The sequence below is a fragment of the Sphingomonas sp. LR60 genome (genome assembly GCF_036855935.1).
In the GTDB taxonomy this organism is placed as follows: Bacteria; Pseudomonadota; Alphaproteobacteria; order Sphingomonadales; family Sphingomonadaceae; genus Sphingomonas.
Window position 1 is genome coordinate 3,148,125 of the sequence record NZ_JASPFK010000001.1, and the last position, 110,462, is coordinate 3,258,586.

The window sequence follows — 110,462 nt, forward strand, 5'->3', positions numbered from 1 at the left end:
CATCGTGAACAGCAGGAACAGGATCGCATAGCGCGGCATGTTGATCGCCAGCCCGCCGTAGCGGCTGATCTCACGCGTATGCAGCCGGTCGTAGATCACGCCGACGCACAGGAACAAGGCACCCGACACCAGGCCGTGACCCAGCATCACCATCATCGCGCCCTCGATTCCCTGCGCATTGAACGCGAACAGGCCGATGGTTACGATCGCCATGTGCGCGACCGACGAATAAGCGATCAGCTTCTTCATGTCGGACTGCACCAGCGCGACGAGGCTGGTGTAGATCACCGCCACCGCGCTCAGCCCGAACACCAGCCACACGAGGTCAGCCGAGGCTTCGGGGAACATCGGCAGGCTGAAGCGCAGGAAGCCATAGCCGCCAAGCTTCAACAGCACGCCCGCCAGGATCACCGACCCCGCGGTCGGCGCCTGCACGTGCGCGTCGGGCAGCCAGGTGTGGACCGGCCACATCGGCATCTTGACCGCGAACGACGCGAAGAACGCCAGCCATAGCCACGTCTGGACGCTCGCCGGGAAGTCATAGTTGAGCAGCACCGGGATGCTGGTCGTTTCAGCGGTGATGCTCATGTACAGCATCGCGATGAACATCAGCAGCGAGCCGAGCAGCGTGTACAGGAAGAACTTGTACGACGCGTAGATGCGGTTCGCCCCGCCCCAGATGCCGATGATCAGGAACATCGGGATCAGGCCGGCTTCGAAGAAGATGTAGAACAGGAACAGGTCCTGCGCCGCGAAGGTGCCGATCATCAGCACTTCGGTGAACAGGAAAGCCGCCATATATTCCGGCACGCGCTTCTCGATCGCCTGCCAGCTTGCGCCGATGCAGATCGGCATCAGGAACACCGACAGCACGATCAGCAGCAACGCATAGCCGTCGATGCCGAGCGCCCAGCCGAACCGGCCGAACAGCGGGGCATATTCGACGAACTGCCATTGCGCGCCGCCGATGTCGAACGACATCCACAGCACCACGCCGAGCGCGAGGTCGATCAGCGTCGCGGCCAGTGCGGTGACACGCGCCGCCGGGGCGGAGAGGAACAGACACGCGATGGCGGCGACCGCGGGGACCGCCAGCATCAGCGAAAGGATCGGGAACGACATCTTCCTTCTCCCCGCTCAGCCCGCGATCGCCCAGGTGATCGCGGCGGTGAGCCCGATCAGCATGACGAAAGCATAAGTATAGACATATCCGGTCTGGAGACGAACCGCCGCGCGGCTTCCCACCTGCACCAGCCACGCCGAGCCGTTCGGCCCGAAGCGGTCGATCGTCCCTTCATCGCCACGGTGCCACAGCAGGCGACCGATCGCGAACGCCGGGCGCACGAACAGGAAGTGGTAGAGCTGGTCGAAATACCATTTGTTGAGCAGGAAGCGGTACAACGGCTGGAACGTGTCCGCGAATTTCGCGGGCGCGTCCGGCGAGCGGATGTACGTCAAATAGGCGATCAGCAGCCCCGACAGCATCACGATCGTCGCGGCCAACTGCACCAGCAGCGGAACCTGATGCATTTCGTGCATCATATGCTCGTTGAAGAACAACGCACCCTTCCAGAACCCACCCGCGCTCTCCGGATCGATGAACCAGCGATGGAACACGAAGCCGGCGGCGACCGCGCCGATCGACAGCACGATCAACGGGATCAGCATCACGATCGGGCTCTCATGCGGATGATAGCCGCCGGTGCCCTTCGGGATCTCGTTGAACCCACGCGACTCGACGTGCGGCGCATGGCCGGCATCCTCGCCCGCGGGATCGGGATGATGCGCGGCATCATGGCCGTGCGCATGCGCGTCGCCATGGTCGTGCGCGTGCGCGTGATCGTCAGGCGCATGATCGCCATGCCCGTGCGCGTCGTGGAGCGCGTGCTGGATATGCTCCGACGCGGCCCAGCGCGGCTCCCCCAGAAGGTGAGGAACATCAGCCGCCACGAATAGAAGCTCGTCAGCAGTGCGGCGAACACGCCGACCATCGAAGCGACCGGCGACCCGGCGGCCCAGGCCACCTCGATGATCGCGTCCTTCGAGTGATAGCCCGCGAACCCGCCGATCCCGTAGATGCCGACGCCGGTGATCGCGAGCGTGCCCAGCAGCATCGCCCAGAAGGTGACCGGGATCGCCTTCCGCAGCCCGCCGTAGAAGCGCATGTCCTGCTCGTGGTGCATCGCATGGATCACCGAGCCGGCACCGAGGAACAGCAGCGCCTTGAAGAAGGCGTGCGTGAACAGGTGGAACATCGCCGCGCCATAGGCGCCGACGCCTGCGGCGAAGAACATATAGCCAAGCTGCGAACAGGTCGAATAAGCGATCACGCGCTTGATGTCGGTCTGCGTCGTGCCGATCGTCGCCGCGAACAGGCAGGTCGCGGCCCCGATGAAGGTGACGAAGCCCATCGCGGTCGGCGAGGTCTCGAACATCGGCGACAGGCGGCACACCATGAACACGCCCGCGGTCACCATGGTCGCGGCGTGGATCAGCGCCGACACCGGGGTCGGGCCTTCCATCGCGTCGGGCAACCAAGTGTGCAGGCCGAGCTGCGCCGACTTGCCCATCGCGCCGACGAACAGCAGCAGGCACAGCACCGTCATCGTGTCGGCGCGGAACCACAGGAAGCCGATCGTCGACCCCGCCATCGACGGCGCGGCGGCGAGGATCGCCGGGATCGAGACGGTGTTGAAGACCAGATAGGTGCCGAAGATGCCGAGCATGAAGCCGAGATCGCCGACGCGGTTGACGACGAACGCCTTGATCGCCGCGGCATTGGCGCTCGGCTTGCGGAACCAGAAACCGATCAGCAGGTAGCTGGCGAGGCCGACGCCTTCCCAGCCGAAGAACATCTGGATCAGATTGTCCGCGGTCACCAGCATCAGCATCGCGAAGGTGAACAGCGACAGATAGGCGAAGAAGCGCGGCTGGTCCGGGTCCTCGCTCATATAGCCCCAGCTATAGAGGTGGACGAGCGCCGAGACGCTGGTGATCACCACCAGCATCACCGCGGTCAACGCATCGACGCGCAGCGCCCAGGACACGTCGAACGTGCCGGAGGTCATGAAGTGCAGCACCGGCGTCACCGACGCCTCGCTGCTGCCCATCAGGAAGCCGATGAACACCGGCCACGACAGGGCGCACGACAGGAACAGCCCGCCGGTGGTGATCGCCTTGGGCAGCGTCGCGCCAAACGACTTGTTCGCGAACCCGGCGACGATCGCCGCGACGAGCGGGACGAAGACGATGAAGAGAATCGAATGCACCGGAATTTATCCCTTCATCCGGCTGGGATCGTCGACCGAGATCGAGCCGCGGCCGCGGAAGAAGATCACGAGAATGGCCAGCCCGATCGCCGCCTCACCGGCGGCGACAGTCAACACGAACATCGCGAACACTTGTCCGACGAGGTCCTGCAACGCCGCCGAGAAAGCGACGAGGTTGATGTTCACCGCCAGCAGGATCAGCTCGATCGCCATGAGGATGACGATGATGTTCTTGCGATTGAGGAAAATCCCCAGCACGCCCATCGTGAACAGGATCGCCGCGACGACGAGATAGTGGACGAGGCCGACGCCTCCCGACATGGCCGCGTTCACAGCTGTACCCCCTGCCCGATCTCCGGCCGCACGTTGCGCGTCGCGTCCTGCGGACGGCGCGCATTCTGCCGCGCGATATTCTGGTAACGCGACCCCGACCGCTCGCGGTGGGTCAGCACGATCGCGCCGATCATCGCGACCAGCAGCACCAGCCCGGCGCCCTCGAAGATGAAGAGGTAACGCGTGTAGAGCAGGTTGCCGATCTGAACGATGTTCGGGACGACATGATCGGTCGGCGCCGCGCGGCGGGCGAGGTCGATCCCGCCCGCGCTCCAGGCGCCCACCCCGATCAGAATCTCGGCGACCAGCGCCACCGCGAGCACCAGCCCGATCCCGAAATAGCGGACGAACCCGGCGCGCATTTCCGCGAAGTCGATGTCGAGCATCATGACCACGAACAGGAACAGCACCGCGACCGCGCCGACATAGACGATCACCAGCAGCATCGCAATGAACTCGGCGCCGACCAGCACCATCAGCCCGGCGGCATTGAAGAACGCGAGGATCAGCCACAGCACCGAATGCACCGGATTGCGCGACGAAATCGTCATCGCACCGGACAGCAGCACGACGAGCGCGAACAAATAGAAGGCGATGGCCTGGATCATAGCGCCTTCCCCGCGTCCGCACGCTCACGGCGCGCGCTGATTGAAACCGTCAAAATCATCTCGACCCCTGATGTCACGCGAGCGCCTACCGGTACGGCGCGTCGGCGGCAAGGTTCGCGGCGATCGCGCGCTCCCACCGGTCGCCGTTGTCGAGCAGCTTGGCCTTGTCGTAGATCAGTTCCTCGCGCGTCTCGGTCGCGAAATCGAGGTTCGGACCCTCGACGACCGCGTCGACCGGGCACGCTTCCTGGCACAGGCCGCAATAGATGCACTTGGTCATATCGATGTCGTAGCGCGTCGTGCGGCGGCTGCCGTCGTCGCGCGGTTCGGCCTCGATCGTGATCGCCTGCGCCGGGCACACTGCCTCGCACAGCTTGCATGCGATGCAGCGCTCTTCCCCGTTGGGGTAGCGGCGCAGCGCATGTTCGCCGCGGAAACGCGGGCTCAGCGGGTTCTTCTCGTACGGATAGTTGATCGTCGCCTTCGGCTTGAAGAAATACTTCAGCGTCAGCGCATGCGCCTTCACGAACTCGTAGAGCGTGAACGCCTTGATCGTCTGCGCGATACCCATCTTACACTCCCACGCGCATGAACATCAGCACGCCCGACACCAGAAACACCCAGAACAGCGACAGCGGCAGGAACACCTTCCACCCCAGCCGCATCAACTGGTCGTAGCGGTAGCGCGGCACCGTCGCCTTGATCCACGAGAAGACGAAGAAGAAGAACAGGATCTTGGCGAACAGCCAGATGATGCCCGGCACGAAATACAACGGCGCCCAGTCGAACGGCGGCAGATAGCCACCCCAGAACAACGTCGCGTTCAGCGTGCACATCAGCAGTACATTGGCATATTCGCCGAGCCAGTAGAGCGCGAACGCCATCGACGAATATTCGGTCTGATAGCCCGCGACCAGCTCGCTCTCCGCCTCGGTCAGATCGAACGGCGCGCGCTGCGTTTCCGCCAGCGACGAGATCAGGAACACGACGCTCATCGGGAACAGCAAGGGATTGAACCCGAAGCCGTTGATGAAGCCGTACAGCCCCTTCTGCGCCTCGACGATCGTCGTCAGGTTAAACGAACCCGCCCACATCACCACCGAAATCAGCACGAAGCCGATCGCGACTTCATAGCTGACCATCTGCGCCGCGGCGCGGATCGCCGAGAAGAACGGATATTTCGAGTTCGACGACCAGCCGGCGAGGATGATCCCGTACACGCCCAGCGACGAGGCCGCGAGCACGTACAGCAGGCCGACGTTGATGTTCGCCAGCACCACGCCGGGCTGGAACGGAACCACCGCCCAGACGATCAGTGCCACCGTGAAGGTGATGATCGGCGCGAGCAGGAACAGCCCGCGATTGGCGGCCGACGGAACGATCGTCTCCTGAAGGAAGACCTTCAGGCCGTCCGCGAACGACTGCAACAGCCCGAACGGCCCGACCACGTTCGGCCCGCGCCGCAACGCCATCGCCGCCCAGATCTTGCGATCGGCATAGATGATCATCGCCACCGACAGCATTAGCGGCAAGGCGATCGCTAGAATCCCGATGATCGTCGCGAGGAACCACGCCCAGCCATAAGGAAGGCCGACGGTATGATTGAAGAAGTCGGTCACTCCGCCGCCTCCGCGAAGCTCTCGCCATGCACCAGTTCCGCCGAGCAGCGCTGCATCGTCGGCGACGCCCGGCAAATGGCGTTGGTGAGATAGAAGTCCTTGATCGGATAACCTTCCAGCACGCCTTCGGCGGTCGTGCCGAGCGCGGGCGCGTGCCACGCGAAGGTCTTGAGCCCCAGCGTCGCCAGTTCCGGGCAATCCAGCGCCATCGCGGCGCGCAGCTCGCCGAGCGTATCGAACGAAAGCGTTTGCCCGAAGCGCTCGCTCAGCGCCCGGAAGATCGTCCAATCCTCGCGCGCGTCACCCGGCGGGAACACCGCGCGCTCGCCGCGCTGGACGCGGCCTTCGAGGTTGACGAACGTCCCCGATTTCTCGGCATAGCTCGCGCCCGGCAGGATCACGTCGGCATGATGCGCGCCGCGGTCGCCGTGATGACCGACATAGACCTTGAAGCCGGTAAAGCGCGCATGATCGCACTCGTCCGCGCCCAGGAAGAAGGTCAGCTTCGCATCATACAGCGCGGAAATACCGGCCGTTTGCGCATAGCCGAGCATCAGCCCGCCCATGCGGCTCGCCGCCATGTGAACGACGTTGAAGCCGTTCCAGCCCTGTCCCGAGCCTGTCGAGGCGGCGTCCTTTACCAGCCCCAGCGTCTCGACCAGCCCCAGCGCCGCGCCATGCGCGCCCTTGAGCGCTGCACCGCCGACGATCACCATCGGCTTGGCCGCCTTGCCGAACGCTTCGGTCACGCGCTCCGGCAGGTTCCCGAGCACCGACAGGTCGGCGCCGAGCCACTCGACCTTGTAGGTCAGCTCGGTTTCCGGCCCGACCGCGAAGACCTTCGCGCCCTTCTTGATCGCCTTGCGGATGCGCGTGTTCACCAGCGGCGCTTCCCAGCGCAGATTGGTGCCGACCAGCAGGATCGCGTCCGCCTCTTCGGTGCCCGCGATGGTGGTATTGAAGTTGACCGCGGCGAGGCTGGACGTGTCATAGTCCATCCCGGTCTGCCGCCCTTCGAGCAGCGACGAGCCGAGCCCCTTGAGCAGCGCCTTGGCCGCGAACATCGTCTCGCAGTCGACCAGATCGCCCGCGACCGCTGCGACCGAACCGCCATGGTCCACCGCCGCGATCGCCGCGAACGCCTCGTCCCACGTCACCGCGTGCAGCTTGCCGTCGCGGCGCACATAGGGGCGGTCGAGCCGCTTGCGGACCAGACCGTCGACCGCGTGACGGGTCTTGTCGCTGGCCCATTCCTCGTTGACGTCATCGTTGACGCGCGGCACCGCGCGCAGCACCTGCCGCCCGCGGCTGTCGAGGCGGATGTTGGTGCCGACCGCGTCCATCACGTCGATCGTCAGCGTCTTGCGCAGCTCCCACGGGCGCGCCTCGAACGCGTAAGGCTTGCTGGTCAGCGCACCGACCGGGCACAGGTCGACGACGTTGCCGCTCAGCTCGCTACTGACCGCTTCCTCCAGATAGGAGGTGATCTGCATGTTCTCGCCGCGATAGATCGCGCCGATCTCCTGAACGCCCGCGACTTCTTCCGCGAAACGGATGCAGCGCGTGCACTGAATGCAGCGGGTCATGACCGTCTTTACGATCGGACCCATATACTTCTCGGTCACCGCGCGCTTGTTCTCGTCATAGCGCGAGTGGCCGCGACCATAAGCGACCGACTGGTCCTGCAGATCGCACTCGCCGCCCTGATCGCAGATCGGGCAGTCGAGCGGGTGGTTGATGAGCAGGAATTCCATGATGCCCTCGCGGGCATGTTTCACCATCGGCGTGTTGGTGAAGATCTCCTGGTTCTCCGCGGCCGGTAGCGCGCAGCTCGCCTGCGGCTTGGGCGGCCCCGGCTTCACCTCGACCAGACACATCCGGCAATTGCCGGCGATCGACAGCCGTTCGTGGTAGCAGAAGCGCGGGATCTCCTTGCCCGCAAGCTCGCACGCCTGCAGCACGGTGGCGCCCTGCGGCACCTCGATCTCGACTCCGTCGACTTTGACCTTGGGCATTATTCGGCAGCTTCCTGCATCGGGGCGACGTTGCCGCCACGCTCGTTGATGCGGCGTTCCAGCTCGGGGCGGAAATGACGGATCAGCCCCTGCACAGGCCAGGCCGCCGCGTCGCCCAGTGCGCAGATCGAATGGCCCTCGACCTGCTTGGTCACCTGCTGGAGCATGTCGATCTCGCCGATCTCGGCATCACCGGTGCGCAGCCGCTCCATCACGCGCCACATCCAGCCGGTGCCTTCGCGGCACGGCGTGCACTGGCCGCAGCTTTCGTGCTTGTAGAAGTACGACAGCCGCGCGATCGCACGGACGACGTCGGTCGACTTGTCCATCACGATCACCGCCGCGGTGCCGAGGCCCGAGCCGACCGCCTTCAGGCCGTCGAAGTCCATCGGCGCGTCCATGATGTCCTTGGCCGGGACCAGCGGCACCGACGACCCGCCCGGGATCACCGCGAGCAGATTGTCCCAGCCGCCGCGGATGCCGCCGCAATGCTTCTCGATCAACTCGCGGAAGGGAATGCTCATCGCTTCCTCGACCACGCACGGCGTGTTCACATGGCCCGAGATCTGGAAGAGCTTGGTGCCCTTGTTGTTCTCCGCACCGAAGCTGGAGAACCACGCCGCCCCACGCCGCAGGATCGTCGGCGCGACCGCGATCGACTCGACGTTGTTGACCGTCGTCGGGCAGCCATACAGCCCCGCGCCCGCCGGGAACGGCGGCTTGAGCCGCGGCTGGCCCTTCTTGCCTTCGAGGCTTTCGAGCATCGCGGTCTCTTCGCCGCAGATGTACGCGCCCGCGCCGCGATGGACGAAGACGTCGAAGTCATAGCCCGATCCGCAGGCGTTCTTGCCGACCAGGCCCTTGTCATACGCCTCGGCGACCGCCGCGAACAGCACCTCGGCCTCTCGGATATATTCGCCGCGAATGTAGATGTACGCCGCCCGCGCGCGCATCGCGAAGCCCGCGACCAGCGCGCCCTCGATCAACTTGTGCGGATCGTGGCGGATGATCTCGCGGTCCTTGCACGAACCCGGCTCGGATTCGTCGGCGTTGATGACCAGGAAGTTCGGCCGGTCCGGTTTCGGCTCCTTGGGCATGAACGACCATTTCGTGCCGGTCGGGAACCCCGCCCCGCCGCGCCCGCGCAGCCCCGACGCCTTGACGACGTCGATGATCTTGTCCTGGCCAAGCTCCAGCAGCGCCTTGGTATTGTCCCAGTCGCCGCGCGCCATCGCCGCGTCCAGCCGCCACGACTGATAGCCGTAGAGGTTGGTAAAGATGCGGTCCTTATCGAGCAGGCTCATGCGTCCGCTCCCTGCGTAGCGACGTTCCATTCGTCGCGGTAATCGTGGTTCTCGGTCACCATCGCGGTCAGCGAGGTCGGACCGCCCTTCGGCTCGACCGTGTGGCGACCCGGCTCCTGCGTGCCCGGCTTGGGCGCGCCGCCATTCGCCAGCGTCTCCAGGATCGCGATCGTGCGGTCGTAGTCGAGGTCTTCGTAATTGTCGTCGTTGATCTGCACCATCGGTGCCGACGAACAATTGCCCATGCACTCGACCTCGGTCAGCGTGAACAGGCCATCCGGGGTCGTCTTGCCCTTGATCAGGCCCTTGTTCTTGCACGCCGCCAGCACGTCGTCCGACCCGCGCAACATGCACGGCGTCGTGCCGCACACCTGGACGTGGAAGCGGCCGACCGGAGCGAGGTTGAACATCGTGTAGAAGGTCGCGACCTCGTACACGCGCATATACGGCACGCCGATCTCGCGCGCGACGAACTCGATCACCGGGACCGGCAGCCAGCCCTGCGTCTGCGTCTCGGTGCCGACCTGCCGCTGCGCGAGGTCGAGCAGCGGGATCGACGCCGATTGCTCGCGTCCGGCCGGATAGCGCGACAGGATCGCGTCACGTTTCGCCTTGCTGTCGTCGTTCCACTGGAACGCGCCCCAGCGTGCGCGGACCTCGGCCTCGTCGGGGATGATAGGTGCGTCAGCCATCAGCGGTCACATTCGCCAAAAACGATATCCATCGCGCCCAGGATGGCGGTGGTGTCCGCCAGCATGTGGCCGCGGCTCATGAAGTCCATCGCCTGCAGGTGCGAAAAAGCGGTCGGGCGAGATCTTGCAGCGATACGGCTTGTTGGTGCCGTCGCTGACCAGATACACGCCGAACTCGCCCTTCGGGCTCTCGGTCGCCACATACACTTCGCCCGCCGGGACGTGATAACCCTCGGTGTAGAGCTTGAAGTGGTGGATCAGCGCTTCCATCGAGCGCTTCATCTCGGCGCGCTTCGGCGGCACCACCTTGCGGTCGAGCGACGCGATCGGCCCCTCCGGCATCTCGGCGAGGCATTGCTTCATGATCCGCGCCGACTGGCGGACCTCCTCGACGCGCACCATGAAGCGATCGTAACAGTCGCCGCGCGTGCCCACGGGCACGTCGAAGTCCATCTTCGCATAGACATCGTATGGCTGCGACTTGCGCAGATCCCACGGGATGCCCGCGGCGCGGATCATCGGGCCGGAGAAGCCCCATTTGATCGCATCCTCGCGGCTCACGGTCGCGATATCGACGTTGCGCTGCTTGAAGATGCGATTGTCGGCGACGAGGCTGATCGCATCCTCGAACAGCCGCGGCAACCGCGTGTCGAGCCAGTCGGCGATGTCGGTCAGCAGCTTGAGCGGCACGTCCTGGTGCACCCCGCCGGGGCGGAAGTAATTGTGGTGCATCCGCGCGCCGGTCGCGCGCTCGAGGAAGCCGTAGCAATCCTCGCGAATCTCGAACAGCCACAGGTTCGGCGTCATCGCGCCGACGTCCATGACGTGCGACCCGAGATTGAGCATGTGGTTCGAGATGCGCGTCAGCTCGGCGAAGAACACCCGCAGATATTGCGCGCGGATCGGCACTTCGAGATCGAGCAACTTCTCGATCGCGAGCACGAAGGTGTGCTCCATGCACGCCGGCGAGCAATAATCGAGGCGATCGAAATACGGGATCGCCTGTGCGTAGGTCTTGTATTCGATCAGCTTCTCGGTGCCGCGGTGCAGCAGCCCGACGTGCGGATCGATGCGCTCGATGATCTCACCGTTCAGCTCCATGACGAGCCGCAGCACGCCGTGCGCCGCGGGATGCTGCGGGCCGAAGTTGATCGTGTAATTCTGGATCGCCACGTCGCCCTCGGTCGGGTGCGCGGCGTCGGTGGCGTGCAGGATCTTCTCGATCGCGGGATCGACCTCGCGATCGACCGCCTGCTCCTTCTGGACGTAGGTATCGGTCATTGGTTCTGCCCTCCGCCCTTCGACGGCACCACATCGGGGTCGGCCGGCTTCGGCTCGGCATCGCTTTCGGCACGCCCTGCGCCGGTCTCGGCGGTGCTGGTCGTGTCCTTCTTGGCGTAAGGCTGGCTCGGCGCCGGCGCGTCCTGCTTCGGCGTCTGGGTGGCGCCGGCCTTCTGCACTTCGGTCGCGGTCGCCGGGGTCTGCGCGCCCTTCGCCTCGGGCAGCTTCGCCTTCTCGTCGCCCGGCAGCACGTATTCCGCCCCTTCCCAGGGGCTGGTGAAGTCGAAGGTGCGGAAGTCCTGCGCCAGCTTCACCGGCTCATAGACGACGCGCTTCTGCTCTTCGGAATAGCGCAGCTCGACGAACCCGGTCAGCGGGAAGTCCTTGCGGAACGGATGCCCGCGAAAGCCATAATCGGTCAGGATGCGGCGCAGGTCGCGGTTGCCCGAGAACAGCACGCCGTACATGTCGTAGACTTCGCGCTCCAGCCACCCCGCGACCGGCCAGATGTCGGTCACCGACGGCACCGGCGTATCCTCGGTCGCGCCGACATGGACGTGCAGCCGGTGGTTACGCGTCAGCGACAACAGGCAATAGACGACTTCGAACCGCTCGGCGCGCCCCGGATAGTCGACGCCCGCAATCTCCATCAGCTGCTGATATTCGAGCCCGGGCGTATCGCGCAGGGCGGTCAGCGCGGCGACGAGGCCGTCGCGCGTGACGTGCAACTGCACCTCCCCCGCGATCTCGATCGCATGAAGCAACGCGCCGCCGATCGCGGCACGCGCCGCGTCGATCGTCGCATCGTTGAGTTGCGCCGCATAGGCAGGAGCCGGTGCCCTCACCGTTCGATGCTCCCGGCGCGACGGATCTTCCGCTGCAACTGCATCACGCCGTACAACAGCGCCTCGGCGGTCGGCGGGCAGCCGGGGACATAGATGTCGACCGGCACCACGCGATCGCAACCGCGTACGACACTGTAGCTATAGTGATAATAGCCGCCGCCATTGGCGCACGACCCCATCGAGATGACGTATTTCGGCTCCGACATCTGGTCGTAGACCTTGCGGAGCGCCGGCGCCATCTTGTTGCAGAGCGTGCCCGCGACGATCATCACGTCGGACTGGCGCGGCGATGCGCGCGGTGCGGCGCCGAACCGCTCCATGTCGTAGCGCGGCATGTTGACGTGGATCATCTCGACCGCGCAGCACGCGAGCCCGAAGGTCATCCACCACAAAGAGCCGGTGCGCGCCCATTGAAACAGGTCCTCCGTCGACGTGACGAGGAAGCCCTTGTCGTTCAACTCGCCGTTGAGGCCGTCGAAAAAGCCCTGGTCGGGCGCGATCACGCCATGACCCGGCTCGGGATTGTTGACGAGCCCGATCGGCCCGGAGTGTGCTTCTACTCCCACTCCAGCGCTCCCTTCTTCCACGCGTAGACAAGGCCGAGCGCGAGTTCGGCGATAAAGATCATCATCGAGATCCATGCGGTCCAGCCGAGCGAGAAAACGCTGACTGCCCAAGGATATAGGAACGCCGCTTCGAGATCGAAGATGATGAACAGGATGGCGACCAGATAGAATCGCACGTCGAATTGCGAGCGGCTGTCCTCGAACGCGGGGAAACCGCATTCATATTCGGCCAGCTTTTCGGGCGTGGGTTTGGACGCGCCGGTCAGCTTGGCGACCGCCATCGGCAGGAACACGAATGCGCTCGACAGTGCGAGCGCCACCCCCAGGAACAGGAGGATCGGTAGGTATTGCGACAGATCGACCACTATGTCTCTCTCGCCTCTCTCGCAGGTGCGAACGGAACCGGCACGCTCTAGACCCCCGCCTCCGGAGGGGCAAGGCCGCGGGGAGTGAGAATGAATCGCAAGGACCTACCAGTCGTTGCTGCGCTCGCGGCGTCCCTGCCATTCGTCGATCCTCCGCTGCGTCGCGGAGGAAAGGCTGGCAGGTAGCGCATCGAGCGGATGGAAGGCGGCCGCGACGAGTTCGCGACTATCCGCGACCGGCGTTTCATCGCTGCGCGCGGAGAACAGGAAGACCGTGTCCCGCCTGCCCTCGGTGCGCGATTCGTAGCGCGCGACCAGGGTCAGGTCCCGCGCGATGCACCCGGTTTCCTCGTGGAGTTCGCGGAGCGCTGCCGCAGCCGGCGCCTCGCCGCGTGCGATCCCGCCGCCGGGCAGCATGTGCAGATCGCTGCGCCCATAACCATGCCGAACCAGCAGCACGTCACCGGCGCGATCGAACACCAGCAGTTTGACGCCACGCGTTCGCCAGCCGACCAGCGCCATCGCGCGACGACGCAGCCGGTAGGCGAGCGGCAAGAGCAGGTGCAGCATAGCCCGCCACGATAACGGCCGTCACGATCTGCAACCAGTCGTGGAATGCTGCGGGCTTGCACCGCACGCGCTCAGCAGCGAAAGCGCTCCGCAGCCGAGGGGAAGTTCATCATGTCCGTCATGTCCGATCGCTGGATCCGCGAGCGCGCGCTCGCCGACGGGATGATCGAGCCGTTCGTCGAGTCGCAACGCCGCGACGGCTGCATCAGCTACGGCCTGTCGAGCTACGGCTATGACGCGCGCGTCGCCGACGAATTCAAGATTTTCACCAACGTCGACAATGCGCTGGTCGACCCGAAGGACTTCGCGGCCAACAGCTTCGTCGATCGCAAGACCGACGTCTGCATCATCCCGCCCAACAGCTTCGCACTGGCGCGGACGGTGGAATATTTCCGGGTGCCGCGGGACGTGCTGGTGATCTGCCTCGGCAAGTCGACCTATGCGCGCTGCGGAATCATCGTCAACGTCACCCCGCTCGAACCCGGCTGGGAGGGGCACGTGACGCTCGAATTCTCGAACACGACCCCGCTGCCCGCCAAGATTTACGCCAACGAGGGCGCGTGTCAGTTCCTGTTCCTGTCGGGCAACGAACCCTGCGAGACCAGTTACGCCGATCGCGCCGGCAAATATATGGGCCAACGCGGCGTCACCCTGCCGAGGCTATAAGGGCTGTTCCGATCCCGCCGGTCGGGCGATGCGGCACGTGCGCTCCTGTCGAAAATCGTTCGGAGGACGCGCGCCCGCTCGATTACGTCGGTCATTTGGTGAGTTCAGAGGCTTAAAGCGTCCACGCGCTTGCGACGGACTAGCGCCTGTCTACGATCACGGATCGCCCGCGTCTTCACGTCATCCCGGACTTGATCCGGGATCCCGCTTCTTCGTTCTGTCGACAAAAGCGGGGCCTCGGATCAAGGCTTTCTTGAGCCAGTCGAAGGGACTGGGGTAACGATTAAGCGGTTGCTTGGCTCAAAACGTCGGCAGGCGCCACGAAAGTCCTGAATGTCGATCCGGCCTGGGAAGCGCTGATATCGTTCGCACCTGGTCCTGCCGTCGTCTCCTGCCGTCGTCCCGGGCTTGACCCGGGACCCCGCTTCGCACCGACAGACTAAGACGTCGATCAAACGCTGAAGCGCGGCCGAGCCCGCAGGCCAGCGGCCGGTAGCTGCCTCTAAGCACCACGCTCCGCTCGCATGTGGAAATGCACCTAGCAAATCCCAGCACGCCAAGAGCACGCGACCGCGCAGCAGATGCTGGACGGCAAGCCATCACGCAGCGCAAGCGAGCCTTCGGCAAAGCCCGCTAGCGAGTTTCACAACTCGAATCCTCGTTGCGTCACGCGTCGTCGATCGTGCCTCTGTCGCAACACAACAGTTGCTCGAAAGACACGCCAAGCCTTATCGAGTCGCCATCGCCGTCGTGAGCCGCATCATCCCAACGCGCGCCAGTTCATGCGAGGTGCGGACGCTTCCATCCGCCATGTCCAGTGCAACCGGCTCGCGGTCGAGGACGTCACCATACAACGCCCGCGCCTGCGCCTCGCGCCCAGTGCGCGCATAGACGGCGGCCAGATTGAGCATCAACTCAGGGCGATCGGGGAAGATCGCCCGCTCCGCGTCGATCGTCTGCTCCGCCTTCGCTAGGCTGCCGGCGGCGATTGCCTGATAACCGACTCGATCCTTTGCGACCGCCGGAGCCGCTGCCACCGTCACCAGCGTCAGCGCTGCAATCGTCAGCTTGCTGTACATTTCACCCTCCTGTCTGCGTCCGCGAAGACGGTCGCGTTACGCTTTTGTGACAAGAAGGTGTCACTTATTTGACATTCTGGCAAGAGGCTCCCGATCCGGGATGTTCAGATCTGACCCGCAGGAACGAAAAAGGGCGGCCCCGCAGGACCGCCCCTCTTCGCTCGGAAAGCCGATCGTGCGCGCGATCAGAAATCCTTGTAATATTGCTCGTTGCCGACGAAGCCGAGCTTCGTGACGTTTGACCGCTTGATGTCCGCCAGCGTCTGGTCGACGACATCGTAGCGCGTCGCCGGATCGGGCTGGAACTGCAGCTCCGGCTCCGGGCTCATCGCTGCCGATTGGTCGAGATACTGACGCAGCACCGTCGAATTGACCGGGGTGCCGTTCCAGGTGATCCCGCCCGCAGCGTCGATCGCGATCTTGTTCTTGATCGGATCAACCGGCGGCTTCTGCGCCTTCGGATCGTTGACCGGCAGGTCGACCTTCACCGCATGCGTCGGAACCGGAAGGGTGATGATGAACATGATGAGGAGCACGAGCATGACGTCGATCAACGGCGTCGTGTTCATTTCCATCATCGGCTCGCCGTCATCGCGGCCTGCACTCATTGCCATGTCAGCTACTCCTCGCTCAGGCGCCGCCGCCCTTGGGCTGCGAAATGAACCCGACCTTGGCGAAGCCGGCCATCTGCATGTTGTAAATCGTCCCCGCCACGCAACGCCACGGCGTGCCGACGTCGGCGCGGACATGCGCCTCGGGCAGTTCGAGGTCGGGGTTGCCCGGGCCGCCCTGACGATCGATTTCGGTCTTCAGCTTGGCCACCGCGCGGTCCAGCAGTTCCTGATGGGTCACCGGGGTCACACCCCAATAGACCTGGCAGGCACCGTTGTTGCCCATGACCGACAGCGACACGTTCTCGGGCTTGGTCGTGGTCGGGTCGAAGACGACGCTGGGCAGCTTGATGCCCTTCACCGTCTGGATGGCGACCGGCACCGCGATCAGGAAGATGATGAGGAGCACCAGCATGACGTCCACGAGGGGCGTCGTGTTGATGTCCGACATCGGTTTTTCAGCGGAGTCACCGCCAACGCTCATCGCCATCAGGCTATCCTATTCTCTCGTTCCGCCGCTCGATGCCGCCTGGCGGCACCGATGCGGCGGCAGGTGATCGACGGGGCCGCCAGAAGCGACGGCCCCGCTTATCCCTTCGCCTTACGGGCGGGTCTGCACGCCACCGGTCTGGCCGGCGGTCGTGGTCGCCGTGGTCGGCTTGACCGGCGCCTTGGCGGTGGCGGTCGTCGCGCCGATCGCCGGGCGAACCGCACCGTTCGAAGCGAGGAAGCCCAGCACGTCGTTCGAGAAGGCCGACAGGTCTTCCGCGATCGACTTGTTGCGACGCTGCAGCCAGTTGTACGCCAGCACCGCCGGAACGGCGACGACGAGGCCGAGTGCGGTCATGATGAGCGCCTCACCGACCGGGCCCGCGACCTTGTCGATCGAAGGATCGCCCGACGCGCCGATCTTGATCAGCGCGCGGTAGATGCCGACCACGGTACCGAACAGACCGATGAACGGCGAGGTCGCGCCGACGGTCGCGAGGAACGCCAGACCACCGCCCAGCTTCGAGTTGATCGCGGCTTCCGAACGCGCCAGCGAACCGTGCAGCCAATCGTGCGCTTCGACCGGATCGGTCAGCTTCGAGTGCTGCTCCTGCGCGGCCAGGCCGTCATCGACCAGCTGCTTGTAGGCGGAGTTCTTCTCCAGCTTCGCCGAGCCTTCGCGCAGCGAGGTGCTGTTCCAGAAGTTCGACCGGACGCGCTTCGCCTGGTTGATGATCTTCTGCTGCTCGAACAGCTTCGAGAAGAGGATGTAGAAGGACACAACCGACATCACCACCAGGATGGTGAAAACCGACTGCGAGATGATGCCGCCTTCCTTCAGCGCCTGCTGCAGGCCGAACTGGTTCTCGGCTGCCGCGGTCCCACCCGCGGCGAGGATGTTGATGATCATTCGGTTTCTTCCTTAAGCCAGATAAGTTGTCGGCCGGCGATTGTGGTCCGCGCGGCCAGGGTCACGCGGATCAATTTTGTGGCAGCACCCATCGCACCGGCAGCGTGTAGCTGGAGACGATCGGGTTACCGGTAGCATCCTGTGCCGGCGAGAACCGCACGCGGCTCTTGGCGATACGGCAGGTCGCCTGGTCGAGCGCCGAAGAGTTGCTCGACGTGGTGACCACGCAATCGGTGACGCGCCCGTCAGTGCCCACCGTCAGCTTCGCGACGACACGTCCCTGCTCTTCGGCGCGGATCGCCGAGGGTGGATAGTTGTCGGCACCGAAGAACTGGCCGGGGTTACCCTTCAGACCGGCAGCCTTGCTGACCGCAGGCGGAGCCGGCGGAGCAGGCGGCGCAGGCGGAGCGGGCGGCGCGACGACTGCCGTCGGCACATAGACCGGAGGCGGGGTCGGCACCGTCGCGACCGTCACGGGCGGCGGGTTCGGATTGCGCACGATCGGCGGCGGCGACACCACCGGCGGCGGCGTCATCGGCGTATCGGGCGGCGGGGGCGGCGGCTCTTCCGGCGGCGGGGGCGGTGGCTCCTCGACGTCGAACGTGTTCAGCTTCTCGACCTGCTTCTTGACGAAATTCGTCGCGAGGCCGGTTATGAAGGCATAGCCAAGAGCAACGTGGATCAATGCGACGATTACCAGCGCACCAACCTTGCCCCCGCTCATCTTCTGGTCAGAATAGGCCATTCAGCAACGAAACTCCCTCATCCTGCGGCCCGTGGCGTGACCGGATCGAAACCCGGCCGGGTTGTTTACCTTTCCGTAGCGCCCAATAGGCTACCTACAGACACACAAGTCCTATCGCGCGCCTTTTGGGAGCGCAAACGCTTTGTCGGACGCAACAAACGTACAGCCGGACTGCGACGTTTTTATTTCTGTATCGTTTGTGTGCCCGCGTCTATCCCAAGCGGCATGACCAAGCGCTTTTTTCCTGTCGTCCGCCGCCGCGCTGCTGACTCCCGCCATCGCGCCGGTATCCGTCCGCGCCCAGCAACCGCCTGTCGCCGCACCGGTTGCGCCATCGCTCGGCTATGCCGATCTCACCGATCTGGTGATCGCCAGCCCTCTGGTGGTCGACGCGACGATTCGCTCGGCCTCGCGAATCAAGGGGGCGGAGGCAGCCGGGCTCCCCGCCGGCAAGACGCGATTCTATGTCGAAGCGGATGTAACGACGCTGATGCGCGGCGCCACCGCGATCCCTGCGCGTGTCGGCTGGCTGGTCGATGTCGGCCCCGATTGGCGCGGCCGGGCGCCAACGCTCAAAAAGCGGCGCGTGCTCGCATTCGCACGTCCCGTAGCGGGACAAGCAGGTCAAATTCAGTTGGTTGAGCCCGGCGCGCAGCACGATTGGAGTGCCGCGCTCGAACAACGCGTTCGGGCGATCGCTTCGGAAATCGCCGCTCCCGATGCCCCGCCCGTCATCACCGACGTCGGCAACGCCTTTCACGTTCCCGGCGCGCTGCCCGGTGAAGGCGAGACGCAGATCTTCCTGCGCACCCGCGATAATCGCCCGGCCGCTTTGTCGATCCTGCGTCGCCCGGGCGAGCAGCCGCGCTGGTCGATCGCGCTGAGCGAGATCATCGACGATTCGGCCCCCACGCCGAAACGCGACACGTTGCTCTGGTATCGGCTCGCCTGCGCCCTGCCCGCGACGCTCCCCGAACGAAGCACCGCCTCGCTCTCGCCCGACGATGCGACGCAGGCGCAGGCCGATTATGCCCTCGTCATCGAGCAGCTCGGCCCATGCCGCGCCGCGCCAGCGCCGATGGTCAGCGCCGGTGCCGGACCAATGTGATGCCGATCGCCTCGCCGGCCTCGGCAATGGCGAGCTTGACGATCTTTACCTTCACGCGGCGGACTCGCTGATCCTGAAGGAACAGCGTCTCCGCAATGTGATCAGCCACCGCCTCGATCAGCGTGAAATGTCCGGCGGTCGACAGCGCGTCGGTCGCGGCGTGCTTGAGATCGAGATAGTTCTTCGAGGCCGACAGTGGCGTATCGGGCGCATAGTGCGTCGGCGCGTCGAGCAGCACCGTCAACGAGATGCGCAGCGGCTGCGGCAGGTGCGTCTCTTCGGAATAGATGCCGGTCAGCACCTGCACCTCAAGGTCGTGCACCTCGAGTTCGAGCGTATCGGGGGCGTAGGTCATGCGGCGGAACTCGGGCGGGCGGTGGCGGCGGCGTGCCAGCGGCGCAGGTGCGGCACGCCATCGGGCAGCGCCAGCCGCGCCATTGCGGCGAAATCGACCGTCACCAGCGCGGTGATATCGGCATAGGAGTAGCGGTCGCCCGCCACCCATTCATTGTCGGCGAGCCGCTCGTCGAGCGTGGCAACGAATGCCTCCCACATCCGCGCGCCGCGCGCCGCGAGGTCGGGGAGCTGCGGCAGCGCCGGCCAGATGCCCGGCTCCGCACGATCCGCGAACCGCGGCGCGGCATTGCGCAGCGCATAGACGCAGGCGGCATAGCCCTCGGCCTCGACGCGTCGGGTCCAGACAGTGACGCGCGCGATCTCGACCGGGCGCGCGCCAAACAGCGGCGGTTCGGGGTGCAGCGCCTCGAAGAATCGGCAGATCGCGGTCGAGTCGCCGATCACCTCGCCATCGTCCAGCCGTAGCGCGGGGATGGTCCCGCGCGGATTGATCGCGAGATAATCGGGATGCAGATGCGCCCCGCCCGCCAGGTCGACTGGCACACGATCGACGGAGATCGCCTTTTCCGCCAGATAGATCCGCACGCGCCGGGGGCTGGGCGCGCGCTCGGCGTCGTAAAGCTTCATTCGATCATTCCGCTTGCCATCGCTGCCGTCGAAACGTGTCCGTTGCCGTGCGGCGGGGCTCGCCCTAAAGCGCCCGCGCCCGGGCGTCCACCTCGATCGCGGGCAGGAGGAAGCGCGCGCGTGATCCAGATGGTGCCGATCGACACGATCGCCGACGATGCGGTGGAGCAGCTGCTCGACCGGGCGTTCGGCCGCGACCGGCATAGCCGCACCGCCTATCGCCTCCGTGAAGGGACACAGGCGATTACCGGGCTGAGCTTCGCGCTGGTCGAGGACGATGCGCTGCTCGGCTCGATCCAATGCTGGCCGGTGCAGGTCGATGGCGACGACGGGTCGGTCTGGCCGCTGGTGCTGGTCGGTCCGGTCGCGATCGTCCCCGAGCGGCAGCAGGAGGGGCTCGGCCGGCGGCTGATGGAGGCGGCGCTCGCCGCGGCGGAAGGCAGCCCGCCGCTGACGCTGATCGGCGATCCGGAATATTACGGCCGCTTCTTCGGCTTCGACGCCGCGCCCACCGCCCTGTGGCGGCTACCCGGCCCGGTCGAGCGGCGCCGACTGCTCGCACGCGGCGCGAACGTGCCTGCTCTGCCCGGAGTGCTCGGGCCTCGGCGCCACGCGCTCGCCTGACCTTTACCCCGCGCTACCCGCGTCCTAGGTGAGCGCGATGCCGATGGCGCCGCCTCCCGACTTCGATACGCTGACCGTCGCCGACATCGCGCGGCTTGCCGACAGCAATCGGCTGCCGCCGGTCGAGCGCTGGAACCCGACGCATTGCGGTGACAGCGAGATGCGGATCGCACGCGACGGCAGCTGGTATCATCAGGGCGCGCCGATCACTCGGCCGGCGATGGTGCGCGCGTTCAGCCGCATCCTGCGCCGCGAACCCGACGGCGGCTATGTGCTGGTCACGCCGGTCGAGAAACTCGACATCGCGGTCGAGGATGCGCCGTTCGTCGCGGTGGAAATGAAGGCCGAGGGTAGCGACCGCGACGCGACGCTCGCGTTCCGGCTCAACACCGGCGAATTGGTGACCGCCTCCGCCGCAAACCCGCTGCGATTCGAAGAGCGCGCCGACGGGGTCCATCCCTATGTCCATGTCCGCGGCGGGCTGGAGGCGCTGATCGCGCGGCCGGTCTATTACGAACTCGCCGAGCGCGCATTGGCCGGCGACGACGCGGCTCCCGGTGTGTGGAGCGCCGGCACCTTCTTCGCGCTGCAATCGTGACGCTTGCCGAGCGGCTCGCCGCCGCACTGGCCGACGATGCGGCACCCGTGCTGGCGGGCGACGATCACGACCATTCCGCCGATGCGGTGCTGACGCCCGCCGCGGTGCTGGTCGCGATCACCGACCGCCCCGCCCCCGGCGTGCTCCTCACCCAGCGTACCGAAACCTTGCGCCGCCACGCCGGACAGGTCGCCTTCCCCGGCGGCCGCCTCGATCCCGGTGAGGATGCGGTCACCGCCGCGTTGCGCGAAGCCGAGGAGGAGATCGCGCTGCCCCGCCAGGAGGTCAGCGTGATCGGCACCTCCGATTCGTATCGCACCGGCACCGGCTTCACGATCACGCCGGTTATCGGCGTCGTGCCTCCCGACCTGCCGCTGGTGGCGAGCGAAGCGGAGGTCGCGGCGGTGTTCGAGGTGCCGCTCGCCTTCCTGCTCGACCCCACCAATCAGCGTGCTGCGATGGCGATCTATCAGGGGCGCGAGCGCCGCTATGTGGAGATGATGTGGAACGATCGGCGGATCTGGGGCGCGACGGCGGGGATGATCGTCAACCTCTCGAAGCGACTACGATGGCGGGCATGACGCTGCCCGTCGCCCCGTGGCGGGCGCGTCCGGGTCTCGCCGAACTGATCGCCGCGCTCGACGGGGACGCGGGCATGGCGCGCTGGGTCGGCGGCGCGGTGCGCGATTCGCTGCTGGAGCTTCCGGTCGCCGACCTCGATCTCGCCACGCGCTTCACCCCCGATGAGGTCGTGCGACGGCTGGAGGCGAGCGGGATCAAGGCGGTGCCCACCGGGATCGCGCACGGCACCGTCACCGCGGTCAGCCAGGGAACGGTCGTCGAGGTCACGACGCTGCGCCGGGACGTCGCGACGGACGGGCGCCATGCGACGGTCGCCTTTTCGGACGACTGGCGAGAGGATGCCGCGCGGCGCGATTTCACGATGAACGCGCTCTACGCCGACCCGCTGACCGGCGAGCTGTTCGACTGGTTCGGCGGACTCGACGATCTCGCGGCGCGGCGCGTGCGGTTCATCGGCGATCCTTATCGCCGAATCGCCGAGGATCACCTCCGCATCCTGCGCTTCTTCCGCTTCCACGCGCGCTTCGGCGACGCGATCGACGCGGACGGATTGGCGGCATGTGTCGCGCGCGCCAATGACCTGATGGCGCTCAGCCGCGAGCGAGATCGCCGCCGAATTGCTCAAGCTGCTCGTCGCGCCCGGCGCGGTGCCGGTGGTGACGCTGATGGAAGCGAAGGGCATCTTTCGCCCGGTGCTCCCCGAGATCGATGCGGCCGGCGTCGCGCGGCTGGCCTTCCTGGCGCAGCGCGAGTCGGCGGCCGGCATCGCACCCGATGCGATCCGGCGACTCGCCGCCCTGGTCGCGCCCGACGCGGCGGAGGGCGTCGGCGCGCGGCTGAAGCTGTCGAACAACGATCGCAAGCGGCTGATCCAGGCCGGCGCCGGCCCGGGCGACGAAGGGGCCCGAGCGCTCGGCTACCGCGTGGGCGTGGAAAGCGCGATCGACCGGTTGCTGCTCGCCGGCACCGATCCGTCCGAACTCACCGACTGGTCACGCCCATCGCTGCCGATCGGCGGCGGTGCGCTGGTCGCGCGCGGACTTGCGAAGGGACCCGACGTCGCGCGGGCGTTACGCGCCGTCGAGGATCGCTGGATCGCGGAGCACTTCCCCGATGCGGACCGGGTCGCGGCGATCGCCGACGACGAAGTCGCTCAGGTGTTGCGCTCGCGCAGGAACGCATAGGCTGCATCGGGCTCCAGCGGCCGCGAATAGGCATAGCCCTGCCCGAAGGTGCAGCCGAGCGCGGCCAGCGTCTGCCCGACGTCGATCGCCTCGATTCCTTCGGCGACGGTCGCCATCCCCAGCGCCTGCGACAGCCCGAGGATCGCGCGGACGATCGCCACCTTGTCACGATCGGTCAGCAGGCCGGTCACGAAGCTGCGGTCGATCTTGAGCACGTCGATCGGCAGCTTCTGCAACGAAGCGAGGTTCGAGAAGCCGGTGCCGAAATCGTCCATCGCGATCGTTACGCCGGTTTCCTTGAGCCCGGCCAGCACGCGCGCGATTCGATCGGGATCGTTGATGAGCGCGCTTTCGGTGATCTCCAGCTTCAGCCGCCCGCCCGCCAACCCGGTATCGTTGAGCGCGCGCCGCACGACTCCGGCGATCGAGTCGCGCTGCAACTGGATCGGCGACAGGTTGACCGCCACCGTCGCGCCGCAATCGCCGCCGGCACGCTGGTCCCAGCGCGCCAGCGTGCGCAGCGCGCTGTCCAGCGCCCACCGGCCGAGCGGCACGATCAACCCCGATTCCTCGGCGACCGGGATGAAGCGGCCGGGCTCGTGGCGCACACCGTGCTCGTCGGTCCAGCGTGCCAATGCCTCGAACCCGCTGACCCGCCCGGTCTGGAGATTGCAGATCGGCTGATAGACGAGGTTGAGCTGCTCGCTTTCGATCGCGCGACGGAGCGACGTCTCCATCGCGAATTCCGCACGCGCCGAATCGAGCGCGCGCGTCTGGTATGATTCGGCGTTCTTCGTGGACTTCGACTTCTTCATCGCCACCTGCGCGTGGCGGATCACGTCCTCTGCTTCGCTGACCGTGCCGTCACCGAACGCGATGCCGATCGCGCACGACACGCGCAGTTCGTATTCGCTGAGCCGGAACGGCGTCGCCAGCGCGTCGCGGATGCGACGGGCGACGTGCTCGGCCTCGTCGCGATCCGCATCGATCGACAACAGCACGCCGAATTCGTCGCCGCCGGTGCGCGCCAGCGTATCGCTATGGCGCAGCGCGCCCTTAATGCGGCGTGCGACGGTGATCAGCAGTTCGTCGCCGGTCAGCGATCCCAGACAGGCGTTGAACCGGCTGAAGCGATCGAGATCGATCATCAGCACCGCCCACGACGCATTGCCCTGCGCGATGCTCCCTTCCAGCGCATCGGTGAATCCGCCGCGGTTCGGCAGCCCGGTCAGGCTGTCGGTCGCCATCTCGCGGCGCAGCGTTTCTTCGGTCCGCACCTCCGCGGTCTGGTCGACGAACGACGCGATACAGGCCCGATCGGTGCGTTGCGGCAACCGCGACAACGTCAGGCGATAGTGCCGGCGCTCGACCGCGGCACCGGTCTGCCAGTCACGTTCCTCGCTTTGCGCCTCGGAGGCGAGGAACGTCTGCACGATCGGTGCGAGGTTCGGCTCGTCGATCAACCGCGCACGGGTGAACGCACGGTTGACAACTTCGAAGCGCGTTTGCTCTTCGTCGAGCGCGATCAGCGCCACGGGAATGGGAACGAGTTCCAGCGATCCCTGATGCGCGGACAGGCCCGGCGACTCGATCGGAGTCGTCGGTTGTCGGGTCAGCCATGTCGCACGCGTTGCCATCACGGTTTTGGATAGCGGCGAAGGGTTAAGGCAGACTTTAAGACCGGGCGCTTTCGCGCTGTCAGGTTCGATACGCTACCGTTACGTCCTAGGCAGTGACGGTGACCGTGTGGTTAACGGCGCGGTGGCGATCAAAAGCGATTGTCGCGTGGGAAGCCGTTGGGCGGCATCCGCCCCGCCGCGCCGCGCGCGGTGCGCCATTGCGACAGGTCCGTCTCGGTCCGAGTCCGCCCGCTATCGCCGCCCATCGCCCAGCTCAGCCCTTCGGCGAACACCAGCGTCCGCGCGTCCGCCAGCCCGCCATCGCGATAGCGTTGCAACTGCACCCCCTGCCCGCGCGTCATCTCGGGCAGGTCGGCGATCGGGAACAGCGCCAGCTTGCGATTGTCGCCGATCACCGCGACATAATCGTCGGCGGGCGCGACCGGGCGGACGACCGCCAGCGACGCGCCGGCACGCGGCGCCACCACCGTCTTGCCCTTGCGCGTTTCCGCGATCACATCGGCCACCGGCACGATGAAGCCGCGTCCGTCGCTGGCCACGACCAGCAGCCGCGCCGCGCGCGCCGCGCTCAGCAGGGCGATGATCGGGACGCTGCCGTCAAGGTCGATCGACGCGCGCACCGGCTCCCCGAACCCGCGGCCGCCCGGCAATTTGTCAGCCGCCAGCGTGAAGAACCGGCCGTTCCCCGCCGCCAGCAGCAATTTGTCGGTAGTCTGCGCATGGAAGGCGAAAGCCGGCCCGTCGCCTTCCTTGAACTTCAGCGTCTCGGGCGCGGAGAGGTCGACATGGCCCTTCATCGCGCGGATCCAGCCGCGCGCCGACAGGATCACGCTGATCGGCTCGCGCTCGATCATCGCCTCCAGCGGGATGTCGCGTGCCGCGGCCTGTTCGCGCAGCTCGGTCCGCCGCTTGCCCAGCGCGGTCTCGGGACCATAACGGTCGCGCACCTTGCGGAAATCGGCCTTCAGCCGCGTGCGCTGCTTCGCCTCGGAGCCGAGCAGCGCCGCCAGCGTCGCCTGCTCCTTCTCCAGCGCCGCTTGCTCGCGCTTCAGCTCCATTTCCTCCAGCCGGCGCAGGCTGCGCAAGCGCATGTTGAGGATCGCCTCGGCCTGGCGGTCGGTCAGCTCGAACTCGGCGATCATCACCGCCTTCGGCTCGTCCTCGGTGCGGATGATCTCGATTACGCGGTCGAGGTTGAGGAACGCGACGATATACCCGCCGACCAGCTCCAGCCGGTCGGCGATCTTGCTCAGCCGGTGCTCGGTACGGCGTTGCAGCACCACGAACTGATGCTCGACCCACGCCGCCAGCGCGGCGCGCAGCGACATCACGCGCGGCGTCCGCTCCTTGTCGAGCACGTTGAGGTTGAGCGGGACGCGCGTCTCCAGATCGGACAGCCGGAAAAGCCCGTCCATCAACACCTGCGCGTCGACGGTGCGGCTGCGCGGTTCCAGCACGATCCGCACCTGCTCGTCCGATTCGTCGCGAACATCGGCCAGGATCGGCAGCTTCTTGTCCTCGATCAGCGCCGCGAGCTGCTCGATCAGCTTGCCCTTGGCGACGCCATACGGGATCTCCGACACCACCAGGTGCCAGCCGCCGCCCTTTTCCGCGATCTTCTCGATCCGCGCGCGGACCCGAAACGCACCGCGCCCGGTCGCATAGGCTTCGGCGATGATCGCCGTCGCGTCGACCAGCAGCCCGCCGGTCGGAAAGTCCGGCCCCTTCACATGTTCGAGGATCGCGGCATCGTCCGCGTCGGGTCGGTCGATCAACAGGATCGCGGCGTCCATCAACTCGGCGGCATTGTGCGGCGGAACGCTGGTCGCCATCCCGACCGCGATCCCGCTCGCGCCGTTCGCGAGCAGATTGGGGAAGGCGCCGGGGAACAGCTCGGGCTCCTGCTCCTCGCCATTGTAGGTGGGGCGGAACTCGGTCGCATCTTCGTCGAGCCCGTCCATCAGGTCGATTGCGACCTGCGTCAGCCGTGCCTCGGTATAGCGATAGGCGGCGGCGTTATCGCCGTCGATGTTGCCGAAATTGCCCTGTCCGTCGACCAGCGGATAGCGGAGCGCGAAATCCTGCGCCAATCGCACCATCGCATCATAGACCGACTGGTCGCCGTGCGGATGATATTTGCCGATCACGTCGCCGACGACGCGCGCGCACTTCTTGTAGCCCGAGGCCGGATCGAGCTTGAGCAGCCGCATCGCCCAAAGAAGCCGCCGATGCACCGGCTTCAGACCGTCCCGCACATCGGGCAGCGACCGCGCGGTGATCGTCGACAGCGCATAGACGAGATACCGCTCGCTCAACGCGCTGTCGAACGGCGCATCGAGGATGCCGATCGGGGGATTGTCGGAGAGGTCGGTGGCCATGTCGGCGCAGGTGGTAGCAGCGCGAGGCGACGTTCCACAACCGTTCCGCGCGTCGGTCCGCTAAATCCGCCAGCGTGGCGAGCCACCATTCGCGGAAGGAGGAGCATTACTTCCCTGGTCAAGCTCTCCCGAGCATGTCGAACCGTCCGGGACGTGGCGGCGCGAAAAGGCGACGGGCCGCGCGGCACGGGTTCGCGCCGGGCGTTGGTGCCGCTATCACCGCCATGCTGCACTGCACCGCAGCCGCTATTCGCCGTCACCTGAAACTGCCACGGAGCCCGCCGCTTGCCACGTTACGGATTGATCGACGGGCTTCGCGGTTTCTTCCTCGTCTTCATGCTCATCAACCACCTCGTCTTCACGGGTGGCTATTGGATGCAGAACGTCAACCACAACAAGCTCGCGTTCGTCGAGGACGCGCAGGGTTTCGTGTTCCTGTCCGGGCTGATGATCGGGCTGGTCTATGGCCGCAAGATGCTTAAGCTCGGCTATGACGAGGGGCGGGCACAGGTCTGGCGGCGCGCGTTCCAGCTCTATCGTTATGCGATGGGGATCGTCGTCGCGGTACTGATCGCGCGCGCGTTGCTGCCCGGCGCACCCCAGGCATGGGGCAATTGGCTCGGCCATACCAGCCTGACCGGCGACCCGCTGCGGCTCGCGGCGATCGCGACCTTCCTGTTCCAGCCGACCGTCATGGACATCCTGCCGCAATATGTCCTCTACATGCTGGTCGCGCCGCCGCTGCTGCGCTGGTGCCTCGACGGGCGCGTGGTGCCGGTCGCCACCGCATCCGTCATCCTGTGGATCGCCGGACAGCTTGCGATGCAGCGTTTCGTGACCGACCCGCTCGGGCAGGTGGTGACCGCCGACGACGGACAAGGTCTGCGCGCCAGCTTCAACCTGCTCGGCTGGCAGCTCGTGTTTTTCTCGGGCATGATCGCGGGCGCGCTGACGGCCGCCGGGCGCGTCGACTGGCAGCGCGTGTTCCGCGCCGATCATGCCGCCCCCGCGAAGATCGCGCTGGCGATCTGCCTGTTCTTCGCGCCGCTGCGGCTGCTCAGTGCCTATGGGATGCTGCCGCAATGGCTGATCGAGAAGATCGACCTGCTCGGCATCCGCGGCGACTTCGGGCCGATCTACCTCATCAATTTCGTTGCCGCGACCACCGGGCTGACGTGGCTGCTGATCGCCGGAAAGGACCATACCCGTCCCGGCGTCCGGCATGTCGCGGCATGGACGCGCGGGCTGTTCTCGCTGTCGTTCCTGCGCCTGCTCGGGCGGCATTCGCTGCACGTCTATGTCTGGCACGTCGCGATCGTCTATGCGGTCTATTATGTCGACCAGATGCAGGGACCGTTCGCACCATGGCTGAAGACCGCGATCGCATTGGCGGGGATCGCCGTGCTGGCGCTGCCCGCGCTGTGGCGAGAGCGCCGCAGCTGATCGCGCTTGCCGCGGCGTTGCTCGCCACGGCATGTACGACCGCGATGCCGCCGAAGCCGCTCACCTGGGCCGACCTCACCGCACGCCCGCGCGCCACCCCTGATGCGACGATCGCCTATGGCAGCGACGCGCTGCAGAAGGTCGATGTCTGGCTGCCCGCCGGGCCGGGGCCGCATCGCACCGTCCTGATGGTGCACGGCGGCTGCTGGCAGATCGAGATCGCCGACCGCCGCCTGATGGACTGGGTCGCCGACGACCTGCGCCGCAGCGGCTATGCGGTGTGGAACATCGACTATCGCGGCGTCGACCGAAGCGGCGGCGGCTATCCCGGCACCTTCGCCGATGCCGCGGCGGCGGCCGACGCGCTGCGCACCCATGCCGCGCGCTTCGCACTCGATCCGTCGCACATCGTCGCGGTCGGCCATTCGGCGGGCGGGCACCTCGCGCTATGGCTGGCCGCGCGCCCGCGCCTCCCCGCGACCAGCCCGCTCGCCACCCCCGACCCGCTGAAGATCGCGCATGTCATCAGCCTCGGCGGCCTCCCCGATCTCGAGGCCACCGCCGCCAGCCCCGACAACGGCTGCGGCACCGAAGTGGTGGCGAAGCTGGTCGGCACCGACCGCGCCGATCCTTACGCCGACACCTCGGTTCCGCGCCTCTTCCCGCTCGGCGTCCCGCAGGACCTCGTCAACGGCCGCGCCGACAAGATCATCCCGTTCCGCATGGCCACCGACTATGCCGCCAAAGCGCGCGCTGCCGGCGACCTCGCGACGCTCCACGAGGTCCGGAACACCGGCCATGTCGAGCTGGTCACCCCCGGAACCGAGGCGTGGGCGGAGACGAAGCGGTTGATCGCCAAGGCGTTCGCAGAAAAGGAGACGCGACGGTGAAAAGGTGGTTCCTCGTCCTCGCGCTCTTTCTCGCGAGCTGCGGCAGCCCGACAAACAGCAACAAGCTCAACACGTTCGATGTCGAGGAACCGACCGCCGTGCCGAAGGATGAAGGCGGCCCGCAGATCGCCTACAGCTACGACCTCGCCTATCGCCTCGACCCCGGCACACTCGACGCCGTGCACCGCGCGCACCTCGCCTTGTGCCGCAGCCTGACGCGCGAGCGCTGCATCGTCATGGAGGATGCGGTCACGCACAATCCGCGCGGCGACGACGCGGGCAATCTTCGGCTGCTGGTCGACGCGCGTCTCGCCGGCACCTTCGGCCAGCAACTCGACGCGCGCGTCACCGCCGCCGGTGGTGCCTTGCAGACGCGGCGCGTCACCGCCGAGGACGTGACCAAGCAGGTCGTCGATGTCGACGCACGGTTGCGCGCCAAGCAGGCGCTCTCCGACCGATTGTTCCGGCTGATCCAGAACGGCGGTGGCAGCGTCGGCGATCTCGTCGCAGCGGAGAAAGCCTATGCCGAGGTTCAGCAGGACCTCGACGCCGCCCGCTCGCTGCGCGCCGAGTTGCAGCGCCGCGTCGCGATGTCCGTCCTCACGATCGCCTATGCGGTGACACCGGCGGGCGGGGTCTGGGCGCCGGTCCGCACCGCCTTCGGGCAAGGCGGCGACTCGTTCGCGGTCAGCGCCGCGGCGGCGATCACCTTCGTCATCGCCGCGACACCGTGGCTGGTGATCGTCGGCCCCGCCATCTGGCTGCTGATCCTCGGCTGGCGGCGCTTCCGCCGCTGGCGCGCAAGCCGGGTGCGCGCCTGATTTGCAGCCACCGCCCCCTTCCCCTATAGCCGAGATTGATTCCCCGCCCCGGCCGTCCGCAAACCTGCGTCGCCGGGGCGCTTCTTTCGAGGGCAAGCATGGCACGCAGGCGGCAGATCTACGAAGGCAAGGCGAAGATCCTCTATGAGGGTCCGGAGCCGGGCACGCTGATCCAGTATTTCAAGGACGACGCCACCGCCTTCAACGCCCAGAAGAAGGGCACGATCAACGGCAAGGGCGTGCTCAACAACCGTATCTCCGAGCATATCTTCACGCTGCTCGATCATATCGGCGTGCCGACTCACTTCATCCGCCGCCTCAACATGCGCGAGCAGTTGATCCGGCAGGTCGAGATCGTGCCGATCGAGGTCGTCGTCCGCAACGTCGCCGCCGGCTCGATCAGCAAGCGGCTCGGGATCGAGGAAGGCGTCAAGCTGCCGCGCACGATCCTCGAATATTACTACAAGGACGACGCGCTCGGCGATCCGATGATCTCCGACGAGCATATCGCGGCGTTCGGCTGGGCCAGCCAGGAAGAGATGCACGACATCGCCGACCTGGCGATTCGCGTGAACGACTTCCTCAGCGGGCTGTTCGCAGGCGTCGGCATCCGGCTGGTCGACTTCAAGCTCGAGTTCGGCCGCATCTGGGACAACGACTACGGTCGGATCATCCTCGCCGACGAGATCAGCCCGGACGGTTGCCGGCTGTGGGACATGGCGTCGAACGAGAAGCTGGATAAGGACCGCTTCCGCCGCGACATGGGTGGCGAGGTCGAGGCCTATCAGGAAGTCGCACGCCGGCTCGGCCTGCTCCCCGAGGGTGGCGATACAGCGGTGCTCGACCTCGAAGAGCATCGTAAGAGCCGCGGCAAGTAACCGCCACGCTTGCCCCGGCGCGCGCGCCGGGGCATAGCGCGCGGCCATGAAACTTCGCATCTACGTGACGCTCAAGCCCGGCGTGCTCGACCCGCAGGGCAAGGCGATCGAACACGCCCTTTCGGGGCTCGGCTTCTCGGGCGTGGACAGCGCGCGGGTCGGCAAGCTGATCGAGCTGGAGGTCGCCGACGACACCGCCGATGCGGACGTCGACGCGATGTGCCGGCAGTTGCTCGCCAACACCGTCATCGAAAATTACCGGATCGAGCGCGTGAAGACCGCGGTCATCGTCTTCCCCGGCTCCAACTGCGACCGCGACATCGCGGTGGCGCTGGAGCAGGCGACCGGGACCGCGCCGCACATGGTGTGGCACCGCGACACCGAACTGCCCGCCGGGATCGGCGTGGTGGCGGTGCCCGGCGGCTTCTCCTACGGCGACTATCTGCGCTCCGGCGCACTGGCCGCGCGCTCCCCGATCATGACCGCGGTGCGCGAACAGGCCGCACGCGGGCTGAAGGTGCTCGGCGTCTGCAACGGCTTTCAGGTGCTGACGGAGGCGGGGCTGCTGCCCGGCGCGCTGATGCGCAACGCCGGGCTCAACTTCGTCTGCCGCGACGTGGCCTTGACCGTCGAGAATGCCGGCACCGTCTTCACGCGCGGCTATCGGGCCGGCGAGCAGGTCCGGTTCCCGGTCGCGCACCACGACGGCAATTACGTCGCTGACTCCGCGACGCTCGACCGTCTGGAGGGCGAAGGCCAGATCGCGTTCCGCTACGCAGAGCCGGTCAACGGCAGCGCGCGCAACATCGCCGGGATCGTCAGCGCCGACGGCAACGTGCTCGGCATGATGCCCCACCCCGAACGCCGCATCGAACCCGCCCACGGCGGCGACGACGGCAAGCGGATGTTCACCGGGCTGCTGGAGACGGTGGGGGCCTGACCCCTCCCGTCGCCCCGGACCTGATCCGGGCCCCGGCTACTTCCCCGCTTAGACCCGCGCCCGGAACGGCGTGAAGTCGGTCCCCCGGTCATAGACGTCCAGCCCTTCGGCGCGTTTCAACGCGCCGACTACCCAGTAGGTCAGCGGCGTCAGCAGCACCTCCCAGCCGACCTTCAGCGCCCATTGCGTGAACAGCACCACCAACACCAGGTGCGGCGTCCAGCCCTCCGCGCCCCAGAACGCCAGCGGGTAGAAGATCAGGCTGTCGACCGCCTGCCCCGCCACCGTCGACCCGATCGTTCGCATCCACAGGTGCCTGCCCTCGGTCAGCACCTTCATGCGCGCCAGCACGTAGGAATTGACGAACTCGCCTGCCCAGAAGGCGCACATGCTGGCGAAGACGATCCGCGGCACCTGCCCGAACACCGTCTCGTACGCCGCCTGGTTGCGCCAGTCGGGCGCGGGCGGCAGCGCGACCACCACCCACGCCATCCCCGCCATGAACAGGGTCGCGGCAAAGCCGACCCAGATCACTCGGCGCGCCCGCGCATAGCCGTAGACCTCGGTCAGCACGTCACCGATGATATAGCTGATCGGAAAGAACAGGATCCCCGCCCCGAACGGCCAGTCGCCGATGCCTGGCAGCCGCACCTGCGCGACTTTGCCCGCACCCAGCACATTGGAAAGCAACAGGATCGCGACGAACGCCGCCATGACGATGTCGTAATAGCGCAGGCGCCCGGCCTCGACCCGGTCGGCTGCGATCGGGGCTATGCGCATCTCGTCGGCCATGCCGCGATCATGCCCCCATTCCTTCGCACGACAATCCGCGCTAGGCGGACCGGCGAGCGCCCGTAGCTCAGATGGATAGAGCAAGGAGCTTCTACCTCCTTGGTCGGGGGTTCGAATCCCTCCGGGCGCGCCACTTTCTTCTACGTAAGGCATTAAAATATCGCGGCTTTTTGCCTCGCTTTCTCTTGATCCTCCCTCACCTGCTCCCACATTTGATTGCGACTGTACGCGGATGTCCGCGAACAGCGCCGGACGAACGGGCTTGCTCAGCGGTCTGTCGCGGTGGGTCAGATGTCGAGGCTTATCTGCTCGGGGTGGACGTATCGCGGTGCCACGACATAGCCCTCGGCTGCCAACCGGCGCAGCGACTCCACGTTCACCAGCCGGCGCCGGCCGATCTTCACGGTTGTGATCTCGCCATCCGCGACCAGCTCGTAAAAGGATGTGCGACCAATGCCGATCATGGCAAGCGCCTCCTTCACCGTGACGGTGAGAGGGTGCGATATGGAGGGGAGCCAACCGGCTCCCGGATGCTCTTCATAAACCAGACTCCTAGCAGGGAGGCTGGTGGGCTCTGCGACACAGGGAAGATAAGCCGGTTCCGCGACAAAGAACAAGCCGCTTTGAGGCGAGCATCTGCGTACCTGATGATCCCGACCGAATACAGAAATTGCCCGTCTTGTCAGTGGCTTGGCCGAGGGGATCGATTGGGATCAAAACCTAGTCGTTTGGGATCGGCCGGCCAGCGTCCACAGAGGCGCAGAAATGCGCCCTTTCTTGCACGCGAGGCTTGCGTAGGGTGTGTGCGTACTCATTCAATCAACGCGCTAAGCCGGTGCGCTCGTCATCGACGGTTCCTGCTCCCCATCTCTGTTTCGAGTAGGTCAGAGCCCGCCGAACGGCGGGTACACTCTCAGCTTGCGCCTCCATCTCAGCTCGATCGCCCGATCCTGTAAGGTCCTGATCGCGTCGCGAGTGGTTGCCCCTTCCAGCTCAATTGTACCAAGCCCGCTTGCACCAGTTCGTCGATCGCGGCGTGGACCTCGGGCATGGCGCAGCGCCAGTCCTGTGCGATGGAGCGCGCCACCTCGCTTGGGCAGATCGTGCTATCGGGCGCTCGGGACGCGAGCATAGACAGCGTCACATTTCGTGGATCGCTCACGCGCTCTTGGTCAGGATGAAGGCGATTAAGAACCCGACAACGGCGATCAGACCTGAATAGTCGTGCGTTGCCTCGGTTGCCTCCGGGATCATGGTGTCGACCAGCATCGCGAGAATGGCACCCGCCGCTACCGCAGTGACGCCCGCGATCAGGTCCGGGCTGCTACCTGCCAGCGCGACGTTGCCGATCATCGCGGCGATAGCGGAGGCGACCGCGATGCCGCCCCATACGCCGAAGACGTAGACCGGCGAGCGCCCCGAAGCCTTCATGCCCGCTGCGCTCGACAGTCCTTCGGGAACGTTCGACAGGAACACAGCAGCGACCGTCACCGCGCTGACACCCGCGCCGCTGAGGAGGCTGACGCCGATCACGACCGACTCCGGTATGCCGTCGAGCAATGCGCCGATCGCGATGGCGGCGCCGGAGTCGCTCTTCGCTTCGGGTTGCCTCTCCTGCGGGTTCGACCCCGACCGCTTCCGGTGCTTAGCACCGCGCCGAGACACGATGATGTTCGCCGCCGTATAGACGACAGCGCCGCCGAGGAAGCCGATCGCCGTGGAGTCAAAGCCGCCTTGATGGAAGGCCTCGTCCATCAGGTCGAAGGCGACCGCGGAGATCAGGACGCCAGCGCCGATCGCCATGATGGAAGCGATCAGACGCTGCGGCAGTTTCGCGAACCAGGCGATGGCGGCCCCAAGGATAAGGGCCGATCCGCCGACAAGCCCCCAGAACCCGGCCGCCCAAACTCCTGACATCACGCGTCTCCCTTGCATTACAGGGAACGTGCGCAGGGGGATGACGCTCCGACGGCCCTAACAATCCGACGCGATGATCCCGATCTTCAGCTTGCGCCCGCCACCCCTCCATGATCGCAGGACCGCCATGATCGCCTTGCTCACACAAGCCGCATTAGCCGCCCAATGCACACCTGCGGATTATCTCTGCAATCTGGGCCGCGCGCCAACCTACAGTGAGCAGGAAGCTGGGCGGATGGCGGCTCAGCGCCTGCAAGCCGAGCGCGAGTTGATCGACCGGCAGGCTGACGCGACCAGAGCGGCAACGAGTAGTCAGGCGGACGCTGCGCGCGTGCTGCCAAGGCGAGTGGAGAGTTTATCCGCCTCCGGCCAGTGCCGGGAGGCGGCGGAAGTGGCCATGAACGGCGGGAACATCGATCTCGCCCGGCAGACGCTCACCCGCTGTCGCTGAGCCGGCAGCGATCTCCTACTATAGGGCCACGCTGTCAGTGAATTGATGGCAGGCCACGATATGCCGATGATCCGTTCGACTTTAGTCGTGTTCGGCCGACGCGCTCGACAACGTTAATCGCCCTTTTACCCAGCTTCATCAGCCACATGGCATCTAGTCGCTTCGTCGGAAAGCCGAGCCTGCCATGCTGAAATGGTTCAAAGAGATTGCACCGATACGTCTGAAGTTCCGGGTTCTTGTGGCGGTGTACGGAGCCCTATCGGGATCGCTTGCCGCGCTGGTCTGCTACGCCGCGGCCCATTCTTCCGGCGTGACAACATCACCGCTCGTTGCCGGCGCGTTGGCGCTTTTCGCCTTGATCATCGTCGTCACGCTGATCGCGGCGCACCTCATCTGCACGCCGTACGTCAACACAGTTCTGCGGATGGAAGCGCTAGCCGCCGGAGATTTGGACAGTCCGGTCGCCTACACGCAGCACCGCGACTGCGTCGGACGGATGACGACCGCGATGGAGAGCTTCCGCGAAAGCTCTCTCGCCGCCGCCGAGTGCAATACCCAGCGGGCGATGGCGTTGGCGATGGGCGCAGGACTTAAAGAGATTGCCAGCGGGAACCTGTCGCACCGGATCACGGCGGAACTCAGCGGACCGTTCGCCGAGCTGAAGGATGACTTTAATACCGCAGCCAGCGAGCTGTCATCGGCCTTGTCGGTGGTGAACACTAGCGCGCTCGGCATCGCAAACGGAGCGCACGACATCCACCAGGCAGCAGACGATCTGTCGCGCCGCACCGAACAGCAGGCCGCGTCGCTGGAACAGGCCGCCGCCGCCATGCATCAGATCACGACGACCGTTCAGGAAACCGCGGTCAGTGCCGCCCGCGCCAACGATGCCGTCACACAGGCGCGGGAAGACGCCGGGCAATCCGGCGAGGTCGTGTTGCGCGCGGTCGAAGCCATGAACGGCATTGAGCGTTCCTCGGCTGAGATCAGCGAGATCATCGCTGTTATCGACGGCATCGCCTTTCAGACAAACCTGCTGGCGCTTAACGCCGGTGTCGAAGCTGCCCGGGCCGGCGGCGCTGGCAAGGGCTTCGCGGTCGTTGCCAGTGAGGTTCGCGCCCTGGCACAGCGATCGGCCGATGCGGCGAAGGACGTGAAGGCAAAGATCACCGCGTCCAGTCAGCAGGTGGAGGTTGGCGTGAAGCTGGTGGCGGAAGCAGGTGCCTCGCTGGATCGCATCTCCAACCGCATCGGCAACATCAGCGTTCTTGTCTCAGGCATTGCCTTGGCGGCAGATCAGCAGGCTACTGGGCTGCAGCAGGTCAATCAGGCGGTCGCTGAAATGGACGGGGTAACCCAGCAAAATGCTGCGATGGTCGAAGAAACGATGGCCGCGACCGCCAGCTTGACCCAACAGACAGATCGAATGTCGGCGGAGGCGGGGCGGTTTCGCCTGGGGATCACGGCATCGGTCACGTCGGCCCCTATGCTGGCTACTGATCGGGCTCCTTCAAGTTTCCGTCGCCCCCTTCGTGCAGCGGCTGCCGGCGGTTGATTGACGAGGCGGCCAGTAACCGACCGCCTCGTCAGCAAACGAACATTGCCTCAACAATTGCTTGCATAAGGACGCCGCGTGGAACGGGTACGCTGACCGACGTCCACCCGACGTTCTGCGCTCGACGCAGGCCGTAGAGCCCTATCCACGACCGCCCATGCAGCCGCCATGCTCGTTGCAGCGCCGCCACCGGCATCAGCACGCACGTAGCGGCGGGCGCATGAGCGTACGCGATGAAGTCAGCAGCTAGCGGCTTCTGCACCCAGCCGGGCGACTTCCGCACCTCGTCGGACCATCGCTCCAGCAAGACGTCCGGCCAATCCTCTGTCCTGATCTTCTCGTCGACGGTGTACGTCCGCCCACACGCCAGCGTCAGCAGGCGATCGATGCCGCCACGCTGCGCCCAACCGTCGTGTTCAACCGCGACCGCGGACATCAGCGTGGGGAACGCTCGACGGTAGATCGGCAGCCACCAATCCGGTCCGTAGCTCGCCGCCAAGGCGTGGCTGTCCTCGAACCGATGCACGCGGTTGAAGCCTGACGTCCGCGCGTGGCGAGCGACAGGCTGGTGGATCACGCGACCGGGTGAAGCCGGCTGCCACGTCCCGGTGTTATTGATCGCCATCACGGTCGTCCTCACGGTCGTGGGTGTCTTCGTCGTCGTCGCGCAGATCCTCCAGGTCCGGATCGCCGTCGATCTCGTCCATGCGGTCGATCATGCGCTCCGTCAGGCGGACCAGCACGTCACGCGGCAAAACCGGGATCGCCGCGAACAGCGACCCCGTGCCGGGCAGATTGCTGGGACGGCTCCACGCTCGTCGTCGCTCCCGCCGCCACCGGGAACGGCGCTGCGCTGGCGGCGCGGGCGTGTGAAAGGCGTGGCCCATCAGGCGACCTGTCCCAACTGGCGCTGCTCGATCGCCAGCTTGATCGCCTCCTGTCGGTCAGGTCGTCCAATCAGCGGCGACATGACGCTGGTCAGGTCCTCCGGATGGCACTCGTCGACCATCAGGGCAAGCCGCCGGCCGGACATCAGCGCATAGCCGCCACCGATCTGCGCCATTGCCGCCAGCCACGCGGCCGGGTCGAAGGTGTCGAGGTGCTTCAGTATGGTGGCCATGTCAGCGGCCCTCCGGCTTGGGCGTGCGGCCGATCTGGAAACCGAGGTGGATGCCAAGCCACTGGATCTGCAAATACCGCACTGGTCCTTCGCCGCCGGTTTGCAGGCGCCCGCCATCATTGATGCGGATCTCCTGCATGCGCTCGACGTGGATCTCGCCCGAATCATACCATGGTTCGACGGCGGCGATGAAGCGACGCAAGCCGCCGCTGATCGTGGTTGCGACCGTCGTCATGCGTCCTTCCCTTCGCGCGAGAGAGCCAACAGCTTTTCGGAAAGCTGCCGCGCGAGGCTGGTGAGCCCGTTCATGGCGGCGCAGAGGCGGTCATCATTCTCGGCGGACGCCTGATCGGCGATGTACGAGGCAAGCATCTGGATGGTGGCCGCATCATGCGAAGCGAAGAACACGCCGTCTCGCTGCTGAGTGTTCATGATCACCCCTCCCTTGTCAGGAACGGTTCGGCTTCGGCGAGCATGGTAGCCGCATCTCGCTCGCTGACCGTTGCACCTTCGACGTTGACGACGACGGTCAGCATCAGCTTGGCGAGCATTTCGCTTTCAGTGTCTGCCTTCGTCGAGATAATGCGCCGATCCAGCTCGTTGATGGCGATGCAGGCCGCGTCATGCGCAGCCGTGCCATCCGTCAGCGTCTCGGCGCGGGTCAGCAGTGCCCTGCGCTCCGTAAGCCACGTGGCATGCCGGTTCTCGGCTGGCGCCGTGCGGTAGGCGCGTACTGGCACCGCTTGCGCTGCTTCATGCAGGCTATTGCTGAGGGCCTGCGCCATCTCGCCCAAGCCGTCGACCGCTTCCGCTGCGACGGACGTCTCCGGCGAGGCACCCAAGGAGTCGCTGACGAGCGCGCACAAGGCAGAGATGGACGATGCGGTGCTCGCCGCGGCGAACAGGCGCTTGTCCGCGATGTGGATCATGTTCGTATCGGCAGCCATGGTCAGTCCTCCAAGAGGAAGGTGGCGAAGTCGACGAGCGTGGCGACGCCGTTCAGCGCACCGGCCATGACGGTGGGGTTCACCGCCTTGAACTCGCTGGTGGAGCCGCGCTGGGCAACGGCATCGGCGTCGAAGCAGGCCGAGGCCATCACGGTCAGGATCGCCGTGGCTTCGTGCAGCATGTCGCGGCTGCGCTCTGCTGGCGCGACGCTGTTCACAACGGCGAACGGGCGCTTGCCGTCCATTTCCCAACCAGCGAGCGCGTTGCGAGCTTCGATCAAAGGTGTGGTGGCCATCATGCCGCCTCCGCCATCTGGAAGGGTGCGAGCGCGACCGCCATCAGCGAGGCGTGCAGCCCGGTGGCAGCGATGGCGTAGCTGAGGGCCAAACCGGCGGCATCGATTGCACCGGTGACGGTGGGCTGCGACGTCCACGCTTCGAACGCGGCATAGTCGTCGCTGTCCTGCGCATGCTTCAGCGCTGCGGATCCGTATTCCTCGCGAATCGCCGTCAGGGCGTCGGCGCGGTACCCGGTGTAGCGGTACGAGCAGTCCTGCTCACGATGCAGGGCGAAGCCGCCGTGTACATAGCCGCCCTTCGGCGGGTTCTTGGCGCAGGACGCCAGCAGTTTGAGTGCGCGGGGATCTTGCGTCCAGACGACGCAAGGGGCCTTGGCCGGGCGAACGCCCAGCGTTACGGTGTTCATAGCCTATCACCTCTTATCCAGGTGGTTGGGTCAGGCCGGGCGTGAAGGGCTCAATCTTCACTTCCGGCCGTTCTGATTGCTTTCATATCACCACTAACGGTGGCGAACAAGCGCGAACTGATATAAATGCGATCACATGATGAAAGTTGAGCAATGCCGGGCTGCTAGAGCCTTGCTCGACTGGTCGGCGCAGCAATTAGCCGAGTATGCTGGTGTAGGCGTTGCCACGGTGCGCCGTTTCGAAAGTGGTAGCACCGTCGCTGACACCTCCGTGGATGCCATGACCAAGGCCCTAAATGCGGCGGGTATCAGCTTGATCCCCGCAGGCGCGCCCTCCCCTAACGGCGGTGCGGGCGTCCGCCTCAGCGTGCGGTAAAATCGTGGAGCTACCAAGTACCCTTCGCCCGTTTGCAGCCGCCGCGATCCCCTTTGCAGCGGTGATCGCCTTTGCATCTTCGCCCTTGATCCGCTTCGCCGATCCGACCTGGGTTTGGGCTGGAGGTTATAGCCTAGGTCTTGGCTTGGCGTTGATCCTCCTGTGGGCGACAGTCGACATCAAGGCGGAGTGGGCAGGATGGATCGGGGGTGCCTTCTTCTTGGTAGGCGCCGCAATCCTATTCCGCGCTGGAGACCGGGCTACAACCATCTCGAAGGCGAACGACCGTAGGTGTCTCACCATCCAGCAGGATATGCTCAGCGCCCACCCGCGTCTCGCGAACGGACACGATATTTTTCAGGCTCTTGGCTGTCAGCCGCAAGGGACAGAGGATCGGATTCGAGTACCACCAACGGATCGTGAGCAGCTTGCACAAAGGCCGCTACCATGGGGCGGATACCCGCCCGCTCCTTGAACGTAGGCCTAGCGCCGTCAACGATAAGTCGGGCTACCCACACCTAGGCGCAGTCGGCGCGACCTTCTGTCTGCAGGCGGGATTGGCCCGTAAGTGCGTATTGCAGCCAATCGTCAATATGAAATGGCGCGTTTGAGGAAAGCGCGCCTCGCTCAAGGGAGATGGGTTTAAGAGCGAGGCGCGGCAGGTCCGTAGAGACCTGTCGTCATCTTGGCTGCGTGCGGCCGTCTTGGCAACATCGACGTATAATCTAAGATGGCGTGGAGATGGTGGCCTGCTGTCATCGCGCACCCAGTGCCTGATCACCCGCCCGATGCGTTGTTTGCTACAATAGCGTAAGGAACGACCATGAGCGATCGCAAGCCGATGCCCGCCGCAGGCGGTGATGACATGAAGGGCGCCCCGGACGGCGTGAACACCGATCCCAGCGGCCGGAGCAAGGAAGGTGAGAGCGGGGTGGTAGCTATCCAAATGGGCGCGAGAACGGCGACGATCGAAGTGGAGGTTTCCCCAAACACGGCGGCCAGTCCAACATCGGCTATCACGGCGGTGGACAGGCCGGCCAGGACGGCAGCGCCAACCCGAACGCCGCCGCGCAGGGCGACGACGACTTCAGCGATCAGGGTGAGACCGGACCAAAGCCGGGTCCACGTGGCCCCGATCAAGACGACGACGGATCGCGCGTCCGGACCGAAGTCATGCAGGGTCGCACGATCAAGGTTGAAGATACGTCCGGGATCGCCGCGGCTGAGGCGTCAGGGATGACTGGTGTCGAGGGACAGCATGCGTCTGACGAGGAGGCACCAGGTTCTGGGTGATCTTCCAGGCCCGTTTAAGATCACCCTTGGTTTCTTGTACCTTGTGCTGGTCGCCATAGCCACGTTGGCTGTCGCGGTCGCAGCAGGGTTCGCTGGCACAGTGTGACTTGACCAGAAATGTGGATGGCGGTCGCAAGGCGCCACACACATCAAACTACTCGACCTTGCTATCGCGTGCGTCGCCCTTGAGGTCGTCGGAGGTCAGATCCTGCTGGCGCTTTCCAAGGATGTCCCGATCTTCCGTTCTTACCAGCGTCATTTTGGCCGCGTTCAGAAGCTTTTCTTTGTCAGCCATTTCAAACATCTCCTGCGCTTTGCACCGGCGACATGCACATTCCGGACGAGAACTAGCTCGGTCTTTCCACTGTCTTCCAGTTAGCCGCGACTTACGCCGATAGTGATCGAGAATGATCTAGTGTTTCAGCGCCTGGCATGATCGGCACTGGCCATGCAAGCCACGCGGAGCGTCGTTCCTGCGACGTCGGCTAAGCCGCTATCGTCGGAGCGACTGGCGTGATCGAAGCGATCGCAGCCGACACCGCAATGTAGCCTTCTATGCTGTTAGCCGCGATCGCAAGTGGTCGACCATCGAGCTGCTCGTTGTGGCCGTTGAGAAAGGCTTGGGCCCCTTGCAAGCCAAGTGCTGCCACTGCGACCCTGAGGATCGATCCCTCTCGAGCAGCCGCCTCGCGAGAGATTTGCGGCCGGCTTGACGAAGACCGGAAGCGGAGCGGCTTGGCAGGTGTGTGCCACTTTGCCTCCTCATCGCTCATGACGAAGAGACCAAAGTCGGGCGATCGACGCCAAAGCTGAGCTGCTTACCCGCGATCAGCGCCGCGTAGCCGCTGGCCCGTCCCGCATGTGAGATCCTAGCCTCGACCGTTGCCGCGTTTGCTGCCTGCGTAATCGACACCTGGTGGAGGCGATAAAGCTCGTTCATGTCCATGACCCGGCTCCTTGCTGGCAAGCGGGAGCGCCTTGTCTCTCAGCTGCCGGCGCTCGCAATCTGGAAGCAGGCAGTGCCATGTATATGGGATGTCGTGGAGCGTCGGACAAGCTGTCGGTTACGCAGAAGCGCACGTCAGTGGACCCGTTGTAGTTTCCGCAACCAACCCCACATAGAGCGGATCGCTGGCTTACTACCGTAAGCGCCAGCGGCAGAGAGACCCCGTGCTCCCGCTTACCAGGGAGCGTTGTCGATGGATCTCAAAGAGCTTTATCTTCGTCAACGTGTTGCGGCGGCTTCGGCAGCGGCAGCCACTTCGCCACAGGCAAAACTTTCGCATAGGGAATTGGCCGCTAGCTACGCCGATCGCATAGAAAACTATGATGCGAGCGGAGAGGAGCGGTATTCGCCCACCCACTCGCCACAAGCCGGCATCATAGATGACGAAGCATTGTCGTTGCGCGCCTTGCTGGATCCACAACTGGCTACGGCAAACCGGTGACTTGGATGTGGACCCTTGTCAGCCTGATTTGGCTTGCCCCGATTGGAACCGCTCTCGTTCTTCTTGCCGGGTCGATGATCTCACACCATTTTCGGGTGTGGCTGCTGCGGCATCTGGTCGGATGATGTCTGACGCTCATAAAAAGAGGCGTTGGACACAAACGGACATCAATGAGCTGCGCAGAGAGGTTGCTGGCGGTGCGAACATCAAGTCGCTGGCTGCAAGCCTCGGCAGAGAGGCCGAGGAGGTCCATCGTATGGCGGCGCGACTTAGCATATTCGCTAAACTACCACTGAGTTGATCAGAGTAGGATACGCGTTGGCTCTTCAACGTGCCCGATAGACCGGCACCGATTCATTCGGATCGGCAGCGTTCAATAGTTGAGGTGAAATGCAGCCCACGGTCTTATTCATAACGAAAGCGCGCATTGCGAGCAAGAAAAGCGAAACCGATGAACATAGCTTTCAGGTGATCATCTGACACATCTTTAAGCTCTTCTTTTATGCGCTCTACGTATTCGTTTGGATCATCACCGACCCCATACAGCGGCTGGCTCATCGTTCGATTGTGAAACTCACGACGTTCAATCCTTTGCGAGCTGACGATGATTATATCGTGATGCCGCGGATTGCGCACGATGCGCCCCATAAGATCGTCGACGTCCTTCTCCTCGCCTTCAATCACTTGTAAAAATCGGGTGCCGTCAGAGAGGAAGAGGCCAGTGATGCCATTTTCCTCATTCCGGACCGCCGCTGCTTCGCACAGGGCCTTGATCTCGGCCCGGCTAAAATTTGAGGCGGCTCTGCTGGTAAAAACGACTCGGTACATCGATTTTCCCCAGCAAGTAGAGGCTAGGGTGCGCTCAAATTGGCGTGGGGTCGACATCAAACCACCTATCTCACGTCACGCTGATGAGCAGGTAGCACTGCACAGATCGCAGGCGACCCTGCCGGTCGTTTTCGAACGGGCCGATCGGAGGATCTATCGTGCGCAGCGAGCTGGAGGCGACCGCGTGGTGGTCTGTAACTCATGCTGGGAACCGCTGCGCGAAGCTTGAAGGATGTGGTACGGAGAGGCGTGACCAACGCTGCACCGCATCGCTTCTCCATCGGCATCGAGCCGGTCGACATCGACTTCATGGGACACGTCAACAACGCGAGCTACCTGAAGTGGGTACAGGCGGCTGTACTCGATCACTGGCGTGCCTTGGCGCCCGCCGAGATTGCAGCGCAGCACCTATGGGTCGCGCTCAAGCACGAGATCACGTACCGCAAGCCCGCATTTCTTGAGGATGATGTGATCGCCACGGTGCTACTTGAGAAGGTGCATGGTGCTCGCGCCTTCTACGAGACCGTAATCAAGCGCGGCGAAGAGGTGCTGGCCGAGGTCAAATCCAGCTGGTGCTGCCTAGATGCGTCCACGATGCGTCCCGCACGGCTGGCGCAGGACGTGATTGAGCACTTCTACCCCCGTACTGAGGCGCAGGCTGAACGCTGATTAGCGGAACACCTTGTTGAGATAGGCCGCCAGCCGAACGCCACCCTTTTCGAGCTGTAGCTCCACGCGCGGGGTGTTCTCATACACGTAGCGGTAGCCCAAGGCGGTGTCGCCGGAGGGCGGGTACACCTGATCCCGCACGATCACGCTATCGGCCATCCATACCCTAGGATCAGCCGACGACCATGCCTTGACGTCGGCCGGCGTGATGCGGGCGTTCAGCCAAGCCGCCATCTCGGAATACGAAAGCTGCTCGTCGTCGACCAGCAGCGTGTCCCAGACGCTGTGCAGGTTCGTCGGCTTGCCGAACCACGTCACCTTCAGGTCATTGCCGCCGCGATCTGTGCCGTTGCCGTTGTGGAGCGGCTGTGCGAGGTCGCCGACGATGTGGATGATGAAGCGTAGCGCCACGCGCTTGTCGTCGGGCGAGGCCTTGCGGTCCCGGAGAGTGGCGCTGAAGCGGTCGAGCGCGGTGATGGCGTCGCCTTCGGGCGGTGCACCCACCTGATCGTAGGTCTTGCCGCCTGGCAGTGTCACATAGTGCCAAGGGCTGGCCGTCTTCTGCCAGAACGGCGATGGATCGGACTTCATGAAGTCGGGCCAGTTCGACGCCTCGGCCATGGTCTCGGTGCAGAGGATGCGCTTCACGGCCGATCGCGCCTTGCTGCTCAGGTGCGCGTCAGCGATCTGACCGACGACGCGATGGCCGGTCTTGCCCCAGGCGAATGCGGGGGCGGGGATGATGGAGAAGATGAAAGCTGCAGCAGCAAGGGTACGCATGGCGTGCCCCTGCCGTCGCAAGGTGGCGTTTTCGTGACTTACCTCGACAGTTTAAGCCGCGGCCCCGTCACCCTGCATGATAGCTGGTCGTAGTGATGTAGTGCAGCGTGTGGACCGTCATGCCACCGTGCTGTCGCTCACCTTCGTCCTTGGCAGCAGCGCTCAGTAGGTAGCGCCCCGAACCCGAAGTAGGGACCACCACCACACCACGCGCGTCGGTGCGCAGCTTGCGTGTCTCACGAGCCGGCGTCACGAAGGTCACCTCAGTATCGGCCAGCGGACGGCCATCGCGAATGACCGTGAACCTGTCAGCGTCAGTCGCCACGGGCACGATCTCGAAAGGCAGGACCGCCTTCGGCTCAATTCGCCCGGCGCGCGCATAGTAGACCACCGCCTCTCGCTTGGTGGCGGGTCCCCATGGAGCAAAGACGTTGTCGTCCCAGGCACGAACATCGCCAGCGACCGCAGCTACCTCGATGTGATCGTTACGGCGTACCATTGCAGCCCGCGAAGACGGGACCAGCCGCGGCGCCTTCAACTTCGTAAATTCCGGGTCACCGCCGGCCGGCACCGGCTCCGCCGGTTCGCCCAGGTAGATTCGAGCTGTCGCGCTTCCGTCGCGCTCAATCCACACCTCGTGCGCAGCGGCCAGCGTCGAAGTGCCGAGCAGAGCGGCGGCAAGAAACAGCTTGATCATACCTGATCTCCAACGAAGCGATCGTCGCGGTCCGTGAAGCGACGCTCTGATAAGCTGGCTTACTGCGCATAGCTATCACTAGCAACCACGTGTGATGTCTGGCGGGGGACGGCTTGCCGCCATTATCTGCACTCACCCATCCGGTACTGACGCCAATAACGATCCCAGCGAGTAGCTGCTCCTGCGGCTATTGCCGCACAGGACAGAGAGCGCCCGTCCGGCAACGTGCACCGGGCGACCACGCGCGTATAGCTGGCGCCCACCGGCTGGCAGCTAAGCCGCTTACCGAGAGTCAGCCGCGCCATGATCTGGCGGCTGCGCTCCGCGGCACGATCGTCACAGACATACGTACGCCGCTGCGATGGGGGCCGCCGGCACGGCGCGCGCTCTCGAAGTCCGGCGCCTGTACACCAGCCACGCGGATCTTCACGCCCGATCGGCACCACAGCGGGCCGTCACCATCATGGACGCGAACGACTTGGCAGACGATCGGTGGCGGCGGGGTGGCGATCATGGTGGGCGTCATCTCAGCAAACCCATGTTCCCGCAATGTTCTTGCGAGATCACGGCGGCGTCGGCGTAGCTTGCCGCCACCGCCGATCGACGGCGCACCGACATTGAAGGAGCCTTGGCATGGAGCACGACTTCCTGCTGCGTGCGGCTGCGCGCGCGATCTATGACGCCTGCTATCCCAGCGACGACTGGTCGCCGGTGGGGTTCGACGAGGCCGAGCGGTCTGGGACGGTGCATTACCGGCAGGCCGTCGACGCGGCGCTTCAGGCACGGGCCGTGCTGGCTGTGCGCGGTGAGCAGTTGCCGCTTCCGGCGCTTGCGTAATCAGCGGATGTGGTTGGCGATCCGAAGACCCTGCACGACCTGTATCGCGTCGAGGCACAGGTTCGCGTCACGTGCCGGAGTTGCAAGGCAACCGAGGTGTGGGAACTGGATGCGCTGATCGCCGAGGTGCGAGCGAACGGCGGCAACACCGATTGGCGGGCGGCGCGATCGGCGCTGAAATGCCCGCGGCACTGCGCGGCACCACGGATCGATCTGCTACCGCTGCCCTATGGCAAGCAGCGTGCCCGGCGCCGCGCTCATCGTCACGCGCTGATCAACCTGTCGCTCCAGGTGCTGCGGGCGGCGGCGCAGCGGTCAGCGCGGGAGGCGGTCGGCACGATCGAGGTCCGCCTTGCGTTGCACGTACTTTGCCCCTTCGTGCGGGATCAGCGCCTGCTGACCGAGTTTTGGAAGGCTGCCACGGCCGAGCCGCAACACCCCTGGACGAGCTGCCACCTGCCATATCGGTGGATTGCACAACGGCTGATTGAACAAGGAGCGGAGGTGGATGAGCCAAACAGGGCATGACTTGAGTGGCGTTGACTCACCTGTCCTCGCGCGGGCAGCCTCCGCCCCGAGGGGAGAGAATCGTGGTCGATGTCTTTGATCGATGGTGCTTGTTTTGTGACTTCGAAGTTCATGCGCCGGGTGAGGGTGCGCCACAGCCCCTTTTAGACGACTATGTTGATCCGCTTATAGCCATGGCCGAGGCGGGCACGGCGAAGCGTGTGTTCGAGAACGAAAATAGGGTGACGCGTATCGCCGGAGCGAGGCGCGTTACGCTCCCCGATGGGGCACCTGCCATAGCTATGCTGATCACCCTCGGTGACCGGCGCGGCGCTGATCCTGCGTTCATCCATTTCGACGAAGGGCTGACCCGTGATGCTGAAAAGCTCGACGGTGAAGTGAAAGGCGTCGGTGCCCACTGCGTCGTGTCTCTGGTTCAAGATCCGCAAGCGGTTGGACGCTACCGGATGTTTCTTGAAGAGACACGAGGGATAGGTCGGACGCCGGTTACGCGCCTTTTTGGATCTGTGTTGACGACGATCGCCGAGGATCGCGGTGAGCGGTACGTGAACCAAAGAACCGGCAGGCAAAACAAGTTCAGGCCGATCGTTGAAGTACACCCACGACGATCCCGTGAGATGGCTGCCGCGTTGGACGAGGGCTCCTTCCTACCGGTCGATCTGTTTGACACCAGCGCAGTCCCGGCCTTCGACGAGAACCCAGAATATGAGGTCCGCCGCCATGTCTTAACGGTCAAGGTCAAGCCAGCGCCTGGCCGTACCTATCGGCAGGCTGTGAGCGATTTGGCTGCCACAGCGCGTGACAACGGTTATGATCGGATGCGGGTCTCGTGGCGTCTCCCGGGTCAACAGCGCGGCGGCACGTCGGAGATGTCGACCGACTTGGCCGATCTAGGCACGGCCCTATTTGCACACCGCGAGTTGGTGCATATCGAGCATGGGTTAACCGAGTGCGCTGGCTCGCTGTCAGATGAGTTTGTGGAGGCCATGATGGCCGAATTCGTGTAGGTTGCGACAGACAGTCATGCTCCTCGCACCGCTCAACTATTGGCGCGTTCGCCACCCCGTGAAGGGGATGTGGGACTTCCTGTTTCCCGCGCTAGGCGCTGTCGGCCTGACAGCCGCATTGATGTTGTGGCCTGCAATCCCATCGCCATACGGCGCCACTGGCTTCCTCGGTGGCCTGCAAAACCTGTACGCCATTCTTGGCGGCTTTTTTGTCGCGGCATTGACCCTCCTATCGACCGCCGACTCAAGGGCGCTTCGGCAGCCGCTCGCAGGTTCGCCGCCGCCTAAATTTGGCACCGAGACGGTGCCCTTAGATCGTCGGCGCTTTTTGTGTCTGCTCTTCGGTTATCTGGCATTCTCGGCTTTCGGCTTATATGCGCTTGGGTTCATCGCGACTCTTTTGGCGCCCGGTGCACGGGAAATACTCGCCGGCCCAGCTCGAACCGTCGCATCGCTGGCGTTCCTGCTCTTCTATACCTTTTGGTTAAGCCACGTTTTTGTGTCGACGATGGTCGGACTCTATTATTTCACCGATCGGCTGCAACGGCCCGACCCCGTGCTCATCAGGGACACCGACGATTTGCAGGCAGCAGAGTAAGGCTGGCTGTGTGCAACCGCTACCGCATGACCGAGGCGCAGATCGCACTCGCCGCCCGCTACGGCATCGAGGCACCTTTTCCGCCCGATCACACGATCCCGCCGTCTGAGCTGTTCCCCGACAAGCCGGCCTATGTCGTGCGCCAGGAGGGCGGAGCCCGAACGCTCGACGTCATGCGCTGGGGCTTTCCGCGAAAGGTGCCGGGCAAGCGCATCGATAAGGTGATGGGCAAGCCCGTGCTGCTCGACACCAAGGTTACCAACGTGCGCAATTACACGTCGCCGTTCTGGAAGTCGGCGCTGACCAACCCGGAGCGACGATGCCTCGTCCCGTTCACTAGCTTCAGCGAGTACGGGCCCGGTCCTGCTGGTAAGCGCCCATTGTTCTGGTTCGACGTTCCCAGCCGACCGATCGTCAGCTTCGCGGGTGTGTGGCGGCCGGCGGAGGGCGGTGCCGTGTTTGCGTTCCTGACGACCGATCCCAACCCGCTGGTGGCACCGGTCCACCCTAAGGCCATGCCGGTGCTGCTCGACGAGGAAGACGAGGAGCGATGGCTGACGTGCTCGTTCGACGATGCCGTTGCGCTGGCCAAGCCGTTCCCGTCGCAGTTGATGACGGCCCGACAGGATGCATCGACAGGCGCTGTCGGCCGAGGCGCGGGACGGCTACTCGAGTAGGGATGATGGCAGATCAAAGCCCGCCCAGCCGAGGTAAGCAGCGCGCTCAGAACCAGTCCATCATTCAGCCGGGCACAGGGGCTGCAGCGAGGAGAGCTTGTCGACAAGCGCCACATCATGCTTTGCGGCCGCCAAGTCAAACTGACCTTGGAGCGCAAGCAGCAAACCTGCAGGATACCCGAGCACCCGCTCCACCTTAAGCGCGAGTTCAGGCGTTACCGAACGCTTGCCGTTCAGCACGTTATTGAACCCAGGACGAGCGACACCAAGCCGCGCTGCGGCTTCGGTCACAGTGATCTCAAAGCGCGGCAGCACGTCTTCAGACAGAACCTCCCCTGGATGAACCGGATAAGCCAGCTCGAGAGACATATAAGAATAAACCCTAGTATAAGGGAGGGGCACAAGGCCCCTCCGGATCAATGAGAATTTTCAAACCGAACGTTCGAAACCTCCTTGCGGACGTCGTCCCACTCCATGAGGAGACGGGTGGCCCCACCAACGTCGAAGGACCACGTGGCTACGTTACCTTTGTAACGATGCACCCTCCACTCGGGGTGCGCTTTCTTAATTTCGACCATCGAATTAGCAGCGGTGATAACGCTAATCTGACGACGGATTTTCTTGGCTTCCTTGGGTTGCAGATCCGGCATCGACTTGCCCGGAGGCGAACTTAGAAGATCTGCAATTGGCTTACTGGCCGAGATGATAGTGATGGGCATGGTGTGCTTTCTTATAATTCATAGCGTTCATCATTGGTTGGTCTCCCACTTAGGTCCGGTCTATATGACACGTATCGGCCGGCGATACAATCCCTTGTATCGTGGCTGGGTACAAAATGTTTGACGACGGGCTTGTGGACCTATCCACCCAGCTATCTTAGATCAGCGCAATGAGCATGACCGGCATCATCGCGCTGGCGATCGGAAGCGCTATCGGCACCACGATCGCCGTTCGGCGCAACCCCGAGCTATTCGACCCCGATCAGCGGCAAGGTCAGGCCGGCGCCGACACTTCCACCCACCGACTTCGCCTGGGACGCGAGCGCCCGCGCGACCGTGATCTGATCGATCGCCGATAGCGCGGTTGTCGGCACAGGGTTGAGCAGCAGTTCGGCAATGCTGTCGGCCTGCCGGCGTCCTACCGCGCCGAGCACACGACGATCGCGGAAGGTGGCGCGCGCCGCCGTGGTGAGCGCACCGATCGGCGGAGCTCCGGTCATCACGCCCAGCGCTGTCTCGCCCGCCAGTTGCATGCCGAGCCCCGGTCCGAACTGACGATCGGCAGCGGCGCGCGCAGCGGTCGGTGACCCACCCAGCGTCTCGTACTGCGTCTTGCCCATTTGCCGTTCCAGCTCGGCCTGACGAGCGAAGTTGGGCACGCCATCGGGGAATAGGGCATCCACCTTCGCGACCTGATCCGGCGTGCCATAAACGCCGTCATACGGATTGGCGCTGAACCGCATGCGGTCCACCTGTTCTGCCATCCCGCTGCGATAGCCGCTGCGGAACTGATCCATCTGCCCCTCCGTGCGGCCCGTCGTCATCCGGCCTATGCGATCGGGGGTGGTCTGCGGACCGATAGCACCACGACCTGCCAGCAGCGCCTCACGCTCTTTCGCCGGCCCCTCGTACGCGGCTCGTGCCTCCGCATAGCGCGGGTTGAGCTTGTCCATCTCGCGAACGAGGGACGAGCGCACGTCGTTCACCGCGCGTCCTGCCTCATCGAGATGAAGCCGGCGGGTCACCGGGTCGCGGCTTTGCTCAAGGATGTCGTCGAGGCCCCGCTTTACATAGTCGAGCGTCTGCGTCGTATAGCCACGCGACGTGGCCGCGGTGCCGGGCGTAGGAGCTTTCTCAAGCGCGGCGTTGGCGGTGCGAAGCTGGTCACGGGCGGCGAGCAGCGACTGGCGGGTCGTCTCGGTATTGCTGCCTGAAGTGCGCATCGCTGCCTTGTGCGCTGCCTGCGCGGCATCGAAGGTGCTCTTTGCCTCTGCCTGCGCCTGGAAGGGATCGAGGCGGACAGGGTTGAGCACCACGTCGCCGTCACGGTCGAGGGCAAAGCCGAGGGCACTCGGGTCACGCCGTTCGTTCGCTGCGATCGTACGAGCTCGGCTGAGCGCTTGGCGACCGGCTGGCGTGGCAAGGATCGCATCAAGCTCGGGCGTGGCGACGACGGGCGCCGCATACGCTTCATCGTACAGGCTGCCGGCTGCAGCTCGACCCTTGTTGATCAGCGCATCACCCGTCTCGTCGATGTTCACCACCGGGCCGAAGTCCCGCTCGATGCCGGCCACAGCGCGCTCGGCCTGTCCCCGCCCGCGCGGCTCCAGCAGGCGTTCTGCCGTTTCCCGTGCCGCGGGAGAGATACGCGTCGCCGATCCCGCGATAGTCCGGAGCTGCGGATCGGCGTCAGCAAGCGCAATAGGCAGCTTCAGACGCAAGCCATCCACGATGGCGGCACGGGCATTGGTGATCTGCAACGGCTTTGTGTTGGACGTCAGCAACCGAGCAACCGGACTGATCTCACCAGCGCCACGCGCAAGCACCCGCTCTACCATCGGCCCGATCACACGCTGGCCGATCTGATTGCCCGCAAGCGCTGCGCCACCGCCGATCAGCGCACCGGTTAGAGGGTCTTTCTCCATGTTGGACAACCCGCCGTAGACAGCGCCGCCGGCGGTGTCGGCGACGGCTGTGCCGAGGAACGGGCGTGCTGGCGAGAATGCAGCACCCGCCTTGGCGAGCCCCGTCATGGTCGGGATAGCGCCAGCAATCTGGCCGCCCAACCGCCAGTATGGATTCACCTTTTCATCCGCGCCGCTGATCGCACGCTCGCGGGTCAGGTTTGCAGCGAAGCCATCGTCGTTGAAGGCGGATCGCGCGAGTGCTGCCAGTGGGTCCGCGGCGCCAAGCGAAGCCATGTCAGCGGCACCACGAACCGCCGCGTCGATCCCACCGCCCAGCGTGTCGCGCTTCCTCTCAAGCTCGGTCTTAGCCTCCGGCGTCACCTGTCCGCCGACGACATCGACCGCCAGCGGCGCGGGCTTGCCGAAGCGCTGCTGGTACGCCGCGCGATACTGGTCGCTGTTCGCCACATCGGCCGAAACGTCGACCGGCTTGCCGTTGTAGGTAAGCAGGCCGCTGTCATCGAACTTGTAGGTGCCCCCGCTGAGCCCGGCGGCGAGGTCGGCGGCGTTGTTGATGGTGAGCGGCTGGTTAGTCGATGCGATCGGCGCTGCGGCCTGCTTCCTGCGCGCAGGATCAAGGTCGCCTTCGAGGTCAGTGCCGCCGGCTCCGGTGTATGCGCGGCTGTACATGTCGATGACACGTTGCACGTTGTTCTGGAACTGGTCGTCGCTCTGCCCGGTGTCGAGGTTCGACAGGCTGCTGGCGAGCGCCTGGAAGTCGCTGTTTGAGAGCGGCGTCAGCGGGTTCTTGCCGCCGTTCGTCTTGGCCATCTCCATGATGCGGGTGAGCGCACCGGCGTTCTTCAGCGTCTCGGTGTCCTGACGAACGTCATAGGCCGGGCTACCGCCGACGAAGCGGGCAACGTTGGCGCCGAAGCCGGTCGTGAACCAGCCATCGCGCGACCGCTGCTGAAGGGTCCGCGCGAGCCGGATCTTGTCGAGCGCTTCCGCCCGCACCGAAGCGAGGTCTGGCTTGCCGGAGGCGTCCGCCGCCTTCGTAGGGTCGACCCAGCCGGGGATCGGTTCGGGCTGGCCATTTGCTCCGATCCGCAGCCCCTTGGCGTACAGGTTCGCCTCAAACTCCTTCTGCTGGCGCGCAGCCGTCTCGCGAGCACGCTGTTCGGACGCGGCATCGATCGCGATCTGCTGGGTCGTCTTGTTCAGCGTGGCTGCGGCCTGTGGCGCGTCATAGACGTTCGCAGCCGGCGGGGGCGCAATCATCACCGAGCCCGCGGGAAGCCCCGCCGGGACTGCGGGAGCGTCGAACTGATCATAGGGGTTCTGCTGCATCATCGTGCTCCCGTCGTCCCGCGACGTCCGAAATATGGGGTGCGGCCATAGCCGCTCGACGCGCCCGCTCCGTACTTGGCATCGAACTGCGCGGCGCTCGCTGGATTGCTGCGCAGGTACGCCACCGCGCCGTCAGGAATACCGCCTGGTGCGGCTGGCGCTGTGGGAGTGCGCGGCACCATGAACGTGCCCTGCGACGTATTGACGAATTGGGGAGCGCCACCACCATTCGCGGCATAGTTCTTCGCGTAGGTCGCGCCTAAGCCGTTCTCGAACGTGTTGAGGTACTCGACACGCTGCTGGAGGTCAGATGGTCCCTGCGGCTTAGGGTGCTGCAACGCCCATGCCTTCTCTCCCAGCGACTGCACCGCCGGGTTGGGATCGGACACGGCGGCGGTCACCGCCTCGGCGCTCGGCGTGCCACGGGACAGTTCACGCAAGATCGTGGCGCGTGAGTTTTCATTCGTAGCAGCGGCCTGATCGAGCTTCCGGCGCTCTCCGCTGGCCACCAACAAGTTAGCGATGCGCGCCGCCCCCTGTGTCCAGCTCTGGACCGGCGAGAAGTCCATGCCGACCGCCATCTGCTCAGCGTTCTGCCTGCGCCGGAAGGCCAGTTCGTCAGGCGACATGCGCGCGCCACCAGGACCGTTCACGAAGGCAGGTGCTGGCAGAACGGCCTGCCCGCCCGGCTGCATGCTTGGGACGGACGGGTCATCCTCCATGCGCTTCTGGAGACGGGCTTGCGCCTGCGCGATCTGATCCGCCTGAAGCAGCGCGGGCGCCTGAAGACCGAAAAGCATCAGTTCGCCCCTTCACGCATGAGGCGGAGGGCAATCTCTGCGGCGGGCGGGTAGAAGCCGACCAGATCCAGCGCTGCGGTGGATGCCACCTCGTCGCCTTCCTCCGCCAGCTGCTCCAGGATGCTGACCGCCTCGCCCATGAGAGACTTCAGGCGATCACCATATCCAGCGATTACACTCGCGCTGAACGTGAAGCAGAGCGCGCCAGCGAGGCGGCGAGCGTCGTCGTGCTCGGCTTCATCATGCGCGGCACAGAAGCGGGCATATGGGATCGCCTCAATGCCGACCATGATCGCGTGCGGTGCCTCGGGTGGGATCACCGCGATCAGGGTGAACCTTTCGCGGAGCGCGCGATGGGCGGCGAGGTCGCCCCGTGTCGCGCCGGTAAGCAGGTGCGCCATCGGACCAGCGCCAGCATTTGGGTCGAAGGCGCAGCGCTGCCCGGCGATGCGTGACGGCACTTCTACGCTGTCGGGTGCTTCGTTGGTCTGCACGCGCTGTCCTTCCGTATCCAAGATCGTCGGATACCCGTGAAGGAAGTCAGCCGGGCGGTGCTGTGATCAACACCAGATATGTCGCTGGTAGCACATTCTAGAGGCATTGAATAGCGCTAGGTGGTTACCTCGTAGCGCTTCAGCATCGCCGCAAGCTGTGCAGCCTCAGCCGATCGGGCGCCATGCTTCCAGGCATTGCTATTGCCCTTCGGTGCGCCGGCTTTGCCCCCGTGAATGCGGCAACGGTTGCGGCCGTGCATCGCCGGGCACTGGCACGCCGTGCCACGCCGCGTCTTGGCCAAGCATCGTGGCGCCGATCGTGCTGGCGTAAGTCGGTCCATAGGATTGTCCGTCGTCATCGGTTTTTGCTCCCCGGGCGTGCAGGTTCTCAGCGACAACGGCCTGCCCGCCGCGATTGTCGATATGAACGTGCTTGACCGTCTGTTCGCGCGGCTGGTGGATCTTCGCCAAAGCTTCCAGCGTGGCTCGGCTTTGCGCCTGAGCCTTGAGCGCCAGCCGCATGTAGCGATCCATGGCGTCCGGATACCGGCCGACGTTCTTGGTGGCCCGGCTCAGCATCTCGGTGAACACGGCATCCAGCGTGAGCGCCTGCGCCGTCAGCATGTTCGACGCGGCGCCTAGATCGCCATCCCGAGCCTTCGTGCACTCAGCCACGTATGCGTCTTGAACGTGCTTCCATTCCATCGTTTCGGTGCCGGTCGTGCTGTGCGCAAGCGTGCCGCCGACGAGCGAATGCCGGAATGCGGGCTTCATCGACGCGATCGACTCCAGCGCGCCGCGCGATAGCGTCTCGCCAGCGTCCGTAAGTGCTGGCACTGACCCGTTCGTCGACTGATCGTCGTGTTCGTCGCTCATTCCATCCTCCATTTTGCCGCACCCCCTTCAGGCTGCCGTGCCGCGCCGCACCACCCCACCCCCTTTTATAGGGGGTGGTGGTGCGGCAGCGTCAGTGCCGTACCGCCGCACCTTGCCGCACCGCACGTTCAACAGGTGCGGCATCCTCCACCCATTGATCAGGGACGAGGAACGGACGCAGCTCCCGACGCCCATCCTTCTTCATCTCGACCTTAAGGGCGCCGTTCGCTTCCCAGGTCTTCAACATGGTCGAAGCCCGTGCCCGATCATGCTTGCGTTCCAGATCGAGTCCGAGCACCGCCGCAACGGCTTCACCGGCCCACGGCTTTGCCTGCGCGTCTTTCCTGTAATCGCCGCTCGCGAGCGCATCTTGAACCTCACGAAGCTTGGCGGACGTCACCCCGTCGAAGGCGTCGGGCGGAGCCCAAGGAACCACAACAGGCAGACTGTCGCCACCATCCGGGCCATTGCCGAGCGGGACGCTGTGCAGCCGATACCAGTCCGACTTGTCAGATGGCGGGGCACGGTTGTTCTTGTCGTCGTACACCCGGAAGTAGCTGCGACGTTCCTCCCCCTCGACCCCGTATTTGGCCGCTTCCTCGTCGGTCATGCGGTTCAGCGTCGGCACCGACCGGGCCGCGGCGATCAAGGCGCTGGCGCCGCGTGCTGCCTCGGCACTCACCTCGCCGCCGGCCAGCTTTCTGGCGTGATGAACCAGAATGAGCGCGCAGCCGGCTTGAGCGGCCAGGCGAGCCCACTGCTTGGCGACAAGATCGATCGCGCCGTTGTCATTCTCGTTGACGCTATGTGACGACACGAACGGGTCAACGATGAGCACGTCAATCTTCTGCTCTCGAAGCTGGGCCAGCAGAGCACCGATCACCGGCGCGTTGATGCGCGTGCCATCCTTGGTCTCATGCGCGGTCTTCAGCTCAGCGCCGTCCATTCCGCTATCGACGTACAGGCGATCACCGATGTCCTCGGGCGAGATGTGCCAGTGAATGGCAGCCGCCTGAAGACCACGCGCCATCTCTTCCCCGGCATCTTCCAGGTTCCACAGCCATACGCGCTTAGGACCACCCCAAACCTTCGGCCCCAGCAGAGAACGGCCTGTTGCCAAGGCCATGGCCATGCCGATCATAAGCGCCGTCTTGCCGGTGGCGCCCGGTGCAACGACGACCGTCAGCGATCCCCTGAGCAGCATATGCCCGTACACCCAATCGCGAGGCGGGATACTTTCCGGGCTCCTCCATCGGTATGGCGTCGCTTTGATCGCGGCGTTGATCGCCGGATGCGGAACGGGTTCGTCAGCCAGCATTGAGGCGAGGTCACGCGACATGACGAGCCTCCGCCACCCTGATCGTCGGCAAGCGTGCCGGCTTCGTGAGCGCGCGCCGCAGAGTTCCGGCGAGCATATCGTTGCCGCAGTCGATCCGATCGAACCCACGTAGCATCAGTACGTCCGGCGCATCCCAGTCGAGCACCACCCCGCCAACCGCGTCGTCCCGGAGCCAGTCCAGCGGCGTCGCATGAAGAGTGAGCCGTTCAGCGTCCCAGCGGGAGCTCAAGCAGGCATCGGCGTTGAGCAGCCAGCCAGTGCCGTTGATCAGGCCCCATCGTGCCGGATTACCGACCCTCCAGGCGACGAGATCAATCAGCTCGCATCCATCCACAACGGGCTGGATGACGTGCGGGTGCCCTTCGCCGGGCAAGAAGCGGCACGACTTCTCCACCTCTCCAGCGAAGACGCCGAATGGCGGGTACGCCTCCCCGATGCGGGCAATAGTAGCCGGTGCGACGCCAGCCTGTCTCATGCGATCCAGATGCGGCTGTCGGACGTTCGCAACCGCCGCGGCGTAAAGCCTGTCCATGTCGGAGCCGGTCATGCCGCCACCGCCTTCCGGTCCCGGAACACCGCATGCCAGACGATGGCGTTGGCACCGGACACGTTGCGGCGACGCTGACCGGTATCCCGGATCAGCCCTTTCTTGCGCAGCTCCGTGAAGCGGGGCTGGAGCGAGTAGCGGGGGTAGCCGGCAAGGGCGCATACCTCGTCAACCGTGTGATCACCCTGCTCGCAAAGAGTCTTGTGGACCAAGTGGCGCAGGTGGTTGCTGGTAAGAGCCGCCATCTCGGCAGCGGCAATGCTGGTATCTACGCCGCGATGATTGCCGGCAGTGTCGAAGGCGTCACTCATCGGTCGCCTCCATCGTCAGCGACGGCAAACCATGCTTGTTCAGCAAGATACGCAGCCAGTTCGCCTGCTTCTCGGTGGGCAGGTTGGCATCAAACGCCATGCCACCGAGGAACTGGCCTTCGCGCTGTCGAAGCGCTGCGCCGCTCGTGAGCAGCGCCATCGCGGCCGCTCGGTGATTAGAGAAAGGCATCATGCAGCCTCTCCCCAAATGAGCGAGCTAATCAGCAACGCGCGGCTCCCGACGAGGCCGCAAAGCGAGGACAGGCGTTGAAGCCGAATGGAAGAGGTGGTATTCGCGGTGGCGTTGCTGCTGATGAATTCCGTGGTGCCCCGCAGACCCGGCAAGGTCATGCGGGGTGCTTCGTTTTTAGGACGAAGCGCAACCTTTGCGCTGGCCACTGCGGGTCACGCAGCCTGATCCACAAGAGCGCGGATGCTATCCGCCTTGACCAACCGGCGGCGGCCGATCTTCACCGTGGCGAGCTTGCCTTCATTGATCAGCTCGTAAATCGAGGTCTTGCCCAGCCCGAGCGTCTTGCCCGCGTTCGTGATGCTGACAGTGAGCGGTTCCATCCCGTGTCTCCCATTGTGCCGGCACTTGCCAGCGGGTGAGCACGGTCGTCGGCGGAACGCCGATGGAGAAACATGGGGGTTTCTCAAAATCATGGGTCCGCAGGCGGATCGCTTAACTGGTCCCAATTCCCTATCGCCGCTGACCGCGGGGCGTCATTCAGCGTGCGTATCACGATAGCCAGCGCATGCTCGGCGCCGAACTCAGTTGCGGTTCGGTCCAGAAAGGCCTTTACCTTGGCGGCCGTCTGGACCGATGGATGCTCGGAACCTTCCTGAGACACGATCACCCGCGCGCCAACCAGCTGTGCCTTCGTCACGCTGCCGAACCAACGACCGCGAAAGCGGCGAGTGGCGTTGCTCAGCTTTCGATCGAGCTTCTCGCCGTGATCGTGATGTTCAATCCAGAAATTGGCAAGGGCAGCGAGCGTACCAGTTCGGCGATGATGATTGGCGGTGCTCACCGGACGCCCCCTCTCTTGTCCTTCTCGGCGAACAGCGGATCAGGTGTCCTGAGGAACTGCGCCTCAAGCGCGTCGATCGGACGAAACAGTGGATCAAGCGTGACTGGGCTGAAGCCTTGGTTGATGAGCATGTCGTACACGCCGGACACTGCCAGAAGGACAGCAAGGCGTTGGTCAGCCGTGTTCCCGTCAGCGTAAATCTCGCTCGCCTCAACCAGTTGTGCGTGAAGGGCCTCGAGAGCGGCGGCAGGCTCGGTCTTCGCTGGTCCCCGCTCGTGCCGCTCACGACGTGCGGCAGCGGCGGCCAAGCGGAAGTCAGCCTCCAACGGACGAGGCAGCTTCGGCTCACAGCTCATGCAGCCTTGCTCCCCGCATTAGCCATCCCGAACTGCGCCCAAGCCTCCAGCAGCACTCGCCTCATCTCGACGAAAGTCGTGCGCTTATAGGCACGCACCACCATGTCCGGCACGGCGTGCGCCAGTGCCGCTTCAGCAACAGGGTCGGGCACGTCCGGCATCTTCTCCGCCGCCCAATCCCGAAATGAGCTGCGGAAACCGTGGGCATCATACGGCTGGTCAGCCGATCGCAGCACCTTGTTCATGGTCATATTAGACAGCATTGCCCCACGCTGCCCGCCAAAGATCAATTCGTCCGGCTTCGTAGTGCGCCCTCCCTCACCTCCTCCAGCAGCGCGAGCGCGGCCGAGTTGAGGGTGACGGTATGCGCTTCTCCACCCTTCATCGTCTCAGCCGGCCGGTTCCAATCACGCCCCTCGACGTCAATCTGGCCCCAGCGGGCGGCGCGAACCTCGCCTGGGCGAGCGGCGGTCAGGATCTGGAATAGCAGCGCCTGACGGCCGACCGTCGCCGCCTTTTCGCGCAGCGACTGCACGAACGCGGGCACGGCAGCATAGGGCATCGCCTTGAAATTCTTACCAGCGGGCTGCTTCGACAAGCCTACGGTGATCGAGCGGCCTGGCGCCTCGGTGGCACGCCAGCCTTTCGAATGGCTAAAGTTCAGCACCTGACCGACGCGCGTCCGAACCTTACGTGCCAGTTCGGGCTTCGTCGTCCAGATTGGCTCAAGCATGTCGCGGATGTGCCCCGCCTCGATGGTGTCCACTTGGAGATTGCCGAGCGTCGGGTAGGCGTACGTTTCGAGCGACGTCAGGAAGGCGGCGGCGTTCTTCTCAACCCATCCCTTCTTCAGCGCGGCATGCGTCGACCTGACCGCTTCCTTGAAGGTCGGGGTCGCTCGCTTGTCACGATCGCGCTCGGCGATGGGATCGCGCCCGTTCAGCGCATGCTTGCGCAAGTCGACCGCACGCTGCCGCGCTTCGGACAGGCTGAGCGCCGCCACGGACCCAAGACCAATGTCACGGCGCTTGCCGTTCTGCTGTATGCGGATCATCCACGACTTGGCACCAGTCGAGCTGACGAGCAGGTACAGCCCCGCCCCATCGCCATGGCGCCCAGCCTTCGCATTCTTGACGGCTAAGGCGGTTAGCTTGCCCATGACACTCCCACATCAACTCCCACACTTTCGCGCGGATAGGTGCGAACGTCAACGAACAAGTGCGGAACGCCCACGTGAATCAATCGGGAACGTGAAGGGCGCGGCGAATGGTGGCGAACAAAGGCGAACACAAAGTTATAGTCCCTCCGGGCGCGCCACCTGCTGCCGTCCGCGCAAAGGTCGCGATGGCCCCCAGGACCCCGCCAGCGCCAGAGTGACGGCACGCCGCCCCTCGGCCGCGGATGTATCTGCCCGCCCCGCTCCCTATTTTACATGGCGGATCGATCAGTCGACGCGAAGGATCTGCAGCATGACCGACTATACCAAGACCGACGAAGCGCTGGCGAAGCTGACGCCCGAGCAATTCTACGTGACGCAGCAGAGCGGCACCGAACGGCCGGGCACCGGCGAATACCTCGGCAACAAGCGCGCCGGCATCTATGTCGACATCGTCTCGGGCGAGCCGCTGTTCGCCTCCGCAGACAAGTACGAATCGCATTGCGGCTGGCCCAGCTTCACGCGCCCGATCGACACCGCACACGTCTCCGAGCTGCACGATGCCACGCACGGGATGGTGCGCACCGAGGTGCGCTCGGCGGGCGCCGACAGCCACCTCGGGCACGTCTTCGAGGACGGCCCGCGCGATCGCGGCGGCTTGCGTTACTGCATCAACTCCGCCGCGCTGCGCTTCGTCCCGCGCGAGGCGATGGAGGCCGAGGGCTATGGCGCCTATCTCGATCAGGTCGAGGACGTCGGCTGACTTGACCTGATAGGCGCGCGGCGCTTTGACGCCGCGCTTTCGATGAGGGCCGAGATGGACGATTGGGAGGAACGCGCGGCACGCCGCGCCGAGGAGCGTGAGCGGCGCGCGCAGGAGCGGGTCGCCAGCGCGCTCGCCCGCACCGAACAACGCGCCGTGGACCGCGAGGCGGCGTCGCGGCTGCGCGAGGAGGCGCGCACCGCCCGCCGCGTCGAGGAGGAACAGCGCCGCGCCACGTTGGTCGAGGAACGCGAGGCGCGCCCGCGCCGCCGCCAGAGCACCGGCGCGCTCGCCCGCACCGGCGATCAACGCCTTGAGCGCGACACGCGCCACTATGCCACCGACAAGGACCCGGCGCGCATCCGCACGCTGGCGGCGCGCGGCGCGACGCCCGCGGCGCTGGCGGCGGTGTTCGGCGTGTCGGTGGCCGAGATCGAGGCGGTGCTGGCCGCGGATTGATCTTGCCGCTACGCCGCGGCGCATGACCGACGATCGCGACGCCCGCCACAATGACAAGATGCGCCGCGTACAGGCCGCGCGGCGCGTGATGATGAAGGGCAAGACCGTCGAGAAGGGCCTGCTGATCGTCCACACCGGCGCGGGAAAGGGCAAGTCGACCGCCGCCTTCGGCATGGCGGTGCGCGCGATGGGGCACGGGATGAAGGTCGGCGTCGTCCAGTTCGTGAAGGGCGCGATGACCACCGGCGAGAAGGCGATCTTCGACGCCTTTCCCGAGTTGATCGAATTCCGCGCGATGGGCGATGGCTTCACCTGGGACACGCAGGACCGCGCTGCCGACGTGGCGAGTGCCCGCGCGGCCTGGGACGAGGTGCAACGGATGCTCGCCGACCCCGAGATCGCGATGGTGATCGCCGACGAGCTGAACATCGTGCTGCGCTACGATTATCTGCCGGTCGACGAGGTGGTGGCGGTGGCGGCCGCGCGTGCGCCGATGAAGCATCTGGTCATCACCGGCCGCAACGCGCCCGACGCGCTGATCGAGGCCGCCGATCTGGTCACCGAGATGACCCAGGTCAAACACCCGTTCCGCGCCGGCGTAAAAGCGCAGGCGGGGGTGGAATTCTAACGCCGCTGGCTGACGTCATCCCCGCCTCCCCCTCCGTCATCCCCGCGAAGGCGGGAATCCAGAACCTCTGACCTTGCGCCTCTATCGACGGACCTGCGCGTCTGGATTCCCGCCTCCGCGGGAATGACGGTTCTCGTGTTACGGCACCCCACCCCCGATTGACCCGCGCGCCGCCCCCGGCTAGGGCGCGCGCCGCGACAGGTTCCCTCTGACCGGGGATCAAAAGGGAACGGGTAAACCCCGGCTGCCCCTGCAACTGTAAGCGGCGAGCCCGCGCGCCACACGCCATTGGCCCCTCACCGGGCTGAGAAGGCGGCGCGCATCGGTGATGACCCGTGAGCCAGGAGACCTGCCTGTTCGCGATCGTCCTTCGCTCGGCCAGGGTGCGCCGAACGGACGGGAAGGCCGCACGGGGCACATCCGGCGGACGAGCCCAGCGTGACGATAACCACCGCCGTGGGCGGTCGACGCCGCGAGGATGCTCGCGCGCGGCGGCCCGCCCTCGGCTTTACGTCGTCACAAGGGGTTACCCACCATGTTCCATCGTCTCGCCGCCCTTCCGCTGCTCCTCTGTTCCACCGCCGCGCTCGCGCAGGAAGCCCCGCGCCCCGACGCCGCCGCGACCGACACCGGCGCCGACATCGTCGTCGCCGCCAATCGCGCGCCGGTCGACGCCGACCGCGTCACCGCCTCGGTCACCGTGCTCGACAAGGCCGCGATCGACCGCGCGCAGGACCTGTCGGTCGCCGACCTGCTGCTGCGCACCCCCGGCGTCTCGCTGTCGCGCAACGGCGGCTATGGCACCAGCACCTCGCTGCGTATCCGCGGCGCCGAGGCCGACCAGACCGTCGTCGTCATCGACGGGGTCAAGATCAACGACCCGTCCTCGCCCGGCGGCGGCTATAACTTCGCCAACCTGCTGATCGGCGACGCGTCGCGGATCGAGGTGCTGCGCGGACCGCAGTCGATCCTGTGGGGCAGCCAGGCGATCGGCGGCGTCGTCAACATCGTCACCCCGCTGCCGACCGCCGCGCTCGAAGGCAGCATCGACCTGGAGGGCGGTTCGCGCGAAACGGTCAGCGCGCGGGCCGCGCTCGGCGGCACCACCGGGCCGCTCGCGTGGCGGGTCGGCGCGCAGAGCTTCACCACCGACGGCATCTCCGCGCTGAAGGCCGGCACCGAGCGTGACGGCTACACCAACCAGAACGTGCAGGCGCGCGCGGTGCTGACGATCGCGCCGGGCATCAGCGCCGACCTGCGCGGCTCCTATGCCAACGGCCGCAACGACTTCGACGGCTTCAGCGGCGACACCCCCGAATACGGCCTGACGCGCGAGTTCGTCGGCTATGCCGGCCTCAACATCGACCTGTTCGACGCGCGGCTGCGCAACCGCTTCGGCTACGGCTATACCGACACCGATCGCGACAATTACAACCCCGACCAGGTCGAGCAGACGCAGACCTTCGCCGCGCTCGGCCGCAACCACCGGCTCGAATATCAGGGCACGCTCGCGCTCACCAAAGGCGTCGACGCGGTGTTCGGCGTCGAGAATGAGGTCAGCCGCTTCAGCACCGCCTCCTCGGACTTCGTGGCCCCCTATGCGCTCGGCACCCCGGCGCGCGGCCGCGCCGAGCTGACCAGCTTCTATGGCCAGCTCAACGTCTCGCCGTTCGACGGGCTGACGCTCAACGGCGGCGTGCGCCACGACGACCACAGCCGCTTCGGCACGCAGACGCTGTTCGCGGGCGGCGCGAACTGGGTACTGCCGACCGGCACCGTGCTGCGCGCGAGCTACAGCGAGGGCTTCAAGGCGCCGACCTTGTACCAGCTCTTCTCGGAATACGGCAATCAGGCGCTCAACCCAGAGCGCGCCAAGGGCTGGGAGGCCGGCGCCGAGCAGCGCTTCATGGACGGTCGCTTCGCGCTCGGCGGCACCTATTTCGAGCGCCGCAGCCGTGACCAGATCGTCTATACCGGCTGCAACCCCGGCACCACCGATCCGCTGTGCTTCGTCCCCGGCTCGACCACCGAGCAGCGCTTCGGCTATTACCAGAACGTCGCCCGCGCCTTCGCGCGCGGGGTCGAGGCGGTTGCCCGCGCGCAGGTCGGTGAACACCTCAGCCTCGACGGCAATTACAGCTGGGTGCTCTCGGAGGACCGCTCGCCGGGCCGCACCTTCGGCAACTGGCTGCCGCGCCGCCCGCGCGATACCGCCAACGTCGCCGCGACCTACACGTTCGCGGAGTCCGGCTCGTTCGGCGTCGCGGCGCGCTTCGCGGGCACGTCGTTCGACAATGCCAGCAACGCCACCAGGCTCGGCGGCTATACGCTCGTCGACCTGCGCGGCGAGCTGCCGCTGTCGAGCAACGTCCGGCTGTTCGCGCGCGTCGAAAACCTGTTCGACGAGCGCTACGAGACGATCGCCCGTTACGGCACGCTGGGACGCAGCGTCTACGCCGGCTTGCGCGGGCGCTTCTGATCGGATGATCGCGCCGCCCACCCCCTCCGTCGCCCCGGACGTGATCCGGGGCCCCGCTTCTTCCTGGCCGTGGCGGTAAGAAGCGGGATCCCGGATTCAGTCCGGGATGACGGCACGGTGGATGATCAGCCGTCATTGCGAGCGGAGACGCAATCCGATCGACACCACGCCACCCGAAAGCCGCTGACATGACCCTCATCCCCGTCACCGACGGCCCTGCCGTGGTCGCCTGCAACAGCTGCCGCCATTCGGCGACCGCGCGCGACGGGGCGGACGGTCGACGCGGCGGCGCAGCGCTTGCCGCCGCGCTCCGGACGGTGCAGGCGCGCGACCCGCTTGTCGCCGATATCGCCGTGCAGGAGATGCCGTGCCTCTTCGCGTGCGACCGGCATTGCACGATCCACCTGCGCGCTCCCGGCAAGATCGGCTATGTCCTCGGCGGCTTCACCCCCGACGAGGACGCCGCGACCGGGATCATGACCTTCATGCGCCACTATGTCGAAAGCGCCACCGGACAGGTGCCCTATGCGCTCTGGCCCGATGCGGTGAAGGGGCACTTCATCGTCCGCGTGCCCCCCGCCGGGCAGGTGGTGGCATGATGCGTTTCGACAGCGTCGCTGCGTTCGACGCGTCGCTCGCCGAGCTGCCCGCGCCCGATGCCGCGATGCGCGCGGCGGCGGCGGCGCGACAGGCGCGGCTGACCAAACCTGCCGGATCGCTCGGCCGGCTCGAAGAGATCGCGCTGTTCATGGCGGGATGGCAGCGCGACGCGCGCCCGCGGCTCGACGACGGACGCGTGGTGATCTTCGCGGGCAATCACGGCGTCGCGGCGCTCGGGGTCAGCGCCTTTCCCCTTCCGTCACCGCGCAGATGGTCGCCAATTTCCGCGAGGGCGGCGCGGCGATCAACGCGCTGGCCGCCGCCGCCGGCCTGTCGCTGACCGTCGTTCCGCTCGCGCTGGAACAGCCGACCGGCGACATCACCCAGACCGCCGCGATGAGCGAGGCGGAATGTCTCGAAGCGCTCGATGCCGGCGCGGCGGCGGTGCGGCCCGGCACCGATCTGCTGATTCCCGGCGACATGGGGATCGGCAACACCACCCCCGCCGCCGCCTTGTGCGCCGCCAGCTTCGGCGGCCGCGCGTCGGACTGGGTCGGCCCCGGCACCGGCGTTCACGGCCCGGCGCTCGCCGCCAAGATCGCGGCGGTCGACGCGGCGCTTGCCTGCCATGCCGAGGCCACGACACCATTCGAACGCCTTCGCCGGCTCGGCGGACGCGAGATCGCCGCGATTGCGGGCGCGATCCTCGCCGCGCGCCATGCGCGCATCCCGGTGCTGCTCGACGGCTTCATCGTCGGCGCCGCGCTGGCCCCACTCGCCGCCGCGCGCCCGCGGATCGTCGACCATTGCCTCGCCGGCCATGTCTCGGCCGAGCCGGGCCATGCGCGGCTGCTCGACCGGCTGGGGCTCGCGCCGCTGCTCCACCTCGATATGCGGCTCGGCGAGGCGAGCGGTGCCGCGGTCGCCGCCAGCCTCGTCCGCGCCGCGCTGGCTGCGCACGACCAGATGGCGACCTTCGATCAGGCAGGCGTCGCGCGGGCGTGAGCAGCGCGCGCACCGTCCACCTGCTGCGCCACGGCGCGACGGTCCGGCCGGGGCTGTTGCTCGGACACGTCGCCGTCGCGGTGACGCCGCAGGGCATCGCCGATTGCATCCGCGTCGCCGCCGGGGCGACCTTCACGCAGGTGGTCAGCTCCGACCTCTCCCGCGCCGCCGAGTGCGCCGCCGCGCTCGGCGCGCCGGTCCGCCACGATGCACGCTGGCGCGAACTCGATTTCGGCGCCTGGGACGGGCGCGATCCCACCACGCTCCCATCCGACGCACTCGCCGCCTTCTGGCGCGATCCCGATCAGGCCCCGCCCCCGGACGGCGAACGCTGGTCGGCCCTGATCGCCCGCGTCACCGCCGCGCTCGCCGACCTTCCCGACGCGACGCTGGTCGTCACGCACGGCGGCGCACTACGCGCCGCGCTCGCCAGCGCCTGCGGGTTCGACGCGCGACAGGTGTGGGCGTTCGACCTGCCGTGCGCGGCGATGGTGACGCTGCGAATCTGGCCTGACAGCGCGCAGATCGTCGGGTTGCGAACGTGACATACCAACCGGCTGATTGCTGACGTTCGCTTTCTCTAAAGGTATGATTGATTGGGAAAGAAGAGGGCTTCTCTAAACCCCGCCTGTGTGGCGCAGTAAGCAACCGGAGAAGCGTGGATTACGCATAACGCGGACGCCCTGCTGGAAATATAGCGGTCGTTGCAGTTCCTCACTTGCAGTTGCTCTTTCGATCAACGAAACTCGCATCAGTTCTCGAAAGGCACGTTCGTGATCGCCGCTCTCGTAGCACTTGCCCTGCAAACCGCAGCCCCGATGCCGCCACCACTTCACCAAGGTTCGGCCGAAATGACCTGCCCTGTGGGAGGCGAGCGGTTTAGCGCCGTCACTACTCTCATGTACTCGATCATGGGGCGCCGTCCGGACGAAAAACCCTACTCTGAACTACCCTTTCCTCGACCAATGCCGGAATGTCCCGGCAACGGACTGGTCATGTTCGACAGCTTCAAACCCGCCGAGATAGAGCAAGTTGGCAAGTGGATCGCGACCCCGACCTACCAAGGAATGCGGACCACGGAGTCGCCCTTCTACCGGGCGTACTGGCTGGCAAAGAAGATTGGTCGTCCGGACGCTGATGCGATTGAGCTTCTACTGCCCGCCATCTGGAGCGCGAAGGAGGAGGACCGGGACGCCCCCAATCGTCCACGAACATCCCGCTATCAACGGGTTCTTATCGCCGCTGTCGAGGCAGCTACTGCCAACGTGTCCGTAGACGACCGAGTGTGGCTGCAAGGACAAGCGGCCAACGCTCTCCGAGAAATGGGTGAGTTTGCCGCAGCTGAGCGGATGCGTGAACGCGCGGAGGATGCCATTCCGCAAACCACTCGTCCGGCTTTGGCGACCTATTTGCAGAAGTTGAAGATTGTCATCGCGCGCAAGGATCGCGGCGACGAACCGTTGGACATGATTCCTGAAGTTCGAGCGGCAATTATCTGCAAGAACAAGCCACCTCAGGACGACTTCTCACGCACTTAGTGCCGCAGACCGGAGATCGTCAAAGTCTTTGCGTCCTGAAGCGGCGAATCCGCGCTTCGCTATGGCCGTGCCGCCTTGCGTTGCAGCGCCTTCAGTCAATCTGGCCTTCTCTCAAGGGACCAGCACTGAAAAACAAGCCGTTCTCGCGCGGCTGCACCACACAGCAAGGCGGCGCTTCCCGGAATCCATTTTTCCAGCAACGGCCGATCAAAGCTGGGCTATCGGGACAGACGTACCCTCGATCAAGGCTGAACACCGAAATGAAGCGGGCCGGCAGTAGCTACATGCAAAGCTCAAGGTGCCGCCGCGTGCGTCGCGATCCTGATCGACCGGACTGAACCAATGACCCGCCTCTGGCTCGCCTTCGCCTTCCTCACCCGCCTACCCGTGCCGCGCACCTCGGGCACCGCGCAGGATTTCGCCGCGGCGATCCGCTATTACCCGCTGGTCGGCGTGGTGATCGGCGCGCTCGTCGCCGCCGCCACCTGGCTCGGCGCGCGCCACGATCCTTGGACCGGCGCGCTTGCCGGGCTGGTCGCCTGGGTGGCGGTCACCGGCGCGCTCCACCTCGACGGGCTCGGCGATGTCGCGGACGGGGTCGGTGCCGCGCATGGCGATCGCACCCGCCTGCTCGCGGTGATGCGCGACCCGCATGTCGGCAGCTTCGCGACCGTCGCGATCGCGCTCCAGTTGATCGCCAAGCTCATCCTGCTTCATGCGCTCGCCGGCGATTGGCGGGTCGCGCTGGTCCCCTTCGCCGCGCGCATCGCGCCACTCGCCTGGGCACGCTGGCTTCCCCGCTCGGCAGCGGGCTCGGTGCCCATGTGGCGGGGGCGGTCCGCACGCGCGACCTGACCGGCTGGCTTACGCTGCTCGCGCCGGCAATGGTCGCCGCCCCGCCGCTGCTCGCCGCGCCGCTGTTCGCCGCAATCTATGCCGGGTGGTGCCGCCAGCGCCTCGGCGGCATCAACGGCGACGCGCATGGCGCGGGGATCGAACTGCTCGAAAGCGCGCTGCTCGCCGCCTTACTCTGCGGCTGACGCGCGCGCGACCGCCAGCAACGCATCCAGATCGAGATGCCGCTCCAACGCGTCCGCGATCGCATCCAGCGCGGCATCGACCGACGCGGCATGATCCGGCCCGTCCCCCGCCGCCGCCAGCCAGGCGCGCCGCTGCGCGGCCAGCCCGAACAGCCCGTGGATATAGGTCCCCGAGACCAGCCCGTCGGCGCTTGTCGCGCCATCGTGTCCCCCGTCGTCATAGCGCGCCACCAGCCGCGCCGTATCCGCGCCGGTCGTGGCACCGAGGTGCATTTCATAGCCATGAAATGGCGCCCCGCGTGCCACCCCGCGGACGTCGCGCAGCATCTTGTCGCCACCGAGCACGGTATCGACCGCCAGCAGGCCGAGCCCCGCCACGCTCCCGGCAGGCCCCTCCAGCCCCAAGGGATCGGCGACCGTTCGCCCCAGCATCTGATACCCGCCGCACAGGCCCAGCACCGCTCCGCCGCGCCGCCGATGCGCGATCAGGTCCACATCCCACCCCTGCTCGCGCACGAAGGCGAGGTCGGCGATCGTCGCCTTCGATCCCGGTAGAATGACGAGCGCCGCCTCCGCAGGTATCGGAGATCCCGGTGGAATCATCGCCACCTCGATCGCGAGATCGAGCCGCAGCGGGTCGAGGTCGTCGAAATTGGCGATGTGCCGCGTCACCGGGCACGCCACCAGCACCCGCTCGCCGGGCCGCCTGCGCGACCGTTCCAGCACGACCCCATCCTCGCTCGGTAATCTCGCTGCTTCGTGGAGCCACGGCACTATCCCGAACCCGCGCCACCCGCTCCGCGCCTCGATCGCGCGATAGCCATCCTCGAACAATGCCGGATCGCCGCGGAAGCGATTGATAACAAAGCCCCGAACCATCGCCGCATCCTCGGCGTCGAGCACCGCGCGCGTCCCCACCAGCGACGCGATCACTCCGCCGCGATCGATATCGCCGACCAACACCACCGGCACGTCGGCGGCGCGCGCGAACCCCATGTTCGCGATATCGCCGCTGCGCAAATTGATCTCGGCCGGCGACCCCGCCCCCTCGACCAGCACCAGATCGGCCTGTCGTTCCAGGGCGTTGAAGCTCTCCAGCACCTCGGCGAGCAATCCCTCCCGCCCCTCGCGCCATTGCGCCGCCGCCAGCGTCCCGCGCATTTGCCCGCGCACGATCAATTGCGAGGTGCGGTCGCCCTGCGGCTTGAGCAGCACCGGGTTCATATCGACGTGCGGCGCGACCCGTGCGGCGATCGCCTGCGTCGCCTGCGCCCGCCCGATCTCGCCGCCATCCGCCGTAACCGCTGCATTCGTGGACATATTCTGCGGCTTGAACGGCCGTACCGTCAGCCCGCGATTGGCATAGGCACGGCATAAGCCCGCAACCAGCACCGACTTGCCGACGTCGGACCCGGTCCCTTGCAGCATCAGCTTGCCCATGCCGCTATCCCCGCCAAAACCCACAACAATCCGCACGCACGCCCGTACACCGCCAACGCCCGCCGCACATCCTGAGCCGTCGCCGCCGCCCGCCCGTTACCGATCCACGGCTTGTCGGCGACCACACCGTCATAGGCGATCGGCCCCGCGAGCCGCAGCTCCAGCACCCCTGCCATCGCCGCCTCGGTCCAGCCGGCATTGGGCGAGGTGTGATTGCGCGCATCTCGCCACATCACCCGCCACCCACCGCCGCCGGCCACACAGATCAGCACCGCCCCGATCCGCGCCGGGACCCAATTGGCGACATCGTCCAGTCGCGCCGCCGCCCAGCCGAACGCGCGCCAACGTTCCTCGCGATGTCCGATCAGACTGTCGGCGGTGTTGATCGCCTTATACGCCCACAATCCCGGCAACCCGCCGACGAGCAACCAGAAAAGCGGCGCAGCAATGCCGTCGCAAAAGCTCTCAGCCAGGCTTTCGATCGCCGCGCGCGCCACCCCCGCCCCGTCGAGCGTCGCGGTATCACGCCCGACGATCATCGCCACCGCGCCCCGCGCCGCGGGCAGATCGCCGCGCCCAAGCGCCGTCGCGACCGGTCGGACATGATCGTAGAGGCTCCGCTGCGCCAGCCCGGGCCACGCCAGCAATGCCACGCCGACCCAGCCGAACCCGAGCGCCCGCACGCCTCGTCCGGCGAGCAGCGCGACGAGCGCCGTCAGCGCGACCACGATCGCAATCGTCGCGACGCCGAGCAGGCGACGCGGCAGGTCCGGACGATTCCACCGCTTCTCTAAGCCCCCGAGAACCCGCGCGATTGCGCCAACCGGATGTCCGACCCGGGCATAGAGCCAAGCCGGCCACCCAAGCGCAACGTCGATCGCCAGCGTGGCCAGCGCGACCGGCTCAACCACCAGCGGCAAAGGCGGCTTCCAATCGATCAAATTCCGCGCCCGGCAACCCGAACCGCAGCCAGTCCGCCCGGTCGTCGAACGGTCGCGTCAGAATCCCGGCGGAGGCAAGCCGCTCGAACACCTTCCCCGCATCGTCGCGCTCGACCAGCCGAAACAACGGACACGCCCCCCGCGCTACCAGCCCCTGTGAGGCCAGCAGGGCGTCCAGATTGACCGCCTCTGCCACCAGCCGCAACCGCATCCGCTCCGCCCATGCCAGGTCGCGATACGCCGCCGTGCCGTAGGCCAGCGCAGTTGCCGACACCGGCCAGTCGCCGAGCAGCGCCGCGAGTCCCGACACGATCGACCGCGCGCCACCCACGAACCCCAGCCGCACGCCCGCCAGTCCGTAGAACTTCCCGAACGACCGGAGCACTACCACCGCATCATCCGCACTCACCAACGGCAACACGCTCGTCCCCGCCAGCGCATCCGCAAACGCCTCGTCGACGATCAGCAGCCCGCCGCGTTCACCCAACGTCCGTGCGACCGCCAGCAACGCCTCGGGCGCGATCAGCCGCCCGTCGGGGTTGTTGGGATTGGCGAGCAGCACCGTGCCGCCGCGCGCCGCCACCTCGCCGATCCGATCCGCCGCAATCGCCTCGGCTTCCGGCAAAACGTCGCGATGCGTACGATAACAGGGTGTTACCAAGTGCCACGGCCGCGGCAGATCGAGCGTCGCCATCAGCCGCAGCGCCAATTCGCTCCCCGGCGCCGCCGCCAGTGCACCCCCAAACCCGAATGCCGCGCCCGCTGCAGCCAGCAACGCCGCCAGCTCCTCCCCCGACGGCAGCCGCTGCTGATCGACCGCGAGCCCCGCCGGCGGCGTCCACGCGTAAGGGTTGATCCCCGTAGACAGGTCCAGCCACGGGCGCGGCGCATCGGGGTACAGCCGGGCTGCGGCCTCGATACGGCCGCCGTGGAAGGTCAGATCGCGCGACATGGGCCTCGAATTGCGGCAAGGCCGTCTCCATCGGCAATCGCGTATCGACAGGCAAGGACCAAGATGACCGACGATCCGTGGCGCATCCGCCTGGTGCTGGGCGGCGCGCGATCCGGCAAGAGCCGCCATGCGCAGGCGCTGGCCGAGGTGTGCGCCGCGCCGTGGCGGTTCATCGCCACCGCGCAGGCGTTCGATGCGGAGATGGCGGAGCGGATCGCGCACCATCGCGACGATCGTAGCGCAGCATGGACGACGATCGAGGTGCCGCTCGCGCTCGCCGAGGCGATTGCAGCGGTCGATGACGGCGTGCTGCTGGTCGATTGCCTAACGCTCTGGACGTCGAACCTGTTGCTCGCCGACGCCGACATCGATGCCGCCACCGAAGCACTCGTCGCCGCGCTTGGCGGATCACGGGCGCGGATCGTGCTCGTTTCCAATGAGGTCGGCTGGGGGATCGTCCCCGACAATGCGCTCGCGCGACGCTTCCGCGACGTGGCGGGCAGGGTGAACCAGCGCATCGCCGCCGCCGCCGATCGTGTCGATCTGGTGGTGGCCGGCTTACCTATGTCATTGAAATAGAACGCGTTGACATTGCGGCTCGCGATCCTCAGCCTGCCCGCGATAAATCAGGGAGGTACGGATGGAGATCGGACGCCGCACGCTTATCGCGGCCGCGCCGTTGCTGGTGGCGGGCGGGGCCTGCGCCCAAGCCTCGCAGCGAAAGCTCGGCTATGCGATCGTCGGGCTCGGCGGCTACGGCCTCGGCCGGATCATCCCCGAGTTCAAGAATTGCACGCACAGCCGGCTGGCCGCGGTGGTCAGCGGCGACCCGGCCAAGGCCAAGAAGGTCGCCGGCGAGTACGGCTTGTCGGACAAGGCGATCTATTCCTACGCCAATTTCGACAGCATTCGCGACAACCCCGACGTCGACATCGTCTATGTCTGCCTGCCCAATTCGATGCACGCCGAATATACGATCCGCGCCGCCAAGGCTGGCAAGCATGTGATGTGCGAGAAGCCGATGGCGATTTCGGTCGCCGAATGCGAGGCGATGATCGCGGCGTGCAAGGCGGCAAACCGCAAGCTGATGATCGGCTATCGCTGCCATTTCGAGGCGACGAACATCGCCGCGATGCGGCTCGCCAAACAGCCCGACACCGGCAAGATCCGCTACGTCCGCTCCGAACACGGTTTTAACGCCGGCGATCCGAAGGCATGGCGGCTGCGCAAGGCGCTGTCGGGCGGCGGCTCGCTGATGGACATGGGCGTCTACAGCCTCCAGGCCGCGCGCTACATGACCGGCGAGGAGCCGATCGCGGTCACCGCGCGTGAGTCGACCGACCGCAACGATCCGCGCTTCCGCGAGGTCGAGGATATGATCGAGTGGACGCTCGAATTCCCGTCCGGCGCGCTCGCGGGCTGCCAGTCGATGTATTCGGCCAATCAGAACCGCATCCTGTTGATGGGCAGCAAGGGCCGCGTCGAGCTGGAACCCGCCACCCGCTACGACGGCAATCGACTGTGGACCGGTCGCGACGGGCGCGAACAGGAAATCTCGCCCCCGCCCGGCCTTGGCAAGACGCAATTCGCCGGGCAGCTCGACCACCTCTCGCAATGCGTGGTCGACGGGCGCGAACCGATCGTCTCGGGCGAAGAGGGCCTGCGAGACATCCGGATCGTCGAGGCGATCTACCGCTCGGCACGCGAGGGCAAGACGATCCGGTTGGTATAGTCCTTTTCCCCCGTTCGTGCTGAGCTTGTAGAAGCACGTGTCCTTGGCACGCCCTTCGACAGGCTCAGGTCGAACGGAGGGAATTGCCCGTTGAGACTTGCCTCCCATTTGCCCGCCCGCCGCCACGCTGCTAACCGCGCGCCAACTCCCTTATTCCTTGAAGGACCGCGCGCATGATCCCCCGCTACTCCCGCCCCGACATGGCCGCGATCTGGGAGCCGGAGGCGCGCTATCGCATCTGGTTCGAGATCGAGGCGCACGCCACCGACGCGTTGGCCGAACTGGGCGTGGTCCCGAAGAGCGCAGCCGAAGCACTGTGGACATGGTGGGCGACCAACCCTCGCATCGACGTCGCCGCGATCGACGCGATCGAGGCGGTCACCAAGCATGACGTCATCGCCTTCCTGACCTGGGTCGCGGAGCAAGTCGGCGAGGAAGCGCGCTTCATGCACCAGGGCATGACCTCGTCCGACGTGCTCGACACCACCCTGTCGGTGCAGCTCGCGCGCGCCTCGGACATCCTGCTCGCCGACCTCGACCGGCTGCTCGAGGTGCTCGAGCGCCGCGCGAAGGAGCATAAGCTGACCCCGACGATCGGGCGCAGCCACGGCATCCATGCCGAGCCGGTCACCTTCGGGCTCAAGCTGGCGCAGGCGCACGCCGAATTCCGCCGCAACCGCGCGCGCCTCGCGATGGCGCGCGAGGATATCGCGACCTGCGCGATCTCCGGCGCGGTCGGCACCTTCGCGAACGTCGACCCGCGCGTCGAGGCGCATGTCGCCGACAAGCTCGGCCTCGCGATCGAGCCCGTTTCCACGCAGGTTATTCCGCGCGATCGTCACGCGATGTTCTTCGCGACCTTGGGCGTGATCGCCAGCTCGGTCGAGCGGCTGGCGACCGAGGTCCGCCACCTGCAGCGCACCGAGGTGCTGGAGGCGGAGGAATATTTCTCCCCGGCCAGAAGGGCTCGTCGGCGATGCCGCACAAGCGCAATCCGGTGCTGACCGAGAACCTCACCGGCCTTGCCCGGATGGTGCGCGGCTATGTCACCCCCGCGCTCGAGAACGTCGCCCTGTGGCACGAGCGCGACATTTCGCACTCGTCGGTCGAGCGTTACATCGGCCCCGACGCGACGATCACGCTCGACTTCGCACTCGCCCGCCTCACCGGTGTGGTCGACAAGCTGCTCGTCTACCCCGAGCGGATGCAGAAGAACCTCGATCGCATGGGGGGACTGGTCCACTCGCAGCGCGTGCTGCTGGCGCTGACGCAGGCCGGCGTCAGCCGCGAGGACGCCTATCGCCTCGTTCAGCGCAACGCGATGAAGGTATGGGAATCGGACGGCGCCTTGTCGTTGCAGGAGCTGCTCAAGGGCGATCCTGAAGTCACCGCCGCGCTGTCGACCGGCGAGATCGACGAGAAGTTCGACCTCGGCTACCATTACCGCCATGTCGACACGATCTTCGACCGCGTGTTCGGCGGGTGAATACCCCTTTTCCGTCATCCCGAATTTGATCCGGGATCCCGCTTTTCTCACCGACTTGCAGACACAGCGGGGCTCCGGATCAAGTCCGGGGCGACGAGGAGCGGGATCGTGGCAGACCGACCACAAAAGACATCGGTAAAATTTCCGTCACTTAGACCAGTGCAATTTGTGCAAGTGCGAATGCGTTGTTCGATTATTGCGCGGACGAGCAATAAACTCCATCTGCCCGTTCGCCGGTATGACCCGGCAAACGGAGACCAACCCCATGCGTATGTTCGAAACCGCGGCCAGCACCGTGCTGGTTCTCGCGGCTCAGGCGCTGGTGGTCGGCGTTGTGTTCACCACGCTCTGACCCATCGGCATACCGCCCCTCTGACGGGGGGCGGATCGCCGCTTCTCTCCGCCTCGTGACATTGCTGGGCGCCGTTCTCGCCGGTGGCCGCGCGACCCGCTTCGGCAGCGACAAGGCGCTGGCCGCCCTCGACGGCCGCGCGCTGCTCGATCATGCGATCGCCAGCCTGTCCCCATATTGCGACACCATCGTCGTCGTCGGCCGCACCGATGCGCCCGTCACCTGCGTCCCTGACCTACCCTTGTCGGACCTCGGCCCACTCGGCGGGATCGCGGGGGCGCTCGCCTATGCCGCCGATCATGAATTCGACGCGGTGTTGACCACCGCCTGCGACACGCCGTTCCTGCCTGACGAGATGGTCGCAGCGCTACGAGCCGCGGCACCGGCCTATGCGGCAGAAGCTCCTACGGTCGGCTTATGGCCGACGCTCTTCGCAACATCGCTGCTCGCGCATCTGCTCGCCGACAAACCCCGCGCGATCCGCCGCTGGGCGGCGACGATCGGTGCCAGCGCGGTGTCGCCGGGCATTGTGCTGACCAACATCAACACACCGGACGACCTGAACCGTCTGTCGTCATCCCGCACTTGATTCGGGATCCCGCTTCTTCTCCACGCCGAAGAAGATGCGGGGCAGCGGATCAAGCCCACGACGACGACGGAAGGGGAGAGCTACAAAGCTTATTGATAACCGCCCTCTTCCTCGCGTTCCTCGGCGGCCTCTTCCTGCGCCTCTTCCATCGCCTGCGCCTGATCGTCGTCGTCGTGCTTTTCGGGATCGGTCATCATGGTCGCGTCTCCTTGCCCGCCACCAACCGACCGCAACGCCAAGCGATCCCCGCTACTTCAGCGCACGTCGCACCGCCGGCGCGATCCGTCGAACGATGATCGCCACGCCTTTCGGATCGGGGTGCAATCCGTCGGCCTGAAACAACCCGCGCTGGCCCGCCACCCCGTCGAGGAAGAACGGATACAACGCCACGCGATGCCTCTTCGCGAGCGCCGGATACATGCCCTCGAACGCGCGCGCATAATCGCCGCCCATGTTCGGCGCGGCGCGCATCCCTGCAAGCAGCACCGGAATGTTGCGCGCCCGCAATTCGGTCAGGATAGTGTCGAGGTTCGCCCGCGCCTGTGCGACCGGCAGCCCGCGCAGCATGTCGTTCGCCCCCAGTTCGACGATCACCAGGTCGGGCTTCACCTTCAACCCGCGCAGTCCCCAGCGCAGCCGCGCGCGCCCTTGCGCCGCGGTGTCGCCCGCCACGCCGCCGTTGCGCACCGTCGCTGCCACGCCCTGCCGCCGCAGTTCGGCCTGCAATTGCGCGGGAAAGCCTTCTGCCGGGGGCAAGCCATAGCCCGCCGTCAAACTGTCGCCGAACGCCCATATCAGCGGCGCGTGCGGGTCGGCCGACGCCGGCGCCGCGAGAAGCAGCAGCAGGATCGGATGGACAAGCCACCACCACCCTCCGTATCGACGTCTTCGTGACCGGCTTTCCATCCGCTTCAGATAGCGTACCGATCCGGGCGCGCAACGTGCGGCTCGCGCTCGGCAAGCCGCCCGCGCGCGTCGACATCCTCCACGGTATCGACCTGACGGTGGGAACCGGCGAAACCGTCGCACTGCTCGGCGCCTCGGGGTCGGGCAAATCGTCGCTGATGGCGGTGCTCGCCGGGCTGGAGCGGCCGAGCGCGGGCGAGGTCCATGTCGCCGGGCTCGATTTCACCCGATTGGACGAGGACGCGCTGGCGGTCGCGCGGCGTGGGCGGATCGGGATCGTCTTGCAGGCCTTCCACCTGCTCCCGACGATGACGGCGCTCGAAAATGTCGCGGTGCCGCTGGAGCTTGCCGGCGAGCCCGATGCCTTCGATCGCGCCCGCGCCGAACTGGCGGCGGTCGGTCTGGCGGCACGCACCGGTCATTATCCCGCACAACTCTCTGGCGGCGAGCAACAGCGGGTCGCGATCGCGCGCGCCTTGGTCGGACGTCCCGCCCTCCTGTTCGCCGACGAGCCGACCGGCAACCTCGATACCACGACGGGTGCCGCGATCATGGACCTGTTGTTCGCGCGCGCCGCCGAGGCGGGGACGACGATGCTGGTCATCACCCACGACCCCGCGCTCGCGGCCCGCTGTGCGCGCGTCGTCGAATTGGCCGACGGCCGCATCGTCGCCTACGCGCCCCGCGCGTGAGTATCGCCTCCACCCTCGCCTTCCGCGACCTGCGGCGCGGCGGGCGCGGGTTGCTGTTGCTCGCAATGTGCCTGTTCCTCGGCACCGCCGCGCTTGCCGGGATCGGCAGCCTGTCCGCCGCGATGCTCGCCGCGCTCGATGCGCAGGGGCGCGCGATGCTGGGCGGCGACGTCGAGCTGGTCGTCTCGCAACGCCGCGCCACGCCTGCGGAGCTGGCCGCCTTCGCCGCCGCCGGCCCGGTCGCGGAGGTCGTGTCGCTGCGCGCGATGGCACACAAAGGCGATCAGGATACGCTGGTCGAGCTGCGCGGGGTCGACGATCGCTGGCCATTGGTCGGGCGCTTTCGCCTGGCGCCCAGCGCGCTCGCCGCACGCCCCCATGGCACACAGGTCGCGATCGCTCCCGCGCTCGCCGATCGGCTCGGGGCGCGCATCGGCGACACGATCCGGCTCGGCACGCAGCCGTTTCGCGTGATCGGGCTGATCGTGGAGGAGCCCGACCGGCTCGGCGCCGGCTTTTCGCTCGGCAGCCCCGCGTTGGTCGACATGGCCGGGCTCGACGCCAGTGCCTTGCTCCAGCCCGGCAGCCTGTATCGCAGCGGCTATCGCATCGCACTCCCTGATCCTGCGCGCGCGGAGGTGGTCGGCAAGCGGCTCGCGGCGCGTTTCCCCGACGCCGGGTGGACCCCACGCACCACCGAGAACGCCGGACGCGGCCTGCGCGGCGGCATCGCGACGCTCGGGCAATTCCTGCTGCTCGTCGGCCTCGCCGCACTGGCGATCGCGGGCGTCGGGGTCGGCAGCGGGGTGACCGCCTATCTCACCGCGCGCACGAAGATGGTCGCGACGCTCAAGGTGCTCGGCGCGCGCTCGACCCTGATCGCACGGCTGTTCCTGATCGAACTGGCGCTGGTCGGCGCAGGCGGCATGCTGCCGGGGCTGGCGCTCGGCGCAATGGTGCCGTGGATCGTCGCGCGGGTCGCAGGCGACGCGCTGCCGATCACGCCGCGGCTGGCGCTCTACCCGCTTCCACTCGTCACCGCCGCGGTGCTCGGCACGCTGGTCGCGCTGCTGTTCGCGCTCCCTGCGCTTGCCCAGGCGCGTCGCGTCCCCGCCGCAACGCTGTTGCGCGACGCCCTCGCAGAGACAGGTCGCCCATCGTGGCGCGTGCTCGCGGCGATGACCGCGCTGCTCGGCGGATTGGTCGCGCTCGCGGTCTGGTCGGCGGCCGACCATCTGCTCGCCGCCGGGTTCGTCGCCGCGATCGCCGGGCTGGTGCTGCTGCTGTGGCTGGTCGGCATCGCGCTGCGCCGATTATTGGCGCGGCTGCCGCGCCCGCGCGCTCCGCTGCCAAGGCTCGCACTGGCCAACCTCCACCGTCCCGGCGCGGCGACCGATCGGCTGGTCGTCGCGCTCGGGCTCGGCTTCTCGCTTTTCGTCGCGCTCGCGGTGATCGACGCAAGCCTGTCCGCCGAGCTCGCCGGCAGCGCTCCCGCCCGCGCACCACGCTTTTCGCCGCCGACGTTCCCGCAGAGGAAGCCGCGCCGTTCCGCACCGCGGTGTTACGCGCCGCGCCAAACGCCCGGATCGAGGCGGTCCCGTCGCTGCGCGGCGCGATCGTCGCGATCAAGGGTATTCCGACGACGCAGCTCAAGACGCTCCCCGCCGACGCCTGGGTGCTCCGCGGCGACCGCACGCTGACCTGGTCGGCAACCGTCCCGCCCCGCAATGAGGTCGTCTCAGGCCGCTGGTGGCCCGCCGATTACAACGGACCGCCGCTCGTCTCGATCGAGGATCGCGCGGCGCAGGCGCTCGGGCTCCGGATCGGCGATGCGATCACCGTCTCGGTGCTCGGTGTCGACGTGCCCGCGCGGATCGCCGCGTTGCGCAAGATCGACTGGCGCGGACTCGGGCTCAACTTCGCGATCGTCTTCTCGCCTGGCTATATCGAGGAGGCGCCGCACAGCCTGCTCGCCAGCATCTATGCCCCGCCGGCGCGCGACGGCGCGATCGCACGCAGCGTCGCGCAGGCGATGCCTGCGGTGACGCTGATCCGCACCGGCGACGTCATCGGCCAAGTATCGGCGCTGCTCGGCCAGATCACGACCGCGGTGCGCGTCGCCGCCGCGGCGACGGTGCTCGCGGGGCTGGCAGTGCTGGTCGGCGCGGTTGCCGCGTCCGGTCGCGCGCGCCGTTATGACGCGGTCGTGCTCAAGCTGCTCGGCGGGAGCATGCGGCAGGTGCTGGCGGCGCAGGCGATCGAATATGCCCTCCTCGCCGCGCTGCTGTCGGTGGTGGCGCTGATCGCGGGCGGCGCGGCCGGCTGGTACGTCGTAACCCACGTCTTCGACATGACGTTCGCGCCAGACTGGTTGCGCGTCGCCGCGACCTTGGGGCTGGCGAGCGCAGTGACGCTCGGGATCGGCGTTGCGGGCAGCATCCCGGCGCTGCGCGCGCGACCGGCCCAGATGCTGCGGACGCTCTGAAAGGGCGACCGCTCCTACGCGCATCGCCAGGACGTTGCCGCCCTCTACCCCGCCGCCGGCGTCTCGATCAGCGTCAGCACGTTGACGATCAACCCGCGCATCGCCGCATGTGCCCCGTCGGCGTCCCCGGCAAGGATTGCGTCGCGCACTGCGGTATGTTCGGCGATGTTCGCGCTGCGGCCCGCGATTTGGTTGGTGAAGCGGATCGAGGTGCGCAAGGCGGTGCTCACCATTTCGCGAAATTGCAGGAAGAACGGATTGTTCGACGCACGCAGCACCGCGACGTGAAAGGCGATGTCTGCATCCAGCGTATCGTCCTCGCCGCGCTCGGCCGCGATCATCCGCGCCAGCCCGGCCGCGATCGCCGCCTGCTGTGGCTCGGTCGCGCCGCGCGCCGCCAGCGCCGCCGCCTCCGGCTCGACCCCGACCCGCAGTTCGTTGAAGTGCCGCAACAGATCGATCGACGCCTCGCGCTCGAGCAGCCAGCGCAGCACATCGGGATCGAGCAGGTTCCACGATTCCTCGGGTAGCACGAACGTGCCCTGCTTCGGTCGCGCGCCGAGCAGCCCCTTGGCGGCCAGCATCTTCACCGCCTCGCGCGTGACCGAGCGGCTGACGCCATGCTCGCGCACGATATCCGCCTCGTTGGGGAATGGCTTGTCGGCATAGTCGCCAACGACGATGGCCCGGCCCAGCATCTCGTGAAGGCCATAGGTCAGGTTACGACCGAACGCATGCTGCACCGACGACATTCTCCCCTTGCCGACGGCGTCATTTCGCCGCGCCGACGCAACGTATCGCGGTGCGTCCTACAGTCCCAGCATAATCGGCAATTATCTCATCATTGGCGTGTGCGGTGCAGCATTCCCGCTTGCGATACGCCCTTAAGCGGACATATTGTCCGCTTAGGTGACGCGAGCCGCATAGCGGCGTGAGTCGGCATAAGCGGAATTGAATAAATGGCAGAAGCGGCCGCCCCCCGAACGATCCCGCCGATGACACGTCGGCCGACCAGCCGAAGCGGCGCAAGCTGAGCGGCCGCGCCAAGGCGATCCTGATCGTCGTGGCGCTCGCGTTGCTCGTTTCTGGAACGATCTGGTACCTGCGCTACCAGGCGACCGGGCAATATATGCAGGACACCAACGACGCGCAGGTGCGCGCCGATATGGTGGTCGTCGCACCGCGCGTCGCCGGTTACGTCGCCGAGGTGTTCGTCACCGACAATCAGGACGTCCGCGCCGGCCAGCCCTTGGTCCGCATCGATCCGCGCAACTCGCAGGCGCAGGCCGCGCAGGCCGGAGCGCAGATCGCGGTCGCCGATGCGCAGGCCGACAGCGCCCGCGCGCAGGTCCGCGAACAATATGCCGCGATCGATCAGGCCCGCGCGCAGCTCGCCTCGGCGCGCGACAAGGACGCGCACGACGCGGCCGAGGTCGCGCGCTATCGCCCGCTCGCCGCCTCGGGCGCAGAGACCCGCCAGCAACTCGCGCAATTGCAACTCGCCGCGCAGCAATCCGCACAGGCGGTGCGCGCGCAGGAAGCGGCCGTCGCGATGCAGCAGCGCCGCGTCGCCACCTTCGAGACACAGATCAAGCAGGGCCTCGCCCAGGCACAGGCCGCCCGCGCGCAGCAGAGCGCGGCCAGCGTCGACCTCAATGCCACGTTGATTCGCGCTGCGATCGACGGGCGCGTCGGCGACAAGACCGTCAACATCGGCCAATATGCCGGCACCGGCACGCGGCTGATGTCGCTGGTCCCGCTCGACAAGCTCTACATTACGGCCAATTTCAAGGAGACGCAGCTCGCGCTGATGCGTCCCGGCCAGCCTGCGGAGATCAAGGTCGACGCGCTCGACGGGATCACGCTGAAGGGCCACGTCGCCAGCTTCTCGCCGGGCACGGGCGCGCAATTCTCGCTGCTGCCGCCGCAGAACGCGACCGGCAACTTCACCAAGATCACGCAGCGAGTCCCAGTGCGGATCGCGCTGGAGGCGACGCCACAGACCCGCCGCCTGCTCGTTCCCGGCCTGTCGGTCGAGGTGACGGTCGACACGCGCTCGGCCAAGGGCGAGATCGAGCGGCTGCGCGACGAACAACGCAGGGCCAACCGGCAGGAGCGCTGACGATGGCCAGCGCGGCCCCCGGCGCCTCGGCCACGAAGCGCAGCGATCTGCCCGCGGGCGGCGCAGAGCGCGCCGATCTCGCAGCGTGGCTGGCGGTCGCGGCGGGCACGCTCGGCGCGTTCATGGCGACGCTCGACATTTCGATCGTCAATTCGGCGCTGCCGACGATCCAGGGCGAGATCGGCGCGAGCGGCACCGAGGGGACGTGGATCGCCACCGCCTATCTGGTCGCCGAGATCGTCATCATTCCAATGGCGGCGTGGCTGGAGCGACTGCTGGGGCTACGCACGTTCCTGCTGATCGCCGCGATCCTGTTCACGATCTTCTCGGTCATCTGCGGCGCGGCCGACACGCTGCCGCAGATGATCGTCGGCCGGATCGGTCAGGGGTTCACCGGCGGCGCGATGATTCCGACCGCGCAAACGATCATCGCGCAGCGGCTGCCGCGGTCGCAACAGGCGATCGGCATTGCCGCCTTCGGCATGACCGCGATCATGGGGCCGGTGCTCGGCCCGCTGATCGGCGGCTGGCTGACCGAGAACATCAGCTGGCATTACGCCTTCTTCCTCAACGTCCCGATCTGCGGCATCCTCGTGCTGCTGCTGCTGATCGGGCTCCGCCACGAACCGTCGCGGCTGCACCTGATCGGCGAGGCAGACTGGCTGGGCATCGCCGGGCTCGCGCTCGGGCTCGGCGGGCTGACCGTCTTCCTCGAGGAAGGACAGCGCGAGCAATGGTTCTCCTCGGAGCTGATCCGCTGGATGTTCGCGGTGACGGTGCTGGGATTCGGACTGTTGCTGGCGGGGCAGGTGTTCTCGCGAAGGCCGGTCATCAAGCTGCGGCTGCTGCTCGATCGACAGTTCGGATCGGTGGCGATCATGGGGCTAGTGCTCGGCGTCGTGCTCTACGGCACCTCCTATGCGATCCCGCAGTTCCTCGCCGCGGTCGCCAATTACAACGCGCTGCAATCGGGCAAGGTCGTGCTGCTCGCCGGCATCCCCAGCCTGTTCATGATGGCGATCGTCCCGATTTTGCTGGTGCGTGTCGACATCCGGCTGGCGGTCGGTGCGGGATTGCTCATCATGGGCGCGTCGGCGCTGCTCGATGCCAATCTGACCATCGACTCGGTCGGCAGCGATTTCACCGAGTCGCAATTGCTGCGCGGCGTCGGGCAGATCCTCGCGATGCTGTTCCTCAGCCAGGCCGCGATCCGCTCGGTCCCGCCTGCCGAAGCCGGCGACGCCTCCGGACTGTTCAGCGCGATGCGCAATCTCGGCGGCAGCTTCGCGCTGGCCGGGATCGCGATCCTTCAGGACCAGCGTTCGTGGTTCCACGCGCGGCGGATCGAGGAATCGCTCGACGCCAATTCGGTGCGCGTGCAGGACTACATGACCGCCACCGCCGGTGCGCTCGGCGGGCCGCAGCCCGCGATCCGGGCGCTCGGCCAGCAAATCCAGGGTCAGGCGTTGGTCATGACCTTCAACGACATCTTCTGGATCATGGGCATGGGCACGTTGGTGGTCCTCCCGCTCGTCTTCTTCCTTCGTCCGCTTCCCAAGGGCGCCGCGCCGGCGGCGATGCATTGATGCGCCACGCTCTCCCGCTCCTCGCTCTCGCGCTGCTCGGCGCGTGCACCGTCGGTCCCGACTATAAAGGCCCGCCCGCGGTCGCCTCCGACGCGGTGACGCGTGGCACTTTCGTTCGCGCCGCAGATCCCGCATTGACCACCGCCCCGGGGCTCGCGCGCTGGTGGGAGACGCTCGCCGACCCGACGCTCAACACCCTGGTCGACGATGCGCTAGCGCACAGCCCGACGATCGACGCCGCGCAGGCGAACCTGCGTGCGGCTCAGGAGCAGTATCGCCAGCAACGCGCCGCGCGCCTGCCATCGGTCAGTGCCAGCGCGGTCTATCTCAACGCGCGACTGCCCGGCACCAATCTCGGCGACGGGCAGCAAGGCGGCGGCAGCGGCGACACCACGCTCGACTTCTACAATCTCGGCGCGATGGCGTCGTGGGAGCCCGATCTGTTCGGCGGCGGCCGCCGCACGCTCGAACAGCAGCGCGCTGTAGAAGGTCAGCGTTTCGCGCAGCTTGCCGATGCGCAGGTCACGCTGTCGGCTCAGGTCGCGCAGGCCTATGTCGCGCTGCGCGACGCACAGGCACGCGCACGCCTCAACGCGCAATCGAGCACACTGCAACGCCGCCAGCTCGCGTTGGTGGAGCAGCGCTACGCCGCCGGCACCGCCTCGCAGCTCCAGGTCGAACGGCTCCGCAACCAGCTCAACAGCACCGACGCGCAGACCATCCCGCTCGCCGCGCAGATCGACGAATATAAGGGCCAGCTTGCGGTGCTCACCGGTCGCGCGCCCGGCGCGCTCGACGCGACGCTCGCCACCGCCGTCGCGGTGCCGCTACCCCCGCACAGGTTCCGATCGGCGATCCCGCCGCGCTGATCCAGCACCGCCCAGACATTCGCGCCGCCGAGCGCGCGCTGGCGGCGGAAAATGCGAAGATCGGCGTCGCCACCGCCCGCAAGTTCCCGTCGCTCAACCTGCTCGGCATCATCGGGCTCGGCGGCACCGGGATCAGTGACGTGCTCGACCCGTCGAAGCTGGCGACGGTCGCCGCGCCGATGCTCAACTGGTCGTTCCTCGACTTCGGCCGCAATCGCGCCGCGGTCCGCCAGGCCGAGGCGCAGCGTGACGCCGCCGACGCACAATACCGCCAGACTGTGCTCGAGGCGTTGCAGGATGCCGAGACCAGCCTCTCGCGCTTCGGCAATGCGCGCCAGCAACTCGCGCAACTGTTGCTCGCCGAGCAGTCCGCGGCCCGCGCCGCGACGCTGAACGCGCAGCGCGTCGATGCCGGCACCAGCACATTGGTCGATCAGCTCGATATCGAGCGGCAGCGGCTCTCCGCCACGATCGGCGCCGAACAGGGCCGCGCGCAACTCACCAACAATTACATCGCGGTGCAGAAGAGCCTCGGGCTCGGCTGGACCGATCTCACGGGATCAGCGCGGCCGTAATCCTGACATCACCAGCGCCAATGCCTCCTCCAGCAAGGTCTGGCGGCGGCAGACTGGCGCGGGATTGACCAGCGCGCCGAGCATCCGCATCGCGATCGCCAGTTCGTGCGCGCCCATCGTCGGCGCCAGCGTCCCGTCACGATGCGCGCGCTCGGCCAGCGGCACCAGCAGGCACTCCAGCCGCGCGCGCAGATCGTCGAAGGCCTGGCGATTCTCGCCGTCGATCGGCATGTCGATCGCCAGCCGCGCGAACAGCGCGGTCGTCTCGCGACCCTCCGTCACCAGCTTGGCCAGCGCGCGGTCGAGCGGCAGCGTCGGGTCGATCAACGGCGCCATCCGGTCGATCTCGCGCTCGAACACTGCCAGCGCCAGCGCCATCCGATCCTTGAAGTTGCGGTAAAAGGTGCCGCGCCCCACCCCGGCGGCATCGGCCACTTCTTCAAGCGGGACGAAATAGCCCGAGCGCGCGAAACAGCCGCGCGCCGCCTCGATCAGCGCCCCGCGCCGCGCCAGCGCGTCGCGTCGCATCGTGCGGGGGCCGGTCGTCGCGTCGTCGATCATCGATCCGGAATGCCGATCAGCGTCGCGCCATGCCCGTCACTGCGCGGTGACGCGCACCGGCACATGCCCGATCTTGCGCGCCAGTCCGGCCGGGTCGGTCAGCTTTACATGCCCGACGCGCCATTGCAGGTCGCCCTCGCGCCGCGCCTGCTGCAACATGCGGTTGACGTGGACCGAGGTGAGCCCCAGCGCGTCGGCCAGCGTCTCCTGCGTCAGCGGCAGGTCGAAGCCATTGCCGGTCGCACTGCCGTTGAGCGTCAGCCGCTCGTGCAATTCCAGCAACAGGTCGCTGATCCGCTCCTGCGCGTTCAGCCGCCCCAACCGCGTGATCTGCGCGAGCAGATGCCCCTCGTCCATCGCGCGGCTGATCGCATAGGCGACGTGCAGCGGCGATCCCGGCTGCGCCTCGGGCAAGGGACAGACCAGCACGTCGGACATCGCCACGACCGTCGACACCGCCAGCGCGTCCGGATGGTCGCAGGCGCCGATCAGGTCCCCCGGCAGCAGGAAGCTGAGAAACTGCCGCCGCCCGTCGGGCAACAACCGCACCCGCGCCGCCCAGCCGGACAGCAGGAGTTGCGCCTGCGCGATTTCGCGTCCCTCGGTGATGATATCGCGTCGGACCCGCACCGCGCGACTATCTTCCATCGCATATTCCAGCGCGGCCACCGCATCCGAGTCGAGCGGCGCGAGCGCCATCAGGCGGGTCACCGCCATGCCGGGCGCGTCGCTGCGCGGCTGTGCTCGGATCATGATACTCTCTCCAGTTCACACAAGGCGCGGACCGCGGCGATCACCGCTGCGCTGTCGAAGGGTTTGATGAGCAGCGGCACGTCGCGCAGCCACTCGGGAAGCGTCCAGCCGTCATAGCCCGTGAGGAACAGGAACGGCACGCCGCGCGCCTTCAATTGCTCGGCGATCGGATAGCACATCGCGGTGCCGAGATTGACGTCCAGCGTCGCGACGTCGATCGACTCGCGCTCGATCAGCGCCAAGGCGTCCGCCACCCGCCCCACCGGACCGACCACCACCATGCCCTGCGCCTCGAGCGCGCGCTTCAGATCGGAGGCGATGAAATACTCGTCCTCGACGATAAGAAGGCGTCGGCCGGTCAGGATCGTGGCATCGGTCAGAATGATCGTCCTTCCTCTTGCAGCGGCAGGGCGATCTCGCATCGCACTCCACCCCTACAAACGTCAGCTGCGTTTCCGCACCATATTGATAAGGCAACGCCTCACAGATCAATTCCGTCCCAAAGCCCTGACGGCAAGGGGAAATCGACAAGGCCGGCACACCCTTCTCCGTCCAGGTCAGCCGAACGCCCCTTGTATCATCCTCCTCGACATAGGTCGACCATGCGACGTGCAGCATCGCGCCGGGGCGTTTCAGCGCGCCGTACTTGATCGAATTGATCGCCAGTTCGTGGATGGCCAGCCCGATCGCCTCGGCGGCGCGCGGTGGCAGCGTGACGTCCGGTCCCGCGATCGTCACCGCCTCGCCATCGGCCACACCGACGCTCAGCAATTCGTCGCGAATCAGGTTTTGCAGGTCGACCTGCCCGCTCGCGGTCTGCGTCACGATCGCCTGCGTCCGCGCCAGTGCATCGAGCCGCCCACGGAAATGATCCGCGACGTCGTCCAGCGCCCCGCCCGCCTCGACCGTGCGCGAAAAGACCGACCGGACCACGGTCAGGATGTTGCGGACGCGGTGCTGCAATTCCGCGACCAGTCGTCGCTGCCGTTGCTCCAGCAGATGCATCTCATGGACGTCGGTCGCCGCACCGAACCAATGCGTCACCGCCGATGTTTCGGCGCGCCGCGGCACCTGCCGCATCAGGAACCAGCGATACTCGCCGTCACGATCGCGCAGCCGCAATTGCTGCTCGAGCGACTCGTCATGCGTATAGGATCTGCGGAACGCCGCCTCGGTCGTCGCGCGATCGTCGGGATGCACCGCCGCGAGCCATCCCCAATCGGCCGCCTCCTCCTCGTTCTGCCCGGTGAGGTCGGCCCATTGGCTTTCGCTCATCTTGTTGTTGCCGCTCTGGTCGGTGCGCCACAGCATTGCCGGGACCAGTTCCATGCTCACGCGGCGCATGTCCTCGCTCTCGCGCAACGCCAGCTCGGCGCGCTTGCCCGTCAACGCCTGCACGATCGCGGGTGCCAGTTCCTCCACCGCCTCGCGGTCGATATCGCGGAAGCCGCCGCGGCGATTGCCCAGCCCGATGATGCCGATCAACCTGCCCTGCCGACGAAGCGGCACGCCCAGGAACGAGTCCAGCGGCGGATGGCCATGCGGCGTGCCGATCGAATCGGGGTGACCCGCGGCATCGTTGGTGATCAGGCTGGCATCGTCATGGATGACGCGCCCGTACAGGCCATGCAGGTCGAGATGGGTGGGCAGCATGTTCTCGGCGCCGTCCGGCCACGCCTCCCGAAAGACCTTCCACGCGCGATCGCTGATCGCCAGATCGTGCAACCGATCGCGCGCCGGGGTCAGCTCCGCCATGAAGCTGAAGGACGCGCCGGTCAGGTCCTCCGCGGCGGCAAGGCACAATCTTCCCAGCGCCTCGTCGGTGGTCGCGCCCAACGCCTCGTGGAAGATGCGGTTGATCGCCTGCAGCACCGCATTCTTGCGCGCGAGCGTTTCGAGGAGGTCGGTCTCGTCATGCATCTCGGCCTTCACCGTCGCCTCCCCTGCCGGTTGCCGTTCGCGCGGTGGGTTCTGGACCAAAGCGCGCAGCTTAGCGACCCGTAATCAGCGCGCCTCGCCCGCCAGATAGCGTGCGAGCGGGTCGATCAGCTCTTCGGGGATGCGCCGCGCGATGACGGGCATCACGTTCTGCGGCAGGCGCGCGTCGATCTCCTTGCCGTCGCCCTTCCAGTAACGCAGTCGCGCGGCGATGTAATCGGCGCGCTGCCCGACCAGCAACGGCTGCGGCTTGCCCGCGCCGTGGCAGCTTGCGCACGCCGGCAATTGCCGCGCCGGCAGACCGCGCTCGACGATCACCCGCGCGCGCGGATCGTCGCGCGGAACGGCATCCGCGCGCAGGCCCGGCAGCGCCGCGAAATGCGCCGCCAGCTCTTGCCGCTCCTCGGCGGTCAGGGTAGCGGCGGCATTCGCCATGACCGCGCTCGCGCGTCGCCCGTCGGCATAGGCGGCCAGCGCCGCCGCCAGATAGCGCGGATGCTGCCCGCCGAGGATCGGGATATCCGGCTGCCCGCGCCCGCGTCCGTCCGCACCATGGCAGGCGACGCATCCCGCGAGCATGTTGCTGCCCAACGCGCGGACGTCGGCGGTGCCCGCCCCCTGCGCCTGCCCGCTCAGGGTGCGATATTGCGCTGGCGTCATCCCCGGCAGGCGGCGGACGAACGCCACCATGCGGCGGATCTCGTCATCGCGCTTCGCCCCGGCCCACGCCGGCATCCCCGAATATTTCACGCCGTGCCGCAGAATGTAGAACAGCTGCCCGTCGGTCCATTGCCGCGCGTTGATCGCCAGATCGGGCGCGGGCGGCATCGCCTTCTGCATCACCGGCGAGGGCCGCTGTCCCGGCGCGCCATGGCAACTGGCGCAGGCGGCGGCGAAATGCCCCGCGGCGCTCACCAGCCCGCCGTCGGTCGCGATCGGATCCTTGGGCGAGTCGAAGAAGCTGTGCGTCTTGACCGAGTTGCGCATCGTCCAATGCAGGAACCATTCGGTCACCGCCCAATGCCCCGACGACGCGGCGATGTTGAACACGCCCGACCAGGCGAAGAGCAACCCGGCCAGCACGATCCCGAGCAACCCGGCGACCACGCGCTTCCATGTCAGCCGGATCGTCATGCCGCCGCGCGCTCCCTCAACATCGTGCCGAGCAACGCCAGCCCGCCCAGACAATAAGCCGCTCCGCCGACCACCAGCATCACCACGCCGCCCAACTGTTGGTCGGCGAGCGGCGACAATCCCGGCGCAGGATGCATCGCCATCATCGCGTAGAGCGGTCGCGGCGCGAGCCCGATCAGCGCGCCCAGCAGTGTCATGTGCATCGACGTCAGTAACAACGCCGCCACCCCGCCCGCCGGATGCGCGATCGCCGCCCGCCACAGCCCGACCCCGACGACTAGGAACATCGCCTGCTCGATCAGCGCGATGGCGACATGACCATCGGCCAACGCGCGTAGCGCGGGCGCGTGCCACGCCCAGACCACGACGAACTCGACGGTCGCCCACGCCAACGGGCTGCTGGCCCCGACAAGACCGTCATTCCCGCGCAGGCGGGAATCCAGACGCGCGGGTCCATCGAAAGAAACGCAACCGTCAGAGGTTCTGGATTCCCGCCTGCGCGGGAATGACGGTGCGAGAGGGTGCCACTGCACGGCCCACGCCAGCACCGGCGCCGCCACCGCCACCGCAACCATATGCGCCGCCATATGCCCGCTCATCCCCAGCCCGACGAACCCGAGCCACGTCGCCGCCACCGCGAACACGATCCCCAGCGCCATCATCACCGGCAATCCGTCAGCATCAGCGCTGGCACCGCGGTGAAGATCACCGCCACGAAACTCAGCCCCGCCAGCAACAGCGTGGACATCGCGAGGAATCGCAGCCGGTCGATGTCGGTCCCCTGATCGTGCGGCGCCGGGTCGCCGGAGCTATGCGTTTGCACCCACGCGATCCAGCCGGAGGCCAGGATAATCGCCTCCGCCACCAGCGTCCCGATCACGAACGCCGTGGTGAACCGCGGAAACGCCCCCAGCTTGGCACAACTCACGGCAACCCACAGATAGCAGAACAGGAAGTGCACCGCCCACACGCTCGGCGGGACGATCAACGTCCACAACGTGACGCGCAGCTCGCGCAGCCGGTGCCGGAAGCCGCGCCGCTCGGGGCCGTGAGGCGCCTCGTTCTTCATGCCGCCCCCGGAAACAGGCCGATCGTGGCGTAGGTAACGAGCGCGGTCAGCGCCATGAAATGCTGATAGACCGTGATGTTGCGGATATCGGCGTCATACTTCGGCGTCATCTTCCCCGCCAGGCTGCGCGCCAGCGTGTAGAGCTGCATGATCGCCCCCACGCCCGCGTGCGCCGTGGTCCAAATCACCAGAGTCCAGACGATCGCCGGATAGACGTGCAGCTTCGGCGCGAGCCCCGAGAGCCACGGTCCGGCCAGCCCTGCGCCGATCGCCGCCAGCGACGCGACCGCGCCCAGCGCCAGCAACCCACGCGCCATTCCGACGGCACCGCGCTTGTTCGTCTCGCGCGCCGCAATCGTCATCAGCCACGCCGCCAGCGACACCGCCAGCGCCACCATCGGCCAGAACGCCCCCGGCCCGTCGAGCCCCGCGCCGCTCGGCGGGAAGTCCTCATGCCGCGTCCAGAAGAAGAAGTAACCGAACACCAGCCCCGAAAAAGCGGTCGCGTCCGCCATCATTGTGATGAACATCGCCCACCATCCGCTCGCCGAAACGCCCGAGATATAGAGCGGCAGTTCGATGCCGTGCCCGATCGGCTTGCTGTCCTTCTCCGGGATTTCGGCGGTGCCGGTCCACAGCCACAGCAGCACCATCCCCAGCGTCACCACCGCACCCACCAGCGCAGCCCAATAAAGATGATAGGTGGTCAGGATGAACACGCTGCCCAGCGCGATCGCGGTCAGCATCGGCTTGATGCTAGGCCCGCCTAACCGCACCACCTGCACCGGCCGCGCGTCGAGCACGCTGGTGATGATCGTCTCGCGGCGGCCTTCCTCGGCGTCGGGCAGGAAGAAGCGACCCTCGTCGACCTTCTTCACGAAATCCTTCTGGTCCCAGATCGGATAGCGGCTTTCGATCAGCGGAACCGAGCGGATGCCCCAGTCCTCGTCGTCGGGATGCGCGAGCCATTCGAGCGTCCCCGCGTCCCATGGATTGCGCCGGCTCTTTTCACGCCTTGGGCTGAGCGCCAGATCGACACACACGATCGCCACGCCCGCCGCGAACACCCACGACCCGATCGTCGAGGCGAGGTTGAGTCCGCCGATTCCCAGCTCGGCAGGATAGGTGAACACCCGCCGCGGCATCCCGAGCAACCCGGAAAAATGCATCGGGAAAAGGTCAGGTTCGCGCCCGCGAACAGGAACCAAAAGGCCGTGCGCCCCATCCGGTCGGACAGCTTCTTGCCGGTGATCAGCGGCCAATAATAATAGAGGCCGCCGAACAACGGAATCAGCGTCCCGCCGATCAGCACGTAATGCAAATGCGCGACGATGAAATAGGTGTCGTGCGCCTGCCAGTCGAACGGCGCGATCGCCACCATCACGCCAGTCAGCCCGCCGATCACGAAGATCGCGAGCGACCCCGTCACGTACAACAGCGGCGTCGACCACACGACGCGCCCCGCCCACATGGTCGCGATGAACGCGAAGATCTGGATACCGGTCGGGATCGCCACCGCCTCGGACGCTGCGGAGAAGAACGCGAGGCTGATCTTGGGCAGCCCGGTCGTGAACATATGGTGGACCCACAGCCCGAAGCTGAGGAACGCCGTCCCGACCGCCGCGAGCACGATCCACGGGTAACCGAGCAGATGCCGCCGCGCGAAGGTCGGAACGATCATCGCGAACAGCGCGATCGACGGTAGGAAGACGATATAGACTTCGGGGTGGCCGAAGATCCAGAACAGGTGCTGCCACAGGATCGGGTCGCCACCCTTGGCCTGATCGAAGAACGGCCAGCCGAGCAGCCGCTCCATCTCGAACAGCACGTCGCCCGCGATCAGCGGCGGGAAGGCGAACAGGATCATCACCGCCACGACCAGAATGTACCAGGCGTACAGTGGCATCAGATTCAGCCGCATTCCTGGCGGCCGGCACTTAAGCACCCCGACGATCAACTCGACCGCGGCCGCCACCGACGACACCTCGATAAAGCTGAGCCCCAGCATCCAGATGTCGGCGCCCAGCCCGCTCAGGTCGGTGCGGGTGGTGAACGGCGGGTACATGAACCAGCCGCCATCGGGCGCGACGTTGAAGAAGATCGAGCCGGAGACGAACACGCCCCCGATCAGGAAGCTCCAGTAACCGAACGCCGACAGCCGCGGGAACGGCAGGTCGCGCGCGCCCAGCAATTGCGGCAGCAGGATGATCGAGACCGCCTCGAACATCGGCACCGCGAACAGGAACATCATCATCGACCCGTGCAGCGTGAACAGCTGGTTGAAGGTCGCGGGCGAGACGAGGTCGTTTTCGGGAACGGCGAGCTGCGCGCGCATGATCATCGCCAGCACGCCGGCGAACAGCATGAAGCCGAACGCGGTCAGCGTGTACCAGACGCCGACCTGGTTGTTGTTGGTGTCGGTCCAGCGGAAGAACCAGCCCGTCGGCGGCTTCCACACCTCACGCAGCCGCTCTTCCTGCGCGGCGCGAAGCGCGGGATCGTCCTGTGCATGGAGGCTCATTGCAACTGCTCCAGCCAGCGCGCGATCGTCGCGGCATCCTCATGCGTCATCTGCGGATAGGCGGGCATCCGCGCGCCCGGCTTCACCGTCGGCGCCTCGCGGATGAAGCGCACCAGATTGTCGTGGGTCAGCTTCTGCATCCCCGCGCCCAGCGAAGCGCGCGCGCCGAGGTGCGTCAGGTTCGGCCCGATCGCCGCGTCCGACAGGCCCGCGACCGTGTGGCAGCCACCGCAGCCGTTCGCCGTGAACAGCCGCGCGCCGTCACCACCGACCGGCACGGGCGTGCGTCGCGCCGCCAGCCACGCGTCGAACGCGGCCGGCTCCATCGCCACCACATCGAACGCCATCAGCGCATGGCTCAACCCGCAGAATTCGGCGCATTGCCCGCGAAACCGCCCGGCGCGCGTGGCGTGGACGACCAGCTTGTTCGTCCGCCCCGGCACCATGTCGAGCTTCCCCGCCAGCCCCGGCACCCAGAAACTGTGCAGAACGTCGCCGGCTTCGAGCAGCAGCTCGACATTGCGGCCGACCGGCACGCGCAGCTCGTTCGAATCGTCGATCGCCGCTTGCCCGGCCGGCTGGTAGCGGACCCGCCACCAGAATTGCTCGCCGACGACGGTGATCCGCAGGTCGTCGGGCTTGACCGCGATCGGCCGCATCGCGGGCAGCGTGGCGATCAGCAACGTCAGCAGCACCACGGTCGGGATGATTCCGCCCGCCCACAGCACCAGCCGCATCCCCTGCTGGTGCGTGATCGCGCCATCGCGGCTGCGTTGCGCGACGAACATCAGCGTGCCGACCGCCACCGCGATCACCACCGCGCCCAGCACCATCCAGCCGGTCAGCCCGGCCAGCCACGCCGCCTCGGTGCCGAAAGTCGCGAATGCGGATTGTCGTCCGGAACTGAAAATCGTCGTGCCTCACCCCTATTCGTGGATTAAGGGCCGGGACGGACGCTTTGTTCCTTTGTAACGGTAACGTTATGTTGCCACGGTGGCGTAGCGCTCAGAAGACCGCCGCGACCATTTGCCGGAACGCGTCGCCGCGATGGCTGATCTCGTTCTTCGCCGGCTCGTCCATCTCGCCGAACGTGATGTCATGCCCGACCGGCTGGAAAACCGGATCATAGCCATGGCCCTTGTCGCCGCGCGGTGGCCAGACGAGCGTGCCGTCGACGCGCCCCTCGAACCATTCGACATGCCCGTCGGGCCACGCCAGCGCCAAGGCGCAGACGAAATGCGCGTCGCGCGGCGCGTCGGGCGTTTCGGCGAGCTTGTCCTCGACCAGCCGCATCGCATGCACGAAGTCCTTCTCCGGCCCGCCCCAGCGTGCCGAGAAGATGCCGGGATCGCCGCCCAGCGCATCGACGCACAAGCCGCTGTCGTCGGCGAGCGCGGGCAGCCCCGACAGGTCCGCCGCCGCGCGCGCCTTCAACTCGGCGTTCATCACGAAGGTGGTGCCGGTCTCCTCCGGCTCGGGCAGGTCGAGCGCCCCCGCCGAGACGACGTCGAGCCCGCGGCCCTCCAGCAATGCCGCGATCTCGCGCACCTTGCCGGCGTTATGGCTGGCGATCACCAGCTTGCCGGGCTGGAGCTTGCGGATCGCCTGCGGCTCCTTGCCCTCCCCGCTCATGCGACCGCGCGCGCCTGTGCGGCGAAGATCTCGTTGCAGCCGATCCGCGAGAGGCGCAGCAGACGCAGCAGCGCTTCCTCGTCATAGGTGGCGTGCTCGGCGGTCGCCTGCGCCTCGGCGATGTGACCGTTTTCGAGCAGCACGAAATTGGCGTCGGCGTCGGCGTTCGAATCCTCGTCGTAATCGAGGTCGAGCACCGGATTGCCCTGATAGATGCCGCACGACACCGCCGCGATCTTCTGCTTGATCGGGTCGGCGGTCAGCTTGCCCGACGCGAGCAGCCCGTCGACCGCCAGCCGCAGTGCGACCCACGCGCCCGAGATCGACGCGGTGCGCGTGCCGCCATCGGCCTGGATCACGTCGCAGTCGAGCGTGATCTGCCGTTCGCCGAGCAACGTCATGTCGGTGACCGCGCGCAACGACCGCCCGATCAGCCGCTGGATTTCCTGCGTACGGCCCGATTGCTTGCCCTTAGCGGCCTCGCGGCTGCCGCGCGTGTGCGTGGCGCGCGGGAGCATCCCGTATTCGGCCGTTACCCAGCCCTGCCCCTTGCCGCGCAGGAACGGCGGCACGCGCTCTTCGACCGAGGCGGTGACCAGCACCTTGGTATCGCCGAAGCCGATCAGCACCGAACCTTCGGCGTGGCGGGTGAAGCGCGGCTCGATCGTGATCGGGCGCATCTGGTCGGGGGTGCGGCCGCTGGGGCGCATTCAACTCTCCTCAAGGTCGGATCGCCCACGCCCTAGCGGGGTTGGTGCGACGGCGCCAGCGGCTAACAGGAGGATGCGATGCGGGTAATGATGGCGATGCTGGTGCTGGTGGCGGGCTGCACCCCCGTCGAGCTGCGGTCGCCCCCGGCGGCGGGCGCACCGATGCCGATCGAGGGCGACTCGATCAGTTATGCCACGGGACCGTGCTACGGCACCTGCCCGGTCTATCGCGTGACGATCCATCCCGACGGCACCGGCACGTTCGAGGGCGAGCGCTTCACCGCCGTGACGGGCAGCCGCGACTTCCGCGCGACGCCTGACACCTACCGCCGCTTCGCCGCCGCGCTCGAACCCTATCGCGCGGACGGGGAGCGGCGCGTCGAGATGGGCTCGCCCGATTGCGGCCCCGCACCGACCGACATGCCGAGCGTCGACGTCAATTGGGCGATGGCCAGCGGTGGGGCCGGGCATCTGCATTTCTATTACGGATGCCGGACCGGCAATGCCGCGATGGCACAGGCGCTGAAGGACGCGCCGTCGATCCTGCCGATCGCGGAGTTCATCGGGAAGCGCTGACGGCGGTCAAGCCAGCACCCCACGATCGTCATCCCCGCGAAGCACGACCGTCATCCCCGCGAAGGCGGGGATCCAGACGCGCAGGTCCGTCGATAGAAGCGCGACGTCCGAGGTTCTGGATCCCCGTCTGAGCGGGGATGACGGAAAAGGAACGGCCTGCCACAAGCGCCGTCGCCCCGCGCAAACGTCAGAGATACTGGAGCCCCGCCTTCGCAGGAACGACGGAAGGGGACCGGCCCTCCACAAACGCCGTCGCCCCTGCGCAGGCAGGGGCCCATGGCTCTAAAGTGTCGCGAGCGGCCAATCACGGCGACCACGGCATCTGTGTCAGCCCGAACGCCCGAACGAAGTCGCGATAAACCTCTGCCCACGCAAGGACGACGGCGCGGATTACTCCACCACCCACCCCCTCGCCACGGCGGCGTCATCGAACAAGCGCAAATACGATTGCGTCATCACCCGCCGCACCTGCCCGCGCAGCACCGCCCCGACCGCCACGATCGCGATCCGGCTGGCCTTGGGAAACGGCCCCATATGCTGAGCCAGCGCCGCCAGCGTCTCCTGCGATTGCGGGCCACATGCGCTCATGTCGATCAGCAACCGGTATCCGGGCCGGAAGCCCTCCACCAGAAAGCGCCGCATCACATCTCGGGTGTAGGTCACCACCTCGTCGGGCGTGAAGATCCGGTGCCAGCGGATCGCCAGCAGGTGCGCGTCATGGTCGAATGAGACGTCGTACATCGTTGATCTTCCCCGATCTTCGCCTTGCCTGCCGCTGGTTGCGGAAAGATGAAGGCGCGGGAGGTTGAGCCGCGCGGCGCAGGCGCATACATCGGACCCGTGAGTGGTTCGCTGCCCATCTCCGAGCTGACCGATCGCGCCCGCGACATTTTCCGGCGCGTCGTCGACGGCTATCTGGAGAGCGGGCAGCCGGTCGGGTCGCGGACGCTCGCACAGGCCGGGCTCAACCTGTCGCCGGCCTCGATCCGCGGCGTGCTCGCGCAGCTGGAGATGGCCGGGCTGCTCACCGCGCCGCACACGTCGGCGGGGCGGATGCCGACCGAGCGCGGGCTTCGGCTGTTCGTCGACGGGATGATGCAGGCGCATGAGCCGAGTGACGAGGAACGCCAGCAGATCGAGGCGCGTGCCGGCACCGGCGGCCCAGTCGAGGAAGCGCTGGCCGCCACGACCGCCGCGCTGTCCGGCCTGTCGGCCTGCGCCGGACTGGTGATGGTTCCGAAGCGCGAGGCCGTGTTGCGCTCGATCGGCTTTGTCCCGCTCGGCCCGGTGCAGGCACTGGCGGTGCTGGTCGGTGAGGATGGCGCGGTCGAGAATCGCGTCATCGATGTGCCGGCAGGTGTCGCGCCGGGCGCGCTGGTCGAGGCGGGCAATTTCATGACCGCGACCCTTGCCGGGCTGACGCTGGGCGAAGCGCGCGCGCGCCTGGAGCGCGAGCTGTCGCAAGGACGCTCGGCACTGGACGCCGCGGCGCGCGCGCTGGTCGAGCGCGGGCTTGCGGTGTGGAGCGAAGACGGCGCACGCCGCCCGGTGCTGATCGTGCGCGGCCATGGGCGGCTGCTCGACGATGCGGCGACTGCCGACCTGGAACGGGTGCGCGCGCTGCTCGACGATCTCGACGGCAAGCAGGAAGTCGCCGCGCTGCTCGACTCGGCACGCGCTGGCGATGCGACCCGCATCTTCATCGGCGCGGAGAACAAATTGTTCACGCTCAGTGGCTCGTCGGTGATCGCGAAACCGTTCCGCGGACGCGACGGGCGCGTGGTCGGTGTGGTGGGCGTGATCGGGCCGACGCGGTTGAACTACGCGCGCGTCGTGCCCATGGTGGATTTCACGGCCGCGACGCTTACCCGGTTGCTCGGGTGAGGCGCGGCTTTCCGACGTAGAAGAACAGGACGGATATGACCGACAACGCTACCCCCGCCGACGACCTGCGCGACACCACCGCCGAGGCCGCTCCCGAGGTCGCGGAACACGATACCACGACCGCCCGCATCGCGGAGCTGGAGGAGCAACTGGCCACCGCGCGGCAGGAGACGCTCTATGCGCAGGCCGATATCCAGAACGTCCGCCGCCGCGCCGAAAAGGACGCTGCCGACGCACGCGCCTATGCCGCGACCGGCTTCGCGCGCGACGTGCTGTCGGTCGCCGACAACCTCGAGCGCGCGCTCGCCGCAATCCCGGCAAGCCTCCGCGAGGACGAGAAGTTCAAGGGGCTGGTCACTGGGCTGGAAGCGACCGGCCGCGAACTGGCCAACGTCTTCGGTCGCCACGGGCTGACCAAGATCGAGGCGATGGGCCAGCCGCTCGACCCGAACAAGCATCAGGCGATGGTCGAGATGCCGAGCGATCAGCCGGCGGGGACGGTCGTGCAGGAAATGCAGTCGGGCTGGATGATCAAGGACCGCCTGCTCCGCCCCGCGCTGGTCGGCGTGGCGAAGAAGCCGGACTGACGAGCCCCGCCACCAACTCCTCCGTCATTCCCGCGGAGGCGGGAATCCAGAACCTCTGACGTGGCGCCTCTATCGAAAGACCCGCGCGTCTGGATCCCCGCCTTCGCGGGGATGACGAAGCGGGCAAGGGCACGGGCAAACAAAAAGGGCGAGCCGCGGTCTCCACCGCGCCCGCCCTTTTTCGTGGCCGAAACCGCCGCGCCTCAATCGAGTCGGCGCGCCAGCTCCACGTTCAGCCCCAGCGCGATCAGCGTGCCGAGCGCACCCGACAGCAGATAGCCGCCCGCCGCGACCAGCCCGAACGCCTGTGTCAGCGCGAGCGCCGCCAGTGGCGCGAAGCCTGCGCCGAACAGCCATGCCAGGTCCGACGTCAGCGCCGCACCGGTGTAGCGCGCGCGCTTCGGGAAGTTGCTGGTCACCGCGCCCGACGACTGGCCGAACGAGATGCCGAGCAGCAGGAATCCCATCACCATGAACAGGATCTCGCCCGCGCGTCCGCCGCCGAGCAGCTGCGGCGCGAAACCGCTGAACGCCGCGATACCGGCCGCGGTATAGCCGAGCACGCTGCGGCGGCCGATCCGGTCGGCAAGCAACCCCGACAACACGATCGCGCCCAACCCGACCACGCCGCCCAGCACCTCGATCATCAGGAAGGTCGAGATGTCCTCGCGGGTGTAGAGCGCCACCCACGACAGCGGGAACACGGTCACCATGTGGAACAGCGCGAAGCTCGCCAGCGGCGCGAACGCGCCGATGATGATGTTGCGCCACTGTGCCTTGACGGTGGCGGTGACGCGCGACGGGGTCAGCTCGCGGGTATGGAACAGCTCGCTATATTCGGGCGTGACGACGATCCGCAGCCGCGCGAACAAGGCCACGACGTTGAGCGCGAAGGCGACGAAGAACGGATAGCGCCAGCCCCAGGAGATGAAGTCCTCGGCCGGCAACACCGACAGGAAGAAGGCGAACAACGCGCTCGCCACGATCAGCCCGAGCGGCGCGCCGAGCTGCGGGACCATCGCCCACCAGCCGCGCTTCTTCTCCGGCGCATTGAGCGCGAGCAGCGACGGCAACCCGTCCCATGCACCGCCCAAGGCGATCCCCTGCCCGACGCGGAACAGCGCCAGCAACGCCGCCGACCAGCTGCCGATCGTGGCATAGCCGGGCAGGAAGGCGACCAGCACGGTCGAGGTGCCGAGCAGGAAGAGAGCGATCGTCAGCTTGGTGCCGCGGCCGTAGCGGCGGTCGAGCTTCATGAAGATCTGCGTCCCGATCGGCCGTGCGATGAACGCCAGCGGGAATAGCGCGAACGACCAGAGGGTGGCCGCGATCGGCTGCATGTACGGGAAGACCACCGCCGGAAAGACGAGCACCGAGGCGATGGCATAGACGAAGAAGTCGAAGAATTCCGACGTGCGCCCGATAATGACGCCGATCGCGATTTCACCGGGGCGCACATCGTGATCCCCTTTGCTATGAAGGGCGCGAGCATCCTGCTCTAGCGATGTGGACGAAGCGGTGGCCATATTCATTCCCGATCGATCGGACGGACGGTTTCCGGCGGAGCCCTACCCTAAACCATTCGCCGCGTGGATGGGACAAAATGTCCTATTCCGCTGCGCCGCAGCAAAGCCTAGCTCGCGCGGCATGACCCGTCGCCCCGCCCCCCGTCGTTTCACCCGACCAGCGTCCGGCCGAACGCCTTTCGTCCGTCACCTTGCTGCGGCGGCCGCGCTGGCCCTGCTCGGCGGGTGCAACACCGTCGTGATGCGTCCCGCCGGTGATGTTGCGGTGCAGGAATCCAATTTGATCGTGTGGTCGGTCGTGCTGATGCTGCTGATCATCGTGCCGGTCATGGCGCTGGTGGTGGTCTTCGCGTGGCGGTATCGCGAGTCGAACACCGAGGCGAGCTACGAGCCCGACTGGGATCACTCGACCGGGCTCGAGCTGGTGATCTGGTCCGCGCCGCTGCTCATCATCATCGCGCTCGGCGCGCTGACCTGGGTCGGCACGCACACGCTCGACCCGTATCGGCCGCTCGCGCGCACCGCGCCGGGCAAACCGGTGGCGGCGAACGTCAAGCCGCTGGAGGTGCAGGTCGTCGCGCTCGACTGGAAGTGGCTGTTCATCTACCCCGAACAGGGCGTCGCGACGGTCAACGAGCTGGTCGTGCCGGTCGATCGCCCGGTCAAGTTCACGATGACCTCGTCGAGCGTGATGAACGCTTTGTGGGTGCCGGCGATGGCGGGCATGATCTACACGATGCCGGGGATGGAGACGGTGCTGCACGGCGTGCTGAACCGCACCGGCAAGTTCGAGGGCCGTTCGGGCAATTATTCCGGCGCCGGCTTCTCGCACATGACCTTCTGGACGCATTCGGTCAGCCCGGCGCGCTTCGACGACTGGGTCGCGGGCGTGAAGCGCAACCGCTGGCAGCTCGACAATGCCGCCTATCTCAAGCTTTCGAAGCCGAGCGAGAAGGTTCGTCCGATCGGCTTCGGCACGGTCGACCCGGCCTTGTTCAAGCGCATCGTCGCGATGTGCACGAAGCCGGGCACCAGCTGCATGGAAAACATGTCGCATGCCGGCCCGGCGGTGAACGATCGACCGCAGCGCACCGACGAGCCGGAAGGCGCGCTGACCCGCGATCCGTCGCAAAAGGGCGACAGCCCGCACTCGACCGCGCCGCAGGGTTCGGCGCCGGGCTCGACCGATCCGGGGGCGGGGAACCGCGACATGACCAAGCTCGAAATTCCCGCGCTGCCGCGCGCCAACGCCTCCAAGGAGGCTTGAGGACATTATGTCGGACGACCTCATCAAGACGATCTTCGGGCGGCTGACGCTCGAGAGCTTTCCGATCCACGAGCCGATCCTGGTCGGGACCTTCATCATGGTCGCGATCGGCGGCGCCGCGGTGCTGGGTGCGCTGACCTATTTCAAGCTGTGGGGCTATCTCTGGAAGGAGTGGTTCACCAGCGTCGATCACAAGAAGATCGGCATCATGTACATCGTGCTGGCGCTGATCATGTTCCTGCGCGGCTTTGCGGACGCGTTGATGATGCGCGCGCAGCAGGCGGTGGCGTTCAACGGCAGCGAGGGCTTCCTGCCCGCGCACCATTATGACCAGGTCTTCACCGCACACGGCGTCATCATGATCTTCTTCGTGGCGATGCCGTTCGTCACGGGGCTCATGAACTATGTCGTCCCGCTCCAGATCGGTGCGCGCGACGTCAGCTTCCCGTTCCTGAACAATTTCAGCTTCTGGATGACGGTCAGCGGCGCGGTCACGGTGATGATGAGCCTGTTCGTCGGTGAGTTCGCGCGGACCGGCTGGCTGGCGATGGCACCTTTGTCGGGGCTCGATTACTCGCCCGATGTCGGCGTCGACTATTATATCTGGGCGCTGCAGATCGCCGGCGTCGGCACGCTGTTGTCCGGCGTCAACCTGCTGGCGACGATCATCAAGATGCGCGCGCCGGGCATGAGCCTGATGCAGATGCCGATCTTCACCTGGTCGGCGCTGGTCACCAACGTCCTGATCGTCGCGGCCTTCCCGGTGCTCACCGCGGTGCTGGCGATGCTCAGCCTCGACCGCTACGTCGGCACCAACTTCTTCACGAACACCGGCGGGGGCAATCCGATGATGTACGTGAACATGATCTGGATCTGGGGCCACCCGGAGGTGTACATCCTGATCCTGCCGGCGTTCGGCGTGTTCTCGGAAGTCGTCTCGACCTTCTCGGGCAAGCGGCTGTTCGGTTATACGTCGATGGTCTACGCGCTGATCGTCATCTGCATCCTGTCGTATCTGGTGTGGCTGCACCACTTCTTCACGATGGGCTCGGGCGCCAGCGTCAACAGCTTCTTCGGCATCACGACGATGATCATTTCGATCCCGACGGGCGCGAAGATCTTCAACTGGCTGTTCACGATGTATCGTGGGCGGATCCGCTTCGAACTGCCGATGATGTGGGCGATCGCCTTCATGCTGACCTTCGTGGTCGGCGGCATGACCGGCGTCATGCTCGCGGTCCCGCCGGCCGACTTCCAGTTCCACAACTCGCTGTTCCTGATCGCGCACTTCCACAACGTCATCATCGGCGGCGTGCTGTTCGGGATGTTCGCGGGCGTGAATTACTGGTGGCCCAAGGCCTTCGGGTTCAAGCTCGACAAGTTCTGGGGCACGATCAGCTTCTGGTGCTGGGTCGTCGGCTTCTGGGTCGCGTTCACCCCGCTCTACGTGCTGGGGCTGATGGGCGTTACCCGCCGCCTGCGCGCCTTCGAAGACCCGTCGCTCCAGATCTGGTTCGTGATCGCCGCGATCGGCGCGCTGATCATCGCCGCCGGGATCGGTGCCATGCTGATGCAATTCTACGTCAGCATTCGCGACCGCAACAGCGAGCGCCTGCGCGACTTCACGGGCGATCCGTGGAACGGCCGCACGCTGGAATGGGCGACCTCGTCGCCGCCGCCGGCCTATAATTTCGCCTTCTCGCCGGTCGTCCACGATCTGGACGCCTGGCACGACATGAAGTCGAAGAAGGCCGAGCGTCCGACCAGCGGCTTCCGCGCGATCCACATGCCCAAGAACACCGGCGCCGGCGTCATCCTGGCCGGGCTGTCGACGGTCTTCGGCGTGGCGATGATCTGGTACATCTGGTGGCTGGCGACGGTGGCGTTCGTCGCGCTGATCGCGACCGCGATCGGGCACACCTTCAACTATGACCGCGACTTCCACATTCCCGCCGAGGATGTCGTCAACAGCGAGGATGCGCGCACCCGCGCGCTCCAGCAGGCGGGGGTGTGAGCACGATGAGCACGACGACGCAGACCGCCCCGGGCACCGCGGCCCCGTCCTATTACGATCTGGACGAGCACGAGCATCCGCCCGGCGCCAGCACGATGCTGGGCTTCTGGCTGTACCTGATGAGCGACTGCCTCATCTTCGCGATGCTGTTCGCGGCCTATGGCGTATACGGCGGCAGCTATGCCGGCGGGCCGGGGCCGAAGGAGCTGTTCGAACTGCCGCTGGTGGCGGTGAACACGACCGCGCTGCTGCTGTCGTCGATCACCTATGGCTTCGCGATGATCAACGCCGACGCGCAGAACAAGGCCGCGACCTTGCGCTGGCTGGCCATCACCGGCGTGTTCGGCGCGGCGTTCCTGTCGATCGAGCTGTATGAATTCAGCAACCTGATCCACGAAGGCGCAGGCCCGTGGCGCTCGGCGTTCCTGTCGTCGTTCTTCACGCTGGTCGGCACGCACGGGCTGCACGTCACCTTCGGCATCATCTGGCTGGTGACGCTGATGGTGCAGGTCGCGCGCCGCGGGCTGGAGCCGGCCAATGTCCGCCGTCTGCAGTGCCTGTCGCTGTTCTGGCACTTCCTCGACGTCATCTGGATCGGCGTCTTCACCTTCGTCTATCTGCTGGGAGTGCTCCGCTGATGAGCGCCGATACGCACGGCCACGGCCACGATTCCGCGCATGGCCATGGGCAGGGCCACCATGACGCGCACGATCATCACGGCGGCGCGCCGCACGGTTCGCGCCGCGAATATTGGATCGGCTTCATCCTCTCGGTGCTGCTGACCGCGCCGGCCTTCGGGCTGGTGATGAGCGGGGTCATCTCCGATCCGCGGATCACCGCCGGGATCGTGATGGCGCTGGCGATGGTGCAGATCGTGGTCCACATGATCTACTTCCTGCACATGAACACCAAGTCCGAGAACGGCTGGACGATGCTGGCGCTGATCTTCACCGCGATCATCGTGCTGATCGTGATCTCCGGCTCCCTGTGGGTCATGTACCACATGAACCTCAACATGATGCCGGGCATGGGCGGAGAGATGTCGAGCGGCGGCATGTGATGCGCGGACGCTGGGCCCTTGCCGGCGTCGCGCTGCTGCTCGCGGCGATGCTGGCGGGGCTCGGCGTGTGGCAGGTCGAACGGCGCGCGTGGAAGCTCGCGCTGATCGACCGGGTCGAGGCGCGGCTCGCCGCTCCGGCCCAACCGGCCCCGCCCCGCGCCCGCTGGGCGACGATCACCGACGACGACGCCTATGCCCCCATCACCGCCACCGGCACCTGGCGCGCCGCGCCACCGGTGTTCACCCAGGCCGTCACCGATTTCGGCGCGGGTTACTGGGTCCTCTCCCCGCTCGATACCGCGGGCGGCACGATCCTCGTCAACCGCGGCTTCGTTCCGACTGGCGATCGCAAGGCGATCACCGCGCCGAGCGGCCCGGCGCGCATCACCGGCCTGCTGCGCGTCACCGAGCCCGACGGCGGCTTCCTCCGCGATAACGATCCTGCCGACGACCGCTGGTATTCGCGCGACACGGCCGCCATCGCTCGCGCGCGCCGGCTGGGCCAGGTCGCGCCCTATTTCATCGACGCCGAGGCGCTACCCGGCACGCAATGGCCGCGCGGGGGCCTGACGGTGGTGCGCTTCCGCAACAACCATCTCGTCTATGCGCTGACATGGTTCACGCTGGCGGTGATGATGGCATTCGCTGCATGGCGGATCGCACGCGGGCGCGAGCGGACGGAGGCCGCCTGAAGCCCCGGCAACAGCACGCGCCTGTGATCGGGCAGTGGCGACGATGACGCGATTTGTTCAGCTCAGAACGTCGACGAGGCGGCAGGGAAGTCCTGAATGTCGATCCGGCCTCGATGAGGCCAACGTTCGTCATTGCGAGCAAAGCGAAGCAATCCAGAGCCGGACCAGGACGCCCTGGATTGCTTCGCTTCGCTCGCAATGACGACCACGGTGCGGCACGATGTCATCGCGCTCCAAATCTTGATCCATCGAAGCTGAAACGCTTCCCCGGCGAAAGCCGGGGCCCAGTTGGGGGACGCTGATGATGCCCGCTGCGCTTCATTTCACTGACCTTCCCACCTGCCCCCGGCTTTCGCCGGGGTGACGACGGGAAAAGGCTCAAGGCGGATGACAGTGGGCTAAGCGGTCGCCGCAATCTGCTCCCGCTGTCCCCGTCACCGATCCTTCTCAAACCCCGCCCTCACCTTGGCATAGCGCACCCCACCCGATCCGCCGTATAGGCCCGGCATGCCCGCATCTGACATCATCGCCGGGACCGGGCTGCGCGAGGACGCCGGGCGGCGCAACGTGCGACTGTTATCGATCCTGCGCTGGCTGGCGGTGGGCGGGCAGCTCGCGACCATCCTGTTCGTCCACTTCGTCGTCGGCGTGCACCTGCCGCTGGTGCCGATGCTCGGCGCGGTCGCCGTGCTCGTCGCGCTCAACCTCGCCATTGCGCAGATCGTCGGGCGGCGGCCGATCACTTATGGTGCGTTGTTCGCGACGCTGCTGGTCGACGTCGCTTGCCTGACGACACAGCTCTATCTCAGCGGTGGCGTCACCAACCCGTTCGTCACGCTGTTCCTGCTCCAGGTCGTGATCGCCGCACTGCTGCTGCGCGATCATGCGAGCTGGGCGATGGTCGCGCTCAGCAGCGCCTTGTTCGCGTGGCTCGCGCACGCCGCGCCGCCGTTCGCCTTGCCGCGCGGCTGGGCCTCGACGCTGTCGACGCCCTATATCGCCGGCAGCTGGTTCAATTTTACGCTCACCGCCACCTTGCTCGCGCTGTTCGTGACGCGGATCGTCCGCAACGTCTCCGAACATGACGCGCGGCTTGCCGCCTTGCGCCAGCGCGCCGCGGAGGAAGAACATATCGTCCGCATGGGGTTGCTCGCCAGCGGCGCGGCGCACGAACTCGGCACGCCCTTGTCGTCGATCGCGGTGATGCTGGGCGACTGGCGGCGCGAACCTGCGATCGCCGACTCTCCCGCGCTGCTCGCCGACCTCGACGACATGCGTACCGAGGTAACCCGCTGCAAGGACATCCTCAGCCAGGTGCTGCTCGCCTCGGGCGAAGTGCGCGGAATGGGGCCGGTCCGCACCACGCTCAAGACCTTCCTGTCGGGGATCGTCGGTGATTGGCGCGGCAAGACGCAGGTCGCCGCCGCCTACGAACATCTGATGACCGGCGACCCGCGGATCGTCGCCGACAAGGCGCTGGCGCAGACGATCACCAACCTGCTCGACAATGCGCTGGAGGCGGGCGGGCGCACGATCGCGCTATGCGCGTGGTGGGACGGCGACCGGCTGGTGCTCTCGGTCCGCGACGATGGGCGCGGGTTCGCGCCCGCGATCCTCGACGGGCTCGGCAAGCCTTATATGAGCACCAAGACGCGACGCGGCGCGGGGCTGGGATTGTTCCTGGCGGTCAATGTGTTGCGCACGCTCGGCGGCACCGTGTCGGCGCGCAATCGCGACGGTGGCGGCGGCGAGGTGACGCTGACGCTGCCGATCGCGGCGATCTCGATCCCGGAGGAAGGCGCATGAGCGAGCGGCGGCTGCTGATCGTCGAGGATGACGAAGTGTTCGCGCGCACGCTGGCACGCTCGTTCGAGCGGCGCGGCTATCAGGTGCGCGCGATCACCGATCCCGACGATCTCGACGCGGCGGTGGATGCGCTGCAGCCGGATCATGCGGTGGTCGACCTGCGGCTCGGCAACGCCTCCGGGCTGACCTGCGTCGCGCGGCTCCATGCGCGCGACGCGCAGATGCGGATCGTGGTGCTGACCGGCTTCGCCAGCATCGCCACCGCGGTCGAGGCGGTGAAGCTGGGCGCGACCAACTATTTGTCGAAGCCGGCCAATTCCGACGATATCGAGGCGGCGTTCCAGGCCGGCGGTGAAGGCGATGCCAGCGTCGAACTCGTCGCGCCCCCAACCTCGCTGCGCACGCTCGAATGGGAGCATATCCACCAGACGCTCGCGGATTGCGGGTTCAACGTGTCGGAAGCCGCGCGGCGGCTCGGGATGCACCGCCGCACGCTCGCGCGAAAGCTCGGCAAGCGCCATTTGTGACGGCTAGGACGCCGCCATCCACACCGCCATCGCGATCATCATCACATTCTCGGTCAGCGACACGAACCCCAGCGGCACCCGCGTCGCGCCGCCGACGCACGCGCATTTCAGCTCGCGCCGGTCGATATAGACGGCCTTGACCACCGACACCGCGCCGACGGTCCCGATGAACAGCGCGACCGGCACCGACAGCCAGTCCGCGACGTGCGCGGTCATCAACACCCCCGCCAGCCCCTCCGCGAACGGATAGACATAGCCGTAGCGCACCCAGCGCTTCGCCAGCAGGTCGTAGTTGAGGAACATCGTCGAGAACGTCTCGACATCCTGCAACTTCAGCAATGCCAGCATGCACATGCTGAACGAGATGAACCACTCCCCCGCGCGAAGCGTCAGCGGCGTGCCGAACGCCGCCATGCTCGCGGCCAGCGCCATCAGCGCGGCCATCGCGAACACCGCCAGCACCGGGCGGTAGCTCGTCTCGCCGGGCGCCGGCACGCGCACGCCGAAGAAGCGGCGCAGATCGTCATAGCCGCCGACCCGCTCGCCCGCGATGAACGTCTGCGGCGTCGTCTTCACGCCGTGCTCGGCCTTGAAGGCGTCGGTTTCCTCGCGGGTCCGCAGCCAATGGTCGTCCACCGCATAGCCGCGCCGCCGCAACAGGTCCCTGGCCTTCACACCATAAGGGCAGGTGTGCGTCGGCATCACCATCCGGTACAGCGTAGCGCGCTTCTCGGTCGTCGGGGTCATGCGATCAAAGATAGGCGCGATCAGCCGAGAATGCGCCGGTAGAGCGCGATATAATCGTCCGCCATCCGCGCGACGCTGAACCGCTCGGCCACCGCACGACGGCAGGCGGCACGGTCGATCTCGCCCGCGCGCTCGATCGCCGCCACCGCTTCCGCTGGCGTGTCGACCAGAAAGCCGGTGACGCCGTCCGCGATCAGTTCGGGCATCGAGCCGCGGCGGGTCGCGATCACCGGCGTCCCGCACGCCATCGCCTCGATCACCGACAAGCCGAACGGCTCGTCGAAGTTGATGAGGTGGAGCAGCGCCCGCGCCTTGCCGAGCGCCGCCACCCGCGCTTCGCCGCCGACCGCGCCGTGATAGCGGATGCGTTCATCCAGCGCGGGTGCGACCGCGCGGTCGTGATAGCCCTGGTCCTGCACGATCCCATAGAGGTTCAGCGCCCGCCCCGTCGCCCGCGCCGCCGCGATCGCCTCGGCCGCGCCCTTGTCGGGATGGAGCCGCCCGAAGAACAACAGGTCGTCGCCGCCCACGGCATCGAAGCGGAAATCGTCGAGCGGAATGCCATGGTGGATCGTCGCGGCATAACGCAGCGCGGGGTGCCGATCGGCCTCGCTGATCGCGACATAGTGCACGCGGTCGTGGAACGGCGCGTACATCGGCAGGATGCGATCCGACGAGAAGCCGTGGATCGTCGTCACCACCGGCGTATCGACCAGCGGCGCGAAGGCATGTGCCGGGAAATCGGCCTGGTTGTGGATCAGGTCGAACCGCTCGGCCTGCGCGAACACATGGCTGAGGTGGCGATATTCCCAGACCTTCGCGTCGATGCTCGGGTCCTCGGAATAAGGCGCGGGCACCACGCCGTCGAGTGTCGCGCTGGTCAGGCTGTCCAGCGTCGCGAACAAGGTGACGTCGACTCCGCGCTCGACCAACGCCTCGGTCAGCAGATGCGTGACCAGCTCCCACGGCCCGTAGTGACGCGGCGGTGTCCGCCACGCGATCGGGGCGAGCATGGCGATCTTCATGCGTGATGTTCCTGTCATGCGTTCGTCGTTCCCCGGCGAACGCCGGGGTCCAGTTGGGTGACCGCATGGTATAGCACGAGCCACCCGCGACCGGCCTTCCGGCCGTCGCCGGGGTACGGTTACCCGAAGATCACGCCTTCGTCCGCCCGCAAATGATCGCTCGGACCGTCATGCAGCGTCGACACCAACATCTCGCCCCCGAACGGCAGCGGACGCGCCTCGCCCGTCAAGTTCAGCGCCACGCGCAGCACCTCGCCGCCCTGCCGCCGCTCATATGCCAGCATCCCGTCGGCCGCATCGAGCAACCGGAAGTCGCCGACCGACAATGCCGCCCGCTCCCGACGCAACGCCAGCAAGCGTCGGTACAGCGTCAGCATCGACCCGGCGTCCTGCTCCTGCGCGGCGACATTGCGCGTCGGCCAATCCGGATTGAGCGGCAGCCACGGCTCGACCGTCGAGAAGCCGGCGAAGGCCGAACCATCCCACGGCATCGGCGTTCGCGACCGGTCACGCCCGATTCCGATCCCCGGTTGGCGCAATTCCTGCGGGTCGCGCACGCGATCGGCCGGGATCTCGACCTGCCCGATCCCCAGCTCGTCGCCCTGATACAAGGTCGGCGTCCCGCGCAACGTCAGCAGCAGCATCGCCGCGACCCGCGCCTGCGCCTCGCCGACGCGCGCGGCGATCCGTGGCGCGTCATGGCTGCCGATCACCCAGTTCGGCCAGCCATGCGCCGGCAGGCTCGCTTCGTAGGCGGCGATCATCGTGCGCAGCGTCGCGGCGTCCCACGCATTCTCGATCAACTGGAAATTGAACGGCAGCTGCACCTGCGGCCGCTCGCGCGTGCCATACCAGCGCGCGTGGCGATCGTTGGGCAGGAAGATCTCGCCGATCAGCACGCGCCCCTGCCCCTTGGCGCCATAATCGTCGGCCAGCGCGCGCATCTCGGCGGCGATCGCATGCGCCTCGGGCTGGTCGGTCGAATGCTGCTGGATCAACCGGTCGCGTTCGGTGATCCCCGGCCGCCAATAAGGGTTCACCG

At 66.5% G+C, this 110,462-nt stretch carries 122 protein-coding genes, 1 tRNA gene, 9 pseudogenes and 1 riboswitch (2 of these 133 cut by a window edge); of the genes and pseudogenes, 53 read left to right on the forward strand and 79 right to left on the reverse strand.

The window, feature by feature from the left end:
• The 15 genes and pseudogenes from QP166_RS14870 to QP166_RS14940 all read right to left on the reverse strand — a co-directional run.
• Positions 1-1,122: the 5' portion of an NADH-quinone oxidoreductase subunit M gene (locus QP166_RS14870; protein WP_333916616.1), read on the reverse strand. The gene continues 417 nt to the left of window position 1, outside the view; the window shows 1,122 of its 1,539 coding nt (coding positions 1-1,122); the start codon lies at positions 1,120-1,122; its stop codon lies off the left edge, out of view.
• Positions 1,123-1,137: 15 nt separating this feature from the next.
• On the reverse strand, positions 1,138-1,668 hold the full coding sequence (locus QP166_RS14875; RefSeq protein WP_333917353.1) for a hypothetical protein: 531 nt from the start codon (positions 1,666-1,668) through the stop codon (positions 1,138-1,140).
• Positions 1,668-3,269 carry an NADH-quinone oxidoreductase subunit L gene (nuoL, locus tag QP166_RS14880; RefSeq protein WP_333916617.1) on the reverse strand — a complete coding sequence of 534 codons (1,602 nt, stop codon included), beginning with the start codon at positions 3,267-3,269 and terminating at the stop codon, positions 1,668-1,670. Before nuoL ends, QP166_RS14875 begins: the two co-directional genes overlap by 1 nt.
• Before the next feature lie 6 nt (positions 3,270-3,275).
• Positions 3,276-3,590 carry an NADH-quinone oxidoreductase subunit NuoK gene (gene nuoK, locus QP166_RS14885; RefSeq protein WP_037489584.1) on the reverse strand — a complete coding sequence of 105 codons (315 nt, stop codon included), beginning with the start codon at positions 3,588-3,590 and terminating at the stop codon, positions 3,276-3,278.
• 8 nt (positions 3,591-3,598) lie between these two features.
• Positions 3,599-4,210 (reverse strand): NADH-quinone oxidoreductase subunit J, encoded by a 612-nt coding sequence (locus QP166_RS14890; RefSeq protein ID WP_333916618.1) that lies wholly within the window; start codon positions 4,208-4,210, stop codon positions 3,599-3,601.
• An 85-nt stretch (positions 4,211-4,295) separates the two neighbouring features.
• Positions 4,296-4,781: an NADH-quinone oxidoreductase subunit NuoI gene (gene nuoI / locus QP166_RS14895; RefSeq protein ID WP_333916619.1), complete on the reverse strand. Its 486-nt coding sequence runs from the start codon at positions 4,779-4,781 to the stop codon at positions 4,296-4,298.
• A gap of 1 nt (position 4,782) precedes the next feature.
• Positions 4,783-5,829, reverse strand: a complete 1,047-nt coding sequence (nuoH, locus tag QP166_RS14900) for an NADH-quinone oxidoreductase subunit NuoH (RefSeq protein ID WP_333916620.1) — start codon at positions 5,827-5,829, stop codon at positions 4,783-4,785.
• Positions 5,826-7,844, reverse strand: coding sequence for an NADH-quinone oxidoreductase subunit NuoG (nuoG, locus tag QP166_RS14905; protein WP_333916621.1), 2,019 nt, complete (start codon positions 7,842-7,844; stop codon positions 5,826-5,828). The genes nuoH and nuoG overlap by 4 nt, the downstream gene beginning before the upstream one ends.
• Positions 7,844-9,148, reverse strand: coding sequence for an NADH-quinone oxidoreductase subunit NuoF (gene nuoF, locus QP166_RS14910; RefSeq protein ID WP_333916622.1), 1,305 nt, complete (start codon positions 9,146-9,148; stop codon positions 7,844-7,846). The genes nuoG and nuoF overlap by 1 nt, the downstream gene beginning before the upstream one ends.
• Positions 9,145-9,840, reverse strand: coding sequence for a complex I 24 kDa subunit family protein (locus QP166_RS14915; protein ID WP_333916623.1), 696 nt, complete (start codon positions 9,838-9,840; stop codon positions 9,145-9,147). Before QP166_RS14915 ends, nuoF begins: the two co-directional genes overlap by 4 nt.
• Positions 9,840-11,121 (reverse strand): annotated as a pseudogene (locus QP166_RS14920) (NADH-quinone oxidoreductase subunit D). Before QP166_RS14920 ends, QP166_RS14915 begins: the two are co-directional and overlap by 1 nt.
• Entirely contained in the window at positions 11,118-11,966 is an 849-nt protein-coding gene (locus tag QP166_RS14925; protein WP_333916624.1) for an NADH-quinone oxidoreductase subunit C, read from the reverse strand. Before QP166_RS14925 ends, QP166_RS14920 begins: the two are co-directional and overlap by 4 nt.
• The gene (locus QP166_RS14930; RefSeq protein ID WP_443027217.1) at positions 11,963-12,532 is read right to left on the reverse strand and encodes a NuoB/complex I 20 kDa subunit family protein; all 570 of its coding nucleotides are present in this window, start codon (positions 12,530-12,532) and stop codon (positions 11,963-11,965) included. Before QP166_RS14930 ends, QP166_RS14925 begins: the two co-directional genes overlap by 4 nt.
• Complete coding sequence (locus tag QP166_RS14935) at positions 12,523-12,897, reverse strand: NADH-quinone oxidoreductase subunit A (protein ID WP_066707179.1); 375 nt, start codon at positions 12,895-12,897, stop codon at positions 12,523-12,525. The genes QP166_RS14930 and QP166_RS14935 overlap by 10 nt, the downstream gene beginning before the upstream one ends.
• Before the next feature lie 105 nt (positions 12,898-13,002).
• Complete coding sequence (locus QP166_RS14940) at positions 13,003-13,467, reverse strand: NUDIX domain-containing protein (protein WP_333916625.1); 465 nt, start codon at positions 13,465-13,467, stop codon at positions 13,003-13,005.
• 111 nt (positions 13,468-13,578) lie between these two features.
• Between QP166_RS14940 and dcd the strand changes: the two genes are divergently transcribed.
• Positions 13,579-14,133, forward strand: a complete 555-nt coding sequence (gene dcd, locus QP166_RS14945; RefSeq protein WP_159758688.1) for a dCTP deaminase — start codon at positions 13,579-13,581, stop codon at positions 14,131-14,133.
• A 728-nt stretch (positions 14,134-14,861) separates the two neighbouring features.
• Here the strand turns inward: dcd and QP166_RS14950 are convergent.
• The 5 genes from QP166_RS14950 to QP166_RS14970 all read right to left on the reverse strand — a co-directional run bounded on the left by QP166_RS14950 (position 14,862) and on the right by QP166_RS14970 (position 17,967).
• The gene (locus QP166_RS14950) at positions 14,862-15,212 is read right to left on the reverse strand and encodes a tetratricopeptide repeat protein (RefSeq protein ID WP_333916626.1); all 351 of its coding nucleotides are present in this window, start codon (positions 15,210-15,212) and stop codon (positions 14,862-14,864) included.
• 185 nt (positions 15,213-15,397) lie between these two features.
• On the reverse strand, positions 15,398-15,826 hold the full coding sequence (locus QP166_RS14955) for an ExbD/TolR family protein (protein WP_333916627.1): 429 nt from the start codon (positions 15,824-15,826) through the stop codon (positions 15,398-15,400).
• A 16-nt stretch (positions 15,827-15,842) separates the two neighbouring features.
• Positions 15,843-16,313, reverse strand: a complete 471-nt coding sequence (locus QP166_RS14960) for an ExbD/TolR family protein (RefSeq protein WP_333916628.1) — start codon at positions 16,311-16,313, stop codon at positions 15,843-15,845.
• Between the two features lie 111 nt (positions 16,314-16,424).
• Positions 16,425-17,222: a MotA/TolQ/ExbB proton channel family protein gene (locus QP166_RS14965; protein WP_333916629.1), complete on the reverse strand. Its 798-nt coding sequence runs from the start codon at positions 17,220-17,222 to the stop codon at positions 16,425-16,427.
• Positions 17,223-17,292: 70 nt separating this feature from the next.
• Complete coding sequence (locus QP166_RS14970; RefSeq protein WP_333916630.1) at positions 17,293-17,967, reverse strand: energy transducer TonB; 675 nt, start codon at positions 17,965-17,967, stop codon at positions 17,293-17,295.
• A 364-nt stretch (positions 17,968-18,331) separates the two neighbouring features.
• On the opposite strand from QP166_RS14970, the gene QP166_RS14975 reads away from it, so the two are divergent.
• Positions 18,332-19,075 carry a hypothetical protein gene (locus QP166_RS14975; protein ID WP_333916631.1) on the forward strand — a complete coding sequence of 248 codons (744 nt, stop codon included), beginning with the start codon at positions 18,332-18,334 and terminating at the stop codon, positions 19,073-19,075.
• On the opposite strand, the gene QP166_RS14980 is transcribed toward QP166_RS14975, so the two are convergent.
• Together QP166_RS14980 and QP166_RS14985 are read right to left on the reverse strand one after the other, a co-directional pair.
• Positions 19,050-19,430, reverse strand: a complete 381-nt coding sequence (locus QP166_RS14980; RefSeq protein ID WP_333916632.1) for a dihydroneopterin aldolase — start codon at positions 19,428-19,430, stop codon at positions 19,050-19,052. The two genes, QP166_RS14975 and QP166_RS14980, sit on opposite strands and share 26 nt — an antisense overlap.
• Complete coding sequence (locus QP166_RS14985; RefSeq protein ID WP_333916633.1) at positions 19,427-20,059, reverse strand: glutathione S-transferase family protein; 633 nt, start codon at positions 20,057-20,059, stop codon at positions 19,427-19,429. The genes QP166_RS14980 and QP166_RS14985 overlap by 4 nt, the downstream gene beginning before the upstream one ends.
• Positions 20,060-20,179: 120 nt before the next feature.
• Between QP166_RS14985 and QP166_RS14990 the strand changes: the two genes are divergently transcribed.
• The 4 genes and pseudogenes from QP166_RS14990 (at position 20,180) to QP166_RS15005 (ending at position 23,047) form a co-directional block, all read left to right on the forward strand.
• The gene (locus tag QP166_RS14990; protein ID WP_333916634.1) at positions 20,180-20,683 is read left to right on the forward strand and encodes a GNAT family N-acetyltransferase; all 504 of its coding nucleotides are present in this window, start codon (positions 20,180-20,182) and stop codon (positions 20,681-20,683) included.
• Between the two features lie 37 nt (positions 20,684-20,720).
• Positions 20,721-21,281 carry a DUF1285 domain-containing protein gene (locus tag QP166_RS14995; protein WP_333916635.1) on the forward strand — a complete coding sequence of 187 codons (561 nt, stop codon included), beginning with the start codon at positions 20,721-20,723 and terminating at the stop codon, positions 21,279-21,281.
• Complete coding sequence (locus QP166_RS15000) at positions 21,278-21,862, forward strand: CoA pyrophosphatase (RefSeq protein ID WP_333916636.1); 585 nt, start codon at positions 21,278-21,280, stop codon at positions 21,860-21,862. Before QP166_RS14995 ends, QP166_RS15000 begins: the two co-directional genes overlap by 4 nt.
• Positions 21,850-23,047, forward strand: a pseudogene (locus tag QP166_RS15005) (CCA tRNA nucleotidyltransferase). The gene QP166_RS15000 and the pseudogene QP166_RS15005 overlap by 13 nt, the downstream one beginning before the upstream one ends.
• Here the strand turns inward: QP166_RS15005 and QP166_RS15010 are convergent.
• Complete coding sequence (locus QP166_RS15010; RefSeq protein ID WP_333916637.1) at positions 23,017-24,684, reverse strand: putative bifunctional diguanylate cyclase/phosphodiesterase; 1,668 nt, start codon at positions 24,682-24,684, stop codon at positions 23,017-23,019. The pseudogene QP166_RS15005 and the gene QP166_RS15010 overlap by 31 nt on opposite strands.
• Before the next feature lie 131 nt (positions 24,685-24,815).
• Positions 24,816-27,065 (reverse strand): DNA topoisomerase IV subunit A, encoded by a 2,250-nt coding sequence (gene parC / locus QP166_RS15015; protein WP_333916638.1) that lies wholly within the window; start codon positions 27,063-27,065, stop codon positions 24,816-24,818.
• A gap of 285 nt (positions 27,066-27,350) precedes the next feature.
• On the opposite strand from parC, the gene QP166_RS15020 reads away from it, so the two are divergent.
• The 6 genes and pseudogenes from QP166_RS15020 (at position 27,351) to purQ (ending at position 32,037) form a co-directional block, all read left to right on the forward strand.
• Complete coding sequence (locus tag QP166_RS15020; RefSeq protein WP_333916639.1) at positions 27,351-28,508, forward strand: OpgC family protein; 1,158 nt, start codon at positions 27,351-27,353, stop codon at positions 28,506-28,508.
• The gene (locus tag QP166_RS15025) at positions 28,487-29,398 is read left to right on the forward strand and encodes an alpha/beta hydrolase (protein ID WP_333916640.1); all 912 of its coding nucleotides are present in this window, start codon (positions 28,487-28,489) and stop codon (positions 29,396-29,398) included. Before QP166_RS15020 ends, QP166_RS15025 begins: the two co-directional genes overlap by 22 nt.
• Positions 29,395-30,219, forward strand: coding sequence for a DUF4349 domain-containing protein (locus QP166_RS15030; protein ID WP_333916641.1), 825 nt, complete (start codon positions 29,395-29,397; stop codon positions 30,217-30,219). The genes QP166_RS15025 and QP166_RS15030 overlap by 4 nt, the downstream gene beginning before the upstream one ends.
• Before the next feature lie 98 nt (positions 30,220-30,317).
• Positions 30,318-31,097 carry a phosphoribosylaminoimidazolesuccinocarboxamide synthase gene (gene purC, locus QP166_RS15035; protein ID WP_028967003.1) on the forward strand — a complete coding sequence of 260 codons (780 nt, stop codon included), beginning with the start codon at positions 30,318-30,320 and terminating at the stop codon, positions 31,095-31,097.
• A 46-nt stretch (positions 31,098-31,143) separates the two neighbouring features.
• A pseudogene (gene purS, locus QP166_RS15040) lies at positions 31,144-31,368 on the forward strand (phosphoribosylformylglycinamidine synthase subunit PurS); the annotation flags it as partial.
• On the forward strand, positions 31,369-32,037 hold the full coding sequence (purQ, locus tag QP166_RS15045) for a phosphoribosylformylglycinamidine synthase subunit PurQ (protein WP_333917355.1): 669 nt from the start codon (positions 31,369-31,371) through the stop codon (positions 32,035-32,037).
• 48 nt (positions 32,038-32,085) lie between these two features.
• Here the strand turns inward: purQ and QP166_RS15050 are convergent, their stop codons facing one another.
• Positions 32,086-32,829, reverse strand: coding sequence for a queuosine precursor transporter (locus QP166_RS15050; RefSeq protein ID WP_333916642.1), 744 nt, complete (start codon positions 32,827-32,829; stop codon positions 32,086-32,088).
• Between the two features lie 56 nt (positions 32,830-32,885).
• On the opposite strand from QP166_RS15050, the gene QP166_RS15055 reads away from it, so the two are divergent.
• Positions 32,886-32,962, forward strand: a tRNA-Arg gene (locus QP166_RS15055).
• Between the two features lie 154 nt (positions 32,963-33,116).
• Here QP166_RS15055 and QP166_RS15060 read toward each other — a convergent pair.
• The 3 genes from QP166_RS15060 to QP166_RS15070 form a co-directional block, all read right to left on the reverse strand.
• The gene (locus QP166_RS15060; RefSeq protein ID WP_333916643.1) at positions 33,117-33,311 is read right to left on the reverse strand and encodes a helix-turn-helix domain-containing protein; all 195 of its coding nucleotides are present in this window, start codon (positions 33,309-33,311) and stop codon (positions 33,117-33,119) included.
• 449 nt (positions 33,312-33,760) lie between these two features.
• On the reverse strand, positions 33,761-33,991 hold the full coding sequence (locus QP166_RS15065) for a DUF3253 domain-containing protein (protein ID WP_443027218.1): 231 nt from the start codon (positions 33,989-33,991) through the stop codon (positions 33,761-33,763).
• Complete coding sequence (locus tag QP166_RS15070) at positions 33,988-34,764, reverse strand: ZIP family metal transporter (protein ID WP_333916645.1); 777 nt, start codon at positions 34,762-34,764, stop codon at positions 33,988-33,990. The genes QP166_RS15065 and QP166_RS15070 overlap by 4 nt, the downstream gene beginning before the upstream one ends.
• 55 nt (positions 34,765-34,819) lie before the next feature.
• Between QP166_RS15070 and QP166_RS15075 the strand changes: the two genes are divergently transcribed.
• Both QP166_RS15075 and QP166_RS15080 read left to right on the forward strand, forming a co-directional pair.
• Positions 34,820-35,197 (forward strand): hypothetical protein, encoded by a 378-nt coding sequence (locus tag QP166_RS15075; protein ID WP_333916646.1) that lies wholly within the window; start codon positions 34,820-34,822, stop codon positions 35,195-35,197.
• Positions 35,198-35,381: 184 nt separating this feature from the next.
• On the forward strand, positions 35,382-36,752 hold the full coding sequence (locus QP166_RS15080) for a methyl-accepting chemotaxis protein (protein WP_333916647.1): 1,371 nt from the start codon (positions 35,382-35,384) through the stop codon (positions 36,750-36,752).
• A 31-nt stretch (positions 36,753-36,783) separates the two neighbouring features.
• Here QP166_RS15080 and QP166_RS15085 read toward each other — a convergent pair whose 3' ends face one another.
• The 8 genes from QP166_RS15085 to QP166_RS15120 are packed head-to-tail and all read right to left on the reverse strand — an operon-like array spanning position 36,784 to position 39,525.
• Positions 36,784-37,377: a hypothetical protein gene (locus QP166_RS15085; RefSeq protein WP_333916648.1), complete on the reverse strand. Its 594-nt coding sequence runs from the start codon at positions 37,375-37,377 to the stop codon at positions 36,784-36,786.
• The gene (locus tag QP166_RS15090; RefSeq protein WP_333916649.1) at positions 37,364-37,639 is read right to left on the reverse strand and encodes a hypothetical protein; all 276 of its coding nucleotides are present in this window, start codon (positions 37,637-37,639) and stop codon (positions 37,364-37,366) included. The genes QP166_RS15085 and QP166_RS15090 overlap by 14 nt, the downstream gene beginning before the upstream one ends.
• Complete coding sequence (locus QP166_RS15095; protein ID WP_333916650.1) at positions 37,639-37,872, reverse strand: hypothetical protein; 234 nt, start codon at positions 37,870-37,872, stop codon at positions 37,639-37,641. Before QP166_RS15095 ends, QP166_RS15090 begins: the two co-directional genes overlap by 1 nt.
• 1 nt (position 37,873) lies before the next feature.
• Positions 37,874-38,107: a hypothetical protein gene (locus tag QP166_RS15100; RefSeq protein ID WP_333916651.1), complete on the reverse strand. Its 234-nt coding sequence runs from the start codon at positions 38,105-38,107 to the stop codon at positions 37,874-37,876.
• On the reverse strand, positions 38,104-38,304 hold the full coding sequence (locus tag QP166_RS15105) for a hypothetical protein (RefSeq protein WP_333916652.1): 201 nt from the start codon (positions 38,302-38,304) through the stop codon (positions 38,104-38,106). Before QP166_RS15105 ends, QP166_RS15100 begins: the two co-directional genes overlap by 4 nt.
• Before the next feature lie 2 nt (positions 38,305-38,306).
• The gene (locus QP166_RS15110; RefSeq protein WP_333916653.1) at positions 38,307-38,819 is read right to left on the reverse strand and encodes a hypothetical protein; all 513 of its coding nucleotides are present in this window, start codon (positions 38,817-38,819) and stop codon (positions 38,307-38,309) included.
• Between the two features lie 2 nt (positions 38,820-38,821).
• Positions 38,822-39,118, reverse strand: a complete 297-nt coding sequence (locus tag QP166_RS15115; protein WP_333916654.1) for a hypothetical protein — start codon at positions 39,116-39,118, stop codon at positions 38,822-38,824.
• Positions 39,115-39,525, reverse strand: a complete 411-nt coding sequence (locus tag QP166_RS15120; protein WP_333916655.1) for a hypothetical protein — start codon at positions 39,523-39,525, stop codon at positions 39,115-39,117. Before QP166_RS15120 ends, QP166_RS15115 begins: the two co-directional genes overlap by 4 nt.
• A gap of 139 nt (positions 39,526-39,664) precedes the next feature.
• On the opposite strand from QP166_RS15120, the gene QP166_RS15125 reads away from it, so the two are divergent.
• Positions 39,665-39,901: a helix-turn-helix domain-containing protein gene (locus QP166_RS15125; RefSeq protein WP_333917356.1), complete on the forward strand. Its 237-nt coding sequence runs from the start codon at positions 39,665-39,667 to the stop codon at positions 39,899-39,901.
• A 1,447-nt stretch (positions 39,902-41,348) separates the two neighbouring features.
• Here QP166_RS15125 and QP166_RS15130 read toward each other — a convergent pair.
• Both QP166_RS15130 and QP166_RS15135 read right to left on the reverse strand, forming a co-directional pair.
• Positions 41,349-41,489 carry a hypothetical protein gene (locus QP166_RS15130; RefSeq protein ID WP_333916656.1) on the reverse strand — a complete coding sequence of 47 codons (141 nt, stop codon included), beginning with the start codon at positions 41,487-41,489 and terminating at the stop codon, positions 41,349-41,351.
• Positions 41,490-41,963: 474 nt separating this feature from the next.
• Positions 41,964-42,140: a hypothetical protein gene (locus QP166_RS15135; protein ID WP_333916657.1), complete on the reverse strand. Its 177-nt coding sequence runs from the start codon at positions 42,138-42,140 to the stop codon at positions 41,964-41,966.
• Positions 42,141-42,393: 253 nt separating this feature from the next.
• Here QP166_RS15135 and QP166_RS15140 point away from each other — a divergent pair, with 253 nt between their 5' ends.
• Entirely contained in the window at positions 42,394-42,642 is a 249-nt protein-coding gene (locus QP166_RS15140) for a hypothetical protein (RefSeq protein WP_333916658.1), read from the forward strand.
• A gap of 405 nt (positions 42,643-43,047) precedes the next feature.
• On the opposite strand, the gene QP166_RS15145 is transcribed toward QP166_RS15140, so the two are convergent.
• Complete coding sequence (locus QP166_RS15145; protein ID WP_333916659.1) at positions 43,048-43,470, reverse strand: BLUF domain-containing protein; 423 nt, start codon at positions 43,468-43,470, stop codon at positions 43,048-43,050.
• A 249-nt stretch (positions 43,471-43,719) separates the two neighbouring features.
• On the opposite strand from QP166_RS15145, the gene QP166_RS15150 reads away from it, so the two are divergent.
• Positions 43,720-44,139: an acyl-CoA thioesterase gene (locus QP166_RS15150; RefSeq protein WP_333916660.1), complete on the forward strand. Its 420-nt coding sequence runs from the start codon at positions 43,720-43,722 to the stop codon at positions 44,137-44,139.
• On the opposite strand, the gene QP166_RS15155 is transcribed toward QP166_RS15150, so the two are convergent.
• Positions 44,140-44,919 carry a S1/P1 nuclease gene (locus tag QP166_RS15155; protein WP_333916661.1) on the reverse strand — a complete coding sequence of 260 codons (780 nt, stop codon included), beginning with the start codon at positions 44,917-44,919 and terminating at the stop codon, positions 44,140-44,142. It abuts the gene before it with no gap.
• A gap of 67 nt (positions 44,920-44,986) precedes the next feature.
• Complete coding sequence (locus QP166_RS15160; protein ID WP_333916662.1) at positions 44,987-45,616, reverse strand: DUF4198 domain-containing protein; 630 nt, start codon at positions 45,614-45,616, stop codon at positions 44,987-44,989.
• 633 nt (positions 45,617-46,249) lie between these two features.
• Here QP166_RS15160 and QP166_RS15165 point away from each other — a divergent pair.
• The 5 genes from QP166_RS15165 (at position 46,250) to QP166_RS15185 (ending at position 49,263) form a co-directional block, all read left to right on the forward strand.
• A complete protein-coding gene (locus tag QP166_RS15165) occupies positions 46,250-46,453 on the forward strand; it encodes a hypothetical protein (protein ID WP_333916663.1) in 204 nt (67 codons plus the stop codon).
• 9 nt (positions 46,454-46,462) lie between these two features.
• Positions 46,463-46,981: a hypothetical protein gene (locus QP166_RS15170; RefSeq protein WP_333916664.1), complete on the forward strand. Its 519-nt coding sequence runs from the start codon at positions 46,463-46,465 to the stop codon at positions 46,979-46,981.
• A 62-nt stretch (positions 46,982-47,043) separates the two neighbouring features.
• A complete protein-coding gene (locus tag QP166_RS15175; RefSeq protein ID WP_333916665.1) occupies positions 47,044-47,988 on the forward strand; it encodes a hypothetical protein in 945 nt (314 codons plus the stop codon).
• Between the two features lie 16 nt (positions 47,989-48,004).
• A complete protein-coding gene (locus QP166_RS15180; protein ID WP_333916666.1) occupies positions 48,005-48,586 on the forward strand; it encodes a hypothetical protein in 582 nt (193 codons plus the stop codon).
• Positions 48,587-48,594: 8 nt separating this feature from the next.
• Positions 48,595-49,263 carry an SOS response-associated peptidase gene (locus QP166_RS15185; protein WP_333916667.1) on the forward strand — a complete coding sequence of 223 codons (669 nt, stop codon included), beginning with the start codon at positions 48,595-48,597 and terminating at the stop codon, positions 49,261-49,263.
• A 60-nt stretch (positions 49,264-49,323) separates the two neighbouring features.
• Here the strand turns inward: QP166_RS15185 and QP166_RS15190 are convergent, their stop codons facing one another.
• The 16 genes from QP166_RS15190 to QP166_RS15260 form a co-directional block, all read right to left on the reverse strand.
• Positions 49,324-49,632: a HigA family addiction module antitoxin gene (locus QP166_RS15190; RefSeq protein WP_333916668.1), complete on the reverse strand. Its 309-nt coding sequence runs from the start codon at positions 49,630-49,632 to the stop codon at positions 49,324-49,326.
• Positions 49,633-49,679: 47 nt separating this feature from the next.
• Positions 49,680-49,982 (reverse strand): type II toxin-antitoxin system RelE/ParE family toxin, encoded by a 303-nt coding sequence (locus tag QP166_RS15195; protein WP_333916669.1) that lies wholly within the window; start codon positions 49,980-49,982, stop codon positions 49,680-49,682.
• A 248-nt stretch (positions 49,983-50,230) separates the two neighbouring features.
• Positions 50,231-52,720, reverse strand: a complete 2,490-nt coding sequence (locus QP166_RS15200; protein ID WP_333916670.1) for a hypothetical protein — start codon at positions 52,718-52,720, stop codon at positions 50,231-50,233.
• Positions 52,721-53,238: 518 nt separating this feature from the next.
• Entirely contained in the window at positions 53,239-54,039 is an 801-nt protein-coding gene (locus QP166_RS15205) for a hypothetical protein (protein ID WP_333916671.1), read from the reverse strand.
• Positions 54,039-54,533, reverse strand: coding sequence for a hypothetical protein (locus tag QP166_RS15210; protein ID WP_333916672.1), 495 nt, complete (start codon positions 54,531-54,533; stop codon positions 54,039-54,041). Before QP166_RS15210 ends, QP166_RS15205 begins: the two co-directional genes overlap by 1 nt.
• A gap of 116 nt (positions 54,534-54,649) precedes the next feature.
• Positions 54,650-54,793: a hypothetical protein gene (locus QP166_RS19055; protein WP_443027219.1), complete on the reverse strand. Its 144-nt coding sequence runs from the start codon at positions 54,791-54,793 to the stop codon at positions 54,650-54,652.
• Positions 54,732-55,409: a hypothetical protein gene (locus tag QP166_RS15215; protein ID WP_333916673.1), complete on the reverse strand. Its 678-nt coding sequence runs from the start codon at positions 55,407-55,409 to the stop codon at positions 54,732-54,734. The genes QP166_RS19055 and QP166_RS15215 overlap by 62 nt, the downstream gene beginning before the upstream one ends.
• A 91-nt stretch (positions 55,410-55,500) precedes the next feature.
• Positions 55,501-56,748 (reverse strand): AAA family ATPase, encoded by a 1,248-nt coding sequence (locus QP166_RS15220; protein WP_333916674.1) that lies wholly within the window; start codon positions 56,746-56,748, stop codon positions 55,501-55,503.
• Positions 56,738-57,295 carry a hypothetical protein gene (locus QP166_RS15225; protein ID WP_333916675.1) on the reverse strand — a complete coding sequence of 186 codons (558 nt, stop codon included), beginning with the start codon at positions 57,293-57,295 and terminating at the stop codon, positions 56,738-56,740. Before QP166_RS15225 ends, QP166_RS15220 begins: the two co-directional genes overlap by 11 nt.
• Complete coding sequence (locus QP166_RS15230; RefSeq protein WP_333916676.1) at positions 57,292-57,606, reverse strand: hypothetical protein; 315 nt, start codon at positions 57,604-57,606, stop codon at positions 57,292-57,294. The genes QP166_RS15225 and QP166_RS15230 overlap by 4 nt, the downstream gene beginning before the upstream one ends.
• Positions 57,599-57,766: a hypothetical protein gene (locus QP166_RS15235; protein WP_333916677.1), complete on the reverse strand. Its 168-nt coding sequence runs from the start codon at positions 57,764-57,766 to the stop codon at positions 57,599-57,601. Before QP166_RS15235 ends, QP166_RS15230 begins: the two co-directional genes overlap by 8 nt.
• A gap of 245 nt (positions 57,767-58,011) precedes the next feature.
• The gene (locus QP166_RS15240; RefSeq protein ID WP_333916678.1) at positions 58,012-58,179 is read right to left on the reverse strand and encodes a helix-turn-helix domain-containing protein; all 168 of its coding nucleotides are present in this window, start codon (positions 58,177-58,179) and stop codon (positions 58,012-58,014) included.
• An 89-nt stretch (positions 58,180-58,268) separates the two neighbouring features.
• Entirely contained in the window at positions 58,269-58,640 is a 372-nt protein-coding gene (locus QP166_RS15245; RefSeq protein ID WP_333916679.1) for a hypothetical protein, read from the reverse strand.
• Positions 58,637-58,948, reverse strand: a complete 312-nt coding sequence (locus QP166_RS15250; RefSeq protein WP_333916680.1) for a hypothetical protein — start codon at positions 58,946-58,948, stop codon at positions 58,637-58,639. The genes QP166_RS15245 and QP166_RS15250 overlap by 4 nt, the downstream gene beginning before the upstream one ends.
• A gap of 44 nt (positions 58,949-58,992) precedes the next feature.
• Complete coding sequence (locus tag QP166_RS15255) at positions 58,993-59,247, reverse strand: hypothetical protein (protein WP_333916681.1); 255 nt, start codon at positions 59,245-59,247, stop codon at positions 58,993-58,995.
• A gap of 35 nt (positions 59,248-59,282) precedes the next feature.
• On the reverse strand, positions 59,283-60,155 hold the full coding sequence (locus QP166_RS15260; RefSeq protein WP_333916682.1) for a tyrosine-type recombinase/integrase: 873 nt from the start codon (positions 60,153-60,155) through the stop codon (positions 59,283-59,285).
• 310 nt (positions 60,156-60,465) lie between these two features.
• Here QP166_RS15260 and msrB point away from each other — a divergent pair, with 310 nt between their 5' ends.
• The 9 genes and pseudogenes from msrB (at position 60,466) to QP166_RS15305 (ending at position 68,664) form a co-directional block, all read left to right on the forward strand.
• A complete protein-coding gene (gene msrB / locus QP166_RS15265; protein ID WP_333916683.1) occupies positions 60,466-60,915 on the forward strand; it encodes a peptide-methionine (R)-S-oxide reductase MsrB in 450 nt (149 codons plus the stop codon).
• Between the two features lie 42 nt (positions 60,916-60,957).
• Entirely contained in the window at positions 60,958-61,374 is a 417-nt protein-coding gene (locus QP166_RS15270) for a hypothetical protein (RefSeq protein ID WP_333916684.1), read from the forward strand.
• Between the two features lie 22 nt (positions 61,375-61,396).
• Positions 61,397-62,002, forward strand: coding sequence for a cob(I)yrinic acid a,c-diamide adenosyltransferase (gene cobO, locus QP166_RS15275; protein WP_333916685.1), 606 nt, complete (start codon positions 61,397-61,399; stop codon positions 62,000-62,002).
• 182 nt (positions 62,003-62,184) lie between these two features.
• A riboswitch (cobalamin riboswitch) is annotated at positions 62,185-62,373 on the forward strand.
• A gap of 164 nt (positions 62,374-62,537) precedes the next feature.
• Positions 62,538-64,481, forward strand: coding sequence for a TonB-dependent receptor plug domain-containing protein (locus QP166_RS15280; RefSeq protein ID WP_333916686.1), 1,944 nt, complete (start codon positions 62,538-62,540; stop codon positions 64,479-64,481).
• A 188-nt stretch (positions 64,482-64,669) separates the two neighbouring features.
• A complete protein-coding gene (locus tag QP166_RS15285; protein ID WP_333916687.1) occupies positions 64,670-65,080 on the forward strand; it encodes a DUF1636 domain-containing protein in 411 nt (136 codons plus the stop codon).
• Positions 65,077-66,086 (forward strand): annotated as a pseudogene (gene cobT, locus QP166_RS15290) (nicotinate-nucleotide--dimethylbenzimidazole phosphoribosyltransferase). Before QP166_RS15285 ends, cobT begins: the two are co-directional and overlap by 4 nt.
• Positions 66,083-66,631 (forward strand): histidine phosphatase family protein, encoded by a 549-nt coding sequence (locus QP166_RS15295; protein WP_333916688.1) that lies wholly within the window; start codon positions 66,083-66,085, stop codon positions 66,629-66,631. The pseudogene cobT and the gene QP166_RS15295 overlap by 4 nt, the downstream one beginning before the upstream one ends.
• 228 nt (positions 66,632-66,859) lie before the next feature.
• A complete protein-coding gene (locus QP166_RS15300; RefSeq protein WP_333916689.1) occupies positions 66,860-67,624 on the forward strand; it encodes a hypothetical protein in 765 nt (254 codons plus the stop codon).
• A gap of 342 nt (positions 67,625-67,966) precedes the next feature.
• Positions 67,967-68,664, forward strand: a pseudogene (locus QP166_RS15305) (adenosylcobinamide-GDP ribazoletransferase).
• Here the strand turns inward: QP166_RS15305 and QP166_RS15310 are convergent.
• Genes QP166_RS15310 through QP166_RS15320 form a run of 3 tightly spaced genes read right to left on the reverse strand, consistent with a single transcriptional unit; the run spans position 68,650 to position 71,997 of the window.
• Positions 68,650-70,104: a cobyric acid synthase gene (locus QP166_RS15310; RefSeq protein WP_333916690.1), complete on the reverse strand. Its 1,455-nt coding sequence runs from the start codon at positions 70,102-70,104 to the stop codon at positions 68,650-68,652. The pseudogene QP166_RS15305 and the gene QP166_RS15310 overlap by 15 nt on opposite strands.
• Positions 70,092-71,015, reverse strand: a complete 924-nt coding sequence (cbiB, locus tag QP166_RS15315) for an adenosylcobinamide-phosphate synthase CbiB (protein ID WP_333917357.1) — start codon at positions 71,013-71,015, stop codon at positions 70,092-70,094. Before cbiB ends, QP166_RS15310 begins: the two co-directional genes overlap by 13 nt.
• The gene (locus QP166_RS15320) at positions 71,008-71,997 is read right to left on the reverse strand and encodes an aminotransferase class I/II-fold pyridoxal phosphate-dependent enzyme (RefSeq protein WP_333916691.1); all 990 of its coding nucleotides are present in this window, start codon (positions 71,995-71,997) and stop codon (positions 71,008-71,010) included. Before QP166_RS15320 ends, cbiB begins: the two co-directional genes overlap by 8 nt.
• A 63-nt stretch (positions 71,998-72,060) precedes the next feature.
• Here QP166_RS15320 and cobU point away from each other — a divergent pair, with 63 nt between their 5' ends.
• From cobU to QP166_RS15340, 4 genes and pseudogenes are all read left to right on the forward strand, one after another.
• On the forward strand, positions 72,061-72,576 hold the full coding sequence (gene cobU, locus QP166_RS15325; protein WP_333916692.1) for a bifunctional adenosylcobinamide kinase/adenosylcobinamide-phosphate guanylyltransferase: 516 nt from the start codon (positions 72,061-72,063) through the stop codon (positions 72,574-72,576).
• A 61-nt stretch (positions 72,577-72,637) separates the two neighbouring features.
• Positions 72,638-73,729: a Gfo/Idh/MocA family protein gene (locus tag QP166_RS15330; RefSeq protein ID WP_333916693.1), complete on the forward strand. Its 1,092-nt coding sequence runs from the start codon at positions 72,638-72,640 to the stop codon at positions 73,727-73,729.
• A gap of 173 nt (positions 73,730-73,902) precedes the next feature.
• A pseudogene (gene purB / locus QP166_RS15335) lies at positions 73,903-75,215 on the forward strand (adenylosuccinate lyase).
• Positions 75,216-75,622: 407 nt separating this feature from the next.
• Positions 75,623-76,156: a molybdenum cofactor guanylyltransferase gene (locus tag QP166_RS15340; protein ID WP_333916694.1), complete on the forward strand. Its 534-nt coding sequence runs from the start codon at positions 75,623-75,625 to the stop codon at positions 76,154-76,156.
• A gap of 249 nt (positions 76,157-76,405) precedes the next feature.
• Here the strand turns inward: QP166_RS15340 and QP166_RS15345 are convergent, their stop codons facing one another.
• Entirely contained in the window at positions 76,406-77,062 is a 657-nt protein-coding gene (locus tag QP166_RS15345) for an arylesterase (RefSeq protein WP_333916695.1), read from the reverse strand.
• A gap of 35 nt (positions 77,063-77,097) precedes the next feature.
• On the opposite strand from QP166_RS15345, the gene QP166_RS15350 reads away from it, so the two are divergent.
• The 3 genes from QP166_RS15350 to QP166_RS15360 all read left to right on the forward strand — a co-directional run bounded on the left by QP166_RS15350 (position 77,098) and on the right by QP166_RS15360 (position 80,239).
• Positions 77,098-77,754, forward strand: coding sequence for an ABC transporter ATP-binding protein (locus QP166_RS15350; protein ID WP_333916696.1), 657 nt, complete (start codon positions 77,098-77,100; stop codon positions 77,752-77,754).
• The gene (locus tag QP166_RS15355; RefSeq protein ID WP_333916697.1) at positions 77,751-79,454 is read left to right on the forward strand and encodes an ABC transporter permease; all 1,704 of its coding nucleotides are present in this window, start codon (positions 77,751-77,753) and stop codon (positions 79,452-79,454) included. Before QP166_RS15350 ends, QP166_RS15355 begins: the two co-directional genes overlap by 4 nt.
• 332 nt (positions 79,455-79,786) lie before the next feature.
• Positions 79,787-80,239, forward strand: a complete 453-nt coding sequence (locus QP166_RS15360) for an FtsX-like permease family protein (protein WP_333917358.1) — start codon at positions 79,787-79,789, stop codon at positions 80,237-80,239.
• Positions 80,240-80,283: 44 nt separating this feature from the next.
• Here QP166_RS15360 and QP166_RS15365 read toward each other — a convergent pair whose 3' ends face one another.
• Positions 80,284-80,991 carry a FadR/GntR family transcriptional regulator gene (locus QP166_RS15365; RefSeq protein WP_333916698.1) on the reverse strand — a complete coding sequence of 236 codons (708 nt, stop codon included), beginning with the start codon at positions 80,989-80,991 and terminating at the stop codon, positions 80,284-80,286.
• A gap of 311 nt (positions 80,992-81,302) precedes the next feature.
• Here QP166_RS15365 and QP166_RS15370 point away from each other — a divergent pair, with 311 nt between their 5' ends.
• The 4 genes from QP166_RS15370 to QP166_RS15385 are packed head-to-tail and all read left to right on the forward strand — an operon-like array spanning position 81,303 to position 85,391.
• The gene (locus QP166_RS15370) at positions 81,303-82,361 is read left to right on the forward strand and encodes an HlyD family secretion protein (RefSeq protein WP_333916699.1); all 1,059 of its coding nucleotides are present in this window, start codon (positions 81,303-81,305) and stop codon (positions 82,359-82,361) included.
• Between the two features lie 2 nt (positions 82,362-82,363).
• Positions 82,364-83,947 carry an MDR family MFS transporter gene (locus QP166_RS15375; RefSeq protein WP_333916700.1) on the forward strand — a complete coding sequence of 528 codons (1,584 nt, stop codon included), beginning with the start codon at positions 82,364-82,366 and terminating at the stop codon, positions 83,945-83,947.
• Positions 83,947-84,816, forward strand: coding sequence for a TolC family protein (locus QP166_RS15380; protein ID WP_333916701.1), 870 nt, complete (start codon positions 83,947-83,949; stop codon positions 84,814-84,816). Before QP166_RS15375 ends, QP166_RS15380 begins: the two co-directional genes overlap by 1 nt.
• Before the next feature lie 38 nt (positions 84,817-84,854).
• Complete coding sequence (locus QP166_RS15385; RefSeq protein ID WP_333917359.1) at positions 84,855-85,391, forward strand: TolC family protein; 537 nt, start codon at positions 84,855-84,857, stop codon at positions 85,389-85,391.
• On the opposite strand, the gene QP166_RS15390 is transcribed toward QP166_RS15385, so the two are convergent.
• From QP166_RS15390 to rph, 12 genes and pseudogenes are all read right to left on the reverse strand, one after another.
• Positions 85,377-85,952, reverse strand: a complete 576-nt coding sequence (locus QP166_RS15390; protein ID WP_333916702.1) for a TetR/AcrR family transcriptional regulator — start codon at positions 85,950-85,952, stop codon at positions 85,377-85,379. The two genes, QP166_RS15385 and QP166_RS15390, sit on opposite strands and share 15 nt — an antisense overlap.
• A 36-nt stretch (positions 85,953-85,988) precedes the next feature.
• Complete coding sequence (locus QP166_RS15395; RefSeq protein ID WP_333916703.1) at positions 85,989-86,705, reverse strand: Crp/Fnr family transcriptional regulator; 717 nt, start codon at positions 86,703-86,705, stop codon at positions 85,989-85,991.
• Positions 86,702-86,845, reverse strand: a complete 144-nt coding sequence (locus QP166_RS15400; RefSeq protein WP_333917399.1) for a hypothetical protein — start codon at positions 86,843-86,845, stop codon at positions 86,702-86,704. Before QP166_RS15400 ends, QP166_RS15395 begins: the two co-directional genes overlap by 4 nt.
• A gap of 27 nt (positions 86,846-86,872) precedes the next feature.
• Positions 86,873-87,127 (reverse strand): annotated as a pseudogene (locus QP166_RS15405) (response regulator); the annotation flags it as partial.
• Positions 87,128-87,434: 307 nt separating this feature from the next.
• Positions 87,435-88,625 (reverse strand): annotated as a pseudogene (locus QP166_RS15410) (GAF domain-containing protein); the annotation flags it as partial.
• An 84-nt stretch (positions 88,626-88,709) separates the two neighbouring features.
• Positions 88,710-89,777, reverse strand: a complete 1,068-nt coding sequence (locus tag QP166_RS15415; protein ID WP_333916704.1) for a c-type cytochrome — start codon at positions 89,775-89,777, stop codon at positions 88,710-88,712.
• Positions 89,774-90,439 (reverse strand): cytochrome c oxidase assembly protein, encoded by a 666-nt coding sequence (locus QP166_RS15420; protein ID WP_333917360.1) that lies wholly within the window; start codon positions 90,437-90,439, stop codon positions 89,774-89,776. The genes QP166_RS15415 and QP166_RS15420 overlap by 4 nt, the downstream gene beginning before the upstream one ends.
• A complete protein-coding gene (locus QP166_RS15425; RefSeq protein WP_333916705.1) occupies positions 90,439-90,846 on the reverse strand; it encodes a hypothetical protein in 408 nt (135 codons plus the stop codon). Before QP166_RS15425 ends, QP166_RS15420 begins: the two co-directional genes overlap by 1 nt.
• Positions 90,843-93,367, reverse strand: a pseudogene (locus QP166_RS15430) (cbb3-type cytochrome c oxidase subunit I). Before QP166_RS15430 ends, QP166_RS15425 begins: the two are co-directional and overlap by 4 nt.
• Positions 93,364-94,278 carry a cytochrome c oxidase subunit II gene (gene coxB, locus QP166_RS15435; RefSeq protein ID WP_333917361.1) on the reverse strand — a complete coding sequence of 305 codons (915 nt, stop codon included), beginning with the start codon at positions 94,276-94,278 and terminating at the stop codon, positions 93,364-93,366. Before coxB ends, QP166_RS15430 begins: the two are co-directional and overlap by 4 nt.
• Before the next feature lie 94 nt (positions 94,279-94,372).
• The gene (gene rdgB, locus QP166_RS15440; protein ID WP_333916706.1) at positions 94,373-94,999 is read right to left on the reverse strand and encodes an RdgB/HAM1 family non-canonical purine NTP pyrophosphatase; all 627 of its coding nucleotides are present in this window, start codon (positions 94,997-94,999) and stop codon (positions 94,373-94,375) included.
• Positions 94,996-95,709 (reverse strand): ribonuclease PH, encoded by a 714-nt coding sequence (gene rph / locus QP166_RS15445; RefSeq protein WP_333916707.1) that lies wholly within the window; start codon positions 95,707-95,709, stop codon positions 94,996-94,998. Before rph ends, rdgB begins: the two co-directional genes overlap by 4 nt.
• 78 nt (positions 95,710-95,787) lie before the next feature.
• Here rph and QP166_RS15450 point away from each other — a divergent pair, with 78 nt between their 5' ends.
• Positions 95,788-96,285 carry a DUF6438 domain-containing protein gene (locus QP166_RS15450; protein WP_333916708.1) on the forward strand — a complete coding sequence of 166 codons (498 nt, stop codon included), beginning with the start codon at positions 95,788-95,790 and terminating at the stop codon, positions 96,283-96,285.
• 390 nt (positions 96,286-96,675) lie between these two features.
• Here the strand turns inward: QP166_RS15450 and QP166_RS15455 are convergent, their stop codons facing one another.
• Positions 96,676-97,026, reverse strand: a complete 351-nt coding sequence (locus tag QP166_RS15455; RefSeq protein WP_333916709.1) for an STAS/SEC14 domain-containing protein — start codon at positions 97,024-97,026, stop codon at positions 96,676-96,678.
• Between the two features lie 117 nt (positions 97,027-97,143).
• On the opposite strand from QP166_RS15455, the gene hrcA reads away from it, so the two are divergent.
• Together hrcA and grpE are read left to right on the forward strand one after the other, a co-directional pair.
• Positions 97,144-98,169 carry a heat-inducible transcriptional repressor HrcA gene (gene hrcA, locus QP166_RS15460; protein ID WP_443027255.1) on the forward strand — a complete coding sequence of 342 codons (1,026 nt, stop codon included), beginning with the start codon at positions 97,144-97,146 and terminating at the stop codon, positions 98,167-98,169.
• Positions 98,170-98,204: 35 nt separating this feature from the next.
• Positions 98,205-98,756: a nucleotide exchange factor GrpE gene (gene grpE / locus QP166_RS15465; protein ID WP_333916711.1), complete on the forward strand. Its 552-nt coding sequence runs from the start codon at positions 98,205-98,207 to the stop codon at positions 98,754-98,756.
• A gap of 203 nt (positions 98,757-98,959) precedes the next feature.
• On the opposite strand, the gene QP166_RS15470 is transcribed toward grpE, so the two are convergent.
• Positions 98,960-100,288 (reverse strand): MFS transporter, encoded by a 1,329-nt coding sequence (locus QP166_RS15470; protein WP_333916712.1) that lies wholly within the window; start codon positions 100,286-100,288, stop codon positions 98,960-98,962.
• A gap of 115 nt (positions 100,289-100,403) precedes the next feature.
• Here QP166_RS15470 and cyoA point away from each other — a divergent pair, with 115 nt between their 5' ends.
• From cyoA to QP166_RS15505, 7 genes are all read left to right on the forward strand, one after another.
• Positions 100,404-101,549 carry a ubiquinol oxidase subunit II gene (gene cyoA, locus QP166_RS15475; protein ID WP_333916713.1) on the forward strand — a complete coding sequence of 382 codons (1,146 nt, stop codon included), beginning with the start codon at positions 100,404-100,406 and terminating at the stop codon, positions 101,547-101,549.
• A gap of 7 nt (positions 101,550-101,556) precedes the next feature.
• Positions 101,557-103,563 (forward strand): cytochrome o ubiquinol oxidase subunit I, encoded by a 2,007-nt coding sequence (cyoB, locus tag QP166_RS15480; RefSeq protein WP_333916714.1) that lies wholly within the window; start codon positions 101,557-101,559, stop codon positions 103,561-103,563.
• A gap of 5 nt (positions 103,564-103,568) precedes the next feature.
• Positions 103,569-104,201 carry a cytochrome o ubiquinol oxidase subunit III gene (cyoC, locus tag QP166_RS15485; RefSeq protein WP_333916715.1) on the forward strand — a complete coding sequence of 211 codons (633 nt, stop codon included), beginning with the start codon at positions 103,569-103,571 and terminating at the stop codon, positions 104,199-104,201.
• A complete protein-coding gene (gene cyoD / locus QP166_RS15490) occupies positions 104,201-104,623 on the forward strand; it encodes a cytochrome o ubiquinol oxidase subunit IV (protein ID WP_333916716.1) in 423 nt (140 codons plus the stop codon). Before cyoC ends, cyoD begins: the two co-directional genes overlap by 1 nt.
• Positions 104,623-105,315, forward strand: a complete 693-nt coding sequence (locus tag QP166_RS15495; protein ID WP_333916717.1) for an SURF1 family protein — start codon at positions 104,623-104,625, stop codon at positions 105,313-105,315. The genes cyoD and QP166_RS15495 overlap by 1 nt, the downstream gene beginning before the upstream one ends.
• 507 nt (positions 105,316-105,822) lie before the next feature.
• The gene (locus QP166_RS15500) at positions 105,823-107,121 is read left to right on the forward strand and encodes an ATP-binding protein (protein WP_333916718.1); all 1,299 of its coding nucleotides are present in this window, start codon (positions 105,823-105,825) and stop codon (positions 107,119-107,121) included.
• A complete protein-coding gene (locus tag QP166_RS15505; RefSeq protein WP_333916719.1) occupies positions 107,118-107,648 on the forward strand; it encodes a response regulator transcription factor in 531 nt (176 codons plus the stop codon). The genes QP166_RS15500 and QP166_RS15505 overlap by 4 nt, the downstream gene beginning before the upstream one ends.
• 3 nt (positions 107,649-107,651) lie before the next feature.
• Here QP166_RS15505 and QP166_RS15510 read toward each other — a convergent pair whose 3' ends face one another.
• From QP166_RS15510 to QP166_RS15520, 3 genes are all read right to left on the reverse strand, one after another.
• Positions 107,652-108,395, reverse strand: a complete 744-nt coding sequence (locus QP166_RS15510; RefSeq protein WP_333916720.1) for a glutaredoxin family protein — start codon at positions 108,393-108,395, stop codon at positions 107,652-107,654.
• Between the two features lie 20 nt (positions 108,396-108,415).
• Entirely contained in the window at positions 108,416-109,420 is a 1,005-nt protein-coding gene (locus tag QP166_RS15515) for a glycosyltransferase family 4 protein (protein ID WP_333916721.1), read from the reverse strand.
• Between the two features lie 119 nt (positions 109,421-109,539).
• Positions 109,540-110,462, reverse strand: partial view of an alpha-amylase family glycosyl hydrolase gene (locus QP166_RS15520; protein ID WP_333916722.1) — the 3' portion only. The gene runs 655 nt beyond the window's last position; the window shows 923 of its 1,578 coding nt (coding positions 656-1,578); its start codon lies off the right edge, out of view; its stop codon occupies positions 109,540-109,542.

Bases quoted from the DNA above. Each gene is read 5' to 3' on its own strand.
- QP166_RS14875 (WP_333917353.1), bottom strand. From the start codon at position 1,668: ATGCTGATCCCGTTGATCGTGCTGTCGATCGGCGCGGTCGCCGCCGGC.
- QP166_RS15010 (WP_333916637.1), bottom strand. From the start codon at position 24,684: ATGGCAACGCGTGCGACATGGCTGACCCGACAACCGACGACTCCGATC.
- QP166_RS15330 (WP_333916693.1), top strand. From the start codon at position 72,638: ATGGAGATCGGACGCCGCACGCTTATCGCGGCCGCGCCGTTGCTGGTG.
- QP166_RS15415 (WP_333916704.1), bottom strand. From the start codon at position 89,777: ATGACGATCCGGCTGACATGGAAGCGCGTGGTCGCCGGGTTGCTCGGG.
- QP166_RS15320 (WP_333916691.1), bottom strand. From the start codon at position 71,997: ATGTCGCGCGATCTGACCTTCCACGGCGGCCGTATCGAGGCCGCAGCC.
- QP166_RS15085 (WP_333916648.1), bottom strand. From the start codon at position 37,377: ATGGCGATCAATAACACCGGGACGTGGCAGCCGGCTTCACCCGGTCGC.
- QP166_RS15110 (WP_333916653.1), bottom strand. From the start codon at position 38,819: ATGGCTGCCGATACGAACATGATCCACATCGCGGACAAGCGCCTGTTC.
- QP166_RS15140 (WP_333916658.1), top strand. From the start codon at position 42,394: ATGGATCTCAAAGAGCTTTATCTTCGTCAACGTGTTGCGGCGGCTTCG.
- cyoB (WP_333916714.1), top strand. From the start codon at position 101,557: ATGTCGGACGACCTCATCAAGACGATCTTCGGGCGGCTGACGCTCGAG.
- QP166_RS19055 (WP_443027219.1), bottom strand. From the start codon at position 54,793: ATGCACGGCCGCAACCGTTGCCGCATTCACGGGGGCAAAGCCGGCGCA.
- QP166_RS15120 (WP_333916655.1), bottom strand. From the start codon at position 39,525: ATGAACACCGTAACGCTGGGCGTTCGCCCGGCCAAGGCCCCTTGCGTC.
- parC (WP_333916638.1), bottom strand. From the start codon at position 27,065: ATGGCCACCGACCTCTCCGACAATCCCCCGATCGGCATCCTCGATGCG.
- grpE (WP_333916711.1), top strand. From the start codon at position 98,205: ATGACCGACAACGCTACCCCCGCCGACGACCTGCGCGACACCACCGCC.
- QP166_RS15050 (WP_333916642.1), bottom strand. From the start codon at position 32,829: ATGGCCGACGAGATGCGCATAGCCCCGATCGCAGCCGACCGGGTCGAG.
- QP166_RS15270 (WP_333916684.1), top strand. From the start codon at position 60,958: ATGAGGGCCGAGATGGACGATTGGGAGGAACGCGCGGCACGCCGCGCC.
- QP166_RS15135 (WP_333916657.1), bottom strand. From the start codon at position 42,140: ATGGACATGAACGAGCTTTATCGCCTCCACCAGGTGTCGATTACGCAG.
- QP166_RS15420 (WP_333917360.1), bottom strand. From the start codon at position 90,439: ATGATGGCGCTGGGGATCGTGTTCGCGGTGGCGGCGACGTGGCTCGGG.
- QP166_RS15470 (WP_333916712.1), bottom strand. From the start codon at position 100,288: ATGAATATGGCCACCGCTTCGTCCACATCGCTAGAGCAGGATGCTCGC.
- cyoA (WP_333916713.1), top strand. From the start codon at position 100,404: ATGACCCGTCGCCCCGCCCCCCGTCGTTTCACCCGACCAGCGTCCGGC.
- QP166_RS15125 (WP_333917356.1), top strand. From the start codon at position 39,665: ATGAAAGTTGAGCAATGCCGGGCTGCTAGAGCCTTGCTCGACTGGTCG.
- QP166_RS15225 (WP_333916675.1), bottom strand. From the start codon at position 57,295: ATGACCGGCTCCGACATGGACAGGCTTTACGCCGCGGCGGTTGCGAAC.
- QP166_RS15220 (WP_333916674.1), bottom strand. From the start codon at position 56,748: ATGTCGCGTGACCTCGCCTCAATGCTGGCTGACGAACCCGTTCCGCAT.
- QP166_RS15240 (WP_333916678.1), bottom strand. From the start codon at position 58,179: ATGGAACCGCTCACTGTCAGCATCACGAACGCGGGCAAGACGCTCGGG.
- QP166_RS15230 (WP_333916676.1), bottom strand. From the start codon at position 57,606: ATGAGTGACGCCTTCGACACTGCCGGCAATCATCGCGGCGTAGATACC.
- purC (WP_028967003.1), top strand. From the start codon at position 30,318: ATGGCACGCAGGCGGCAGATCTACGAAGGCAAGGCGAAGATCCTCTAT.
- QP166_RS15105 (WP_333916652.1), bottom strand. From the start codon at position 38,304: ATGAACACTCAGCAGCGAGACGGCGTGTTCTTCGCTTCGCATGATGCG.
- QP166_RS15395 (WP_333916703.1), bottom strand. From the start codon at position 86,705: ATGATCCGAGCACAGCCGCGCAGCGACGCGCCCGGCATGGCGGTGACC.
- QP166_RS15500 (WP_333916718.1), top strand. From the start codon at position 105,823: ATGCCCGCATCTGACATCATCGCCGGGACCGGGCTGCGCGAGGACGCC.
- dcd (WP_159758688.1), top strand. From the start codon at position 13,579: ATGTCCGTCATGTCCGATCGCTGGATCCGCGAGCGCGCGCTCGCCGAC.
- QP166_RS15130 (WP_333916656.1), bottom strand. From the start codon at position 41,489: ATGGCTGACAAAGAAAAGCTTCTGAACGCGGCCAAAATGACGCTGGTA.
- QP166_RS15180 (WP_333916666.1), top strand. From the start codon at position 48,005: ATGCTCCTCGCACCGCTCAACTATTGGCGCGTTCGCCACCCCGTGAAG.
- QP166_RS15495 (WP_333916717.1), top strand. From the start codon at position 104,623: ATGCGCGGACGCTGGGCCCTTGCCGGCGTCGCGCTGCTGCTCGCGGCG.
- QP166_RS15080 (WP_333916647.1), top strand. From the start codon at position 35,382: ATGCTGAAATGGTTCAAAGAGATTGCACCGATACGTCTGAAGTTCCGG.
- QP166_RS15155 (WP_333916661.1), bottom strand. From the start codon at position 44,919: ATGCGTACCCTTGCTGCTGCAGCTTTCATCTTCTCCATCATCCCCGCC.
- QP166_RS15145 (WP_333916659.1), bottom strand. From the start codon at position 43,470: ATGTACCGAGTCGTTTTTACCAGCAGAGCCGCCTCAAATTTTAGCCGG.
- cobO (WP_333916685.1), top strand. From the start codon at position 61,397: ATGACCGACGATCGCGACGCCCGCCACAATGACAAGATGCGCCGCGTA.
- QP166_RS15205 (WP_333916671.1), bottom strand. From the start codon at position 54,039: ATGCTTTTCGGTCTTCAGGCGCCCGCGCTGCTTCAGGCGGATCAGATC.
- cyoC (WP_333916715.1), top strand. From the start codon at position 103,569: ATGAGCACGACGACGCAGACCGCCCCGGGCACCGCGGCCCCGTCCTAT.
- QP166_RS14955 (WP_333916627.1), bottom strand. From the start codon at position 15,826: ATGGCAATGAGTGCAGGCCGCGATGACGGCGAGCCGATGATGGAAATG.
- QP166_RS15285 (WP_333916687.1), top strand. From the start codon at position 64,670: ATGACCCTCATCCCCGTCACCGACGGCCCTGCCGTGGTCGCCTGCAAC.
- nuoI (WP_333916619.1), bottom strand. From the start codon at position 4,781: ATGGGTATCGCGCAGACGATCAAGGCGTTCACGCTCTACGAGTTCGTG.
- QP166_RS14940 (WP_333916625.1), bottom strand. From the start codon at position 13,467: ATGCTGCACCTGCTCTTGCCGCTCGCCTACCGGCTGCGTCGTCGCGCG.
- QP166_RS15260 (WP_333916682.1), bottom strand. From the start codon at position 60,155: ATGGGCAAGCTAACCGCCTTAGCCGTCAAGAATGCGAAGGCTGGGCGC.
- QP166_RS15165 (WP_333916663.1), top strand. From the start codon at position 46,250: ATGGAGCACGACTTCCTGCTGCGTGCGGCTGCGCGCGCGATCTATGAC.
- rdgB (WP_333916706.1), bottom strand. From the start codon at position 94,999: ATGAGCGGGGAGGGCAAGGAGCCGCAGGCGATCCGCAAGCTCCAGCCC.
- QP166_RS14970 (WP_333916630.1), bottom strand. From the start codon at position 17,967: ATGGCCTATTCTGACCAGAAGATGAGCGGGGGCAAGGTTGGTGCGCTG.
- QP166_RS15190 (WP_333916668.1), bottom strand. From the start codon at position 49,632: ATGTCTCTCGAGCTGGCTTATCCGGTTCATCCAGGGGAGGTTCTGTCT.
- QP166_RS15195 (WP_333916669.1), bottom strand. From the start codon at position 49,982: ATGCCCATCACTATCATCTCGGCCAGTAAGCCAATTGCAGATCTTCTA.
- QP166_RS15100 (WP_333916651.1), bottom strand. From the start codon at position 38,107: ATGACGACGGTCGCAACCACGATCAGCGGCGGCTTGCGTCGCTTCATC.
- QP166_RS14915 (WP_333916623.1), bottom strand. From the start codon at position 9,840: ATGGCTGACGCACCTATCATCCCCGACGAGGCCGAGGTCCGCGCACGC.
- QP166_RS15215 (WP_333916673.1), bottom strand. From the start codon at position 55,409: ATGAGCGACGAACACGACGATCAGTCGACGAACGGGTCAGTGCCAGCA.
- QP166_RS15360 (WP_333917358.1), top strand. From the start codon at position 79,787: ATGCCTGCGGTGACGCTGATCCGCACCGGCGACGTCATCGGCCAAGTA.
- QP166_RS15075 (WP_333916646.1), top strand. From the start codon at position 34,820: ATGATCCCGATCTTCAGCTTGCGCCCGCCACCCCTCCATGATCGCAGG.
- QP166_RS15160 (WP_333916662.1), bottom strand. From the start codon at position 45,616: ATGATCAAGCTGTTTCTTGCCGCCGCTCTGCTCGGCACTTCGACGCTG.
- QP166_RS15095 (WP_333916650.1), bottom strand. From the start codon at position 37,872: ATGGCCACCATACTGAAGCACCTCGACACCTTCGACCCGGCCGCGTGG.
- QP166_RS14985 (WP_333916633.1), bottom strand. From the start codon at position 20,059: ATGAAGCTTTACGACGCCGAGCGCGCGCCCAGCCCCCGGCGCGTGCGG.
- msrB (WP_333916683.1), top strand. From the start codon at position 60,466: ATGACCGACTATACCAAGACCGACGAAGCGCTGGCGAAGCTGACGCCC.
- QP166_RS15200 (WP_333916670.1), bottom strand. From the start codon at position 52,720: ATGGCCAAGACGAACGGCGGCAAGAACCCGCTGACGCCGCTCTCAAAC.
- QP166_RS15450 (WP_333916708.1), top strand. From the start codon at position 95,788: ATGCGGGTAATGATGGCGATGCTGGTGCTGGTGGCGGGCTGCACCCCC.
- QP166_RS14965 (WP_333916629.1), bottom strand. From the start codon at position 17,222: ATGATCATCAACATCCTCGCCGCGGGTGGGACCGCGGCAGCCGAGAAC.
- QP166_RS15280 (WP_333916686.1), top strand. From the start codon at position 62,538: ATGTTCCATCGTCTCGCCGCCCTTCCGCTGCTCCTCTGTTCCACCGCC.
- QP166_RS15255 (WP_333916681.1), bottom strand. From the start codon at position 59,247: ATGACCATGAACAAGGTGCTGCGATCGGCTGACCAGCCGTATGATGCC.
- QP166_RS14980 (WP_333916632.1), bottom strand. From the start codon at position 19,430: ATGACCTACGCCCCCGATACGCTCGAACTCGAGGTGCACGACCTTGAG.
- QP166_RS15380 (WP_333916701.1), top strand. From the start codon at position 83,947: ATGCGCCACGCTCTCCCGCTCCTCGCTCTCGCGCTGCTCGGCGCGTGC.
- QP166_RS14890 (WP_333916618.1), bottom strand. From the start codon at position 4,210: ATGATCCAGGCCATCGCCTTCTATTTGTTCGCGCTCGTCGTGCTGCTG.
- nuoF (WP_333916622.1), bottom strand. From the start codon at position 9,148: ATGAGCCTGCTCGATAAGGACCGCATCTTTACCAACCTCTACGGCTAT.
- QP166_RS15235 (WP_333916677.1), bottom strand. From the start codon at position 57,766: ATGGCGCTGCTCACGAGCGGCGCAGCGCTTCGACAGCGCGAAGGCCAG.
- QP166_RS15510 (WP_333916720.1), bottom strand. From the start codon at position 108,395: ATGACCCCGACGACCGAGAAGCGCGCTACGCTGTACCGGATGGTGATG.
- QP166_RS15515 (WP_333916721.1), bottom strand. From the start codon at position 109,420: ATGAAGATCGCCATGCTCGCCCCGATCGCGTGGCGGACACCGCCGCGT.
- nuoK (WP_037489584.1), bottom strand. From the start codon at position 3,590: ATGTCGGGAGGCGTCGGCCTCGTCCACTATCTCGTCGTCGCGGCGATC.
- QP166_RS15090 (WP_333916649.1), bottom strand. From the start codon at position 37,639: ATGGGCCACGCCTTTCACACGCCCGCGCCGCCAGCGCAGCGCCGTTCC.
- QP166_RS14960 (WP_333916628.1), bottom strand. From the start codon at position 16,313: ATGGCGATGAGCGTTGGCGGTGACTCCGCTGAAAAACCGATGTCGGAC.
- cobU (WP_333916692.1), top strand. From the start codon at position 72,061: ATGACCGACGATCCGTGGCGCATCCGCCTGGTGCTGGGCGGCGCGCGA.
- QP166_RS15425 (WP_333916705.1), bottom strand. From the start codon at position 90,846: ATGAAGAACGAGGCGCCTCACGGCCCCGAGCGGCGCGGCTTCCGGCAC.
- rph (WP_333916707.1), bottom strand. From the start codon at position 95,709: ATGCGCCCCAGCGGCCGCACCCCCGACCAGATGCGCCCGATCACGATC.
- QP166_RS15365 (WP_333916698.1), bottom strand. From the start codon at position 80,991: ATGTCGTCGGTGCAGCATGCGTTCGGTCGTAACCTGACCTATGGCCTT.
- QP166_RS14995 (WP_333916635.1), top strand. From the start codon at position 20,721: ATGCCGATGGCGCCGCCTCCCGACTTCGATACGCTGACCGTCGCCGAC.
- QP166_RS15455 (WP_333916709.1), bottom strand. From the start codon at position 97,026: ATGTACGACGTCTCATTCGACCATGACGCGCACCTGCTGGCGATCCGC.
- QP166_RS15345 (WP_333916695.1), bottom strand. From the start codon at position 77,062: ATGGAAAGCCGGTCACGAAGACGTCGATACGGAGGGTGGTGGTGGCTT.
- cyoD (WP_333916716.1), top strand. From the start codon at position 104,201: ATGAGCGCCGATACGCACGGCCACGGCCACGATTCCGCGCATGGCCAT.
- QP166_RS15390 (WP_333916702.1), bottom strand. From the start codon at position 85,952: ATGATCGACGACGCGACGACCGGCCCCCGCACGATGCGACGCGACGCG.
- QP166_RS15310 (WP_333916690.1), bottom strand. From the start codon at position 70,104: ATGGGCAAGCTGATGCTGCAAGGGACCGGGTCCGACGTCGGCAAGTCG.
- QP166_RS14950 (WP_333916626.1), bottom strand. From the start codon at position 15,212: ATGTACAGCAAGCTGACGATTGCAGCGCTGACGCTGGTGACGGTGGCA.
- nuoG (WP_333916621.1), bottom strand. From the start codon at position 7,844: ATGCCCAAGGTCAAAGTCGACGGAGTCGAGATCGAGGTGCCGCAGGGC.
- QP166_RS15375 (WP_333916700.1), top strand. From the start codon at position 82,364: ATGGCCAGCGCGGCCCCCGGCGCCTCGGCCACGAAGCGCAGCGATCTG.
- QP166_RS15070 (WP_333916645.1), bottom strand. From the start codon at position 34,764: ATGCAAGGGAGACGCGTGATGTCAGGAGTTTGGGCGGCCGGGTTCTGG.
- QP166_RS15115 (WP_333916654.1), bottom strand. From the start codon at position 39,118: ATGATGGCCACCACACCTTTGATCGAAGCTCGCAACGCGCTCGCTGGT.
- QP166_RS15505 (WP_333916719.1), top strand. From the start codon at position 107,118: ATGAGCGAGCGGCGGCTGCTGATCGTCGAGGATGACGAAGTGTTCGCG.